Here is a 115,343-nt window from a genome sequence, read left to right as displayed (position 1 = left end):
TTATTGTCCTTTGTGTAATCGTCCTGCACGCAGCCCTCGCGTACAGCAAGCTCACCCCCTGGTGGCCTGTGCTGGAAGGCGATCCCGGCAAGACGGGTATATTTGACGTTATCGTGTTGATTACAGACGTTTTTATCATGCCCATCATGTTTTTCATCGCAGGATTCTTTGCCTTAAAATCTATCCGGAAAAAGGGAGGCTGGCTATTTGTCAGAAGCAAGCTAACGAGAATCGGAATCCCTCTGCTGGCAGGCGCCACTGTCATTGTGCCTGTGATCGGCTACATATACGAATATTTCAGATCCACAGACGCCGTATCCTCCGGATATGCAGCCTACTGGAGCACGTATCTTAAAGGCTTTGGCGACTTTTACGTAGGTTATATCACCTCTTACGCACAGCCTTCGCACAATTATTTCTGGTTCCTTTCTCTTCTTTTCTGGTTCTTTGTCGTTTTTGCCTGTCTTTATGCGATTAAAGCCAAATGGTTCGGCCACAAGTCCGTTATTCCCGAACCGAAGGATTCCTCTGCCTTGCCCGTGCTGCTGGGCCTGGGTGTGGCAACCGGCATGAGTCTTGTCATCATGGTACCCTTATTTACCGTGAATGGGCACGAACCCTGGGTCATCATCGCCAACCTGGTGCAATTCCAGCCAACCCGATTGTTTTTGTATGTTTTCTATTTCCCCGCGGGAATTTATGCCGCATGGAAAGGCTGGTTCTCAAACGGAAAAGCTGTTGGCCGCTTGAGAATATGGCTGCCTGTCTGCCTGGCCATGATGGTTTTTTTTCTGGGCTCCGTACAGAAAATGGGCGGAGGAACGACGCCATCGTTGCCTGTCCTGCTGGTTTATTGTTTTTCGAGGGCCTTTCTCTGCCTCTCCATTTTCATGGTATTGATATCCTTCGCCTATCGCTACTGGAACCGCGATTCAAAAATCAACCGGAGCTTGGCGGCCAACTCCTACGGTATCTATATCCTCCATATGCCGATTGTTCTGGGCTTGGGCCTGGTCCTGTTGTCCTGGGCCGGCGTTCCCGTCATCATTAAATTCTGCATCGTCACGGCGGCTTCGACTTTACTGAGCTGGGGAATCAGTCGGGTTGCCCTCAAACCGGCCGGCCTGTAAGCCCGTATCCCTCAGCAGGATGTTGAAGAAGCCCCCGTCAATGATCGACGGGGGCTTCTTTTATGGTCCGGATTTTACAGTTTGAAACGGATGCTCCCGCCCTCCTGACATGCCGCCCCTCTCCCCCGCGATGCTGCGCATCTGGCCTTGGCAAGATCCAATACCTCCTGAAATTGATTTAAATCAAGTTGTCCCGATCCTGCATTCGATATCCTTGACACATCGCTTCCCTTACACATTCGGGGGAGGGTGTTTCGTTCTAAAATCCCTGTCTTTCGGATTTCCGCAGTCGGAGGCTTTATGGAATCATCGGTAACCGTCAAACCATCGTTGGCTATTGCGATACTCAAGAGCGGGCTTGATGTCAACGTGCCCATGTTCCTCTGGGGTCCCCCCGGCATCGGCAAGTCGCAAATCGTGGCCCAGGTAGCCACAGAGCTGCACCTGCCGCTGATCGATGTCCGCGCAGTGCTGCTGGATCCTGTCGATCTGCGTGGCGTGCCGTCGGTGGAAAACGGCACCACCCGCTGGAATCCGCCCACCTTCCTCCCCTCGGAAGGGGAAGGCGTGTTGTTCCTCGACGAACTCTCCCAGGCGCCGGATTCGGTGCAGAGTTCGCTGCTGCAACTGGTACTGGACCGCAAGCTCGGTGAATACAGTCTGCCGGACGGGTGGCGAATTCTGGCGGCGGGCAACCGGGTGACCGACGGCACCTTCAGTCGTAAGATCAGCAAGGCGCTGGGCTCCCGTTTCGCCACGCACCTGGAACTGGCCGTCGATCTGGACGAGTGGTGCGCCTGGGCGGTCGCCAACAACGTACCGTCGGAAATCATCGGCTTCTTGCGGCTGCGGCCCGAACTCTTGCACCACTTCGATGCCAAGGCCCAGGGACACTCCTTTCCCTGCCCGCGGGTCTGGGCCAATGTCGGGCGGTTCCTGGGCAAGCTGCCGGTCGAGGCGGAATTACCGTTTTTCGCCGGGGCGCTGGGGTTCGGCGCGGCCGCCGAATTCACCTCCTTTCTGGAGGTCTATCGCGACCTGCCGGATGTAGAATCGATCATGCGCGATCCGGACAAATCGGAGGTTCCCCAGGAACCGTCAGTACTCTATGCGCTTTGCGGTGCCATGAGCCGCAAAATCACCGCAGATACGGCAGCCCCCGCCTTCCGCTACATGAGACGGCTGCCGGCCGAATTTCAGGTCGTCTGGCTGCGCGATGCCCTGCAGGCCGAACCCAAACTGGCGACCTCCAAGGAATTCAGCAGCTGGGCCAAAGCCAACGGCGACCTGCTGTTATGATGCAGAACCTTCTTCAGCAGGGGCCGAAGCATTATACATTGCGATAAACGGCCGCCGGGCAACGGATGGCCCGCTGCAGTTCAGCGTCCGACCGGGAAGGAACAACGATGAAAAAGTCCACGAAGCTCGACAAGGCGATCGCAAGGATGGTGCTCGATCACCCGTTTTTCGCCACCCTGCTGCTGCGCATGCGGTTGCGTGAAGACCGGGACATCAAGACCGCCTGCACCGACGGCCGACAGATCCGCTACAACCCGGAGTTTATCGATTCGCTGAGCATCGACCATATCGTGTTCGTCCTCGCTCATCTGGTCATGCATGTGGCCCACTTTCATCCGCTGCGACGCAGTGCCCGCACTGCCGGCCGATTTAACAAGGCCGGGGATTACGCCATAAACGGCATCCTCAAAGATGCCGGTCTCAAATTGCTGCCCCACGCCCTGCACCATGAATCCTTCGACAACCTTGCCGCGGAACAGATCTACGATCGGCTGCCGGGCGGGGCCGGCGATGGGGAGGGGGATGGCGGCGAAAACGACATCCAGCAGAGCGATGACCCGGGCGGCTGCGGCGGTTTCGAGGATGCCAGGGACGAATACGACAAGCCGTTGTCCAAGGCGGAAAGGCAGCGGCAGGAAGCGGAAATGACCGTAGCCATACAGCAGGCCGCCCAGGCGGCCAAGGCCCAGGGAAAACTGCCCAGTGCGCTGGCGCGTCTGGTGAACGAGCAGGTCCACCCCGTGCTGGACTGGCGTGAAATGCTGAGAACTTTTGTCGACCACACCTCCGGCAATGACTATGCGTGGAACCAGCCCAACCGGCGCCATATCGCCGACGGAATCTACCTGCCCAGTTTTCGCTCCAACGGACTCAAACCATTGGTCCTGGCGATCGACACCTCCGGCTCGATCACACAACGGGAGCTGAACCAGTTCCAGGCCGAGTTGAACGACATCCTGCTAAGCTACCCTGCCACGGTGCATGTCGTTTATTGCGACAGCGCGATATCCGCTGTCCACACTATCACTCCCGACGAATACCCGGTACAATTGCAAGCTTCGGGCTTCGGCGGCACCGATCTGTGCCCGCCCTTTGAATGGGCCGTACAGAATGCACCGGATGCCGGCTGTGTCATCTATCTGACCGATCTGCAGGGCAAAAGCCCCGAAACCGATCCGGGCATCCCTACATTGTGGATCAGTACCACCCGCAACCGGAACCTGGCGGCATGCTATCAACCGACATTCGGGGAAATAGCCACGCTGGAATAACCAGCCATCCGTAGTGGATGGAACAAGAAGGATTTAACCAAGGGCGAGCAGGAAAGGACGCTGTGGAGACGATGGCGAAAAAAATAATATCTCTTACATTTATCCAGAGAGACACCGTCAGAGCCAAGCACCCTGAGCTCTGGCACCAATGCATATACCTGGACACCGGCAAGTTAAGCCAGACGCACTATTCATGGCGTTACACCACCTCGGTAGAGACCGCCCTGGCCTTGCGCCTGATGGGCTTGTGCACCATTGAGGACCAGGGCGAATCGTAACAATCCGAGTAGGCTTTGTATCCGGGAAGTATGAATCCGGTCTGTTCCTTGCGTAACAGTTCAGGAATTACTCGGGTATTTCATCAAGGCAACCACCAGCATAAAAAACAAAAAAAGGGCAAGTTTCAATCTCTGATATTTCAGGAGTTGAGATTTGCCCTTTTGTTTTCTCTGAACCCATCCATGTATGCGATAATTTTTTAATGTTTCATTATGTTACATTACAAATTATTGACATCCAATATAAATTTTTTGTATACAGACTAAATTACTTTAACTTTGACAGGAGGGAATCACATGCGGAAAATTATCGTAGCCGTGCTCGCGATGGCCATTCTGCCAGGAATTGCCTGGGCACAGGAGCCAAGTAACCAAGAACTCTACCAGATGATCCAACAGATGGAACGCAAATACGACGCGGCCATCAAAGAGACAGATCGGGCTTTGGCAGAGGCCAGAGCGGAAGCAGCCAAAGCTAAAGAAGAAGCGGCCAAAGCCAAAGCGGAACTGGCGCGGCTCAAAGCGGAGCCCCGCCCCGCCGCAGCTGCCTTGCAAGCAGAGGCAACGCCCCTGATCAAAGCTCCGGAAACCACCCCTGGATTCAAGGCTTCCGCCGAGGTTCTCTACATGCGTCCATCCCGGGCTAATCTCGATTTTGCTATCAAAGATCCCGATAATGATTCCTACCCCGAAGGTACCGTCAGCGAAATCGAGCCCGACTATCAGCTTGGCGGGCGTTTCGGTCTGGGATACGATTTGGGATCAGGTACTGAAATCGGCGTGCAGTTCACCGGCCTCAAATCCCATGACAGCGAATCCGCCACGGCATCATCGAGCGGCTCTTTATGGGGTCTCTGGCTACATGCGGACGCCTCTATCGACGACCAAAATGTCGACACAGCCAAGGCTCGCTATGATTTCGAACACTACGCCATCGATCTGAACGCCCGACAGAACCTGGATATCGGCCGACACCTCGGCCTGAGCCTGGAAGGCGGTTTGCGCTACGCCAGCATGAACCAGGATTTCGACATAGTATATCGCCAGAACACTACCGAAGTTGCAATCAACTCCGAAAACCACTTCTCGGGATGGGGACCCCGCCTTGGGCTCGGTCTCGACTGGCGCGTAGGATACGGCTTTAACGTCTTCAGTTCGGTCGCCGGCTCTGTGCTGATGGGCGATTTCGACCTGTCTTACCACGATCAGGACGGCACCACAACCAGGGTGAATATGAAACAGGGCATCCACAACCGCATCATCCCCGTAGTCGAGATGAAACTCGGGGTCGGCTATGCCCAGCGACTCAAAAACGGATGGACCATTGGCGCCAATGCCGGTTACGAATGGCAAAACTGGTTCAACATGGTGACGACGCATCATTTTTCAGACGATGTCGACCCTCAAATTATGGATAGCGACACCACAGATGTCAGCCTTGACGGGTTCTTTTTCGAGGGTTTCATCCACTTTTAGGCACCAAAAGGGAATTGACGCATAATTTCAGCTACGAAATAAAACCAACTCGGGCTCAATGGAGAAAGCATTCACCATTGAGCCCGAATTATTTCCGCGACGCACCGTCGATCTCGAGGTACACGATGCCACCCTGAAACGACCTCACTATGCGATCGTCACCTTTTGGCTTTTTGCTGTCCCTAAGCCTGCTCGTTTTCGAATAGAAAAATTTTGTAAGTCCGGGCAGTATACCGCCGGCTCCGGGCAGCGATCAAAAAAAGTCTATCGGGAAATATCCGCGAACATTTCAGTCATTACATCTGACAGAAATCAGTGGAACTCGATGGTCACCGTCTTACCCGCATCTCTCAAGCGTTCGGCGATTTTTTCCAACAGGTTCTTGCGAATCGAGACATTGCAGGGAAGATCGGGATTCTGGTAGGCAGGATTAATTTTCAAACCGACCAGCAGGAAAATTTCATCGGCATTGAGCAGGGCATCGGCCACCCGTACGGCACCGCTGTTGTCTTTGGTGGGCAACAGATCGGGATTGCCTTTGGTGGCTTCGATCCATTCCAATACGGATGACAGGGTCAGGATCCCCTCCGTCAGGATATCGACCCCCGGCAGGGAAGCCATGGGAGGTATTTCCAAACGAGCCGTATCCGGTTCAAGAGAATACTTCTTCCCACTTTGGGTAGCCACAATATGCCCGGTTGTCCCCCCGCAGACGATACGCGTACCTTCAAAGGTTAACACGCGCTGGGCCATGGCCCGGTCTTCATTCGGATCGACCGGCGGGCCGGTAAAGAGCATGACCGCTTGTCGTGCCCGAACAAGCAAACCGACCATGGAAGCATCATCTGCCGGCCTCCTGTTATAGAGCTGATTGGTATGGGCCACGGTCTTGTCGATGATAAGTTGGAGATTGGAAGGAAGGTACTGAAACAACTCCTCGATGTAAGCGGACAGGTGATCAATATTCCAATTGTAGTTGAGCACGCCGTTGAGACCGGCATGGAGCAGACCGTCGCTCATGCCTATCAAAAGATCCCCTCGCTGTAGTTTCCCCTCGGAAAACTGGATAGGCCTATCCATAATCGTTATTTTCTCAAAGGGCAACGGCTCTATTTTCTGTTTACGAAAAAACAGAAGGGGCGGATTATCAAAATTGTATATTTTGTAGGCTAAATCGGAATGATCGACCTCAATCATTGTGCTGGTGGTATAAGCCAGGTTCAGCTTTTTATCTACCGGCAATGTGGCGATCACCGTTTCGATCACCTCCGGCAAGGAGATGTCTTCACGCAACATATTAATCATGATTTCCGAGGACAACGACGCCAGAATATTGGCTTTGACGCCGTGGCCGAGGCCATCGCATAAGACAACCCGGGTCTTTTTGCCGGAGTTAAGCACACGAACCTGGTCGCCGCATAACTCTTCACCCACCATGTTTATACTCTTATGATAGACATCCAATAGGCACTTCACTTACTTGATCTCCTCGTTAAGCGCATTACGGATTTTAATCAAACTGACCTTCGCTTCGGCGGTGGTCTCCCCGAGCAGGCCGGCGATCTGCTGGGCGATGTGCATTTGCTTATCGATAACTTTGTTCACATTCAGGAGAAGCTCCTCCTTCATGCGACGCATTTCTTCCCGCTGATGGTGTTCACTGGTCAGATCCACAAGGATACAGGCAACCACACCTTCGTCCCTCATGGGGAAAATGACCAGCCGCATGTAGGTTCCGTACCGTTGAAATTTCTTCTCCTTACGGATGACGGTATTTTTTTCCCAGGCTTCCTGAAAGTCAGTCAGGTCATCGAAAAAAGACGAAGCATGTATCCCGAGCACCTCCGACTCGTCGGCCTTGACAATCTCGCAAAAGGACGGGTTTACAATCTGAATGATCATGGATGAATGATCCATGACAACCAGGCTGTTTGGGTCGTACTCCCACAATTTTTTCCAAAGGGTTTTATTTATCATTGCGCACCTTTGTCATCTGTTCCATTTGGAGTTGAGGAAAACACTGCATACGAATCAATAGGCCAAAACACTGCGAAGGCGTAACGAAAAACGGGTGAAACACCGAAGCGTCAGGTTTATTGAGCTTCGGAAAAGACCTTCGGACATGGGGCTGCCAAGGCCTTTTGCCTGGGGAGAGTTCGATGCTTGCAACATGAAAACAAACCAACGTTATGCACCGTCCGAAGATAAAGACGATAGCCCTTCCCGGTGCTGTGCTGTTGACTTACCGAGTCCTCCCGGTCCAGTGTTGGAAGAGGTGTCAATGTATCATAAAAAAACACGATTTGGGAAATTTTACCGTAAACATTACTCTGGATTCATTAGGGATTTAACGGAAACCTTGGCAGCGCCCCGCCAACCTCCTCAAAGTGAATTTTAGGGTGACAAGGGCCTGCTTTGTCCCTATATTTAAAAGTTCAGTTTTTGAAGACAGGAATCGAAAAGCCGGAAAATAGCGGTTCCGGATCTAAAAAGCGTGGTCGCATCAACCGCACAAGCTAACAAGTGCGTCCATCTACATAAATCTAAGGGACAGCGGCCCTTTGGAACAGAGGAGAGTGAAAATTGAGTGACTTCCCGAACTGTGTAAAATGTGGCTCCGAATATACCTATGAAGACCGGGGCATGTATGTTTGCCCGGAATGCGGACATGAATGGTCGAAGGATGCGCCTGTTGAAAATGCCGATACGGCCAAAGTTGTTCGTGACGCACATGGCAATGAGCTTCATGACGGCGACAGCATCACCGTCATCAAAGATCTTAAGATAAAAGGTTCTTCCCTGGTTGTTAAAGTGGGCACCAAGGTCAAAAACATCCGCCTGGTTGAAGGCGACCACGATATCGACTGCAAAATCGATGGAATCGGTGCCATGAAGTTGAAATCCGAATTCGTGAAAAAAATATAGCGAATCCACTCCCACCCTTCGTTTTGCCCGGCCCAAAACGTTCCGGGAGTGGCCGTTAGAGTTTCGCTCCGCAATATTTGCAGTGACAGGCATCGTCATCGTGCCCTTCGGCGCTGCACTCGGGGCAGGCCTGGGTCGACACCTTGCGCCTGAAGGTCTGCGACATCTCCACGGTGACGATGCCGGTCGGCACGGCAATGATGCCGTAGCCGAGGATCATCACCATCGACGCCAACGCTTGCCCAAGGCCGGTTTGTGGGGAGATGTCACCGTATCCGACGGTGGTCAGGGTAACGATGGTCCAGTAAATGCTGCGCGGGATGCTGGTAAAACCGTGCGTCTCGCTCTCAATGACGTACATAAGCGAGCCGAACAGAACCACAAGGGTGAGCACCGTGTAGAGGAATACGGCAATCTTGCGACCGCTGGCCCGCAGTGCCTGCATGAGCAGATGCGCCTCGCCAAGATAGGGCACCAGCTTCAGAATACGGAAAATACGTAAAATGCGCAGAATCCGAATAACCACAAGATACTGGGTCCCGGGCAGGACCAGACTCAAATAGGTCGGAATGATGGCCAGCAAATCGACCAGTCCGTAAAAACTCACCGCGTATTTCCAGGGCCGGCCGACACACAACAGGCGCAGGCCATACTCCACCGTGAAAAGCAGGGTAAAGAACCACTCCACCACGTAGAGCAACCGGCCATACTGCAACCGCACCGCCCCCATGCTGTCCAGCATCACCGCCGCAACGCTGGCCAGGATACTGACGATAAGCAGAACATCGAAACCTTTGCCCGCCGGGGTATCCGCTTCGAATATGACCTCATGCAAAACGGAGCGCCATGGCGCCAGTGACCGCGGGGCCTCTTGGCCATCATCCTCCTGCAAGCTCATAATCTGCCTCCTGTCGGAATCCGTGATCGCGGTTTATGCACTCAGCCAGCACAAATCCAGCGATCTCTTCGCTAGTTTTCATCCGGAAAAGGACCGTTTCCCTTATGAAATCTACGCTGTGTGCATCCTGAGTTTCCGGATGCACACTCGCTAGTGTTTTTGCAGTAATATCACATCATCTGCCGCAAAAGTATGTTGGGCGTTAAATCGCCGTGCGAGATATGCAAAAGTCTCCCGACTGTAAAAACAGATATGGGTAAGATCCCGGATATAATGCCATCGGCTGAAAGCCTGCCGATCTATCACCAGCTTGGTCATAATGGCCAGCCATCCGCCCCTTTTCAACATCTCGAACAAAGAGGTGAATTCCCGATCGGGATCGTGCAGATGCTCCACGACTTCCGTGGCACAGATAAAATCGTATTTTTTATCGAACACCGAGGGATCGTTGAAATAAAAAGGATCGTACAGATCGATACGGTGACCGTGCTCCTCCAGCATGGAAGACAAGGTCGGACCGGGACCGCAACCGAAATCCAGACCCCGCTGTTGCGGAGGAAGTTGTGCAAGCAAGGGATTACTCAGGCGAGACAGAAAATGCCGGTAACCTTCATCATGCGGCTCGTTTTGATGAAGATCGTACGTTGCTTTTTCTTCTGACCGGCTGAGCCAGAAACAACGAGGCACAAAAACCAGCAGGCAATCCAGGCATTGCCGATAACGCCGATTCCTGTCCTCGAAATATAAAATCGTATGCCGACTGCGACAAAGAGGGCAATGGTCCTGTTCGGCATGAATCGGCATGTGCTCCGATCGTTCATCCCCCATCAGTCGACCCATTTCCCCGAAAAATCCGGATCGGACGGCAGTTCTGCGGCCAGGGATGCGCAATTTTTACCGCTATTTTTTGCCACATACAAACCCTGATCAGCGTCGTGAAGCATGGCATCCACACTGCCGCCATGGGCTCGCATCGTTGCCATGCCCACACTGATGGACCCGGAAATCCGATAGTTTTCGGGGTCAAAGGGCGTCCCGCAGACAGCCTGGCATAAGCGTTCGGCAATTTCGCGGCAGGCGGAGACCCCGACCCCGGGCAGAACGACCAGAAACTCTTCGCCCCCCATACGCCCCAGGATGTCCTTCGGTTCGAGACATGACTGAATGCGCGCAGCCAATTCCTGCAACACCCTGTCCCCGACCGGGTGACCGTACGTATCATTGATGATCTTGAAATTATCGAAATCGACCATCAACACACTGACAAAAGATGCGTTCCGATCCCCCCCGGCCCTCCATTGTGATAATAGTTCTTCGGTTCTGGCCAGAACTTCCCGGCGGTTATACACCCCGGTCAAGGGGTCTGTCGTAGCGAGCCAGCGCAAATCTTCCTGGGCTTTGGCCAGACGTACAGCGCCTTTTCTGACCAACAGATAAATACAGGAAAACAGGGCAGACAATAGGGCGGCCAGCACTATGCCGGAAAAGGTCACGGCGCGAAGAAGTTGCGCACTGATCTCTTCCATATTCCGCCGGATTTCAATCGCCCCCAAAACCGTTTTGTGGCGCCCCCAGATCGGCAAATAACTGACCATTTGCCCATGCGCACCTTCAGGCTTCGATTCCGCGGCATAAACGGAACCATTCTTTTCCAACCGGGAAAAACTCTGCCCGGCAAGGGCTTTGGCAAGGAGCGGGGATTTTGCCTGGCCATGATCGCTTTGTTCTTTACCGCTGCTGTTGACGAGACGAAGCTGCCTGTCCCAGATCCGCACCGCATCGACAGCATAGGGTTTGAGGTATTGCCGCATACGCCGGTTAAAATCCGCCCGATGATCCTCTGCCACAACCAACCGAACGTTTCCGTCATTGTCTATGTCGAGAAGTTGTCTTTTTTCCTTCACCAAAACCACCTGGCAGATAGCTTGCGCCTCGGCATGGGCGCTTTCCACCAACCGCCAGCTATAAACCCGGTAGACACCGTAGGTTGCCAGCGCCAACAGTAGCGCAACACAAAGCAGCCCAAGCCATAAAAACCTGCGCAATAATTGTCTGGGATCTTCGCTGGGTTCCGTTGCAATGGGAAAACAATCGGCTTCTATAGCCATGGAAAACCTTCCTGCCAAGAAAAAATTCCTTGTATTTGTTCCGGGCATGGCCCCGATGCTCAAAAATATCCTCAGGCATCCAATATCATTCGGAAAATCAGTTCATGTCCCTTCAAATAAAGGGGCTCACCAAAGTCAACCGTATTTATATAAAAAAAGTAAACAAACACTAAACAACTAAACTATTATTTAGTCATAATATTTAAAAACTAATACTTTTGCACACAAAATCAACTCAAAACCTCCTTAATCGTCGGCTCGGGAACACATGTACCCTTCAGCCGTGATTATACACTGCAGCCTCACGCCAAGAACCGGGAAGTGCCGTCAGGAAGCGGAAAAGATAAGTCGATTTTTCCATCGCAACGATTTGATAAACTTGCGAGTAAACGAACAACCCAACGAAAAAACATTGAAAGGCTTGCAGATGTCTTCCCTGTCACAAAAAATCGCCGCCGCCTTCAGCATCCTGTTGCTGTCTGTCTGCCTGCCGGGCTGCGGAAACTCGGAACGCACCACCAACACCGATACCGCCGAATCCACCGTTACTGCGGAAACACCCACACGGACAAAAAATATTATCGTCATGATCGGCGACGGCATGGGCTTCAACCACTATCGGGCCGCCAGCCTGTTCCTGTACGGTGAGCCTGAGGGGCAACCCTACACCGCTTTTCCCTTGCGGATTGCCATGAGCACCTACCCGGCGACCGGGCAGTACGATCCGGACACCTTCTGGGCGACCTTCGATGCGGCTCGTCAGGGAGCCACCGACTCGGCCGCAGCAGCGACCGCCATGGCCACCGGCAGCAAGACTTACCGATACGCTGTGGGGGTGGATGCGGAACGTCGGAAACTGCCCAACATCGTCGAAACAGCCGAGGCCAGCGGACGCGCAACCGGCATTGTCACCAGTGTACAGTTCAGTCACGCCACCCCCGCGGGCTTTGGGGCGCATAATCCGACCCGTAAAAATTACGAAGAGATTGCCCGGGACCTGCTTACCAAAAGCGGACTGGAGGTGCTGATGGGCAGCGGCCACCCTTGGTATGACGACAGTGGCCAGCTCCGTGAAACGCCGAATTCGTACAGCTTTATCGGTGGAGAATCGACTTGGGATGCGCTGTTACAGGGAGATATGGGTAACGATTGCGACAAGGACGGTATCATCGACCCCTGGACTCTGATCGAAGAACGGGAAGCTTTCCGCAAGCTGGCTGACGGCGCCACGCCCAAACGGGTTCTCGGTATCGCGCGAGTCGCCCGCACTCTGCAGCAGAAGCGAGGCGAAGCCGGCGAGGTCTCCGACAAAGCCTTTGCGCAACCGTTTATTACGTCGGTACCGACACTGGCGGAGATGAGCCGTGGTGCATTAAATGTTCTGGACAACGACCCGGATGGATTTTTTCTGATGATCGAAGGCGGCGCCATCGATTGGGCCAGTCACGCCAACCAGACCGACAGGATGATCGAGGAACAGGTCGATTTCGACCGTGCCGTTGCCAGTGTCATCAAGTGGGTAGAGACGCACAGCTCATGGCAGGACACACTGCTGATCGTCACCGCCGACCACGAATGCGGTTTTCTCAACGGCGCAGGCCCCTCAACACAATGGAACCCCCTGGTAAGCAAAGGCATTCTGCACCAACCGTCCGTTCAATGGCATTCCACCGGTCATACCAACGCGCTTGTGCCGCTGTTTGCCAAAGGGGCAGGCACGCAACTTTTGCGGGAAGAAGTACGGCCGCGCCCTGATCCGGTACGCGGCCCTTATCTGGACAACACATCGGTGGGAAATGTTGTCATGACCTTGCTGGCGCCAAAACGGCATTAAAAGATGGCGAACTCAGGGCGGCATTTGCGACGCCTACCCTTCACTGTTGACGCAGGGGCAGTTTTGCGGATCGGGCGCGCTGATCGTTTCGGATTTCAGACCGATCCAGTTTTGCACCGCTTCGACATTGAAACCCGCCATCCGCTGCTCACCGACCTGCATCAACGGCCGAACGATAAGCAGGGGTTCCGCCACCATCATGGCCAAGGCGTCTTCCCTCGACACCTTTGCGGGTACGATTTCACCGGCTTTGACCTGCGGATTGGTCATATTGAACCATTCCGCCACCGGCCGGTCCCCGAAGAATTGCGCCAGTTCCACTTTTGTCCAGGGTTCGGTGAGCAGGTTGCGCACCTCCAGTTCATGGCCGGAAGCCAACAATATTTCCTTTTGATGCGCGTTGCCTTTGCATCCCGGTTTTTCCCAAAAAATCACCTTGGCCACAGGCCCTCCTTCGTTTGTACAACAGGCTGAGAAGTTCATTCTGAAAAGAAAAAGCCCGCGGGACGGATCTCCATCCCTGCGGGCTTCGTTGCCGATGCTATGGCTGCCACACCTTTGTGACCGCCCTGAAACTATGGCATGGGCGTGTTGTCCCTGTCAATAAAAGGCCGGACACAATGCACGTGTTCCGTGTTATCATCCAAGCAGATCAACCACTGCGGATGGGGCCTTTCCGACAGCCGCATGCGCCCATAAAATAGGCCACGGAGATTGAACGCCATGACATACGAGGAGTTGCAACATGCGTTGAGAGTCTTTGATCTCGGGGATCAGGCTTCCCTGAAGGAGATCAAGAACAGGCATCGCGAACTGGCCAAACGTTACCACCCGGATGCAGGTAATCAGAGCGACGAACAAGCTATCCGGCAACTGAACGAAAGTTACAAGTTGCTGCTGGAATACGTTCGCCATTACCGTTTCAGCTTTGATGAGGACACCTTTTACGAACAGTGCCCGGAGGAGCGGATCCGACGTCAATATGAGGAAGATCCGGTCTGGGGCAGCCGTTCATAACCTCCGACGGCACTGTCCCCAGGAAGGATACCATGGACTTTTCACAGCTTCTCCATACCCGTCAGAGCGTTCGCAAATACAGTAGCAGACCTGTCGAAACCGAAAAACTCCGGCAACTTATCGAGGCTGTACGGCTGGCGCCGTCCGCCTGCAACGCCCAGCCCTGGACCCTGATCCTGGTCGATGATCCGGCGCTTAAAGACAAAGTGGCCCGTGCCGCCTGCAGCAAAGCCCTGGGCCTGAACAATTTCGCCACGCAAGCTCCGGTCATCGCCGTGCTGGTCCTGGAAAAACCGAAATGGACCGTGCGCATGGGAGCCCTGATCCAGCGGCGGGAATTCCCCCTTATCGACATCGGCATCGCTGCCGCCCATTTCTGCCTGCAGGCCACCGACCTTGGCCTGAGTACCTGCATGATGGGCTGGTTCGACGAAAGCACCATCAAAAAGCTGCTTCACATCCCCCGCCGACGCCGCATCGGCCTGGTTATAAGCCTCGGCTACGCCCCGCAGGACTATCCCCAACGCCCTAAATCCCGCAAAGATGCGCACGCCATGAGTCGGAGCAACCGGTACTGATTATCACCCTGTTAAAAAATTACCTGAATAATTAATTTTATAATTGCCCTTCTCCGGTTGAACCGCTAAGGTAATCCTTACCGTTTTAGTCTAATTTTAAATGCGTTTTGCCCGAGGTTTCATGCCAATTCAATTCATATCTGCAGGAGAAGTACATGGCCCTGATTCAATGGAACACCAGCTTATCTGTCAATATTGCGGAAATCGACACCCAGCACCAACGCCTGATCAGTATGATCAACGAACTTAACGACGCCATGCTGCAGGGACGCGGCAAAGATGTTCTCGGCAAGATCATCGCCGGTCTGGTATCCTATACCGCTACCCATTTCGCCACCGAAGAAAAATATTTCGATCGTCACGGCTACCCGGCCAGCAACGCCCACAAACAAGAGCACCGCGACTTTACCGCCAAAGTCAGCGAGTTCAAGCAAGGGTTTGACGAAGGGCGGCTCGGCCTCTCCGTCTCGGTAATGAACTTCCTCGGCGATTGGCTGCGTAACCATATCAAGGGCAGCGACATGGACTACAGCCCGTTTCTGACCGGCAAGGGCGTCAGGTAAACTTCTAGCACTACGCCTCCCAGCCCGCAGACTGGGAGGCGTAGTGCCGTGATTAGTAATTCGTGATTGGTGATTAGTGAAAGGCTGAAATAGACCGCACCCTTCACCCTTCACTAGTCACTAGTCACTAGTCACTAGTCACCAGTCACCAGTCACCAGTCACTGCCTTTCACAAATAGGGGGAAAACAGCTTTGCCGTAGCATCGCGCATCTTTACCGGCAGGGGGCGACCATCGACCTCCTCCAAGGTGACGCGGCGGGCGGCGTTGCGGCAGGCCGCAAAATGCCCGGCAAGCCGGGCGTTGACTGCGGCATCGAAGATTTCCAGATTAAATTCGAAATTAAGACGCAGGCTGCGCGGATCGAGATTAGCGGAACCGACCTGGCTGTACTGATGATCGACCAACAGCAATTTGGTGTGATCGAAAGGGGGCGGCTGCCAGTATATACGCACCCCATACTGCAGCAACTCCCAGAGGTAACTACGACTCGCCCAATGCACCAGCGGCAGATTACTTCGCTCCGGCAGCAGAAGCTCGACCTCGACCCCGCGCAAAGCGGCACTGTTCAAAGCCGTCATCAGTCCGCGATCGGGAATGAAGTAGGGCGTCATGATACAGACCCTCTGACGGGCAACCGCCAGAACACCGGTCAACAACCAGTGCAGCTTTTCGAAATCTTCGTTGGGGCCGGCACTGATCCCGCGACATATGGCCTGCCCCGCGGTGTCGTCGGACACGGCACTCGGCGACAGTCTTTCACCCGTTGCAAAGGCCCAGTCCTCGCAAAAAGCATCCCGCATCTGCCCGGCCACCGGCCCGGCAATGCGAAAATGCAGATCTTTCACACCGCCAACCGATGCCCCTGCAACCAGATGCCGGTCGCCGATATTCATGCCGCCGGTAAAACCGAGGCGGCCATCCACCACCAGCAATTTACGATGATTGCGCAAATTGAAATGCATACCGCGACCACCGAGAGAAAAAGGCAGAAACCGGGCGACGGGTACGTTGTGACGATGCAGCAGGCTGCTGATACGGGGCCAGGAATAGCATTCGCCAAGCGCATCGACCAACACCCGCACCTCGACCCCTCGTTTTACAGCTCGGGCCAGAGCTTCGACAAATCGCCGACCGGTGGCGTTGCTCTCAAAGATATAACTCGACAGATAAATGTGCCGGTGGGCATCCTCAACGGCCTGCAGCATGGCCGGATACGCCCCGTCGCCGTTGAACAGAATTTCGATGTCATTACCGCAAAGCAGCGGCCGCCGGGTTACCGCCTCGGCCAGGTCCAGGTAGGGAGCGTAGCATTCTCTATAGGATGCCAAGGCGGTTGGTACCATTGCCCCTGCCCCGTCGACCTGCTGCGCCACACGCATGGGCAGTCCCTGTCCGCCCTCCTGCCAACCGCGGCCCCGGGTACGGATACGGTTCACTCCCAGCAGCCAGTAAAGCACAGGACCGATGCCGGGTATCGCCAGGGCGGTGACGATCCAACCGAGTGCCGCACGCGGATCGCGTTTGTACAACAAGGCATGCCATGCCGTCAGCACGCCGTACCCCACCAACAACAGCCAGAAAAGATCTTCAAGCCAGGCGTAGGCCATTTGAACTCCTTAGCGAAAAACCACAAAAATCCTTCTTACTTTAACAAAACGCTGCTCAGGCACCAAAATCTACCGCGCTTCCGGTTCTGTTTTTTTACAAACAAGATTGTCGCTTCGGATGGTTACGAAGCTGTTAGGAGCCAGGAAAGGTTTCTCCGTCCCCGCCCCGCTGCCCCGAAGGCGCGCATGCCACAATAAAAACATTAAAGGTTAAGATCATTCCGGATCCGCGTTATTATATTTATTCGCCAACATGCCATAGTCGGGGCAGATGCTTCGAGCTTGGGAAACAAATCATCGTAGCCGAAAACACGTACATTGCGTATACTGCATCCAGAATTTTCACCCAGGCCCACAACGGGCAGCAAAGGAGTCTTAAAGATGAAATATCAAATGATTCATACCTGTATCCGGGTCATGGACCTGAAAAAATCCGAACTTTTCTATCAGCAGGCTTTCGGCTTCGAGGTCGTACGGCGGCTTGAGTTGCCCGAGCATAAATGCACCCTGGCATGGCTGCGCAGTCCGGGCGGCACTTTCGAACTGGAATTGACATGGAACCACGACCAGGAAGAACCCTACGCGTTGGGCAATGGCTACTCCCACCTGGCGGTAGGGGTCGCAGATCTGATCGCATCCCACAAGCAACATGAAGCCATGGGACTTCATCCCAAACCACTCAAAAGCCTGACGGGTGGTGATCCGAGATTTTACTTTCTGGCGGATCCCGACGGATATTTGATCGAGGTCCTTAAGGCCTAAAACACCAAAGCTCGTCAACCTGTTGTTTATACATGGTTTTTTATGCTTAAAAACGAGAAACTGTTCAAATGCACAGTTGCCAAGGGAAGACATGCCCGCCTTTTTTACGCAATGCCACGTGGCGGATCTTTTGGCAGGGGGGTATAGTTCAGCCATAAAACACAGCGCTCGACAGAGCGATAAACAACACGGTTCAAACCTCCATCTTTTGGCGCGTTGCCTCCACCTCCAGGACAACGCGCCTTTTTTTATGCACGCCACACCCCAATCCTGTGACAGTGCCCCAATCCATCGCCTGAATATCCATAAGCTGTTGACAGCGACATGTGAAATACCCTAATTTCCCACCGTATTTTCTCCGAGAGTGAAAGGCATATAATCTGCAATTGCAGACTGGCAGGCTTCATCGCTACCATCGGTTTCCGGGCGGATTTGCTGACACCCCGGTAAAAACAACGTCTGCCTGTGCCTTTACCTAAAACGAGCAAGGATCACTTCATGGCAAAAATTGATGCGCTGTTCAAAATATTGAAAGAAAAAGGCGGATCGGACCTGCACCTTTCAGCAGGCAATCCGCCGCTTATACGCCGATCGGGGCAACTGGAACCCATTTTGACTCAAGTTCTGACCCACGAACAAAATAAGGCGTTGCTCTACGAAATTATGGGCGAAGCCCAGCGCAAAACCTATGAAACGACCCGCGATCTCGATTTTGCCTATGAGGTAACGGAGCTTAAATCGCGTTTTCGTGCCAACATCTTTATGGGCCGGCTCGGTATGGGCGCTGTGTTTCGCCTGATTCCCGCTGAGATCCTCAGCGCCGACCAGCTTGGCCTTCCCCCTGCGGTACTCGATTTCACCCAGTTCAAAAAAGGTCTGGTACTGGTCACCGGACCGACCGGAAGCGGCAAATCGACCACCCTGGCGGCCATGATCGATCATGTCAACCGGACCCGCAAAGAACACATCCTTACCGTCGAAGATCCCATTGAATTCGTGCATGTCAGCCAGCAGAGCCTCATCAATCAGCGAGAAGTCGGGCGCCACACCCGCTCCTTTGCCGCCGCCCTCAAAGCGGCTCTACGCGAAGATCCGGATCTGATCCTGGTCGGCGAGATGCGCGATCTGGAAACCATCGAACTGGCCATCACGGCGGCAGAAACCGGGCATCTGGTATTTGGCACCCTGCATACCAGCAGCGCCGCCAAAACGGTGGATCGCATCATCAATGTCTTTCCCACCAACCAGCAGGAGCAGGTCCGCACCATGCTCGGCGAATCCCTCAAGGGAGTCATCGCCCAACAACTGCTAAGGACGGTGGACGGCAAGCGTTGCGCCGCCCTTGAGATCCTGTCTGTAAATTCGGCCGTCTCCAACCTGATCCGGGAAGGTAAAACCTTCCAGATTCCGTCGGTTATTCAAACCGGTAAAACGCAGGGCATGCAGCTCATGGACCAGGCCATTCAGGATCTTCTGACCGCGGGAAAAATCACCCGCGAGGAAGCTCACAAATTCGCCTCCAACAAGGCCCTGTTCCAATAAGACAAAGGAGAGCTTATGGATGATCGGAAAATAGCCAAAAACCTGCGCCGGGTAATTTTCACCCTTGCCGATGGCAAACAGGTCGAAGGAGATGTTTTTCTCAGCCCTTACGAAGCTCACCGGCACAGCCCCCAACGCGTCGGCGAACTGCTGAACAGCGAAGAGGCTTTTTTACCCGTCAAGACAGCGAACGGTACACTTCAACTGAACGTCGCCAACATCATCCAGGCGATAACCCCGGCAGACGAAGAGCTGGACGACCTGATGATGCTGGGCAAAAAATATACCGTGGGAATCACTACCCTGTGCGGCAAGGAAATTACCGGCGAAGTTTTCGTCGACCTGCCCCAGGACAGCAATCGGGTAAGCGATTACCTTAACCAGCCGCAGCGCTTCTTCCCGATCATCATCCCCGAAAGTGTCGTATATATCGCCCGGCGGTTTATCCTGTCCGTGCGGGATTAACCAGGCGCAATCACCATCCTTGCTTGGCTTTATTGCTGCCGAGGACGAGCCCATTGTCCTTTTTGGATTGACGGATAAATCCCGGATAATCTGCTCATCCATTCGGGGATATCTTAGGGCATACGATTCACCACTTGGCAATCTGGCACTCTGAACCTGTCGCCCGGGGCGTCATAAAACCCCATTATCAAATTTTGGAAGGCCCCCGTGTTTGTCCACCGAATACCGTTATTCGCCCTTTTTTCGGACGAATCCAACCTCCAATCCAAAAGGGGCGCCGATGATCTTAAGTGTTTTCAGGGTCGGGTTTCCCTTCCCTGTCTCTACGGCTTGCAGGGTTTCAAAACCAATTTTCAAGACCTTTTCTGCGTATTCCCTTCTGTTCATGCCCAAAATCTTACGCATCCTTCTTGTTGCTTCCGCCAGGGTAATACGACCCTCCTCTATGTCATTGAAGAACTCCTGGCGCAGCCTTTTCATCTCTTTTGCATCGGGTCTTTTCATTGACACTTCCCTTCTCTTACTGTGCCGGACGCGCCTCTTTCAGTTTTTGAGCGACCTGTTGAATTCTTCTGGAGAGGTCATCGACAAGACTTTCCTCAACGCCGCAACGGACCATCGTATCTGGCAGATCCTCAACCTCGGATGCACAATCGGCCAACCAACTACGAAGCTGTTTGCTGTCGATGTCTACTTCCTTTTCGAGCGCCTCGGCTACATAACCCCAGTCAGGCAATCCGATCTCCATTTCGCCCTCAGCGTCCCATCTGTAAGCCCTGGCGATTCCTTCAGGGTCTTTAAACATAGGGGCAAAGTCGAACAGTGGAGACAGGGTGACAACCCCCAAGGGCGATTTTAGAAAGGCTGTGTTTCTTCCGTGGTTGTCGGTATTCCTCAGGGCAACATTGAGAATATCCCTTTTGATGTATTCCGGGATTTCTTTGCGCGGCTCAGTTGCATAGCGATGGATCATTTTACATGCCTCATTGTGGGAACCTCTAAGTCCAAATTCGCTGATACCGCAAACCGAGGTCATGCTTTCCAATCCGAATCTTTCCACACCGCCTTGTGTTACCCTTCGATCGAAGCGACGAACAAACAGGGCGCCATCCTCATATTTCAAAGGTGCTGCGGTACGAAGACCAAAGGCTCTGGCCACTTCGTAATATGGTGCCTCATTACGAAGCACCAGTCTGTCGGCAGCAGTTTTTCCTCTTGGGAATTTGACAAGCCAATAACATTTGACCCGGTCCTCGGGGATAGCCCCCTCTGCATGCCAACGTTCGTTGCGATCCTCCACCAGTAAAAATTTTGGAGCCTGGCCTTGCACGTCGCTGGCTCCCGCAACCAGAGCGCCATTGGCTTCGGCGTACTCAATAAAGTCGACATTTTTCTCTATGACCATTTTCTTTTCAAAACCGGGATGCGCTTTTGCCTTGACGGCGGCGCCGGCAATGCGAAGATTCCCAGGCGGATTCCCAGTCGCAAATCTCAAAAGCTGCCACCAGGACGAAGTGTCGTCTCTAATCCCAAGCATTTTGAGCCAGGCTTCTCGTGCTGCACCGGTCGGCAACAGATCGAGCAAAAAGGCCGGCCAGCTATCAGCTTCGTAGAGGTCAAAGTTAATGGGGTAGCGGCAGCCTACCCGATCAACGATTCGGTCTTCTTCCATTCGTGAGAGGACATAGTCAATGTCATATGAGAGATGGCATTTAGAATGATACCCCGCCCCATAATTTTTCCCGTAAACACCGAAGTCGGCTACCTTGCGCCATTCCCCTTTGACATACATTTCGACACTGACTTCATCCATTCATTAGCTCCAAGAGTTTTATTTAGGTATATAGTACCATAAAAATAGTGATTCTATAGGAAAAATTAGGGTTATAATCCCACAAGCTATATATTTCAACTCATTAGATTTTCATATCCGTATAGCAACAGCGCGCAGTCCAGAAACGGGGAGCAATCGCAGAGTGCGAAGCGCAAGGAAAAAACTTTTCACTTAAATCGACTTTATCGGCGAGACGGCGTTTTTGTTGAGTTTTACCTTCGCCATGGTACAGAGGAAGGGTGGCAGATACTTTGTCGGGCGATTTCGAAACATCAGAGTTTCAAGAGGCTGTCACCTCAATGAGCATCACACGTGCATTCAATGAGATACCTCTTGCATAACATTGGCATAAAAACCTGTGTTTTGGAGATAATTTGCCATTTTCATGGGGTTACAGACCCGCTTTTAAACATGGTGTCTAATGGAGTTGCAAATCGACAACCTGTGCGCCTATCGGATGCCGTCGTTCCTGAGCCCCATTCGAGAATCCCATCTTCACTACAACGCATGTTGCGTATTTTACAACAACTTCCGGACCTGATCTCTGCAATGTACCGATCGGGCCGTCCTGGATTTTGCCGTGACGATTCGCGTCCACGGGAATTGGTCTCCATCAAGTCGCTTGGCGGTATTTCGAAAAATGTGATTCACTGCTGAATCTGCGGCCTCTTATCGAACCACGGCTGTGCTTTTTCCAACTGGCCGGCGAGTCGCAGTAATTTCGCTTCATCGCCATAGCGACCGATAAACTGTACTCCGCAAGGCAATCCGTCTTTTGACCAATGCAACGGTACAGACATTGCCGGCTGTCCGGTAATGTTGGCAATGAATGTGACCGGCATCTGCCCCCTCATTATCGTATCAACGGTTTTATCAAGTATCGCGTCGGTCAGTTTCCGGCTGGTTAACATCATGCTGCCGATAAACGAAGCGATCAGCTTCATCGAAAACCGATCTGCCCTGCCGAGCTGCTGCGAACCAACAGGCACGGGCGGCTGACCCAGGGTCGGGGTGAGTACCACGTCATATTTATTCAGCATCTGATCCATCGTTACCCCGAACTGCGTCCACCTGCGTTTAGCCTTCACAAAGTCGAGCGCCTTCAGGGCCCGCCCCAGGCCGTAAAAGGTGTAGTTTGACAATTCCAATTCCCGTCTCACTTTGGATCGTCCGTGAATCCGAACCAGTTTATCGACAAGCGCGGCGGCATTCCCGATCACCACGATGACGTAGTTCAGGGCAGCATCTTCCTCCCGAAAATCAGGCTCTTCTTCTACGACTTCATGCCCCAAATCAGTGAGCAGCGTACATGCCTGCTCTACCGCCTTCACGCATTCCGGATGTATGTTTTTTCCGTATGCCGCTCGCAAGTAAAAAGCGATTCGCAACTTGCCCGGTGCAATATCCACTTCTTCGATAAAAGGTCTTTCCTTGTTGAAAATGCCGTATGGGGCTCCGTTTTCAAAGCCGCAGACAGCATCGAGCATGACAGCAGAGTCTCGAACAGATCGTGTAACAACATGGCTATGGGACATGCCCGACCATTCTTCATCGAAGTCGGGTCCCACCGGGTTGCGTCCCCTGCTCGGCTTGAGGCCGAACAGGCCACAATAAGATGCGGGGACGCGAATGGATCCTCCCTCATCCGTGGCTGATGCGAAGGGAACAATGCCGGCAGCCACCGCCGCGGCTGACCCGCCGCTGGAGCCGCCGCACGAGTACTCAGGATTCCAGGGATTCCGTGTCGGGCCAAAGGCCTTAGGCTCGGTAACATAAGCAAGCTTGAACTCAGGCGTGTTCGTCTTGCCGAGTATGATCAAACCGGCCTTTTTGAAGCGACGCACAATTTCGGCATCATACTGCGGGATGTACGTTTTGAGTAACGCGCTGCCGCAACTCATGGGAACCCCCTTCAAGGCATGGTGCGCATCTTTCAGCAGAAAGGGAACACCGCAGAAGGGAGCGTCGCCGCACGAGCTTTTAGCCGTTTCTCTTGCCAGAGCGTAGGTTTTTGTGATGATCGCATTTAATTGAGGGTTGAGGTTTTCAGCACGGCGAATCGCCTCTTCGCATACTTCCAGGCTGCTGATTTCCCCCTTTTTGATCAGCTCCGCTAAACCAGTACCATCAAATTGATCATATTCAGGGAATGAAGCCATATTGCTTCTCCTTTCAGCATGCTCCGAATATCCATTCCTCCCGCCGCGAACTCTGTCAAGAGTTGCCCTCCGGCAGCTTTATATCTCTGACAGGAACATTGGCCCTTACGGTTAAGCTAGAACGTGTTTAACAGTTATCACCGCCCCCCTTCCTGTCAACGAGGGCATGGAAAATATTTGCCAATCAATGAAACGGGGAGGCGGATAGGGCAGCAGGCCAGACAAACATGGGAAAATTATAGTGCTTCACATTTCCTTCGAAAGGTCAGGGGCTGAACCTGTTCCGAACCAAAAAATCCCTCCGACACTGTCCCCTTTTTACCCCCGGGGAAAAGAAAAGCCCCGTCATTCGACGGGGCTTTTCTTCAAACAAATATGCTTTCGACAACCTAATCATCCCACACCACCCGATTGACCTTGAGGTCCGCGTCGCGCTGCACGGTGCGGTGGTAGGTCACCGCCGGTTTGCCGAACAGCATCACGTAAACAATCTCGTGGGATTCGGGAATGCCGAGTTTGGTGCCGAGTTCCGGGTTCATGTCGACCATGGCCCATTTGGCCAGGCCGTCCCACAGGGTCCCCAATCCCATGGTCGCAGCCATCATCTCGAAAGTGGTCATGGCGATAAAACCATCGGCCGTGGGGGTCGGCGCCTTGGCATCGACGGACACCATCAGCAGATGAGGTGCCTTGCGAAACAGGATGTCCGCACCTTTATCCCACGCCCGCAGGATACCGCCGTAAAACTCTTTGCCTTTGGGCAGGCTTTCCTCTTCAACTCTTTTACGGATGCCGTCCATGGTCGCCAGCTTGACCTGCTCCATGGCCTGCTGATCCTCAACCACGGTAAACAGCACCTTGCGGGAATTGACGCCGGTCGGCGCATGAGCGGATATTTTGAGCAGCTTTTCGATAACCGCCGGATCGACGGGTTCCTGCCGGAAACGCCGGATGGAGCGACGCCCCTTGATGAGAGTCTCCATCCGAACTTCGTCGGGTAAATATCCTTCGAGGGGCAGGCTGTCTTCCGGTTTCAGACCGAAAATACTGAGGGCCGAGGTGGGACAAACCGCCAGACAGTGCTGGCACTCGATACATTTCTCCGCCTTATCTTCACCAACGTATGGCACACCCTGGTCCATAACCAGAACGCTCAACGGGCAGTCCCGGACGCACTGTTCACAGCGCGTACACTTGTCGCTGTCTATTTTCAGATCGAGCATACCGTCCTCCATGCTGGGGTTGAGCCGCCTTGCGGCGATGATATCTGCGGCATTATTAGCATGGCAGAGGTTTGGGAACAAGGCCTTATGCGCGGCCGAATCCCCCGCCCCGACCTATCAAACGTTTATCCACAATTCCTTATGGCCTGGTACTCAAAATGAACGGGTCCGCCGCGGCGGCCGGCGGCCGAGCAACCAACCGAGACACAGCACACCTACGCCGGCAAAAAACCAGCGCAGGATATTATTGCGCCACAGGTACCGGTTTTCCTTCTCCAGTGCTGCGATCTTCTGCAACTGCTCCTCGTTTTCCTGCTGCAACCGATCGCGTTCGGCCATAGTCTCGGTAATATTCTGTGCACCTTTGCGCAACTTGTCATAGTCACCCTGAACCTTGCGCAATTCGGTCTCGGTCTGTTGAAGCAGAGTGCGATTCTCCGCCTGCAGGGCTTGAAAATCTTGATTCTGCTGTCTTAGTTCATCGACCTTTTTGCGCAAAACGGTTTGTTCTCGTTGCAGGCGCGCTGCGATCACGGCGGAAGGTTCCTGACGAATCACGTATTGCTTGAGGATATATCCTTCGGTGCCGTCTGCCGTGCGCACCTTGAAGTAGTTATCGTTGTCTTCAAGGATTTCGATGCTGGCAGGACTGGTCAGGGATTTTAAAATGCGGTACTCGTTGCCCGGACCGCGTCTGAGGGTCACCGGAATCTGATCCGTGATGTAAGCCGCCCAGGCGGAGGAAAAACCTCCCCCAAGCAACAACAAAACGGCCATCACCTGTACCAGCGCCTTGCAACCTTGCCCTTTCCCCGTCATCCCGGCCCGTTCCACCCGAAACTCACGTCGCAATATCCCCTCCCCGGTTTTCGACCTGTTCATAAGCTCTCCGTTGTGGATGACGACATGCCGGCCGTTGTCACGGTATGCCCCTGTATAGAATGGATCGTCGCATCGCCGCCGCTTTTGTTGTTCAATCCCGGTCGGCCGAAATCGTCACCATAGCCGACCTGGCCCGCCAATGCCGCCAATGCCATAAGGCCTCCGCAAGCACTCACCAGCAGTACACGCCACAATCCCCTCATCGTATATATTTCCCCTCTGGGTTTGGGATCAACGCGATACGGTCAGCCACCCGTCGCCGGGTAACCTGAACGGTAAATCGCGCCACCTCGTTCTGCGCCATTTCCGGTAGGCCTGAAATATTCCTCCGCAAGCCACCGGGTACATTGTTACAAATCGGACTATGCATCAGCAAAGGCCGCACCAATATTCACAGCCTTGCAACATTCCATGGTTCGCAAAAAACGCGCCCCCGCCTGAGCGAGACGCGTTCCAACGGCTCAAGTGGTACAACTCGGTAACCACAGGAGCTTTAACCGGATCATCTGGCGTCGATACGCCCGGCCAGGCCGATACAAATTTTGTTCATGACCAGACCGGATTGTTTTTTTGGAAGATCGAAAAAGAGTGGGAAAAAACGCAAAGAGGTTAAAACGGTGGGAAAATCGACACTTTTGTCGCCATATGGCGACAACTGGGACAAAGAAATCATCTAATCTTTAGCGACAATGCTAACAAACCCAGCGATTTTGAAGCAGAAACGCGGGCCCGCCATCGTCGCCTTTTGACGACGATGGCGCTTAGACATTTTTAAACAGACTCGGCACGATGTGGTGGCGACCGAGCAATTTATAGAATTCCGTACGGTTGCGGCCGGCCAGCCGCGCGGCATGGGCGACATTGCCACGGGTAAGCTGCATCAGGCGCACCAGGTAGTCCTGCTCGAACTGGCGTCGCGCCTCGCTGAAGGGGGGAATGCTTTCGATATTTTCGTGAATGGCATCCGCAACCAGCGAAGCCGAAATCAGGGAGGTCGTGGTCAGGGCCAATCCCTGCTCGACCACGTTGATCAGCTGGCGCACATTGCCCGGCCAGGACGCCGACAACAGGGCTTCCATGGCCTCGGGTGCAAACCCGGTAACTTTTTTACCGCTCCGCGCGGCGAATTTCTGCAAAAAATGGTTGGCCAGCAAGGGGATATCTTCACGTCGCTCGGCCAGGCTCGGCAAGTCGAGGGAGACGACATTGAGGCGATAATAAAGATCCTCGCGAAACCGGTCGGCACTGATCTCCTCTTCGAGATGGCGATGCGTGGCGGAAATGATCCGCACATCGACGGCACAGGTAGCGACCGAGCCGACCGGCCGCATCTGCTTCTCCTGCAGGACGCGCAACAACTTGACCTGCAACGGCAGAGGCATATCCCCGATTTCGTCGAGAAACAGGGTGCCCCCTTCGGCGGAACGGAACAGACCGGGGTAATCCTTCATGGCACCGGTAAAAGCCCCTTTGGTATGGCCGAACAGTTCCGATTCGAGCAGCGTATCGGGTATGGCGCCGCAGTTGACGGCGACAAAGGGTTTGTCGGCGCGGGCGCTGGCCCGATGAATGGCACGCGCAATCAATTCCTTGCCGGTGCCGCTCTCTCCGCGGATCAAAACCGCGGCATCACTCTCGGCAGCCAGCCGCGCCTTGGCCAGCAGATCTTCCATCGTCGGGCTTTTGGTAATGATTTCGCTGCGCCAGGACATCCCCTCCGAAGATTCCTGTTCGGCGGAACCGCCGGCTATGCGCAACGCACGCTGAATCTCCTCCAGCAGGGCCTTACTGTCCAAAGGCTTGGTGAGAAAGCTGAACACCCCCCGACGGGTCGCTTCGACGGCATCGGGGATGGAGCCATGGGCCGTCAGAATGATAACCGGCAAGGAACCCTGGCGGGTGCGAATGGCGTCGAACAACGCCATGCCATCCATGCCCGCCATGCGTAGATCGGTAATCACCAGATGGGGGCGCACGGCCGGAATCTTGGCCAGGGCTTCCTCGCCGCTTTCCGCGATGTTGACCTCGTATCCGGCACCGCGCAGGCGAATGGACAATAGCCGCAACAGATCGGTGTCGTCATCTACCAACAACAGGCGCTGTTTTTTCTCTTCCATCAATGTCCTCAGGTTAGCGCCACGGGGAAATCACATTTCCCGCTGGCGCAGAATCTTTTCGATGTTTTCCAGGGCCCGCAACTTGTCCTGCAATTCCCGGGAGGTCGCTTCCAGCTCCTGGGCCTGCTGGCGCAGCCGGTCCCGCTCCCCGGCCAATTGCAACTGTTCTTCCAATTGATCGTCCAATATCGACACCAGAACCATCAACGAATGGCCGCCCTTCTTACGCTGGCGGAAATCATTCAGCAATTGCAGTGCCAGTTGACGATCACTAACGGGTCGACCGGGCTGCATAGCCAGCGCCACCAGCTGAAAAAGGGTCTCATCATCGGGCTGTCTGCGATAAACCTGGCGCAGACGCAGGATCTCCTTGGAAACCGTTGCGCTCCTTAAAGAATCGGCTTTATGGAAATAATCAAGAACCGCCTCGACGGAAAGTCCCTCGTTCGGCAGCCGTGGCCACCACACCCGGGGAAAGCTGCTGCAACCGGCAAGCAACGCCCCCAGCAGCAGGGATCCCGCAACCACTCGCGTAAAGCCTGCAAAGCGTTTTGGCATCATGCCTTTTCCTCCTGATTCGAAAGCGGCAATGTTACCCGAAAACACGCCCCCCCCAAGGAGCTTTCCAACACCTCGATGCCGGCGCCATGATCGCGCACATATTCCTGGACAATGGACAGACCGATGCCGGTCCCCTGCACAGGCCCCACCATCGGCGCCGAGCCCTGATAAAAAGGTTTAAAAATATTCTGCCGTTCGCTTTCCGGAATCCCCGGCCCCGAATCGGCCACTTCAAATAACGCCTGATTGTCCACCCGTCGAAGAACAACCTGAATGGTCCCCCCGACAGGCGTGTACTTGACGGCATTGGACAGCAAATTGTCCACCACGTTGCGCAGTCGTTCACGGTCTCCGTGCAGTTGCAATTCTACAACATCAAGTTTGAGATCAAGGTTTTTTTTAAGTATGGCAGGCCGCTGGGCAGCGACAATCCCCTTGATCAGGCGCGAAAAATCGACATCGATACCGTGAAAAGAGGATATTTTGGCCTGCATGCGGCTGAAACCGAGGAGGTTGTCGATGAGCTTATGCAGATGCACACCGTTTTTGCGCAGGATCCAGGCGATTTCCCTTTGCTGATCGTTGAGCGGCCCCACCTCTTCCTCGACCAGCAATTCCGTGCCTTCGCGTATAGAGGCCAGGGGCGTTTTCAACTCATGGGACACATGGGATATAAATTTACTTTTATCCTTCTCCGCCGCATCGAGCCGCTGTCTCAACCAGTCCAGACGTGTACCGAGAAAACGCAGATCGTCCGGCCCCCCGACCTCGATGGAGGAAACAAAATCCCCCTCGCCGAGACGGGAAATGCCGCGGTTTATCTGGCGAATCGGCTTGGTAATCCGCTGCGTGAAAAAAGTGGCGAACAAACCGGTTACCGGAACCAGCAGCACTGCCAACCAGAGCAGTATACGACGGGCACGGGTCGTTGAAGCGCGCAAAGCGTCGACCTCATGGACAATAAGCTCCTGACTTTCATCATAAAGCCCGCGAGCCAAGCGGTTCAGTTCGTCAAACCCCTCAAGAAAAGCCTTGTCTTTGTTTTCGGATTGTCCGTTACTGCGCAGCTTGGCATAGAGAAGCTGCTCCCCTTCACCGAGCTGCTGCAAACGTTGAAATTGGTCCGGTTTCAGCGGCAGGGAACCCAAATGCTCGATGGAAACCACGAATTCCTTGTGCTTTTCCTCGATACCGGCAAGCAGTTCGCCTGCCTGCAGAACCTGGTACTGGCGTACCCGACGTTCCAGAACCAGCAACTGTTCGACCAGGTTGCGGCTTTCCTGAATCACCGACACCGAGCGATACACCGCCTGGGAACCGCGCTGCGCAAGGCGATCAAGGAAAAACTCGGCGTTGATCATGGCCAGGTTAAAAGGTAGAGCCACCATGGCAAAACCGATCAAAACCAAAGAAAGAAACGATTTGGGACGCAGAAAATGCATGATTCGTTGTTCGCCAACCTCCCGTCGAAGGGATCAGACCGGCAGAGGCCAGTCCGTCTCGTATCCCTCGGGATAAAAATTCTCCCGGGTGCGATTAAAATAACCATACTGCAAACGCGGAATGCGTTGTTTCAGCCGGGTGAGCATCTCGACCATGCCAAGACCTTCTCCCTCCAGCTTCATGGCCCGGCAGTACAAGGCCGGATCAATACTTAAATTACGCATCTGAATCAGATCGACACCGGCGGCTTCCACCAGGTCGCCCAGGGCCTGAACTTCCTCGGCGCGATCGTTGAGACCCGGGAAAACCAGGTAATTGATCATGGTAAACAGACCATGGTTTTTGGCCCGCCGCACCGACTCGTAAACTTGCTCCAATCCGTATCCACAGGGTCGATGGTATGCCTGGTAAAAGCCTTCCTGCACCGAATTCATCGATACCCGGATGGAATCGATGCCGGCCTGGGCCAGCCGATCGACGGCATCGGGGTCGGAAGCGTTGGAATTAAAATGGATGGTACCGCAATCGGTGCGACGACGCATTTCGCGCACCGCCTGACAGATGGTATCCGCCTGCAGGATCGGGTCGCCCTCGCAGCCTTGTCCAAAGGAGACAATGGCATTTTCCGCCTGTTCCAGATGCGGCACGGCGATCTGACAAAGCTCCTCGACCGTCGGCACAAAAGTGATTCGCTCCTGGCTGGAAGGACAACACTCGGGCGCTTCCTGCAAGGAGATGCACCCCAGACATCGGGCGTTACAAACCGGCGAGGTCGGCAGCGGAGCCTCCCAGCGTCGGAAAAACAGGTTTTTGGCAGCAAAGCAGTGATAGTCCAGAGCGCAGCGGGCCAACTGCTCAACCAACCGGTTATCGGGATAGGCACGCACCAGTTTCTTGACCAGAGGATCGAGCTTGCGATCATCAAAATGATCCGGTTCCCACTGGGTATTGCGATCGACGCGCACTGCGGCGGCATAAAAACGCTCTTCCTCAACACACCAACCGACCGCCGTATAAGACCACAGGGGCAACTGCACCTGTTTGTCGCCATAGGCGGCTGCCGGCACCAAAGTCCGGGTATACCCCGGCGTCAAAAACGCAGATACCGCTTGCGCCCTGCCGCCGCCGTAATGACGCGGCAACTTGCGCAGGGTGACCATGCGGTTGTTGTTTCCGTCCATCCCGACCGGCGGAGTATCAGGGATGGTGAAAAGGCGGCTCCCTTCCGGCAGAGGAATGAGTTCCTCGGCACGGGGTAGCCTGGTATGGCCGCCGTTCATGCCGACCATAAGCAGTTCGGGATGTTCAAAAACTTCGCCGGAGGCATCCGCTACCACAGCCAGGATGGTCTTGTTGCGTTTCATGTGCTAAAAATCCTTTTTTATCGATGCAATAACCACTTAGATCGCCAAGCATAACACAGGCAGCCCGCGGGAGGGAATAGCCTCGCCGCATACAGATATTCCCGCAAAATCGATTTTGCGCTTTTCTCCGCGAGCATCCTTGGTTATGCTGACGGCCATGCGCATTATACTGACCACTCTTCATAGCAAATTCGTTCACACCAGTCTGGCTCTGCCACTGCTGGCGGCTTACTGCCGCCATCCGCAGCGCACCCTGCTGATCCGCGAATATACCCTGCATGAACCGAAAGAAACGGTGCTTGCCGCACTGCTGGCCGAACAGCCCGATGTGATCGCGTTTTCCGTCTACATCTGGAACCGTACCGCGACCCTGGAACTGGCCGATGCGCTGGCGGTAGCGCGTCCCGGACTGCGGATTATTCTCGGCGGGCCGGAGGTTTCCTTCGATGGTCCGGAACTGTTTGCGCGCCACCCCGGAATCGCTGCCGTGGTGCGTGGCGAAGGGGAAACACCGCTGCGGGCACTGCTCGATGCCTGGCTGCATGAAAAAAGCCCCGAAAACATCGCGCGACTCAGTTGGCGCGACGGCGAGCGCGTGCATTCAGGCCCGGATGGTCCGCTGCTGGCCGAACTGGATGACATCCCTTCGCCTTTCAATCTGGACCTGGTCGATCTGTCGCGCGGACTGGTCTACCTCGAAACCAGCCGCGGTTGCCCCTACCGCTGTGCCTTCTGCATGAGCGCCCTGGATACCCGGGTACGATCCTATTCGATGCCACGCATTCAGACGGATCTGCTCTACCTGATAACACGCGAGGTGCCTTGTATCAAACTGGTGGACCGTACTTTTAATTACGACGCCGAACGGGCCCGGGATATTTTCCAATTTATCCTGGAGAACAACCGCACCAGCCGGTTTCACTTTGAAATCGGTGCTCATCTGCTGGACGATGCCACCCTGTCGCTGCTGGAGCAGGCGCCGCCAGATACCTTTCAGTTCGAGATCGGGGTGCAATCAACCTTGCCGAAAACCCTGGAAGCCATCAGCCGCGAGACCTCCCTGGAAAAACTTGAGGCCAATGTCCTGCGTCTGCGGCGTGCAGACAATATCCATCTGCATCTCGACCTCATCGCCGGCCTGCCGGGCCAAGGCAGTGCATCGTTCCTGGAATCGGTCGACCGGGTCATGGAGCTACGCCCCCATCACCTGCAATTGGAACCGGTTAAACTGCTACCAGGTGCCCCGCTGCGCCGTAATGCCGCATCTCTTGGTCTGCGTTTTGATCCCCACCCGCCTTACGGCGTTCTGAAAACTCCCGATCTGACCTTCGAAGAGCTTGAGCGTTTACGCGGTATCGGCCGGCTCCTCGATCTGACCTGGAACGCCGAACGGCTGCAGGAGTTTCTGGAGCTGCTCTCCGCGCTCTACGGCAGTCTTTCAAAGGCCTTGAAAGCTTTGGAAAGCTTCTGGCGCAAGCAGGGATTGTTCCGCCGCTTGCTGTCTCAGCGAGCCTTGTTTGAAGAATTCTGGCATTTCCTTCGCACCTATCATTCCGATCCTGAACACAAGCCGTTGCAAGAGGCCCTGGCACGCGATTTTGCCCGCGTCGAACGCATCGCACCTGCCCAGGCTCCCGAGTTTCTGGATCTCGACCTGCATCCCGAAGAACAACAACGCGTGCGTGAACGGGTACGGCTCGAGACCGATCGCATCAAAGGCCAGGGTATCAAGCTTCAACATCTTGCCTGTGTATTTTCCCAGCTACCCCATCGGCAAAATCAGCGCACGATATTGCTATTTGTCTACCTGACCCGTCCGGGTGCAGCCATGCAGGTACATCAGATCGAACTGTGACCAGCGTATACCTGGTTTTCTCAAAAGACCTTACAGTTCATATTTTCTGCTTTTTCTCCGCTTTTCAATACCTATCCGATCTTGCAACCCGCCAACTCTGTGTTACTTTTTCATTGTAGCCACAATGCTGAGCCCGATGGATGAAGGGCTTCCGGCATTGTAATTTCCACACACCGGCATGCGGATTACTCCCATGCACTGTTTAAGGTTTCTGTTTCACGCATAACATTGTCGTTGTTTTATGTCCCACCTGTTCGTATCGCATGTACGTTGACCTCAGCCAATTTATCTTGGCGTCCCACGGAGGGTAGAGACGTTCTTCACGCGGTTGCGCAGCACCGGGAAGGTTCCCGGCAGTCTGGGCAACCTTTTATGCTGAACATGGAGGTAAAAACAATGAAAAAGTGGAGCGTGTTGTTTCTCGCGATGTTCGTATTATGTGCAGGTCTGGCATCAACAGCCCAAGCCAAGATCGAGGTCGAGGGCGATGCCTATGTCGGATTGTGGGATAAGTACATGTGGCGTGGTTTCAACCTCAGTGATTCCCGCCCGACGATTCAGGGCGGCATCGACCTGAGCCTCGCCAGCGGCTGGACGCTCAGCACCTGGCACAACTGGCAGTTGACAGGCGGTCCCAATTGGGACTCGGGAGAGCTCAACGAAACCGATGTCATTCTTACCTACGCCTTTGATCTGGGCGACATGGTTTCGATGTCGGTTGGGGATATCTGGTACATGATCGAGGGTGAAGATACCAACGAGTTATTCATTCATGCCACCCTCAATACTCTTCTCTCTCCAACCTTCACAATCTGGTGGGACTGGGACGCAGCTGAAGAAGATGGCCTCTACTACACCTTGGACATCAGCCACAGTTTCGATCTCGGCCAATGGGTACCCAATACCGCTCTGAATCTTGGCGCCCTCGTAGCTTACAATCAGCATACCGATTACGCAGTTGGTGATTTCGGCGGGTTCCACAACTACGAACTCAGTGCCAGCCTCGATTACGCCCTGACCGACCAGCTGACCATCAGTCCGACCATCATTTTTTCTTCGGGCATCAGCAGCGCCGCCAAGGCTAGTATCGACACTGAAACAGCCGGAGCCATTAACCTGACTTTCGTTTTCTAAGGCACCTTATAAAACAAACCCAATGAATCTGGCGGGGAGAAAAATCTCCCCGCCAGCAAAGTTTGACTGGCCCGTTTCCAGTGCCGGCCAGGCAACAGGCAAGCAGCCAAGATAACCGACGAACCCCGCACACCGAAACGGCAGGAGGATTACTTATGAGAAGAGCATTCTGGGGAGTATCGCTTTTCGGCATCCTGGGCCTGGTCGCCATAGGCCTGGCATTGGCTCCGGGCTGCAGCAAAGCCAAGAAAGAAACCTTGCGCATCACATGCTGGGGCGGCTATGCCAAACCCTATGTGGCCGATTTCCAGAAACTGGTCAAGGAAAAGTACAAGGTCGACGTTGAGGTCCAGATCACCAATCCCACCGACCAGGACGAGTTTTTCATGGCGGTGAAAAACAATACGGCGGATCTGATCTCACCACCCATCGAACTGCCAAAAATCCCGCGTTTTTATGCCTATGACGAGCAGACCCCTTATCTTCAGCCGGTGGATATCAACAACATTCCCAATCTCAAGAACATGATGCCGGTATTCCGTGACGATACCACGCCCATATTCGCTGGTAAGCGTTACGGCGTACCGTACAATTGCGGTCCTTACGGCCTGGCCTACAACACGGATGTGATCGGCACTACTCCAGCTACCTGGAATATCCTATGGGAGCCCCGTTACGCCGGCAAGTACACCATCAACAACAACTTCCCCAAGGTCAACGTCTGGATCACTGCACTGGCCCTCGGCTACGACTATGCGGATATCTTCGATATCGGGAACCTCGACCGGGATAAAGTTCAGCAGCAACTCAACGTTCTGGCCAAAAACGCCAAGAGCCTCTGGGATGGTGCCGCCAATCCGGATGAGTTCCCCGAATTATCGCTAGCCACCACCTGGGGATTTGCCGCCCAGCAAGCCAATCTTAAAGGCGGCAACTGGCTGTTGGCCAGTCCCAAGGAAGGCGGGACGGCCTGGATCGACTGCTGGTACGTCGGTGCTGGAGCCGAGGATATGACCAAGACTTTAGCCGAGGAGTGGATCAACTTCATGTTGGACCCGGCCCGACAGGCTGACGTGGTCAAATCCCAGGGAGTGTCCCCGGTCATTGCCGATGTCGGCGAACTGCTCGACGCCAAGGAACAAGCCATGTTCCATGTCGGGGATGAAAATTACTTCAAAAGTGTTGCCTTGTGGAGGGTCATGACCGAGGAAACGGAAAAAGCATTCAACGACATGTGGGAGGAGGCGAAAAAACACAGGGAATAGAAATCTGCATCATCTCCAACAGACAATCCGTGTACAAAAACTTGACACACAGGGCTCCCCGAAAAAAACGGGCCCGGGCCCTGTGGTTCACCCGAAAAGTGGAGGTGTCACATGCGACTCAGATCCAAATTTTTGTACGGCATCACGTTTGGCCTGGCTTTGACCTTTGTAGCAAGCCTGGCCGGGGCTGTCGCCATCCGCGACGTCAAGCCGGGCGAGGATGTGTTCGCCTACGTAACACGGGTCAAAGGACAATTTGATCAGCCCCTCTACCAACAAGTGCTCGGCGCGGCCAACTCCTTCAAAGAAGGGGATGAGGCCATCGGCGTGGCAGCGGATGACGACGCCAGCCGCGAGAACGCCCGCAAACTTCTGGCCAACACCAAAATCAAGGATTTGATGGCCAAGCCACTGTTTGTGGATGCCCAGTACGACCTCATCACGAACACCACCGATATGGCCCAGTACAACAAAGTCAAAGACTGGACCTTGGGCGAACTGAAAGATTTTCTCCTGACCAAATCTGAATCCCAGATCAAGGGGATCATGTACGGCCTGCACAGCGACATCATCGGCAACGTCGTAAAGATGATGTCTAACGATGAACTGACGCGCATCGGCCAGACCGTCTTCAACCCCCTACCTGGCTCCAATATCGGTGCCAAAGGCTATCTGAGCGCGCGCATCCAACCCAACTCACCGACCGACAATGCCGACGATATCGTCTGGCAGGTCTTCGACGCCTATGCTTATGCCGTCGGTGATCTGGTCGTCGGAACCAACCCCGTCGACAGCGAAGCGGCCAACATCGAAAACATCGAACTGGCCCTGCGTGACGTCATGCAGACCTTCGATGTCGATAAATACAACCCCTGGTGCGTGCTTTCGCATATCGACGTCCAGGCCGAAGTCGAAAAAAACAACCCCGGTTCCACCGCCATCTGGTTCCAGAGTCTTGCCGGCGTAGTCGATGCTAACAAGACCTTCGACCTGACTTTGCAGAAAATGATGGACTATGCCAGGATGCGTACCGGCAAGTACGGCCTCTATCATGAAACCGGCCAGGGCGCCGACTTCACCAACGGTCACGGCAAGGGCTTCGACATGGTCGTACATGAATCGCGCAAGTACGGCTTCGCCCGCGCTCTCAAACAGCAGGTAGCCGCCGCCCAGACCGATGGTCAGGGCGCCTGGTGCCATGTCAATGACGTGGCCGGTTTTATCGGCCCCGAAATTTTTAAAACCCGTGAGCAGCTGGTGCGTTGCTGCCTCGAAGACATTGCCATGGGCAAGCTGCACGGCCTGATCATCGGTCTCGACATCTGCTCGACCCTGCACATGCCCGTCACCCTCGATGATCTCGACTGGTGCCAGGACCAGATCGCTCCGGCCAACCCCGGTTATCTGATGGCCCTGCCGACCAAAAACGATCCCATGCTCAGCTACCTGACCACCGCCTATCAGGACCATGTCCGCATGCGCGAGAAATTCGGATACAAGATCAATGACGACATGTGGAATTTCTTTAAGAAGATCGAGATCATCGACGCCAATGGCAAACCGACCGAGCATTTCGGCGACCCGATCTGGGTCTACTACAAATACCAGCTGGCCAAAGGCGACACCCGCAGCATGAAGGAAATCTACGCCGAAGGTCAGAAAAAGGTGGATGAAATTCAGGCTCGCGGAGTACCTTTGGCCATCGGCTATGGCGAAAACATCTGGGATCTGGAACCGAAAACCAACAAGGCGATCCACGACCTTTATGATGACGCCAAGATCAGCCTGTGGGCCGAATTCACCCCCGAGTTCATCGCCTCCATCCCCAACGCCGTGACGGTCCAGACCAAATCAGCCGACCGGGAAGACTATGTTGCTCACCCGAGCACCGGCGAAGAATTCAGTGACGCCGCCGTCGCCACTCTCGAAAAACTGCGGGCCGCCTGGGGTGGCAAGGCTCCGGACGTACAGATCGTCCTTTCCGACGGCTTGAACGCCAAGGCTCTCATGGACGAAGATCACCTCATGCCTTTCATGGACGAGCTAAAGTCTGAAATGGCCAAAGCCGGCTGGACCGTGGCCAAGGAAAATATCGTGGTTACCAGCGGCCGCGTGCGCGCCGGTTACCAGGCCGGCGACATCCTGTTCAAAGATCCGGCCAGTACACCCAAAGCCATTATCCACATCATCGGCGAACGCCCGGGTAGCGGTCACCATGCCTACTCGGTCTACATGACTCGCGTTGCTCCGGCCACCTGGGCCGCCGGCACCGTCGACCATGATGTGACCAAGGTTATCTCCGGTATTTCCAATACCGGTCTTGACCCCCGCAAAGCGGCCCGCCAAACCGTAAGGCTGCTGCAATCCATGTAACCTTTTCGGTACGCCGGTATCTTTCCGGCGTACCGAACCCGTATCAACCCTGATCAGAAAGGCGTAACGGACAGCTTATCGCCGTTACGCCTTTTTGGCACCAACCGATAGCCCGAACAGTATGTCACCCTACCGGATAAACGTAGACTCCGGGCAAAGAAAGAAACGGTCTCATGAACCTTATTCTTCCTCCCGTACCCCCATCGGAGACCGGACCACCTCCCGAGGACAAACGCCCCGGCCTGATTCACGATGTCATCCACAAAACCCATTTATGGGCCCATGCACTGGTCATCAGCCGCTTCTACCGTTTCGGTGAAACCGGTAATCTCATGTACACTGTCGGCAAAAGCATTCTTGAGGGGGCTGTCTTATACACCATGTTCAGTATGGCCCAGACCGAGTATAAAGTTGCCGCCGTACTGGGAGTCATGACCAAATACATCTACCCCGGTATCACCTTTGTCAGCAGCGTAAAAGTCTCCTCATTTGTCGACCATCTGGAACGATTTACGGATAAGAACCGGCAACTTCAAAAACTCATCGGCGGCGTAACCCTGGTTGGCATCGGCCAAGCGTTGGGCGCGCTGATGCTGGTATTATGTTATCCACCGTTTTTTACGACCTGCTTCGATAGCGGAGGATTCAGCAGATATCTGCTCATTGTGCTTTATCTGCTGCATCATATTTTCGACGGTTCAGCCCAGGTCGCAGAAGGACGCATCTGGTTTAAACTCATTGAAATCAAACTACGCCATGGCAACCTGAGCCGCATTTCCGAAAACTTCTGGGGTATCCACGCCATGAGCCAAAACATTCAGCTTATGCTCGGCTTAATCCTGCTATGGGGCACAACCCTGATCACCGGCCTGTTCCGGGACCGTCTCGATGCCGGGGTCATGTGGACCATCGTGCTGAGCGGAACCTTGCTGACCGCTTTTTCCAAATTCACTCTGCCGCTGGCCTGGCACTTACGCCTGCGACATGCCCCGCAGGCAACTCCCCCCTCTGAGCCATCATGAAATCCCCCCATTTGGGGGATGGCATTAGGTTCGGATATCTGTTAAAACTCAATTCAGATATCGGGACACACAGTATGGCTTGCTCGGCGATATGCGCACGCCCTTCCGAAACCCCGATCTCGCACCACACAATTTGCTCAAGGACAGGTGCTCCAAAAGCCTAACAGGGAAGACGGTGTAAATCCGTCGCGGTCCCGCCGCTGTAACCGGTGACAATGGCCACACGATGCCACTTTTCGTAAACACGGAAGGGAAGGCGTGGCCGGAGATATGACCCGGAAGCCAGAAGACCTGCCTGTCCTGCCCACGTGCTGTTTATGACCTTCGAGGATTGAGGTCTGGCAATTCTGCTCGTGCGCAAACCGTACCAGGCGGATAAAAAACGATATCCCCGAAGCTTAAAGCTTCGGGGATTTTTTTTTGCGGAGAGGTTACCCATGCACCTGCCGATTCAACTAGCCATTGAAGGAAGGCTTTGCCTGCTGGTCGGCAACGGCCCCCTGGTTCACGCCCTCATCCCCAAGCTTGCCGAACACAATGCCCACCTGCGCCATGTCGACCCACAGGTCACCTTATCGCAAGTCGGGCCCTTGCCGGATACTATTGAAATGCGACAACGCCTCTACCGGCGTGAGGATCTCGACGGCGTCTTCCTGGTTATAACCGATGCCGACAATCCTGCCGTCAACGGGCAGGTCGCCGATGATGCTCGCGCCGCCGGGGTACTGATCATGCGTGGCGATCTGCCCGCATCGGGAGACATCATTCTTCCGGGATTGAAAACTTCACTACCCGCTTGTTCTGCAAACGACACACTCCCGGTGGCAAACGTTGCCAACCGGGGCCTGCATGTCTCACCCGGAAAGGTTTCCCTGATCGGGGCCGGCCCTGGAGATCCCGGTTTGCTCACCGTCAAAGGGGCTGCCTGCCTGCAAGATGCCGACGTGGTGCTGTTCGATGCTATCGCCAACCCGTTGCTGGTATCACGGTACGCACCGCAGGCCGAAAAAATCGACGTCGGCAAACGCAAGGGCAACTGCAAATCCACTCAGGAAAACACTATCCGCCTGATGCTCGAACTGGCCCACCAAGGTCGCAACGTAGCCCGACTTAAAGGCGGCGACCCAACCATTTTCGGGCGTGGCGGCGAGGAAGCACGGGCTTTATTTGAGGCCGGCATCCCTTTCCAAATAGTCCCTGGAGTCAGTTGCGTGGCCTCCGTACCAGCTTATGCCGGCATCCCCATCACCGACCGCGAATACGGCTCGTCCTTCGGAGTCTACACCATCCACAAAAAAGGCGGTGCCGATCTGAGCGAAGAACAATGGCGCCGCATGGCCCAGGGCCCTGACACCCTGATCCTTCTAATGGGTAAAACCATGCTTGCCACCATAGCCGACCAGTTGGTGCGTCAGGGGCGGCCGGCCGCCACCCCCGTAGCCCTGATTACCGACGGTACCACCTGTCGCCAAAAGCGTTTTATCGGCACCTTGGCCACCATTGTCGAAGATGTTGAACGAGCAGCCGACGGCAACGAGGGTCCCGGACTGATCGTGGTCGGGGAGGTCGTCTCGGCATTTTCCAGCATGCAGTGGTTCGAGCCTCGTCCGGGTGGCAAGTATATCGACGCGACAGACCAGGAAACCACCTTTACCTTACTGAGCAGACTCATGGAAGGGATTGCAGCATGAACGGCGCCCAGGTTTATCTCATCCGCCACGGCGATACGGGCGAGGCCCTCAAAGGTCGTTTTGTCGGTCGTCAGGATGTACCTCTCAGTTCCCTTGGTCAGCGGCAGTCCGCGGCACTGGGCCAGTGTAGTGAATTAAAATCCTGCAAGGAAGCCTTCTGCAGCCCCATGCTGCGGGTGCGGGAAACCGTCGGACATTCCAAACTCGATTTACTCTGTCGCCAGGACGAGGATCTGCGTGAGATCGATTTCGGCCGATGGGAAGGTCTTTCCTTTAGTGAAATATCTCGTGATTTTCCTGCCGAGGTCGATTGCTGGGCACGTCTGAAGCCTGACTTCCGGTTCCCGGAAGGCGAAACTTACGCCGACTTCTTACAACGCATCCAACAGGCGGCGGAGCGTATCGCTCGCACCGCCGCATCGCAGTCCGCACCGCTTGCGATCTTTGCCCACGGTGGCGTCATACGGGCCTTGATCTGCCAATGGCTGGGTCTGCCGGCCAAACATTACCTGTTATTCGAGGTCGAGCCCGCATCCGTTTCCGCAGTGCGTCTGTTCGGCGACCAGGGAGTACTGGTGCGCCTCAACGACCTCGGTCACCTCGGAGAGTTGCCGTCATGAGCCGCATGATCCTGATCACCGGAGGCGCCCGCAGTGGTAAAAGCGCCTTCGCCCAAAACCTGGCCGAAGCCCTGCCCGGTCCGCACGCCTATGTGGCGACCTGTCCCGTCACCGACCCGGAGATGGCCGAACGCATCGCCAAACACCAGAAAGCACGTGCCCGGCATGCCTGGCAGACCATAGAAGAGCCGCTGGATCTGCCCGCCGCCCTGGCGCAGGCGCAAAACTTCCCCACGGTACTGGTCGACTGCCTGACCTTGTGGATCAACAACCTCATGTACCAGGCCGCCGGCAAAAATCAATCGCTGTCGGAAGACGATGTGCAGTTGCGCTGTCAGGCTCTGACCGAGGCGGTACAGCGACATCCCGGCACCGTCATTTTCGTCAGCGGCGAAGTCGGCCTGGGCATCGTCCCGGAGAATCGCGAAACCCGTTTGTTCCGGGATCTTCTCGGGCGCTGCAACCAGCTGCTGGCCGCCAGCGCCCAACAAGTAACGCTGGTGGCCTGCGGCCTGCCATTGCATCTGAAACAGGAGAACATGTCATGAATCTGCTCCATACCACCGTCGCCCGGATCAAGCCTCAAGATGAAAATATTCGCCGCCAGGCCAAAGACCGCCTCGACCGCCTGACCATGCCGCACTGGGCTCTGGGCCGGCTGCTCGATTTGGCCCTCGACCTGGCGGGCATGACCGGCTCCCTGCAGCCGCCGGTGGATCGGCGCCTGATCGTGACCATGGCGGGCGATCATGGGGTGGCGGCCGAAGGCGTCAGCGCTTTTCCCCAGGAAGTCACCGGCCAGATGGTCGCCAACATCGCCAATGGCGGCGCGGGTATCAGCACACTGGCACGGGTCGCCAATGCACGGGTGCAGGTGGTGGATATGGGGGCGGCCTGCGACCTTTCGGACCTCGTCGACAGCGGCCAGATCCTCTCCAGGCGCATCGCCCCCGGCACAGCGAATATGGCGCTGGGAGCTGCCATGACCCGAGAGCAGGCAGTACGCAGCCTGGAGGCCGGTATCGAAATCGCGAACACCTTTGCCGGCGAAGCCGATCTGTTCGGCACCGGCGAAATGGGCATCGCCAACACCACTCCGAGCAGTGCCATCGTGGCGCTGCTGGCCGATGCCACAGCGGACCAGGCGACCGGTTGCGGCACCGGTATCGACGATAACCGGCGCAAACACAAGGTGAGCGTCATCGAACGCGCACTACAAACCAACCTGCCCGACCCCCATGACGGTCTTGACGTGCTGGCCAAAGTCGGCGGTTTCGAAATCGGCGGACTGGCCGGGTTGATCCTGGGGGCCGCGGCCCTGCGAAAACCGATCATCATCGATGGATTCATCAGCACTGCCGCCGCCCTGCTGGCGCAGTCCCTGGCGCCGGCATCGGTGGACTACATGATCGCCGCACACCATAGCATCGAACAGGGGCACCAACTGGCGCTGGCCCGGCTGGGTAAAAAACCGCTGCTGGACCTTGATTTCCGCCTCGGTGAGGGAACCGGCGCAGCCCTGGCCATGAACCTGGTGGAAGGTGCCAAGCGCCTTCTTACCGAAATGGCAACCTTTGATGAAGCCGCCGTCAGCCAGGGGAAATAACAACCCATGAAAAGCCTGTTCGCCGCCCTCGGCTTTCTCACCATTCTGCCGCTACCGGCCCGCTGTCACGGAAACGAATGCGACCTGGGCCGCAGTCCGATCTGGTTCCCCCTGGTCGGAGCCATGATCGGCGGAGTCGTCGCCCTGTTCGATTTCGGTCTGGGACTTTTTCTGCCGCCGACGGTGGTCAGCGCCTTCAGTGTCCTGATGATGCTGGCGGCATCCGGAGGATTGCACATGGACGGCCTGGCCGACACAGCCGACGGTTTTTTCAGTAGTCGCGGCCGCGAACGCATGCTTGAAATCATGCGCGACAGCCGCAGCGGCCCCATGGGCATTATGGCCATCTGCGGCCTGCTGCTGCTGAAAACCGTAACCCTGGCCGCGGTTCCTGAGCCACTGCGCACCTCCACTCTGGTCCTCATGCCTCTGGCGGGACGCGCATCCCTGACGGTAAGCCTTACGGCCCTCCCCTATGCACGCACCACCGGTGGTCTGGCCGGGGTCTTCAGCACCGACGGGATACAGGCCCTGCTGGCCGCAACAGCTCTGATGGCCGGCGGCTGGCTTCTGCAAAGCTATACGGGTCTGATAGCGGCCATGGCAGCCCTGGCGGGCACCCTGCTGCTGGCGGCTTACAGCAAAAAAAAGATAGGCGGCTTTACCGGCGACACCCTCGGTGCAACCTGCGAACTGGTGGAGTTCATTCCCGCCCTGGTAGCGGCAGCGCTTGGCACGGTCGGCGGTACTTGAGAAACCATAAAGGATATGAAACCATGACGGAATCCGGCAACTGGCGCCACGGTGGCCACCTGCGACAACTGGCCATGGCAGCTGGGGTGAATCCCGAATCGCTGCTCGACTTTTCAGCCAATATCAATCCGCTCGGTCCACCCGAATGGCTGCGTTCCCGTATCAGCGGAAGCATCAGTTCGCTGGTGCACTACCCCGACCCCGAAGGACTGGCCCTGGTCGACGCCGCTTGCCGGCGCTATGGTGTCGACGCAGATGAAATTCTCATAGGCAACGGTTCCACGGAGCTGTTCTACCTGTTGCCCCATGCCCTCGGGGTCCGTCATGCCCTGATTCCCGTGCCCAGCTACGTCGATTACGCGACCGCCGCGGACATCGCCGGTCTGACGGTTCATACCCTGCCGCTTACCGCCGACAACGGCTTCGCGTTCGATTTCGAGATACTCGAAACCGCCCTTGAAGAACTGAAGGGCAGCCCTGTCATCGTGCCCATCGGACACCCCAACAACCCCACCGGCCGCAGCCTTGATGCGCAACGCCTGCGGGCGCTTGCCCGTCGCTTTCCCACCACGACTTTTGTGGTCGACGAGGCCTTCGCGGATTTTGTGGAAGATTTCGACAGCCTCACAATCAACCGTCCCGCCAATGTCGTGGTCATGCTGTCCCTGACCAAAATTTTCGCTATCCCTGGGTTACGCCTCGGATTGGCTGTTGCGTCACCAGCCCTGGTGCGGAAAGTCAAATCTCTGCAACCCCCCTGGTCCGTCAACACCATTGCCCAACAGGTCGGTGAAGCCGCCCTGCGCGATGCCGAGTACATCCACGCATCGCGTACCGCTGTCACGGCTCTGCGTGACACATTACGCCATGAACTCGAAAAAATTCCGTACCTGACGGTGTATCCGGGCCAGGCGAATTTCCTGCTGCTCCGTTGCGACCGCAAATCGATGGACGCCCGCACCCTGGCCAACCGCCTGATCAAGCGCGGGCTGGCGATCCGGATTTGCGAAAATTTCGAGGGACTCGACAGGCGCTTCTTCCGGGTCGCGGTACGTACCGAACCGGAAAACCGGCAACTGGTGGCAGCCCTGCGCCAGGAACTGTTCCTGGCCCCCCTGGTCACCACGCGACGCCATACCCCGGCGATCATGTTCCAGGGCACCAGTTCCAACGCCGGCAAAAGCGTACTGGCCGCGGCCCTGTGCCGCATCATGCTGCAGGACGGCTACCGGGTGGCCCCTTTCAAATCCCAGAACATGTCCCTCAATTCCTTCGTCACCCGCGACGGCGGCGAAATGGGTCGCGCCCAGGTTGTGCAAGCCCAGGCTGCCCGCCTCGATCCGGACGTACGCATGAATCCCATCCTGCTCAAACCGAGCAGCGAAACGGGCAGCCAGGTAGTGTTGTGCGGCAAGCCGGTGGGGAACATGAAAGTCATGGACTATTTCCGCTACAAGGCCGAAGCCTTCGAGCGAGTCAAGGAGTGCTACGACTCCCTGGCCTCCGAGCACGATGCCATGGTGCTTGAAGGCGCCGGCAGCCCCGCCGAGGTCAATCTCAAAGCCCACGACATCGTCAACATGAAAATGGCCCTGTTCGCCCAGGCCCCGGTGCTGATGGTCGGCGACATCGACTGCGGCGGCGTGTTCGCCTCCTTCGTCGGCTCCATGGAGGTTCTGTCGGAACGCGAACGTGCTCAGGTCGCGGGATTTATCGTCAATCGCTTCCGCGGCCAGGCCGACCTGCTCAAGGATGCGCTCGATTACACCCTGCAGCACACCGGTCGTCCGATCCTCGGTGTGGTCCCCTACGTGAAGGACCTGGGCCTTCCCGAAGAGGATTCCGTGGGATTCAAGGAGGGCATGTTCAACGATACACGCTCTAGCGAGGATGCCGTGGATATCGCGGTCCTTGACCTGCCGCACATCTCCAATTTCACCGATATCGAACCGTTGCATATCGAGCCGGATGTCCGCATACGCACGGTACGCCGCATCCAGGATCTGGGGCAACCGGATGCCGTTATCGTTCCAGGCAGCAAGAATGTCATCGGTGACCTCACCTTTTTACGCGCCGTCGGTCTTGACCGCAGCCTGGAACAACTGGCTGCCGAAGGTCGCTGTGAAATCATCGGCATTTGCGGAGGCTATCAGATCCTCGGACGCTCCATCGACGATCCCCACGGCATCGAGTCCCCGGGAACCGAGTTGACAGGCCTCGGTCTGCTCCCCATCGACACCGTCCTCGAGCAGGACAAAACCCTTACCCGCAGCGAAGCACGGCATCGCATTTCGGGACTGAAAGTCCATGGCTACGAAATTCATCACGGCCAGAGCCACAGCGACCCGATCCCGCCGGCGCTGATCGGTTCCGACGGCGAGGCTATGGGTGCCTGCCGCGACGACGGCCTGGTATGGGGCAGCTATCTGCATGGCCTGTTCGATGCGGATGGTTTCCGCCGCTGGTTCATCGACCGCTTGCGGCAGCGCAAGGGTCTCAAACCCTACGGCACGGTGCAGGTCTGCTACGACCTGGAACCGGCCTTCGAACGACTGGCCGACATCGTGCGCCAGAGCATCGACATCCCGGCCCTCTACCGTCTCATGGGGCTGCGATGACACTCGAGATGCAGATACTGGCCGCCATCGGCCTCGATCTGCTGTGGGGCGACCCTCGCCGCCTGCCGCATCCGGTGAAAGGCATGGGGCAATTGGCCATGGCCCTGGAAGCCCCGCTGCGCCGTCGCATCGCCAACCCGCGACTGGCCGGTATCGTCACGGCCATGATCGTCGTAACCGCCACGGCAGCAATCTCCGCCTTGCTGCTTAGTGCAGCATACCGCCTGCACCCCTGGGCGGGTGACGCCCTGAGCATCCTGCTGCTCTCAACCTGCATTGCTGCCCGCGACCTGGCCGCGCATGCCTGGCAGGTGCTCAAGGCCCTGCGCCTCGGCAATCTTGAGCTGGCCCGGCAGCGGGTCGGCTGGCTGGTCGGCCGCGACACCGCGCCCCTCGACCGGTCCGGGGTGGTACGCGCGGCGGTGGAAAGCGTGGCGGAAAACACCGTGGACGGCGTCACCGCGCCGCTATTCTGGGCGGTGCTGCTCGGTCCGATCGGCGCCATGGCGTACAAGGCCGCAAGCACCCTCGACTCGACCTTCGGCTACAAAAACGAGCGGTACCTGCAGTACGGCTGGGCCTCGGCCCGCCTCGACGACGTGCTCAACTACCTGCCGGCGCGCCTGACCCTGCCGCTCACGGTAGCCGCATCCGCCCTGCTCGGCCTGCGCCCCCAACACACCTGGCGCATCGCCCTACGCGACTGGCGCAACCACCCCAGCCCCAACTCCGGCTGGAGCGAAGCCGCCACCGCCGGCGCCCTGGGGATTCAGCTGGGCGGCCCGGTCTACCGCCAGGGCAAGCTGACCGACATGCCGTACTTCGGCGATATCGGTCAGCCATTGGTAACCAGGCACATCGCAGCGGCGGTGCAGCTGATGCTGCTGACCTCGCTGCTGGCGGCGGTGGCATTCATCGGGGTGCGGTGGATGGTGTTTTAGGTTCGAGGTAAAAAACAGTGATTAGTGATTGGTGATTAGTTGCGGGACGCGAAAACCTATCGGATGCAACCGGAGAAATAAAGGGGTTGCCTTTAAGGGTTTACCCAACAACACAAGCTTAGCCCGTTCCGCAAAAGGAGAAATCGAGCGGGCCTGCGGCCAACGCTCGAAAGGAAGGGAACCCCGGTGAAACAGCTGACAGCCTCGCAATCGATGCGCTTCGTACCTCAGCACATCCTACAAGTTCCAGTTTTGACTGAGGCTTAGTTTTAGTTTTTCACCCAACGGCCTTTTGACGCCCGCCTCGCAAAAGGAATAGGTCTCGTAACGACCACTCACCTTCCGGCCGAGGGGGAGCTCGAAGAAACCATAGACGGTGTTGAATGGTTCAACTGTTCAAATTATCTCTGCCCTTCGCGACCTGCCCCCCCCGCAGGGGAAGCCCTTTTTTGCTTACTTTTTGTGGGCTTGGACAAAAAGTAAGGCGCCTGGCGGGGCGCGTCCCGCCGATGTTTGATTTTAAGGCTAAGCACTGAGCACCAGAACTCAGGGAGTTTCTAAAACCGAAAGGGTATCCCTAATGAACGATAAACCACGCATCCTCATCTTCACCGGCGACGGCAAAGGCAAAACCACTGCCGCCATGGGCATGGTGTTGCGAGCCAGCAGTCACGGCATGCGCACCAAGGTCGTGCAATTCCTCAAATCGGACACCGGCAGTGGCGAGATCGCCGCTTTAGAGAAACTCCCGGGGGTAGAATTCGTACGCCGCGGGTTGGGTTTCGTACCGAAACGCCGCGACGACCCGCGTTTTAATGAGCATCAACGAGTTGCCTTAGAAGGATGGGCATTGGCCCGTGATGCCGTCCTGTCCGACAACTACGATCTGGTGGTTCTGGACGAGATCTGCGGCGCCATCGCCGCCGGACTGCTGGAGGAGACATCCGTGACCGAACTGCTGCAACAGGCACCGGCACGGCTACGCCTGGCCCTGACCGGCCGCCATGCAACGGAAGCACTTATCGCGCTGGCCGATACCGTGACCGAAATGCGCTGCGTCAAGCACGGCCTGCAACAGGGCCGACCGGCGCAATCCGGCGTGGAGTTCTGACTATGAGTTGTCCGAGACTGGTCATCGCCGGCACCTCCAGCGGCGCCGGTAAAACATCCCTGACCCTGGGGCTGACAGCTGCTCTGCGTCGGCGAGGCTTGAAAGTCCAGACCTTCAAGGTCGGACCCGACTTCCTCGACCCGACCTGGCTGTCCCTGGCCAGCGAACGGCCCTGTATCAACCTCGACGGCTGGATGTGCGGCGAGCGCTATGTGCGAGACCGTTTTGCAACAGCCACCGCCGATGCGGATATCGCCATCGTCGAAGGGGTCATGGGGCTGTTCGACGGCGCCGACCCCGCCGCTGCGGCAGGCAGCACCGCCGAAATCGCACGCTGGCTCGATGCGCCGGTGCTGCTGGTGGTCAACGCTCACGGCATGGCCCGCAGCCTCGCAGCACTTGTGAAAGGTTATGCGGAATTCGATCCCGACCTGCATCTGGCCGGGGTCATTGCCAACCGCTGCGGCTCAACGCGTCATGGCGACTGGCTCTCGGAAGCCCTTTGCGCGGCCGGGATGCCACCCCTGACCGGCACGGTAATACGGGATTCCCTGCCGCCTTTACCAAGTCGCCACCTGGGTCTGGTCACCGCCGACCGCCAGCATCTTACCTCAGAAGCCCTGAACACTCTGGCCGATGCCGTGGAGCGACAACTGGATATGCCCCGCATCCTCGACCTGGCTGAAAAGGTGCCGGCAACTCCTGGTGTCGCCGCAACGGCCTCCAGCACCGAGGGGCGCCCGGTCCGCATCGGTATGGCGTTCGACGAAGCGTTTCACTTCTACTATCCGGACAATCTCCAGGCTCTGGAAGATGCCGGTGCGACTTTGGTGCGCTTTTCGCCGATGCATGACGATACCTTGCCTGCCGATCTGGATGCCCTGTTGCTGGGCGGCGGCTACCCCGAAGAATATGCCGACACCCTGGAAACCAATCAGACCATGCGTCAGGCTGTAGCCGACTTCGCCGCTGCCGACCGCCCGATCTACGCCGAATGTGGCGGACTTATGTACCTGTCCGAAGGGATCGAACTGCGTGACGGCAGTCGACATGCCATGACCGGCGCCCTGCCCTTTGCCACCCGCATGCTCGCCACCCGCAAGCGCCTTGGTTATGCGGAAGTCCGGCATCTTGCCCATGGACCTTTCGGTCCAGCCGGGACGTGTCTGCGCGGTCATGAATTCCACTATTCCGAGGCCATCGCCGAACCGGCCGCTCCGGGCTGGCAGAGCGCCTGGCAGGTCAGCTATCGCCGTTCCAATAAACCGGTAGCGGAGGGCTATCAACGCGGCCGCCTGTTCGCCAGCTACGTCCACACCCATTTTGCCAGCCGCCCCGGCGCGGCCCGGGCCTTTGTCGATTTTTGCCGAGGAGAATCATGAAACCGTTGATCCACGATTTACTGAACAACCCCTTGAGCGGGCAACAGATCGAAGATCGTTCCTTCGCCATCATCGATCAGGAAACTCCGGCTCATGCATTCACACCGGAACAATGGCCGGTGGTACGACGCATGGTACATACCACCGCCGACTTTTCCCTGCTCGACATGGTGCGCTTTTCGTCCGACGCCATTGAGGCGGCCTGCCGGGCACTGCGCAGCGGCGCCCCCATCTACGCCGATTCCAACATGATCCGCTCGGGGCTGTCGCAGGCGCGCCTGAAAAAGGTGTGTCCCACTTACCAGCCGGAGTCGATCCTGTGCCACGTGGCCGACTCCGACATTGCCGCCATAGCCCGCCAGAAAGCCCTGCCGCGCTCCCTGTTCGCCGTGCGCAAAGCTGCGAATAAATTGCACGGCGGCATCGCAGTATTCGGCAACGCACCGGTCGCACTGCTGGAACTCAATCGAATGATCCAGGAAACCGGTCTGCGGCCGGCACTGGTCATCGGCATGCCGGTCGGTTTTGTCCACGTGGTGGAGAGTAAGCAGGAATTGATGGAAATGGGTGTGCCCTATATCACCATCGAAGGGCGACGCGGCGGTTCGCCGCTGGCGGTCAGCGTGATTCACGCGCTGTGTGAGTTGGCGTTAGCAGACAGTGACAAAGATTGAGGTTTTGAATGTCTTCCCCCTGTGACGCCGCCGGAGCGAAGCAAACGACGGGCGAACCAGACGGAGGACTGAGCGCAGCGAATCTTCTCCGCCCGCCCGACGGTCGCGTAGTGGAGGGAACCCGCCGCAGGCGGGCAAGGAATCGGGGCGCACTTTTCTGCTTACTCTTTTGAGGCGCATTAAAAGAGTAAGGCGCCGGGCGGGGGCGCAACCCCGCGGTCTTGAAGTTGATTGATTGAAAACCAAATATAACAACATCCGTCGTAACAAGATGGGATGAGATTTGTTCCACCCATCCAAAACGAAAGGAGGTGATTGCATGAAGCAAAAGCGTAAAGAAGTCATTGCCTACCGCAAATCCTGCGCGGCAAACGGTACCGGTCTTTCCCATTACATCTTGATGGACAAGAAGACCAACTAAGTTTTCATCGAGAAACGGCCCTTTTCCCCAATCTCGGCGTCAATCTTCACGCTTACTTGTTGCGGCGTAAAAACTACGCCTCCGCGCAAGCGTTTGATTTCCTTGACCTTGGGAAAAATCGCTCGTTTTTCAAGTGGAGACAAAACCCGCGGAGCGTCCCCGGACGCTCCGCACCCTAGACAATTTACCCAGTTATATACCGCCAGTTGAGTGCGGAACTGATCACCATATCGACCATTGGGAGAAACTCCATGAACGAAACGAAAACCTTCGACAACAAAGCCTCCTCGCGTGGCATCCACTTCAACACCGGCAACGGCCCGAGCCTGCTGCCCGTCAGCATCGATCATCCCGAGTACGTTGCACTGCTCGATCCCGATGCGGCTTTCTGGTCCCTGATCCAGAAGGACAAACTGGGCGAGGCATTGTGCAACGAAAGCACGTTCATGCAGCAGTTTCTCAGCCGCCGCGATGAATTCCTCGAAGAGATCGACGCACTGCGCTTCGGCCTGAAGCCGTCGGCGGTCTATTTCAATCCCACCGACCGCTGTAATCTCAACTGTTCCTACTGTTATATCCCGGAAGACATGCGCAGCGACGGCAAAACCATGACCCCGGACGAATTGATCAAAGCCCTGGGTATCCTCAAGGAATACTTCAAAACCACCGTTCCCGAAGGCCTCAAGCCGCAGATCATCTTCCACGGCGCGGAACCGATGATGGCCCGCGAGGCCGTCTTTGCCGGTATCGACGCTTATCTGGATGATTTCCGTTTCGGCGTGCAAACCAACGGCACCCTGCTGGATGACGAAGCCATCGAATTTCTTACCTCACGCAACATCGGCATCGGCCTGTCCCTCGACAGCCACCTGGAAGAGATCTGCACCCGCACCCGTAAAACCTGGGAAGGCGACAGCGTCTACGCCCATGTGGTTCGCGCCATGAACAAACTCAAGGGATACGCCAATTTCAACGTCATCTGCACCGTAACCCAGGAGAATATGGACAAACTGGTGGAGATGGTGGACTTCTTCCACGAACACGAGGTGCCGATCTGCATGCTCAACCAGGTGCGCTGCACCCGCCAGGGCGCGCGCGACATCAAGCCCCTCGATCATGAAATGGCCAAATACTACCTCAAGGCCCTCGATCGCACCTACGAACTGTACCAGAAGACCGGCCGCAAACTGGTGGTGGCCAACTTCGCCAATGTGCTGGTCAGCGTCGTTGCACCGGCGGCCCGCCGCCTGATGTGCGACATCTCGCCCTGCGGCGGCGGTCGCTGTTTCTTCGCCCTGTCCGCTTCCGGCGACATGTTCCCCTGCAGCGAATTCGTCGGCGTCGAGCGCTTCAAGGGCGGCAATCTGTATACCGACAATATCGATGAAGTGTTGCAAACCGAAGCTTTCCGCGCTGTCACCGAACGCGTGGTGGAAAACATCGATCCTTGTAAAACCTGTGCGATCCGCCACTTTTGCGGCTCCCCCTGCCCTGCCGAAGCGCATGAAATGAACGGCGGCCAGAACGTCCCCGGCGCTTTCTGCGAACTCTATGAAGAGCAGGTACGCTATGCCCTGCGCCTGATCGCCGAAGGCAAGGAAGATATCTACCTGTGGGAAGATTGGGATGCGGATACGACGACCAGCATCGATTTGACGTCTTTGTAAGAAGCCGGTCACGGAGGGCTGATAATTCAGCCCTCCGTGACAAAAATCATGTCAAACCTGCCCTCCCTCTCGGATGAACTGAACTTGTAGGATGCGCTGAGGTACGAAGCGCATCGGTTGCGATACTTTTGATTTACCCCAAAACCGGTGGGACGCGCCCCGCCAGGCGCCTTGCTTTTTGTCCAAGCCCACAAAAAGTAAGCAAAAAAGGGCTCCCCTGCGGGGGGCAAGTCGCGAAGGGCAGAGATAACTTGAACAGTTGAGCCATTCAACACCGTCTATGGTTTCTTCGAGCTCTCCCTCTGTCGGAAGATGGGTAGTAATTACGAAGAACTACTCCTTTTGCGAGGCGGGCGTCAAAAGGCAGTTGGGTGAAAAGCTAAAGCAAAGCTTCAGGCAAAACCGTCCTTCATCCGTTGATGTTTGAATATCAGGTCAAAAACGAAAACCACTCAGGAGAGAGCCCCATGTCCCATCTATCCAGAATCATCGTCTGCCTGCTGCTGTTTGCTCTGTGCGGCTGCGCGATGAAAGAGTCCGGCACCACCGTAGAGAAGGACACTACCATGAATCAAAAATCGCCGGCTATCGTGCTGGTCGCCTTCGGTACCACCTCGGACAAAGGCCGGCAAGTGTTCGACGTTATCGAGCAGGCGGCCCGCCGACGCTATCCGGACCATGACATCTTTCTGGCCTTCACCTCCCAGACGGTGGTCGACCGCCTGCACAAGCGCGGGATACAGGTACGCAATCTTGAAGAAACCCTCGCGGTATTGCAGGCACAGGGCTATCGCCAGGCGGTGCTGCAATCGCTGATGATCGTACCGGGCCAAAAGGATGCGGAAATCTCCCAGGTACCGACCGGAACCTTGCAGGCAACTTACGGACAAGCACTGATGGCCACCCCGGAGGATATTCGTGCCGTGGCCGCCGCGGTTAACGAAGACATCGCAGCGGATCGGCCAACCGTGTTCGTCACCCACGGCAACAGTAAACACCCCCGTTACAACCAGGCTTTGCTTGCATTTGCCGCAACCATCGAAGCGCAAAGCGACAGTACCTTCACCTGCAGTGTCGAAGGCCAACCCGGACTGGCCAAACTCCCCAAAGCACGCATGCAGGCAGAAAAAGCCGGCGCTGTCCATTTCGTGCCGCTGATGCTGGTCGCCGGCGATCATATCGAAAACGATGTCCTGGGCGACGAACCCGATTCGTGGAAAAGCCTCATAGGTGTCCCCGAGGCGAGCTGTTCGCAGCCGTTGGGCTACAACGCCGGTATCCGCGATATCTTTTTCCGGCACCTCGATACCGCCATGACCGCTTTGCAGGCAGTGGAAGGATAACCTCATGCAACGCGCTATGTTACTGCTGCTGGTCGTGTTGACGCTGAACTTAGGATCAGTCGGCTTCGCCTTACCTGTTGCCGCCGCGGAACAATCGACAACAACCGAAGTCGGTGTTTCAAAACCTGACAGAATACAAGCCGAGGGGGAGCGCGGCCGCGCCCTGGAGCAAGCCCGCAGCCAGGCCAGAAAAAAACCTTCGGCCTACAGCAGCTGGAAACGAAAGCTCCCCTTCTGGCCGCGCAAGGGCGTGTTGCTTATTGAGCTGGCCCTGATCATTGCCGCCGGCATCCTCCTTGGCCAGGTCCTTGAAGTCGCCGGGTGGATCGGCACCCTGTCGGTGCTGGCCTGGCCGTTGATCCGTCTGGGACGTCTGCCCCGTGCGACGGCGCCGGCCTTCATCATGGCCTTCCAGTCGGGCGCGGTGGCCAACAGCATGCTGGTCTCGTATCGGGATCAAGGCGTCATCAACAACCGCCACCTTTACACCTCGGTATTGGTGGTGTCCTGCATCTCGCTGTTTGCTCACCTGCCGACCTTTATCGTGCCTCTCGGTTTCGCTTTCGGTTGGATGGCCACCGGTGCCCTGTTCGGAGTCAGGATGGCCGCCATCGGCCTGGAAATCGTGCTGGTGCTGATGGTTTCGAGCTGGCTCAGCCAACGCTGGAACGAGGATCGAGACGGTTTCAACATCGCGAGTTCGGCCAATGTCGATGGCAGGCGACTGGAACGACCGGTTTTCGCCAGTACCGATTTCTGGAGAAAAGTCTGGAAACGGTCGCGACGCACCATCCGCCGCCTGCTGCTGTACGTGGTCCCGACCTTCGCAGCCATGGCTCTGCTGGAACAATACAGGGTTTTCGACTACCTGGCCGCGTGGCTGCCGAGTGTGTTCAAACCCGCCTTTTTACCCCCACAGGCCGTGGCCATCATCCCGGCGCAAGCGGTCAATATGTATAACGGCGCCATCGCAGCAGCCAATTTCATCGATGCCGGCAGCCTGTCCATCAAGCAGGCCGTCACCGTTATCCTGCTCGGTTCGGTGATCACCGCGCCCATACGAACCCTGCGCCACGCCTTGCCCACCTACCTGGCCACCCTCGGCGCCCGGCCCGGCCTGGTGATGGCGGTCAGTGCGCAGGTGTTAAGGGTTTGTTTCGTGCTTCTTTGTACCTGGGTGATGATCGTTGTTTGGTAGCAGCAGGGACGAGGTTCAAGGTTCGGGGTAAAAACCAGTGATTAGTAATTAGTGATTAGTTACGTGACGCGAAAACCTGTGGAATACAAACGGGGAAGTCAAAAGTAGCCTTTAGGGTTTTACCCAACAACACCGGCCTGGCCCGTTTCGCAAAAAGGATGAATCGACCGAGCTTGCGGCCAACGCTCGAAAGGAAGGAACCCCGGTGAAACAGCTGACAGTCTCGCAATCGATGCGCTTCGTACCTCAGCACATCCTACAAGTTCCGGTTATGACTGAGGCTTAGCTTTAGCTTTTCACCCAACTGCCTTTTGACGCTCGCCTCGCAAAAGGAATAGTTCTTCGTAACTACCACCCATCTTCCGACCGAGGGGGAACTCGAAGAAACCATAGACGGTATTGAATGGTTCAACTGTTCAAATTATCTCTGTCCTTCGCGAGCTGCCCCCCGCAGGGGAGCCCTTTTTTGCTTACTTTTTTGTGGGCTTGGACAAAAAGTAAGGCGCCTGGCGGGGCGCGTCCCGCCGGTTTTAGGGTCCCAAAAAACGATACTTCAATCGATGCACTTTATGCCTCAGCACATCCTGTCGATTGATTGATCAGTACATTAACCGGGAACGAATACAAGATTCGCCCCAACAAGGAATGATGCCCATGTCCATCAAAACCAAAGAGTGTCAACCCGGCCACTTCTACGCCGTAGGTGTCGGCCCCGGCTCTCCCGATCTGATCACCCTGCGGGCTGCCCGCCTTATCCAGTCCGCCGATACGGTGATCGTGCCCCGCTCGGAGCTGGCAAAAGAGAGCCTCGCCCTGATCACCATCCGCGACCTGATCGACCAACAGGAGGTCATCGAGCACGTTTACCCCATGAAACGCGACTCAGCCCGGACGCGGACCTGCTGGGCCGAAGTAGCCGCGGAAATCGCGACGCGCATCGATGCCGGAAAATCGGTGGTACAGGTCACCATTGGCGATCCGATGATCTACAGCACCAGTTCCTATCTGATCGAAAGTCTTGTTGAAATGTTGCCCCCGGAGCACATTCACGTGGTCCCCGGCATCAGCGCCTTCCAGGCGACCGCCGCCTTGCTGGTGGAACCGCTGACCCTGCAGGAAGATCGTCTGACCATGATGCCCGCCACCGACATGCCCGCCATCGGACGCGCACTCGATACCTGTGAAACCCTGGTGCTCTACAAAGTCGGACCGCGTCTGCAACAACTGGGCGCCCTGCTCCAGGAACGTAACCTGATCCATCAGGCCCGTCTGGCCTGCTATGTGGAGCAAAACGGTCGCGAGGTCATTTTCCGTGATTTCCGCGAAGCGCTTAGCGACGAAAGCCACGGTTACATGTCGACGGTCATCGTCCGCGTAGGCCGCCGGTCCTGGGAGCAAAACACGGCGGCCCAGGAGGTGGCCTGAACATGGCCGGCCTGCAGGGTGGATTCACCACCGGCGCCTGTGCTGCAGCAGCGGCCAAAATGGCCGCCGCCCTGTTATGCGGCGAGGCGATTTCCGAAAGGATAAGCATCCCGCTGCTGGACGGCACTCGCGAATCGCTGCCCCTGGCTTATGCGCACAGGCTGCCGGATGGAGCGGAGGCCGCGGTGTACAAAAATGCCGGTGACGATCCCGATGTCACCAATGGCGCGTTGATCATCGCCCGGGTTGTCGCAAGCGATAAACCTCTGGAATTTCGTGCCGGCGAAGGCGTCGGCATCATCACCAAACCCGGACTGGCATTGCCCCCCGGCGAACCGGCCATCAACCCCGGCCCCCGGCTCATGATCGAATCGGCAGTCCGTGAAGTGACAGATCGTGGACTGCGCGTCACCATTGCCATTCCGGACGGCAAACAGCTCGCCGAGCGCACCTTCAATCCCCGACTCGGGATTAAAGGCGGCATCTCGGTCCTCGGCACCACCGGCCGGGTGCGTCCTTTCAGCCTCGAGGCAGTCCGCAAAACCATGGAATGCTCCTACAATGTGGCCTGCGCTTCCGGCGTTCGCCATCCGGTGCTGGTGCCGGGGCACATCGGCGAGCGCGCAGCGCACCGGCATTTTCAGGTAACACAGGAGCAGGTGGTGGAAGCCGGCAACGAATGGGGCTTCATGATCGACCTTGTGGCACAAACGCCCCCCTCGGCTTTGCTGGTTCTGGGGCATCCCGGCAAACTGGCGAAGCTTCCCCTCGGGCATTGGGATACCCATTCGAGCCGTTCGGCCAGTCCGGTGCCCTCCGTCCGTGAGCTTGCGACCAGAATCCTTGAATGTCCGGTGGCCGAATCGACGACCGTGGAAGGGGTATTCGCCGACCTGACCGCCGAGCAGCGACAATGCCTCGGCGACACCTTGGCGCGAGCCCTGCAAATCGCCGTCAGCCATCGCCTTGACCATCGCGCACCGGTTGCCACGGCTCTCATCAATCTGGCCGGCGACATGCTTGGCTCCTGCGGAGATCTGACACCATGGCAATAACAGACCAACCCATTACCATCGTCGGCTGCGGCCCGGGCGGATCCGCATATCTGACCGATGCCGCCCGACAGGCCGTAAACAGGGCGGATATTTTGATCGGCGCGAACCGCCTGCTGGCGCTTTTCCCGGAAGCTAAGGGCAAACGGGTTGTGGTGGGAGCCGACATCGCTGCCGCCCTCGAATTCATGGATACCCACATCGGGCACACACCGATGGTGGTGCTGGTGACCGGCGACCCCGGCATGCACAGTCTGGCCCGGCCCGTAGTGCGCCACTTCGGACGGAAGCTTTGTCGCATTATCCCCGGCATCAGCTCCGTACAGGCCGCTTTCGCCGCCGCCGGCCTCGACTGGATGGATGCCCGCATCCTCAGCGCCCACGGAGCGCTACCGGACATCGATCACTCCGAACTCGACACAGTGGACAAAATCGCCGTGCTGGCCGGATCACCCGCCGCCCTGCGCTGGATCGCCGCATTGGCGGAACATCTTGCCCCGCGTTGGGTTCTGGTCTGCGAGGAACTCACCCTGCCCGGCGAAACCGTTACCCAGGTTACGGCCAGCGACCTGGTAACAATGCAAGCCAGCTCCAGAACGGTGGTGCTGTTGGTGCGACCGGATGTGTGGGATGTTTGAGGCCAAAGGCCAAAGGTCCGAGGTAAAAACCGGTGATTAGTGATTAGTGATTAGTGATTAGTGATTAGTGATTAGTGGTTGGTGGTTGGTGATTAGTGATTAGTGATTAGTTACGTGAGGCGAAAGCTTTATAGATGAGACCGGAAAAGTAAAGGGGTTGCCTTTAAGGTTTTACTCAACAACACAGGCTTAGCCCGTTCCGCAAAAGGATGAACCGAACGAGCCTGCAACCAACTCCCGAAAGGGAGAGAGTCCCCGAGAAACCACCGGAGGTACTCATCGGCACGGCGGCATTTACTTCAAGCTCAACACGCGACCAAGTCGCCTGGCGGGGCGCGTCCCGCCGGTTTCAGGATTTAAAGTGCTGAGTGCTGAGGTACAGATCAAAAACAATCCGGCACGACTTATGGAATACAGACAGATTGCAAAACTGAAATAAGGCCATTTCCCGCAAGGAGATAAATACATGAAAGTCTACTTCATCGGCGCCGGCCCCGGCGATCCCGAACTCGTCACCCTCAAGGCCAAACGCCTGCTGAGTTCCTGCCCGATCTGCATCTATGCCGGCTCGCTGGTCAACCCGGCGGTGCTTGAGCACCTCCCGGCAAGTGCTGAACGGCACGATTCCGCCGTTATGAGTTTGGATGAAATGGCGGTGCTGTTCGAAAACGCCCGGCAGCGCGACCTCGACGTGATCCGTCTCCACTCCGGCGACCCGTCGATCTACGGTGCCATCCGCGAGCAGATGAATGAACTCGACCGGCTCGGTATCGGGTACGAAGTTATCCCGGGGGTCAGTTCGTTCCAGGCGGCGGCCGCGGCCCTGTGCACGGAACTGACGGCGCCGGAAATCTCCCAGACCATCATTCTCACCCGTACGGCGGGACGCACGCCGATGCCGGAAGACCAGGATCTGCTGAAACTGGCCAAGAGCAACGCCACCCTGTGCATTTTCCTGTCGGCGCATAAAATCGGCGAGGTCGCCGACACCCTGTCCGAACCTTACGGAAGTCAATGCCCCGTCGCCGTGGTCTATCACGCTTCCTGGCCCGACCAGCTGGTGCTGCGCGGCACTCTTGCGGATATCGGCTCACAGGCGGATGCCGCCGGCATCACCAAAACCGCCATGATCGTGGTGGGTTGGGCCCTGTCGCGGGACATCCCGGTGTCCAAGCTCTACGACGCCGGTTTTTCTCATGAATACCGTCAGGCCAAATCGTCATGAGTATCGCCCTGGTTTCACTATCTGCCGAAGGGTTGAACGTTGCCCGCAGGCTGGCTCCGTATTTTTGTGACGTCGAAATCCATGTGCATGATTCCGTCGAAGGGGCAACGGAGTCTCACAGGTTTAGCAAGGTGGCCGATCTCACCCGCGGCCTGTTCGGCCGCTGCAAGGGCATCGTCTACATCATGCCCAGCGGCGTGGCGGTGCGGGCTATCGTCCCCCTGGTCGAACACAAGCTGCGCGACCCTGCGGTAGTGGTGGTCGATGTGTTGGGTCGCTGGGCAGTGAGCCTGCTGTGCGGACATGAAGGGGGTGCCAATGCCCTGACCCTGCAGATTGCCAACCTGCTGGAGGCCGAACCGGTCATCACCACCACTTCGGAGGCCGCCAAAAACCTGATCGTCGGCATCGGCTGCCGTCGCGGCACCCCGGCCGACACCATCGTGGCCGCCATTACGGAGGGCCTGGTACTGCGCGGACACCGTCCGGACGAGGTGCGCTATCTCGCTTCGGCGGATCTCAAAGCCGACGAAGCGGGGCTTCTGGAAGCCGCCGAACGCCTCGACATCCCCTTGCGGCTGATTTCGGGAGCCGAAATCCGCGCCAGCGGCCGCATGTTCCATTCATCCGCGTTTGTACAGGACAAGGTCGCTTTGCCGGCCGTAGCCGAGCCTGCCGCCCTGCTGGCGGGAAGGAGGACCCAATTAATACTACCGAAAACCATCATCAAGAATGTCACCGTGGCCATCGCCCGGGAAAACTGTTCGTGGTCGGCATCGGACCCGGCAACCGACTCGACCGGACCCGCCGTGCCGAGCAAGCCATAGCGGACAGTCAGGTCGTCGCCGGGTACCACCTCTACCTGGAACACATCGCCGACCTGACCGGGGGCAAGGAACGCATTGCCTCGGGCATGATGCAGGAGACCGAGCGCTGTCGCGCAGCGTTGCAACGAGCCTCCGAAGGAGCTGTTGTGGCCCTGGTGTCGTCCGGCGACCCCGGCGTGTACGGCATGGCCGGGCTGGCTTTGGAGATGGCCGCCGCCGAAGGCTTCGGGGTACCCATCGAGATCGTACCGGGCATCTCGGCGGCCAACTCCGCGGCGGCACGCCTCGGGGCGCCGCTGATGCTGGACTACGCCTGCGTCAGCCTCAGCGACCTGCTGGTGCCCTGGGAAACCATCTGCGACCGGCTTTCGGCACTGGCCGCCGCCGATCTGGTCGTGGCCCTGTACAATCCGCGCAGCAAAAAACGCATCCGGCACCTCGACGAAGCCGTGGCCATCATGCGGCGCCACCGCAGCGACAGCACCCCGGTAGGTATCGTCACCGCTATTGGCGAAACGGACGAACAGATTGCATTGACCACCCTTGGCCAAGTGCTTCAGGCCGATGTCGGCATGCGCAGCACGGTCATCATCGGCAACAGTACCTCCCTGTGCCTGAACGGTCGCATGATCACGCCACGGGGTTACCGGCTATGATCATGCTGCTCGGAGGTACCAGTGAAACGGCACCGCTGGCCACAGCGCTGCTGGAAACCGGTTATCGCGTATTGGTGTCAACAGCGACGGATGCCCCTTTGCCCCTTCCCGGGCATCCGTCGCTGGAACGACGGCATGGCCGTCTCGATGCAGCGGCCATGGCAAATCTGATGCGTCAGCGCGGCGTACGGGTGTTGATCGATGCCGCTCACCCGTATGCCGCCCAGGCACGTACTCAGGCGCAACAGGCTACGGCCGCGCTGGACCTGCCGTATTTACGCTGGGAGCGTCCCGCTACCGATTTCGATGGTTTTGCCGTTACCTGGGCCGACGATCACACCCAGGCCGCCAGGTTGGCCTGCGCCGACGGCCGCCCCGTATTACTGACCACCGGCTCGCGGCATCTGGCGCCTTATGTCGCCCAGGCACGCCTGACCGGTGTCCGCTTAAGGGCCAGGGTTCTGCCCCATGCGGAATCCCGCAACGCTGTGCAGCAAGCCGGACTGGCCCCCGAAGAAACGATCTGGGGGCAGGGGCCTTTTTCTGTCGAAAGCAACCGCAGCCATATTCAACAACACGGTATCGGTGTGCTGGTTACCAAGGACAGCGGTCAGGCTGGTGGCGTGCCGGCCAAACTGCAGGCGGCCCATCTCGAACGATGTATCGTTATCGTGGTTCGACGCCCCGTCAGCCATGATCCGATCGCCACTTTTCAGCATCTACCGGAACTGCTCAAAGCCGTTACCGCCATCCTTCCACTCTCCGGGCAACCTTTCTGAACTAACCATACTCATTTCGGCCATTTACCCCTTCACCCCCTCTCTATCCCCCCAATTGGTGAGTCAAATTCCCCTCCGTTGGGGGATACTCCCGTGATCCCCTCCTGGGGTATTTTAACTCATGAATGGTAGCTGGAGCATGGTTTGACGCTCCGTAAAAATCCGTTCTAACCCAGGAGCCCCGGAGTCCGGAAACACCACGTCTTCCATGGCCGATATCGGCTCCTCCTATGTCGTTTGGACAGGGTAATCAATGAACCGGTTGATGACGATCATGGCACACAAGTTCATATTGAAGACCGCTCGCCCGGTCGCACATTCTGTTTCTGCAGAATCGTCTTGCCCTTTTCAGCCTGTATGTTCCACCCCACTGCCCCCCTTTGCCAATCATGCCTTTCATCCTCGGCGGGTCGCCATTAGCCGGGGTTTCACATGCCTTTTCCCGGATCGGTGGATCTCCGGATGGCCCGGAGGAACGCCTGTCCTTATTTCATTCCTTTATGGAGGTACATCGTTATGAAAAAGTGGAGTGTGTTGTTGGTCTCTGTCTTTATGCTGATTGCCGGTTTCGCCAGCTCGGCCACGGCGGCAATCGAAGTGGAGGGCGATGCCTACGCGGGCATCTGGGACAAGTACATGTGGCGTGGATTTAACTTGAGTGACTCCCGCCCGACCATTCAGGCAGGCGTGGATTTGACCCTCGGCGGCGGTTTCACCCTCAGCACCTGGCATAACTGGCAGCTGACCGGTGGCGACAACTGGCCTGCCGGCGAGCTCAACGAAACCGATGTTATCCTGACCTACGCTTACGATGTGAACGATTTGATCTCCGTTTCGATCGGGGATATCTGGTACATGATCGAAGGCGAAGACACCAACGAACTGTTCGCTACCATCACCCTCAACACCCTGCTGTCTCCGAACCTGAAAATCTCCTACGACTGGGACCGCGCCGAAGAAGACGGCCTGTTCTTCAGCTTTGACATCAGCCACAGCTTCGACCTTACCCAGTGGGTACCCGACACCACCCTGAACCTGGGCGCCCTGGTTTCTTACAACCAGCACGCCGATGGCACCGTGGCCGACTACTCCGGATGGCATAACTATGAGCTGAGCGCCAGCCTTGATTACGCCCTGACCGACCAGCTGACCCTCAGCCCGATCGTGATCTTCTCGTCGCCGATCAGCAGCGCCGCCAAGGAACTCATCGATACCGAATCGGCCGCGGCCCTTAACCTGACCTTTACCTTCTAAAGGTCTAAAAAAGCGGGTCTGAATATCCGGTAAATCCGACGGGCGAGAGGTTGAATATCAGCCCCTCGCCCGCCTTTCCGCGATATGTCCGGCACCGCGCGGAATTATTGGCAAAGACAATCTATCAACGCTTTCCTGAAACCAACGCATGTCTGGAGGAACGTCATGAAAAAAACCTTGTGGGGAGTCGTTTCCACAACTGCGGCCGTTGTAGCCGCAAGCGCTCTGTTGCTGACCCCCGCCTGCACCAAAAAGGCAGAGACCCAAAAAGAAACCTTGCGCATCACCTGTTGGGGCGGCTACGCCAAGCCCTATGTCGAGGACTTCCAGAAACTGGTCAAGGACAAATACAGCGTCGATGTCGATGTCGAAATTTTCAACCCTACCGATCAGGACGAATTCTTCCAGGCCGTTAAAGACGATAAGGCGGATCTGATCTCCCCGCCCATCGAACTGCCCAAAATACCGCGTTTCTTCTCCTTTCAGGAAGGCAAGCAGTATCTGCAGCCCGTGGATGTGAACAACATCCCCAACCTGGCAAAAATGATGGAAGTTTTCCGTAACGACCAGACGCCGTTTTACAACGGCGTACGCTACGGTGTTCCCTACAATTGCGGTCCCTACGGTCTGGCATTCAATCGCGACAAGGTTGCTGCCGCTCCAACCAGCTGGAACGTGCTGTGGGATCCCCAGTATGCCGGTCAGTACACCATCAACAACAACTTTCCCAAGGTGAATGTCTGGATCTCGGCCCTGGCTCTCGGTTACGGCTATGAAGACATCTTCGACATCAACAATCTGGACCGCGCCAAGGTTCAGGAAAAACTCAACGCGCTGGCCAAAAACGCCAAGAGCCTGTGGGACGGCGCCGCCAATCCGGAGGAATTCCCCGAACTGGCACTGGCCACCACCTGGGGCTTCGCGGCTCAGGCCGCCAACCTCAAAGGCGGCAACTGGCGCCTGGCCACGCCCGCCGAAGGCGGCACCGCCTGGATCGACTGCTGGTACATCGGTTCCGGCGCCAAAGGCATGACAAAAACCCTGGCCGAAGAGTGGATCAACTTCATGCTTGAGCCCGCACGTCAGGCCGACGTGGTCAAATCTCAAGGTGTCTCACCTGTCATGGCCGACACCGGCAACACCCTCAACGCAGAGGAAAAAGCCATGTTCCACGTGGGCGATGACGCCTACTTCAAAACCGTAGCCCTGTGGCGGGTTCTCAGCGACGAGACCGAGCAGGCTTTCAACGCCATGTGGGAAGCAGCAAAGGAGCTGCGTCAGTAACTGGCACGGGGGACGTCATGGTTGCCCCTTGACGCCCCCCCAACTTTAACAACCCCATATCCGGACTACGGCACCTGCCGCAGGCCGGACAGCCCCCCATCAAAACAAGACGGAGGTAAACACATGTTACAAAAGGGGAAATTCGTAGCAGGCATTACCGGCGCGCTGGTAATGACCTTTCTGGCCAGCATGGCCGGAGCCGTCACCATCGGCGGCGTAAAGCCCGGTGAAGACGTCATGCAGTACGTCAACCGCACCAAAGGGAAGTTCGATCAAACCACCTATCAACAAGTCATCGGCGCCGCCAATGCGTTCAAAGAAGGTGACGAAGGCCTCGGTGTTGCAGCTGACACCGAAGCGGACCGCGTAAACGCCCGCAAATTGCTGGCCAACACCAAGATCAAAGACATTTTTGAAAATCCCCTGTTCGTGGATGGCCAGGAAGAACTGATCCGCAAGACCACGGACAAAGCGAAGTACAACAAAATCAAGAACATGACCATGGGCGAGCTGAAGAACTTCCTGCTCACCAAATCCGAAGCCGATATCAAAGCCATCATGGGCGGCCTGCACAGCGACGTCATCGGTTCCGTGGTCAAACTGATGTCCAACGATGAACTGATCCGCGTCGGCAGCAAAATATTCAACCCTCTGCCCGGCTCCAAAATCGGCGCAAAAGGTTACATCGGGGCGCGCATTCAGCCTAACTCGCCGACCGACAACAAAGAAGACATCCAGATGCAGGTATTCGACGGCTTCTCCTACGGCGTCGGCGACATCATCATCGGTACCAACCCCGTCGACAGCCAGCTGGAAGCGACCCTTCGCGTCGAAAACGCTCTGAAGGAAATCGTCACCGCTTTCGGCCTGGAAAAAACCATTCCCTGGTGTGTTCTGTCCCATATCGACGGGCAGGCCGCTGCCGAAAAAGAGGAGCCCGGTTCCACCGCGATCTGGTTCCAGAGTCTCGCCGGCACCGAGAGCGCCAACAAGACCTTCGACCTGACCATCCAGAAAATGATCGACTACGCCAAAATGCGTACCGGTCCTTACAGCCTCTACTTCGAAACCGGCCAGGGCGCCGACTACACCAACGGCCACGGTCACGGCTTCGACATGGTCGTGCATGAATCCCGCAAATACGGTTTCTCCCGCGCGCTCAAACAGGTGACCGCCAAAGCCAAGGGTGTGACCGAAGACCAGGTCTGGCTGCACGTCAACGACGTGGCCGGATTCATCGGTCCCGAGGTTTTCAAAACCCGCGAGCAGCTGGTGCGCTGCTGCCTGGAAGACATCGTTATGGGTAAACTGCACGGCCTGGTACTGGGTCTCGATATCTGCTCGACCCTGCACATGCCCGTTACCCTCGATGACCTGGCCTGGTGCCAGGACCAGATCGCTCCTGCCAACCCGGCCTACCTGATGGCTCTGCCTACCCGTAACGACCCGATGCTCAGCTACCTGACCACCGGTTTCCAGGACCACGTGCGTATTCGTGAAAAATTCGGCTTCAAAGTCAACGACGCCATGTGGGACTTTTACAAAAAAATCGAAGTCATCGACGCCAACGGCAAACCGACCAAGCACTTTGGCGACCCTGCCTGGGTTTACTACAAATTCCGTCAGGCCAAAGGCGACAAGCGCTCCTTCAAGGAAATCTATGCCGAAGGTCAGAAGAAGATTGCCAACGTTCGCGGCCGCGGTGTCGACCTTGCCGTGGGCTACGGCGAAAACATCTGGGATCTGGAACCTGTAACCAACAAACGTATCCACGACCTGTATGACGATGCCAAAATCAGCCTGTGGGCCGAATTCACTCCTGAATTCATCGATTCCATCCCCAACGCCGTGAGCATCAAATCCAAGGCTCACGACCGCGAGAACTACATCTCCGCACCGGGTACCGGTGAAGAACTGTCGGCGTCGGCCGTTGCCACCCTCGACAAACTGGCTGCGTCCTGGGGCAACAAAGCTCCTGACGTGCAGGTTGTTATTTCCGACGGCCTGAACGCCAAGGCCATCATGGATGATGGACACCTGATGCCTTACCTGAAGGAACTGAAAAAACAGTGCAAAAAAGCTGGCTTGACCCTGTCCGACAAGAACATCGTCGTGACCGGCGGTCGTGTCCGCGCCGGCTACAAAGCTGGTGAAACGCTGTTCAGCAAGGTCGGCAGCAAAGCCAAAGCCGTTGTTCACATCATCGGCGAACGCCCGGGTAGCGGCCATCATGCTTTCTCCGCTTACCTGGTCAAAGTCAAGCCGAGCACCTGGGCCAAAACCGGCTCGGTCGACCATGACTCGTCCAAAGTTCTGTCCGGCATTTCCGACACCGGCCTGGTTCCCGCCGAAGCGGCCCGCCAGACGGTCAAACTGCTGATGGAAATGTAAGCAAGCCTCCTTCCTTGAAATCGGCCCGGGGTCCCTTGCCCCGGGCCACCTTTTACACCCTGCCTTACCGACGCTCCGGCCCCCTGCCTGCGGTCGGAATGCCGGATTTGACAACATAAACCACCGGACCGCCTACGGGCGGTCCGGCTTTCCGGTGGGAACACCAGGATATGCCCATGTCCGAAACAGCCCTGAAAGCCGTAGCGCCCGATCCGCAATCCGCACCCCAACCTTTGTGGCGGGACGTCCTGCATAAAACCGCCCTCTGGTTTCATGCTATGGGACTAAGTCCCTATTATCGCTATGGCGAGATCGGCAACCTGTTGTACACTCTCGGTAAGAGCATTCTGGAAGGTGCGGTACTCTATACCATGTTTTCCATGGCTCAGACCGAATTCAAGGTCGCGGCTGTGCTCGGCGTTCTGACCAAGTACTTTTACCCGGGCATCACCTTTATCAGCAACGTCAAGATTTCGTCCTTTGTCGATTATCTGGAACGCTTTGCGGATACCAACAGTCAGGTGCGACACCTGATACGGGCCATGGCCCTGGTAGGCGGAGGCCAGGCGCTGGGGGCGGTGTTGCTGCTGCTGTGCTACCCGCCTTTGTTCAACGAACTGTTCGGTACCATGGCGGCAGGACGATACGTCCTTATCGTACTGTATCTGATGCATCACATCTGTGATGGTTCGGCGCAGGTCGCGGAAGGTCGCATCTGGTTCAAACTCATCGAGATCAAGCTGCGCAACGGCCAACTAAGCCATATCTCGGATAATTTTTGGGGTATTCACGCCATGAGTCAGAATATCCAGATGATTCTCGGCCTGGTCCTGCTGTGGGCAACAACCTTGACCACCGGTCTGTTTCAGGACCAGTTGGGTCATGGCGTCATGTGGGGCATCGTGCTGTGCGGAACGCTGATGACCGGCATCGCCAAGTTCAGCCTGCCGCTGGCCTGGAAACTGGTTCTGCGCCATAAGGATTATGAGGAATAATGACGGAACAACCGATCCTGCAGATTGAAAAGCTCGACTTTGCCATCGGCGGCCATGCGATTCTCAAAGACATCAATTGCCGTTTTGCCGCCGGAGGCATCCATGGGCTTATCGGACCCAACGGTTCCGGCAAGAGTACCTTGCTGCGCAATATCTGCCGTATCTGGGAACCGCAAAACGGCCGGGTGCTCATTGAAGGGCGGGATTATCGCCGGATTCCACGCAAATCCCTGAGCCAGTTGGTGACCCTGGTGCAGCAGGATACGCGTCTCGATTTTTCCATCCTGGTTTCCGATTTCGTCGCCATGGGACGCCATCCGCATCTGAAACGACTGCAATGGCTACGCCAGCGAGACCAGGACATCATCGATCAGGCTCTCGAGGTCACCGGCACCGAGGTCTTCCGCCATCGTCTCATTAACGAGCTGTCGGGCGGCGAGGCGCAACTGGTGAGTCTGGCGCGAGCGCTGGCCACCGAGGCGCCGATCATCCTCCTCGATGAGCCGACCAGCGCCCTCGACATACGGCACAAGCTCGAGATTATGGAATTGCTGACCAGCCTGCGCGCCGCAGGTAAAACCATCGTCATCAGCATCCACGATCTGGATCTTGCGCGACGTTACTGCGACACCGTAACCCTGCTGCAGCAGGGCCGTGTCCATTATCACGGCATGGCCGAGCAGGGCTTTGCCGAACAACGCATCAAGGAGGTATTCCATGTCGGCGTGGAGGAAATCGCAACCGAACATGGCGTTTCGCTGCTGTTTTACCGGTAAGCCCCTGCTTGCCGGAATCCTCGGGCTTGCTCTGCTTGTAACGCTGCTAGGCGGCGTGTGCTCAGCGGCGGGAAACGCCCGCGGAGCGCGCAGGTTTCCCCTGGAGATGGATGCGTTGATGGGCGCCTTAAGCGACACGCGCCGACCGACGCCGGTAACGACGGATAGTTACCCCCGTACCGTCCCCTATCGTTTTATGCACTATGATTTTGCCACCGACCAGCAGCACCAGGAACAGCGCTCGGTCACCCTTGAGCATCAGCCCTTGCGCATTATCCCCCACTCCACCGGTCTCACGGAGATCCTCTGGGCGATCGTGCCCCATGAACGCCTGGTGGCTGTCCACAAGAGCTGCAAGGATCGGCAATACTCATTCCTTGCGCCGCTACTGCCCGACGACCTGCCCGTGTACGGTACCGATGACGCGGAAATCGTCATCGGCTACCGGCCCGACCTGGTCATGACCTCGTTCTTTTCCAACGCGAATTTTCTGCACCAGTTGCGCACCGCCCACATCCCCATGGCGCAATTCGGATTCTTTGACGACCTGGACTCCATCAAGGAGCAGATCCTGCTGGCCGGCCGTCTCACCGGCGAGGAGAACTCGGCCCGGCGCCTGGTGGCCGTCATGGATGAAAAGCTGCGCGATATCCAGACTGCGGTACGCAAGCGGCGCACTCCTGCGGCCAAACCGCCGACGGTGTTATATTACGACAATATGGCTTATGTGGCCGGCGCCGGCACCACCTTCGACAGCATGTGCAAAGCCCTGGGCGTGACCAATATCGCCGCGGTCAAGGGGATTCGTAATTTCAAGCAGATCGACTATGAAACCCTGCTGCAATGGGATCCGGAAGTGATCATCGTACCGGAGGAAAGCACCTACGACCGGCAACTTTACAGCCAGCCGATGCTGGCCACGGCGCGCGCCGTACGCCGGAAAAATATCCGCAAGATGCCGACCGTTTACCTGCTGAGTTCCTCGCAGTACCTGGTCGCCAGCATCAACTACCTGGCGGGATTGATCTATGAATCGTCGTTCTGATCGCCGACATTTTTTTATTACCAGCGTCGTAGCCATCTCGGCAGCCACGCTCCTGCTGCTGATCGGCATGTTTCTGTCGATCCGCATCGGGCCGTGGGAAATCGGGCTGCAGGACATCGGCCGCATCCTGGCGGCCAAGGTTCTGCACATGGACATGCCGAGCGATCCGGCCCTTGAGGCCATCGTCTGGCTGGGACGGGTGCCGCGCACCCTGACAGGGGTACTGGTGGGATTTGCACTGGGCGCCGCCGGCACCATCATGCAGGGTATATTCAAGAACCCCATGGCCAGCCCGGGGGTGATCGGCACCAGTTCCGGGGCGGCGCTGGGTGCGGTAAGTGCCATTTATATCGGCTGGGCGGCCACCAGCATCTACGCGGTACCCTCGTTTGCCATACTGTTCGCGTTTTTGTCCATGCTGATCGTGCTGGGCATCGCCACCAGCGGCGGGCTGACTTCGCGCTATACCCTGCTGCTGGCCGGCATCGCCTTCAACGCCATTTTCGGTGCCCTGACATCGCTGGTCATCGTGCTTTCGACGGATCAGTTCGAAATGGCCCGGCAGATCGTCGGCTGGTTGATGGGCGACCTGACCAACCGTAGCTGGCAACATGTGCATATCGTGCTGCTCGTCACCCTGATCGGCACCTTGTGGTCGATGCTGTATGCCCGCGACCTCAACATCATCATGCTCAGCGAAGAGATCGCCGCCAACCTCGGCGTCAACGTCACCCGCTCCCGCAACATGTTGCTGTTTTTCGCCGCACTGTTGACCGGCGGCGCCATCGCCGTCTCCGGTGCCATCGGATTCGTCGGCCTCATCGCGCCGCACATCATGCGCAGCTTCGTCGGTTCGGATAACCGCGCGCTCATTCCTTCCGCCGGCGTGCTGGGGGGAGCCCTGGTCGTCTTTTCGGACTGCGTGGTGCGCGTCTGGGGCGGCGGCGGCCTGCGCATCGGTGTACTGACCGCGTTGCTGGGCGGGCCTTTTTTTCTTTATCTGATTATCCGGGATCGCCGTAAATTCGTGTTTTTCTGAAACGGGTTCGCCAGATTGTATCTGAACGGCCCTTGTCTTCCGTGGAGTTCGTACCGCCATGAGCCATCGTAGCCAAGACCCTTCGCCCACCGCCAGCCGCTGTGCTGCGGAAAGCTTCCGCACCAGAATCCAGCAGGTCGAGGCCGAAATCGCCAAGGTCATCATCGGTCAGGATCGCATGATCGAGGCCATCATCTGCACCCTGTTGGCCCAGGGGCATATTCTACTCGAAGGCGTACCGGGGCTGGCCAAAAGTCTTACCGTGGCGACCTTTGCCCGAACCATCGGGGGGGATTTCAAACGCATTCAATTCACCCCCGACAAGCTGCCCAGCGACATTACCGGCACCACCGTATTCGACCAGGCCAGCGGCACGTTCACTTTCCATCAGGGGCCGGTTTTCTGCAACATTCTACTGGCGGATGAAATCAACCGGGCCGCACCGAAAGTCCAGTCGGCGTTACTCGAGGCCATGCAGGAAAAACGCGTCAGCATCGACCGCGACCAGTACCAGCTGCCGGAATTATTCATGGTTCTGGCGACCATGAACCCGGTGGAACAGCTCGGCACCTATCCCCTGTCGGAAGCCCAGCTCGACCGGTTTATCGCCAAAATCAATCTGACCTATCCCCCCAGGGCTTTCGAAGAACAGCTGCTCAGAAAAAAAAGTACCGACTTCGAAGCCATTCAGAAGGCTGTCCCCTGTCTGCTGCAACCGGACGAAATCATCGCCATGCAGCACCATGTAGCGCAACATGTGACCGTTTCGCCAACGGTGGTTGCCTACATCCTCGATATCTGCCTGCGCACCCGCCCCGAGTCCGCAGAGGCACCCGCCGCCGTCCGCAATTACGTTTCGGTGGGGGTTTCGCCGCGGGCCGGCGAACACCTTATTGCCTATTGCAAGGGCTATGCGTTTCTGCGCGGCCGCGACTATGTGACCTTTGAGGACGTTGATGTCTGCGCCTCGCAGGTACTGGGTCACCGCCTGATTCTCAGCGATGCCGCCATCCTGGAAGGACTGCACGCCGACATGTTGCTGCAGGACATCGTGAGTTCCGTTGTCCCCCGCACTGTAAACCCGGACTGACGCAATCAGGTGATTTATGAAACCGCCGTATCGCTTCAATATTCAGCTCAAACATCCGCCGCGCAACGACATGGCCGGCGACTGGGCAGGGCACGACAAGGGCACCGGTTACGAGTTCTGGGGGCTGCGTAAATTCCTGCCGGGCGACAGCTGGAGCCGTATCGACTGGAAAGCCCGCGCCCGCAGCGGCGAGTTGTATGTGCGGGAATTTCTCAAGGACAGCGCCTACAATCTGCTGCTTATCTGCGATGTCAGCTCATCCATGCATTTCGGCGACAAGTTCGCCGTGGCCCGCGACCTGGCGGTTTCCCTGGCCCATGCGGCACTGCGGTCCAACAACCCCTGCGGCCTGTTGCTGTTTGCGGACAAGGTATTGGTTTGGATTCCTCCAAGTGCCGCGCCGCGACAGTTCCACCGCATCGTTACGGCACTGGAACAGGCACCCGTTGCCCGAAGCCGGCAGACCCGCCTGGCGCCGGCGCTGGAATTCATCATGAAACGGCTATCCTCGTGCCTGGGGGTCATCATTTCCGATTTTCACACGGACCTTGCCGACTTGAGGGGGCTGATGGACGCCGCGGACAGCCGCCTGCCCGCCCATGAGCTGGTCGCCCTGCATGTACTGGAGGAATCCGAGTACTGCCTGACCGATATCGAAAACGGTCTGTTGACCCTCAGGGATATGGAATCGGGCCGCCAGATAGCCCTGGATCTGTCCCGTCAACAGGAGTTCAACACCCTGCTCAAAAGGGCTCGGGAACGCACCGTACGCAGTCTGGCCGGAGCCGGTATCGATTCAGCAGTATTACCCGTCGGCGCCAAAGACATTCAAACCCGCGTCAACACCCTGTTCGCACGAAGGCTGGCGGCTAGAGTCTGATCTGATCATGTTCACACCAAGGGAAAAACGATGAAAAACCATCTTCGCAATGCGCCTCCATCATTTATCGGACCGACGGCCTGCCGGGCACTTGCTGTTGCCCTGAGTTGTTTGATGCTGTTGATATGCCAACCGCTTGCGGCTCAGCCACTGCCCGAACAACAGGTTTTGCCGGCTGAGACCGCGGGGCAAGTGGAAAGACCGGGAGCAGACTCGCCGCAGACCATCGCGGACCGTATGGAGACCCAACGCACCGCGTGTTTTGACCGCATCTGGTCGAACTATCAGGAAGATGTCTGGTTTTACGGCGACAACGGCAAACGCATCTTGCCCACGATGGACCTTACCTGGCTGGTGGTGCGCCTGAACGACAGGAACACATCCGAAGCTGGCATGGCCGTGGCCGCCCCCCCGTCATTCGAGGCGTTTAACGCCCGATACGGCGCTTACTTCAGTCATTTTCTTCATGACCCGGCCTTGGCTCCAGCCATGGCTGCCTACAAACTGCGCCGGGACATGCCGAAGGACGTGTTTAAGACACTGATGACACGTTTACACCAGGATCCGCAAGTCCTCTACGCCCATCCGGCCTGGAATATCGAGGATCAACTCCATGCCCCCCTCGAACGCATCGATATCACCTGGAAAACCGCAACCGACCTGGGGCAACGCCATGCCCTGCTGCAGGCTTTGGGGGCCGTACCGACCGATGAAGCCGTCACCGCCAACCGGCAGCAGATCTCCATCGACCCTTGCCGCCGGAGTGTCTGGCAGGCAGCCAATCTGCTGGCGGACGATATCCGCGTAGCGCAGGCCAGGCCGCTGCTGATGCCCCTGGTCCCCCCGATCGGGGTGCGTTTTGATCTCGGACTGAACGGTGCCACGCCCGGCTCGGCCATTCCTTTTACCTTTGAGATCCGTTTCACCGACCGGATCAAGATCGAATCGAGCACCATTGCCAACCTCAATCTCAAACCGGCAGGTATTTTCCACAATCTGTACGACATTCACTACGATGTGCCCTTAAGCTCTATCGATCTGAACCGCAGCCCCATTCGCATCACCGGCCAACTCAAAATTTACGCCACGGGTGAATTCAGCATTCCCGGCATTCCGGTCTACTACACCGACAGTGGCGCGCCCGGCAGCAAAGTACAACGCACAAAAACCGACGAAATGCCGGTGCGCATCGCTGCCATGATCCCCGAGCGGCACAGCGGTTTCGAACTGCAGGTCGTCCCCCCGGAGCCCCTGCCCGGCATCGATCCTGCCGAAGCGTCGAAAGCCAAACGCCACGCCGTACTCCTTCTTCTGGCGGGATTACTCCTTATCGGACTGGTCGCCACTGTTGCCGCCCTGCTGCGACGCAACCGTCGCCTGGCCGCGCAAAAACCGGAAAACCATGCCCTGGCGCGCTGTCACGCTGCCGTACAATCAGCGGTTATAGCCGCGCAGCAGCATCCGGGCTTGTCGGAATATGTCGCTTTGGGCACCGTATGGAAGCACTACCTGGCCGAATTCGCCGATCTGGATCCGGACAAGCGCGGCGGCAGCCATGCTTCGTTCTACCGCCGCATCGAAGCCGAACTGCCCATGGAATGCCGCCAGTCGATCGCCGAACTGCTCGCCGGGTTCGATCAGATTCTTGCACGCGGTGCAGACGCGCCCCTGCCGAAGGATCTGCCGGACCGTACCGCCCTGCTGCTTGGTGCGTTGCAGGCCTTCGCACAACCGCAACCGGAATATGCCCAAAAAGACTGATTACCCCCCCGCACAGGGACATGCTGATGCCTGATTTCGAACTGCAATATCCCCTGGCCCTGCTGTTGCTGCTTTTGGCGCCGCTGTTTCTGCTGCTGCGACGACGCACCCGACGCAAGCTGCCATTTCCGGCCATCCTTCCGGAAATGGCGCAACTGCGGCCCGGATTCTGGAAACGCAACTATAACGGGATTCTTTTCGGCCTCGTCTACCTGTGCCTGGTTATGAGTCTGGTCAACCCCGGCTACTCGAAAGAAACGGTGGAAGAATTCATTGAATCGAAATGGCTGTTTCTGGCCCTCGACCTGTCCGGATCCATGAAACGACCGGTCAGCCGGTTTTCCAGTCAAACCCTTGGCGACCTGGCTCTGGACGGCATTGAATCCTTTATCGACATGCGCCGCCATGAAGACTACATCGGCCTGGTGGCTTTTTCCAGCTATGCAAAACTGCTGGCGCCGCTGACGTTTGACAAGGATTTGCTCAAAGCCAAGCTTGCGTTGGTCCGAAGCAAAAACCACTCACGCATCTATCGGGAACTGGGAGCCGGCGGCGGCACCAATGCCTCCGAAGCGGTTTGGCTTTCCCTGTCCGCTTTTTTTTCCATGCTGCCGGAGGACAACCGACTGAGCGTCGAGCAGATTGCCGGCATGCGCGAATTTCTTCTCGGCGAACCGGGTGCGTTGCTCGACATTCCCCAGAAAATCCGCAACGCCGGGCTGGGTACGGGGATGGCCGTCATCCTGTTCACCGACGGCCGTATCGAGCCGACCCTGCGCGCCCATGTACGGCGCGGCGGTTTGCCTAACCTGGTCAACATCATCACCCTGATGAAAGCTGTGGGGGTCCGGTTTTATATTATTTCGGTCGGCGGCGAGGTCGACGCAGCGGTGCAAAAAGCCATGGAACCAACAGCCGGCGAACCGTCGGTGGGGCGTATCTTTGTTACGTCCCGGGGTTTGGATCGCCAGCAGATCGAAGCGGTCTACCGGGAAATCGACATCCTGGAAAGCAACCGGAACCTGACCCGTGTCACCCTTCAACCCCGCTGGATGCGCCCATCGCTGGCGCTGCTGGGGTTCGGCCTCATGGTTTTGCATCTGCTGTTGCGCAGCCTGCCAGCGCTGCGAAAGCTGTAATGCAACCGTTGTTGCAGAATTCTGCCCGGTACCCCGTGGCCCGCCGCAGATGGCTATCATGATTTAACGATTCAAGACAATTGCGAGGAATAAACCATGTCCAACATCAACGATATCCTTCGACATCATAAGCGCGCCACCCTTGCCGGCCTGCTACTCGTGCTGGTCGCAGGGGTTGCGCTGCTGATGGCCGGCATTGTCGGCTTCCGGGAAAAAACCGCCCACCTTGAGGCGCTGCAGCAACTCAACGCGCATCTGGCGAGCATGCCCCCGGATGAAGACCACCAAGCCAGCCTGGACGAACTCAAGCAAGTCATCCTCCAGGGTAAAACCCTCGGGGTGGCCATGCCGGAAGCCGAATACGCTCGTCTATGGCAGCAATGGCAACTGGCCGTCCGGCACTTCAAACAGATCAATGCCATGCTCGGCAATCGATATCTGGCAGCGGAACAACGGCAACAACTGCAAACCTTCCACTCGCAGCTGCTCTCCCTGCGCGACCGATGCGCGGCAAATCTCGATAGCATGGGCATGCAACCTGGCCCGCAGGACTGGAAACTACTCAACCTCAAAGGCAATGTATCGGTCATGCTGGCATACAGTGTACTTAATTTCGAACAGGACGGCCGCAAAGCCGCCAAATTCCTATCCGACGCCATTGATGATTATAAAAGCTCCATCGACCTCGTCGACCGGACCAGCAGCTCAACACTGGATCGCTCACTACCGCGCTGGAATATGGAACTCATCGTAGGTCTCGGCGAATACCGGAAAATAGGCCTGAGCGAAATCCGCCAGGAAAACATGTCCGAGGTCCAGGAACAACTGGAAGCGTTCATTCCCGATGTCGCTGGTTTCGCGCCAGGCGTGCCCCTGGAAACCCGCGTCGAGAAATAGGCGGTAGGTCATGCGATTCACGTCTCCCGAGTTATTCTGGCTGATTTTCTTACTCATTCCCATGGCCTGGCGGATTCTGTCCACAGAACACTATCTCAACCGCCTGCGTCATCGGTTCAGAGCCACCGTCAACGGCAACCCCCGCTGGCGTCGCGCGGCTCGTTGCCTGCTGCCGCTGCTCGGCCTGGCCAGCCTGATTACCGCGCTGGCCGGCCCGGAGATCACCGTCATGCGCGCCGGTTCCATCAGTGAAAATCTGGTCCTGGCCGTCGGTATCGACGTCAGTAAATCGATGCTGGCCGAAGACGTGGTTCTGAAACAACCATCGGTGAATACGACCAGCCCGCTTTCCAACCGGCTGAACGCCGCTCGGCAATGCGTACTGGCTCTTTTGAAACGACTGGATGGAGAAAAAGTCGGGCTGTTCTTTTTCGCCCGCAACGGCATTGAAGTCGTATCGCCGACCCGCGACCTCGGTTTCGTGCGCTACATGGCGACCCATACCGCGCTTGGAGACCTGACGGAGTCCGGTAGCAATCTGCTGGCTGCGATCGACAGCGGCTTGATGATGGTCGACAGCCAGCCGGGCTTACCGGCAAAGGCGGTCATCCTCATCACCGATGGCGAGGACACCGAAAATACCCGTTCGGAAATCATGCAGGGCCTCTCGCAAGGTTCCGGGCACCAAACACCTGTTTATACTGTCGGGGTGGGAAGCCCCCGTGAGGTTTTCATCCCCATCCGGCGAAAAGGCTCCACCGAAATAGACGGTTTTTACCTGGATGCTCACGATATCCCCTTAAAGACCCGTCACGACCCGCAAACCCTTCAGGAAATCGCCGTAGCGACCGGAGGCAGCTATCTGAATCTGGGCGACCGGCAGCCGGAGCACATCGCAACAAGACTCCTGAAAAACATCACCTCCACAACAGCCTCCCCCGTCGATCTCCCCGCGCGCCCGACCTCCCTGGATCTCGCTCCGATATTTCTTCTGCTTAGCCTGATTTTTTATATCCCTTTTTTACTTTTATAAAATTTCCCAACAAAAAAAATCGAAAAAAAACTCTTCAAAGGAATATAAAACCCCGTTGTTTACTCATTTGAGAAATGGATTTTCCGAACCATTTCAGTATATTACGCCTACCCTGAAAGCCGAAACCCAAACTGAAAAGGTATACGCCATACCATATTGAACTTTCGTTCTATTTTGTGTTATAAATCAAGAAGCTGAAGATGATCTTTGAAATATCGCATCGAGAATTGACGCAATACTACCAATCTCCGAGCCTCGCTGCCTACTGGGAAGGTCCTTATGGCGACAGGCCGACGGGTTCCGCTGGAAACAGTGGCGCCTCCCTTTTTGGAAAGGAGATTTTACCCGGAACCATTCCAGATAGTAAAAGATTGGGAGGAAGCAAGAGAATGGATAAAATCTTTCGCGTTAACATGACGGACCTCACCTGCAAAGTTGAGGAAGTCCCCGCCGAATTCGCAACCTTGGGTGGTCGCGCCCTGACCTCTACCATCGTTGCGGCGGAAGTACCCCCCAGCTGTCATGCCCTCGGCCCCAACAACAAGCTGGTTTTCGCCCCCGGCCAGCTGTCCGGCACCCCGGCCGCTAACTCCGGCCGTATGTCCGCCGGCGCCAAGAGCCCCCTGACCGGTACCATCAAGGAGTCCAACTCCGGTGGCACCACCGCTCAGCAATTCGCCAAAATGGGCATCAAGGCCATGATCATCGAAGGCCTGCCCAAAGAAGACAAATGGTACCGCCTGCATGTCACCATGGACGGCGTAACCTTCGAGGACGCGTCCGAACTGGTTGGCAAGCAGAACTTCGACGTCATCGAAGCCATGAACGAGAAGTTCGACAAGAAGATCGGCGTCATGACCATCGGCATCCCCGGCGAAAACCGCCTGGCTTCCGCCAACATCTCGGTTAAAGACCCCGACCAGAAGATCCGTTCCCATGGTCGTGGCGGCCTCGGCGCCGTAATGGGCTCCAAAAAGATCAAGGCCATCACCGTTGATGCTACCGGGGCCGGCAAAGTAGCCATCGCCGATCCCGAGAAATTCCGTGCCGCTGCCAAAGTTTTCGCCAAGGGCATGCTCGACCACCCCGTTACCGGCGAAGGTCTGCCGACCTACGGCACCAACGTTCTGATCAACATCCTGAACGAAGCCGGCGGCCTGCCGACCAAAAACTTCAAGTACGGCACCTGCGAGCACCACGACAAAGTGTCCGGCGAAACCATGCACGACACCATCGCCGGCCGTCCCAACGGTCACACCAAGCATGGCTGCCATGCCGGTTGTATCATCCAGTGTTCCCAGGTTTATACCGATGACAAAGGTGAGTACATCACCTCCGGCTTCGAATACGAGACCGTATGGGGCCTCGGCATCAACTGCCTGATTGAAGACCTGGACGATTGCGCCCGCATTGACAACGCCATGGACAACATCGGCATCGACTCCATCGAAGGCGCCGTACTGCTCGCCGTTGCCATGGAAGCCGGCGTTCTGCCCTGGGGTGACGGTAAAGAAGCCCTGCGCATCATGAACGAGGAAATCGGCAAGTGTACCCCTCTCGGCCGCATCCTCGGCAACGGCACCGGCTCCGTCGGCAAGGCTTTCGGCCTGACCCGCGTACCGGTTGTCAAGAACCAGGGTATCCCGGCTTACGACCCCCGTTCGGTTAAGGGTATCGGTATCACCTACGCTACCACGACCCAGGGTGCCGACCACACTGCCGGTTACACCATCGCCACCAACATCCTCAAGGTCGGCGGCTTCGTCGATCCTCTGAGCAAGGAAGGCCAGGTTGAGCTTTCCCGCAACCTGCAGATCGCTACCACCGCTGTCGACAGCACCGGTATGTGTATCTTCGTAGCCTTCCCGGCCCTGGATATCCCTGAAGTACTGCCCGCCCTGGTGGACATGCTCGCCGCCCGCTTCGGTGTGGAAATGAGCGTTGACGACTTCGTCGCTCTGGGTACCAGGATTCTGAAAATGGAAAAAGAGTGGAACACCAAGGCCGGCTTCACCAACGAAGACGACCGTCTGCCCGAGTTCTTCGAGCTTGAGCCGATTCCGCCTCACAATGCGGTTTGGGACTTCACTCCCGAAGAAATCGACGAACTCTGGAACTTCTAAGAGTCGCGCTGATATGCAATACCAGTGGGCACCCCAATGGGGTGCCCATTCTTTTTTCGACCGCAATAAACTAAAACCGCATTTTCTTTACCGACAAACAGGTACCCCATGAAAATTACTGTTAAACTCTTTGCAGGTTTTCGCGACAACCGTTTCAAAGTGGCCGAACAGGACGTTCCCGAAGCCGCCACTGTAAGCGACATTCTTACTGCGCTCGACATCAGTGGACCGGAGCTCGGCGTCGCCCTGATCAACGGTCGCCACGTACCTCCCGAGCATGTACTGGTCGATGGCGAAACGCTGTCCCTGTTCCCCAAGGTCGGGGGAGGTTAATTTTTTCCACAATACTTTGAAACGTCTTTACAAGCAGACGCAAAACGGTTACGTTTTAATGAACTGTCCGACGGTGCCTACGAGCCTAAGAGGGAAGAGGGGTGTACAATCCCCCGCGGACCCGCCACTGTAAGCGAGGACGAGAGACCAGGAAGCCACTGGCACTAACGCTGGGAAGGCGGTCTCAAGGTCGATTCGCAAGCCAGTATACCTGCCGTTTCGGATATCCCACATCATCTTCCCCGGGCCATGGGAAGGTGGGCTGAAGCGGTTACCAAGGTTATAGGCGCACCGATGCTTTGCTGTGACGGTGAATATAACCATGCTCCTCTTCGTGCTCCCTCCAGCCTGGGCACAAAGAGGAGTTTTTGTTTATGGTTAAAATCCCGTCTTTGGCCCTGGTCGGTTTGCTGATGCTTTCTGCCACCGCATCTGCATCCGACGTAACCACCCTCGAACCGGTTGTTGTAACCGCCACCAAAATCGAAACACCCACCCGCGAAGTAGCAAGTTCTATTACCGTTGTCACGGCCGAAGAGATTGAAGAGAAGCAGCAGCGCACGGTGCTTGAAGCTCTGCGTGACGTCCCCGCTGTAGATGTAGTACAATCGGGCGGCGACGGTCAGCAGACCTCCGTCTTTATGCGTGGTGCGAACTCCGAACACACACTGGTCCTTATTGACGGCATTGAAGTCAATGATCCCATCTCCCCAAGCAAAGCATTCAACTTCGCAAATTTAACGACAGATAATGTTGAACGTATCGAAATCCTTCGAGGACCGGCAAGCGCCCTCTACGGTTCGGATGCCATCGGTGGCGTCATCAACATCATCACCAAAAAAGGCCAGGGCAAACCGAGCATAACCCTCTCCGCCGAGGGCGGATCCTTTGAAACACACCATGAAACGGTGTCCTTAAGCGGCGGCACGCAACTTGTCAATTATGCTCTGTCTGCTTCCTATCTGGACTCCAACGGCATAACTGCCGCGCGCTGGTCCGACGGCAATCATGAACGGGACGGCTACGAGAACCTGACCACTTCCCTCCGACTGGGTCTTACGCCGACCAAGAACTTCGATCTCGACTTTATCCTGCGGTACATGGAGACGGATACGGATATCGACAATTCCGCCGGCCCCCTGGGCGACGATCCGAACTACACGACCGAAGAGGAAAAGCTGTTTTTCCGTACCCAGGCAGGCCTGTACCTTTTCGATGACCTATGGGAACAAAAACTCGGCTTCTCCATTACGGATTACGACCGGTCCACCCGCGATGATACCGACGCCGCGCACCCCTTGGACTGGGTGCGGAGCAGCTACCAAAGCACGTTGTACAAAGTCGACTGGCAACACAATCTTTACCTCCACAAAACCAATACTCTTACTCTGGGCATTGAACACGAGGAAGAGGAAGGTAAAAACAAGTTTCTGTCTGAATCGGCGTATGGCCCTTGGAACACCTATTATCCAAGACAGAAAACCCGCACCACCGGCTATTACGTGCAGGATCAGTTCAAACTGTGGAATCGCTTTTTCACTACCCTTGGCTTGCGCCTCGACGACCACGAGGAATTTGGTCGACGTGTCACCTACCATGTCGCTTCGAGCTACATATTTGATTCCACAGGAACAAAAATTCGCGCCACCTGGGGCACCGGCTTCAAGGCCCCCTCTCTGGTCCAGCTCTACGACACCAATTTCGGTGGCAACCCTGACCTGAATCCTGAAAAAAGCGAAGGCTGGGATGTTGGCATCGACCAGAACCTGTGGCAGGATCGCTTGACCATCAGTCTGACCTATTTCGAGAATTCTTTTGAAGACCTCATCGTAAATGAATACCTTGGATGGGGACCAACAGGGGCGATTTATCTTTATAAAAACGTCGACTCGGCAAACAGCAAAGGCATTGAACTGCTTCTTACCTGCCGCCCCCTGGAGACCTTGACCATCACTGCAGGCTACACCTATACCGACACGGAGAATGAAGACAGCCACGACCAACTGCTTCGCCGTCCCCGCAACAAGTTTACAGCAGATATCAACTACCGGTTCCTGGAAAAAGGCAACGTGAATCTCAGCATGATCTACGTTGGCAAACGGGAGGACAGCTTCTACAACAATGCAACGTGGGCAAGCGGGCGCGTTGAACTGGCCAGCTATACATTATTCAACCTGGGTGCGTCCTACGAAGTTACCAAATGGCTCACCCTTTCGGGTCGCATTGAAAATCTGTTGAATGAACATTACGAAGAAACATGGGGCTATGACACCGCAGGCATCGCGGGCTACATGGGCGCCAAATTGACCTTCTGATTGATGCTGCCTTCAAGGCGAACGGCATCAAACAAGTAAACAGTCGATCCTTCTATGTGGCCAGCTTCCGGCCAAACCATAACCGGAAGCTGGCCGCACTCAGGCGACATTAGCCTGGAAAGAGCTTCACCCTTATGTTGTCGCAGGAAACGTTTCTCCCATGGATTATCCTGTCCCTGGGCATCCATATCACGGCGTTGACCTTATGGCCGCTGCCACCGTCATGGGAAGCCACCAGACCAGGCCCCATTGCCGTGGATCTGCGTTACAGCACGCAACCTGGAGGCAACAACCAACCGAACAAAACACCAGGGCCCGGCACGCATGGCCCAAAGGCCATAATGCCGCCGAAGGTCTTGCATCCTCATCCGAAACCGGCGCCTCCACACAAATCAAGTCGGCCTATAACTCCTCCTGCACCGATAAAAAAAGCTGCACCACACAGAACTCCCCGAAAGAGCCAATCTCAAAAATCGGCGCCGGCAGCGATCTCGGCCCCTGAACAACAGCCTGAAAAGTCATTGGAGCCACCTTCCGACCAACCCGAATCGGACCTCGCCGACACCTCGATGGAAAACCTGAATGGCGCAGCATCTGCAACAGACGATACCAACGCCAGCCATGCTTCCTTGTCGCCAGCAAGCGGAACAGGCACGGACAACACGGGATACGGTAGCGGGGAGAACAGCGGGACTAACGGTGGCGGCGGAGGCGACGGCATCATACGCGCAACCCCATTAGGCTACGGCGAGAACCCACCCATGCCTTATCCGCGCAGCGCCCGACGCAGAGGATGGGAGGGAGAGGTGCTGCTGAAGGTCGATGTGTCCGCGCACGGCCGGGTCCTTGCCGTGCATATCGAACAATCGTCAGGCTATGGCATCCTCGACGATACCGCCCTTGGGGCAGTTTCCGAATGGCGCTTCCGCCCTGCCAGGGTTAACGGCTCAACTCGCCCCGATACGGTGATCGTCCCGATCCACTTCAGACTCGATGCTCCCTGAGCAACATGCGCCAAAACAGCTCGCGCAAAGCCCTCGGATAAGCCGACCGGGAAGAGTCATCCCGTACAGGAATACCACAGGATTCAACGGCGCAGGTTGTACGTTAAGCAGAGTTCTAAACACAAGGGGCCGGTTTCCATGGAAACCGGCCCCTTGAATAGATATGCGCAAGCCATGCAACCGTTAAAAAATAGCCGCCAGACGCTCGTAGGATTTTTTGAGGCGACTGGCAAGCGCCAGCAGAATCGCCCTGTAGAGCTTCATCCCAACCTCGGGAAAATCGGCAAGCAGCTTTCCGAACTCATCGCGTCCGATCACCGCCAGTCGGGCATCTTCCATAGCCACAACGCTCACAGCCCGCGGACTTTGATCCAGAAAAGACAGTTCCCCAACTACCGCGCCAGGGCCGAATACGGCCACAACCACCTGCTTACCGGGAAATTCCGTATCTTTTTTCGCCTCCAGATGCCCCGACAGAATAAGAGACAGATAACTCCCTGCCTGACCTTCATGCCAAAGAGTCTCCCCTGCTGCAATTTTGCGTTCCCCCAGATAGGGCAACAGGGCGGCAAGCTCTTCGGCGTTGAATATATGTAAATCTTCAAGGCATTTTTGGGCATCGGAAGGCAGGCCTTCGGCCGCTCCGGATAATCGTCCAGTACTCACTGTGCTCACGCTCCAGCCTTGCCACCTGGCTCTGAATCGGCACTTTGGGCGGCTTCCAATTCGCGGATCTTGTCTTCCAGGCGCACGAGCAATCCGTCAAAACCTTCCTGACGAATAATTTCGTTGTAACTGCTGCGGTAATTGCTCACCAGACTGACTTCTTCCACAATCACATCGTACACCAGCCACTGGTCCCCTTTAAGTCGCACCCGATAACTTACCGGGATCTCCTTGTTGGCAACCACCAGGGTATCGACCTGACCACGGGTTCCCCGAACCTCTTCGCCGACATATTCCACGTGCTCGTCCTGATAGGTGTAGTTACGAATCCGGCTACGATACGTATCCTCCAACAGCTGGGAGAACAGGTCAACGAAACGCCGTCTTTGCTCCGGAGTGGCGTTTCTCCAGTTGACGCCCAGGGTTCGCTGAGACATGGCATTGAAATCGAACTTGGAGCGCACCAGAGTTTCAACCTGATCCAGAATGGCGTCCTGGGGCAGTTCTTTATTGCGTAACACTTCAATGATCTTATCCAGGGTGACCCGGAGCTGTTCCGTAGGACCGGGCACGGCCATCGCCGGGGTCATCCAGCCGAATACTGCAAGCATCAGAATACAGAGCAGAAAATACCTGATTTTCATTGCCGCACTCCTTTATTTATCGATTTTGCCGTCCCGATATTGCTCATAGGCATTCCGGACGTACAGATAGGGATCAAGGGCTTCCTGTTTTACACTTTCGTAGGTGTCCTTATCCAGCGAAAGGGCGGTTTCCTTATCCACGGCGGTCAACCCGACGCGCTCAAGGGGTTTCATTTCGACATAGTGCAGAGGATCCATGAAAAAATCGCCGACCATACCTACCGTATCCCGAGCGTTCGAGGGCCCGAGAATCGGCCATACGATATAAAACCCCGAACCGACGCCGTAACTACCAAGGGTCTGACCGAAATCTTCTTCCTTCTTATCGAGATCGAACCAGGACTTGGCCGGATCGAAAAGCCCGGCGAGCCCCAAAGTCGAATTGATAATCAGACGCCCCAATTCTGTGCCGGCATCCTCGAATTTGAGTTGCAACAGCGAATTGGCGAAGCGCACCGGGGTTCCGAGATTGGAGAAGAAATTGGACACCGATTCGCGAGCCGGTTCGGGAACCACCCGATAGCCCCGAGCTATAGGCTTAAACAGATAGAAATAGAGTTTGTCATTAACCCAGAACATACCACGGTTAAGTGGCTCGATAGGATCACTGATATGGATGGTTTCGACATCACCGTTGGTAAAATCCTCGTCGTCGGTAAAATCGTCATCGCCATTGAAGTCTTCCGCCGAAGCATCAACCTGAGGTTCCCGGACAGCGTCCTCCGTTGCAACTACCGAAGCCGTCTCTTCCGCAGACGGAACAGTGGAAGGTTCTTCAACGATGGCAGGGGAAGCAGCGGAGGTCTGGTTGACTGCCGAAACACAACCGGATGAAAATAGCCCCGCAATTGCAGCCAATAGCAAAAACATCATTACATGTCGCATTGAATAACCCTCCCCGTTTTATTTTTTCTCGAAAATATACTTACTTACCAGTTTTTCGATATTGACCGCAGACTCGGTCTCATAGATTTCACCGCCGGGCTGGATATAATCCTCCATACCGCCGGGTGACACCTCGACATACTTATCGCCGATAATACCGGAGGTGCGGATGGAAGCGATACTGTCCTCCTGCAACTGCACCTTGGCATCGATATCCATACCCAACACCGCCTCGTATTTTTCGGGATCGAGGGTGATCCGCGAGACGGTCCCGATCTTGACACCGGCCAACTCGACCACGGCCCCTTCCTTGAGGCCGGAAACCGAGCCGAACCGGGCACTTATGGCATAGGTCTTATCACCGAACCAATCGACATCGCCAAGCTTTACGGAAAGATAGGCGAAACAGATGAAGCCGGCTACCAGAAAGATTCCGACAGCCATCTCAACGTTAAACCTTTTCATAGAAAAACCGTTCCTCCCTCTCGCTGGAATAAATCGGCCCCATGGTCTCCTCGACAAAATCCCGAATTATCGGATTATCCGAGAGCTGAAACTGCTCGGGGGACATGTTGCCGAGAATCCGTCCATCGTGGATGAGAGCCACGTAGTCGGCCAATTTGAATATTTTAGGCACATCATGACTGACAATAACAGCCGAATATTTGAGTTTTTCCTGTGTTTTGTGAAACAGTCTGTAGATTTCGTTACTCTTGCTGACATCCAGACCGGTGGTCGGTTCATCGAAAAAGACGATCCGCGGCTTCATAACCAGCGCCCTCGCCAGTCCGACACGCTTCTTCATACCGCCGCTGAGTTGAGCCGGAAACTTGCCGCCCATATCCGCAAGATCCATAAGCCGTAGTTTTTCTTCGACATTATCGCGAATTTCCGCTTCACTGGCGTCGGTCCGTTCGCGTAGCGGCAAAGCCACATTGTCGAACACGGTCATGGAATCGAACAGCGCAACATTCTGAAATAATACGCCGAAGTCTTTGCGCACTTCTTTCATTTGCCGTTTGTTCATTCGCGACAGGTCCTGCCCATACACCATAACCTGCCCGCTATCGGGTTTCATAAGCCCCAGCATATGCTTGAGAATGACGCTCTTGCCCTGCCCGCTGGGTCCCACGATGACCGTCGTTGTTCCTTCCCGCACCACCAGGTTGACTTTTTTGAGAACCTGCTGTCGACCGAAGGAACGCTCGACATCGATCATTTCTATGGCGATTTTTGTATTTTCCTGACTCATGGAGTGTCTCTGCTATCCAGCGTTTTAACAGCCCGTTGGAACCTCTGTCGATTTTAGACGAATAACCTTGCCCGAAGGATTACAACATGATGGCGCTGAGTAAGTAATCCCATACCAGAATGGCCACGGACGAAAGTACAACCGCATCGGTGGTGACGCGGCTCACCCCTTCGGCCCCGAAACCGCCGGAACGCTCAAGGTGCAGATAGTACCCTTTGGCTGCGCCGATCCAGATAATCAGCAATCCGAATATCAGGGATTTGACCAACCCCATCTCGACATCATTCCAAACGACACTGGAATACATCTGCTGAAAATAGGCGCCTTTGTTGACCCCCAGCATGGCAACGCCGACGAGGTACCCACCGACAATACCCGCCATATCGAAAATAGCCGTAAGTAACGGCATGGAAAGGATACCGGCAACGAATTTGGGAGCCATCAGGTATTTATAGGGATCGATGGCCATGCACTCCAGAGCATCAATCTGCTCCGAGTTGCGCATGATCCCGACCTCGGCGCATATAGCCGAGCCGGCCCTGCCGACCACCATAAGGGCGGCGATCACGGGACCGAGTTCGCGAATCAGACTCAACGCCACAGCCGCCCCCAGCAGCCCCTCCGAACCGAACTTGCGCAGGGTGTAATAACCCTGCAAAGCCAGCACCATGCCTGTAAAAGAACCTGTAAAAAGAATGACGAAGCTGGATCGGGAACCGATGAAATGAATCTGGCGAAGGATAGGCCCAAACTTATACGGCGGTCTCACAACACTGAACAAACAAGCCGCCAGAAAAATCCCCATGCGTCCGGCCTGCTCAAGGTAAAAGATAAATTCTGCGCCCAGCTTTTGAAAAAATCGCCCTACAGCTTGGACTAACCACATCATACCGGCACTTTCCCCTCTGAAAACAACGACCCGGTTGCCGTAGCTGCGGATTGCTCTATGCACCTAAGCAACGACTCAGCCATCGCCGGACACAATAGAATTCACTCATTATGTACGACTATTCTTAGCTCAAGCTGCACATGCTAGCATATGTTTTTGAAAAAATACACATTCTTTACAGCCCGAATTCACTGCTATTTTTTGACACAAAGGAAAATGACATGCCACATCCAAACTTATACGAACCCTGGCGTGAAAATATTTTTTTTGCATTTTAACCGCAAGCCGACTAGTATACCCTTTTGCCTCGTCGGCTCGAAAGTTCGATTTCTTTGCTTACGGCCAAGGCCGGAACGCCCTCGGACGGCAGCTGATGTCCCCCGTGTCGGACTCCCTTTTAGTTACGAAGCTTATCGATCCGCCCGGTTGCCCCGGAGTCCGCCCTTTAGTTGGACGGCGGGCAACCGCACGAAACCAGGCCCGCATCACGGCCTTTCGCACCAGCAACGCCGACCTTGAACCAGGCATAACCCGACCACGACAAACAGCGTGTCGACACTTCGGGTTTATGGGCAAGGACTTATATACCGCTGCACAGATCAGCTCAACCCACAATCAGAGGATATTCTGTATCATGCCTTTGAAAAACCTGATTCGTAGCGCCGTAGGGCGCAAACTCTTTATGGCTGTCACGGGCTTTGTCCTGTTCGGCTTCGTTGTCGCGCACCTGCTCGGCAACCTTTCCATCTATTTTGGCGCCGACGGCATCAATGCGTATGCCAAACATCTGCACCAACTCGAACCGCTGCTATGGATCTTCCGTCTGGGCCTGGCCGGAGCCTTTATTCTGCATGTTCTGTTCGGCATTACCCTGACCCTGGAAAACCGCCGCGCACGCCCGGTGGCCTATAAACGCAAAAAGCACCCCCGCAGCAGCCTTGCCGGGCGAACCATGATTTACAGCGGACTGCTGCTGGCCGCTTTTATCGGCTTCCATCTTGCGCACTTCACCTTTCGCAGCATAGGGCCTCCGGTGCAGTTCCTCGACGGCGAGCTGCTGAACGTTTTCCAGATGATTGTAGACAGCTTCCAACAGGTGGGCTTCGCCCTGGCTTACATCGTTGCCATGACGGTGTTGTTTTTTCATCTCAGCCATGGTTTTGCCAGCCTGTTTCAAAGCGCGGGGATGAACAACGATGTTGCTATCCCCTGGCTGGATCGTCTGAGCCGCGCCGCGGCGATCGTGCTGGCAGCCGGATTCGTTTCCATACCGGTTCTGATTTTTTTCGACCTTGTAATAAAGTAGGGAGTTTACTGTGATACTCGACGGCAAATGCCCAACCGGATCGCTGGCGGACAAGTGGGACAAACATCGCCAGGACCTCAAACTGGTCAATCCGGCCAATAAAAGAAAATTCAAGATCATCGTCGTCGGCACCGGCCTGGCCGGTGCCTCCGCCGCAGCAACCCTTGGCGAACTCGGATATAAGGTAGAAGCGTTCTGCTATCAGGACAGTCCGCGCCGAGCCCACTCCATTGCAGCTCAGGGCGGGATCAACGCTGCCAAAAATTATCCGAATGACGGCGACAGTATCTATCGCCTCTTCTTCGACACCATCAAGGGTGGCGATTTCCGGGCCCGCGAAGCCAATGTCTACCGGCTGGCACAGATCAGCAACGCCATCATCGACCAGTGCGTTGCCCAGGGGGTACCTTTTGCCCGCGACTACGCCGGTTACCTGGAAAACCGCTCATTTGGCGGCGCGCAGGTTTCCCGTACCTTCTTCGCGCGCGGCCAGACCGGACAACAGCTCCTGCTGGGAGCCTATCAAGCCCTGTCCCGCCAGATAGCGGCAGGCACGGTAACGCCGTTCCCCCGCACCGAAATGCTCGATCTGGTACTGGTGGACGGCCATGCCAAGGGCATCACGGTACGCGACCTCACCACCGGCGAGATCCGCTGCCATGCAGCCGATGCCGTTATCCTGGCAACCGGCGGCTACGTCAACGTCTTCAACCTGTCGACCAACGCCATGGGCAGCAGCGTCACCGCAGCCTGGCGCGCCCACAGAAAAGGCGCATTCTTTGCCAATCCCTGCTTCACCCAGATCCATCCGACCTGCATTCCGGTCACCGGGGATCACCAATCCAAATTGACCCTGATGTCCGAATCGCTGCGTAACGACGGCCGCATCTGGGTCCCGAAAAAGGCTGGGGACAAGCGGCGTCCGCAGGACATCCCCGAGAATGAGCGCGACTACTATCTGGAACGCAAGTACCCCAGTTTCGGCAACCTGGCGCCGCGCGACATCGCTTCCCGCGCTGCCAAGGAAGTCTGCGATGCCGGCTTTGGCGTCGGGGCCGGCGGCCGGGGCGTGTATCTCGACTTCGGCGATTCCATCGTGCGCCTCGGCGAGGATGCCATTCGCACCCGCTACGGCAACCTGTTCGAAATGTATCAGCGCATCACCGATGAAAACGCCTACAAGCAACCGATGCGGATCTACCCGGCGCCTCATTACAGTATGGGCGGCCTGTGGGTCGACTACAATCTGCAGAGCAACATCGATGGATTGTTCGTCCTCGGCGAAGCCAACTTCTCCGATCACGGCGCCAACCGCCTGGGTGCCAGCGCCCTGATGCAGGGTCTGGCCGACGGTTACTTCATTATCCCCTACACCATCGCCGACTACCTGGCCCGCACCTCGCCGGGACAGGTCGACAACACCCATGAGGCGTTTCGCCAGTCCCGCGAGCAGGTGGATGAGCAGGCCGGACGCCTGCTGGCCATCAACGGCCGCAAAACCGTCAGCGAATTCCACCGCGAACTCGGTCACATCATGTGGGAAAATGTCGGCATGGCACGTAGCGCCTCCAGCCTCACCGAAGCGCTCGACCGCATTCCCGCGCTGCGCAACGAGTTCTGGGAAAACGTCAAGATCCCCGGCACCGGTCAGCAGTTCAATCAGGAACTCGAAAAGGCCGGCCGCGTCGCTGATTTCCTTGAATTCGGCGAATTGCTGGCCCGTGATGCGTTGCAGCGCGAGGAGTCTTGCGGCGGACATTTCCGCACAGAACATCAGACCGCGGACGGCGAGGCACTGCGTAACGATGCCGACTATGCCCACGTGGCTGCCTGGCAGCACAAAGGTGCCGACCAGACTCCCGAACTGCACAAGGAACCGCTGACTTTCGAAAATGTTGAACTGGCTGTAAGGAGCTACAAATAATGGACCTGACACTGCACGTCTGGCGGCAGAAAGGCCCCAACGACAAAGGTAAACTCAACACCTACAAGGCCACTGACATCAGCCCCGACATGTCTTTTCTGGAGATGCTGGATGTCGTCAACGAGGGCCTGATCCACCAGGGCATCGAACCTATTGCCTTCGACCACGATTGCCGCGAGGGCATCTGCGGCACCTGTTCGCAGGTCATCAACGGCGATCCCCATGGTCCTCAGGCAAAAACCACCGTGTGCCAATTGCACATGCGCCAGTTCAAAGATGGCGACGAAATCTATATAGAACCCTGGCGCTCCCGCGCATTTCCGGTGATCCGCGACCTCGTCGTTGACCGGGGCGCCATGGATCGCCTGGTTCAGGCCGGCGGCTATGTGTCGGTAAGTACCGGTGGTGTTCCCGACGCCAACGCCATCCTGATCCCCAAGGACGACGCCGAAACCGCCATGGATGCGGCCGAATGCATCGGCTGCGGTGCCTGCGTTGCCGCGTGCCCCAACGGTTCCGCCATGCTGTTCGTGGCCGCCAAGGTCGGACAACTGGCCAAGCTTCCCCAAGGTCGCACCGAAGCAGCCAGCCGGGTCTGCACCATGACCGACGCCATGCTCAAAGAAGGCTTCGGCAACTGCAGCAACCACTACGACTGCGAAGCCGCCTGTCCCAAAGGTATCAGCGTCAAATTTATCGCCCAACTCAACCGCGAATACCTCATGGCACTGCCCAAGGCCGGCAAAACAAAAGCCTGAGTCAAGTTTGTGGCCGGTCGCCATTCAGCGAATATCAGGTCAGCTACATGCCATGCGCTTAAAGCCGCTTCCCCGGAAGCGGCTTTTTTATGTTGCCGTTTTTTTAATCACCAAAACGCGTCAAAAACCCAGATTCTGGATAAAATCCCCGCCATTTAAGACCAACGCCACCGACTTCCCCCTTAAATTCCCTTCAAGAACCTTTTTGCTTCGTGTTTTTCTCTCTATCTGCCTATTACTCGCACAGCGACGCCTTTTTTTTAAGCATATATTTCGACTTTTTTTTGGGGCAAATCCCTAAGCCACTGATTTTATATGATTTTTGTTTTTGGCATATCTGTTGCCAGATAAAGGAGTTCTGCATTTGTGGCAAGGGCGCCACACATATATTAAATCAAGGGAGATTTAGACCATGGAAGCAACAGTCAACGGGCTGCTGAACGGCAGCAATGTACTTTTTCTTATGCTCGGGGCAGTCATGGTGTTTGCCATGCATGCCGGCTTTGCCTTTCTGGAAGTCGGAACCGTCACCACCAAAAGCCAGGTTAACGCTTTTTCCAAAATCCTCACCGACTGGGCCGTCTCTACGGTCATCTACTTCCTGATCGGCTACCCCCTTGCCTACGGCACCCATTTCCTGCACCCGGCCGGAGCCCTGCTCGGCAATTCCCAGGGATTCGAGCTGGTTCGGTTTTTCTTCCTGCTTTGTTTCGCCGCCTGCATTCCCGCTATCATTTCCGGAGGCATCGCCGAACGCGCGCGCTTCTATCCCCAGGTACTGGCCGGAGCACTCTTTGTCGGCCTCACCTACCCGCTGTTCGAGTCTCTGATCTGGGGCCAACACAGCCAATGGCTGCAATCCATGTTCGAGCGCCTGGGCGGAGCCCAGTTTCACGATTTTGCCGGCAGCGTGGTGGTGCATTCCATGGGCGGCTGGCTGGCCTTGCCGGCGGTATTGTTTCTCGGTGCCCGTCAGGGACGCTACGTGCATGGCCGCAGCCAGGCGATTCCCGTCAGCAACATTCCGTTTCTGGCCCTGGGCAGCTGGATTCTTGCTGTCGGCTGGTTCGGCTTCAACGTTATGAGCGCCCAGCAGGTTACTGGTATATCCGGCCTGGTGGCGGTTAACTCCCTCATGGCGCTGGTCGGCGGCGTGCTGTTTGCCCTGGTAGCCGGACGCAACGACCCCGGCTTTTTGCACAACGGTGCACTGGCCGGCCTCATCGCCATTTGTGCCGGCTCCGACATCGTGCATCCGCTGGCCGCGTTTTTCATGGGCGGCTTCGGTTCCTTGATCTTCGTTTACGGGTTCAAGTGGGAACAGGAAAAACTCAAGATCGACGACGTGCTCGGCGTATGGCCCTTGCACGGCGTCATCGGCACCTGGGGCGGTATCGCCGCCGGTATTTTCGGCCAGCCCCTGTTTGGCGGCATGGGCGGCGTCACCTTCATCTCCCAGCTTGGCGGCAGCCTGCTGGCGGTAGCCTACGCCCTGCTTAACGGCTTTGTCATCTATGGCATTATCCGCAAAGTTTTCGGTATGCGCCTCACGGCGGAACAGGAATTTTCCGGACCTGACCTTGCTATCCATAGCATCAACGCCTACCCCGAGGAACGCGTCAAATAACCCTGGTACGCCGCCTAAGTGCAAACACAAGCACAGGCCGTCGCCGATATTTTTGTCGGCAGCCAGGCCATAGGTTGGGGCTTTTCCTGCCTTACCAGTGCGAAATGATAAAAAAATAGCGGCGGCCTCAGATACATGGCCGCCGCAACACCAACCGCAAAATGACCTCTCTGCTTATCCCCGGGCAAAAAACCGCAACTTTTGCGCAGCCGCCACCATGTTTCGCAACGACGCCAGGGTTTCCGGCCAGGCCCGGGTTTTCAGGCCGCAATCGGGGTTTACCCACAGACGCTCAAGGGGGATGACCTCCGACGCCTTGCGCAGCAACTCAACCATTTCCGCAACCGAAGGCACCCTGGGACTATGAATATCATAGACTCCGGGACCGATATCGTTCGGATAGGTGAACGACTCTAAAACCCCCAGAAGCTCCATGTTACTGCGGCTTGCCTCGATACTGATCACATCGGCATCCATCTTGGCGATCCATTCCGCAATGTGGTTGAATTCGCTATAGCACATATGCGTATGAATCTGCGTGGAATCGGCCACCCCTGAAGCCGTCAGACGGAAGGCATCCACTGCCCAGCCCAGATATTCCCGCCAGGCGCTTTTACGCAGGGGCAGCCCTTCACGCAGGGCCGCCTCATCGACCTGGATAATCTTTATACCCGCCTGCTCCAGATCCTGAACCTCGTCCCGTATCGCCAAAGCGATCTGCTTACAGGTCGCGCTGCGGGGTTGATCGTCTCGGACGAAGCTCCAGCAAAGCATGGTCACCGGACCGGTAAGCATGCCTTTTAAAGGTCGGTTGGTCTGCTGCTGGGCATAGGTTGTCCACTCCATGGTCATAGGCTTCAAACGTTCTACATCGCCATAGATAATCGGTGGTTTAACGCAACGGCTGCCATAGCCCTGCACCCATCCGTTTTCGGTGAAGCAGAACCCCGCAAGCTGCTCGCCGAAATACTCCACCATATCGTTGCGCTCGGGCTCTCCGTGTACCAGCACATCCAGCCCCAACGCCTCCTGCTGGGCAATCGCTTCCCGAATGTAACGTTGCATTTCAGCGCGGTATTGCTCTTCGCTAATACGACCTTGTTTAAAGCTTCGGCGCGCAGAACGAACGCCAGCGACCTGCGGAAAAGACCCGATGGTGGTGGTCGGAAGCGTCGGCAACCGCAGCCAGGCCTGTTGCTTTTTGCGTTCTTCAAAAGATGAACGTCGACAATACATATCTGGAGAGATATCCGCCATCCGCCGCCGGACCGCATCACGATGCACCAGGGCACTCTTCCGACGATTTTCCATGGCGGTGTCATTCGCCTGCAAAACCTCTGTCACATCCTCTCCGTCCAGGGCCAGCCGAACAACATTCACTTCCTGGCACTTTTGTCTGGCAAATGCCAGCCATGATCGGATACGGGGATCCAGGACGGCCTCCCCCGCCAGATCAACGGGTACATGAAGTAAAGAGCAGGAGGGCGCAATCATTACGCGGTCAGAGCCGCGAGCCACCACCGCATCCTGCGCTGTACTTATGGCCTGTCTGAGATTCGATCTCCAAACGTTGCGGCCGTCAATCAGCCCCAAAGAAAGAACCATGTTTTCAGGAAGGCATGGCAACACCTTCTCGAGTTGTCCGGGGGCGCGCACAAGATCGACATGCAGCCCATCCACCGGGAGGGAAAGTGCCAGATCCAGATTTTCCTGCAGGGCGCCAAAGTACGTGGCCACCATCAAACGGCAGGGACCGGCAACGGCCGCCAACCTCCGATAAACGTCTCGCACGCGCAAGCGAATGGGTCCCGGCACATCGGTCGCCAGAATGGGTTCGTCCAATTGGATCCAGGAGCATTTGGCGGCAACCCGGCTTACGATCTCCTCGTAGACTTCAACCACCGCATCAAGGTGACTCCAACGATCGAAACCGGCCACCATTTCCTTGCCCAGTGCAATAAATGTCATTGGACCGGGCAAAACCGGTTTTGCCTGAATACCTTCAATGCAGGCCTCGGCAAGCTCCTCAAACAAACGATTCCTGGCTAACCGGAAGCGTTGTCCAGGGTAAAACTCCGGAACAATATAGTGATAATTGGTATCAAACCATTTGGTCATCTCCATAGCGGTCGTTGTACGATGCCCCGAAGACCCGCGTGCCATATAAAAATACGTATCCAGATCTACCGATTCGCCTTGCCATCCGAAACGCGGCGGCACCGCACCGAGCATAGCGACCATATCGAGCATATGGTCGTAATAAGAGAAATCTCCGACCGGCACAAGATCGATTCCCGCCTGCTGTTGCAAACGCCAATGCCGTAAGCGAAGCTCCCGCCCGGAAGCCATGAGTTTTTCCTGCCCGATGGCTCCCTTCCAGTAAGATTCCAGATTTTTTTTCAGTTCACGATGCGCTCCCATACGGGGAAAACCGAGCGTGTGTGTCAGCATGCATGTCTCCTTTTGTCCTGTTGAGGGTGTCCGTTGACAAATGACAGCCCCAAAAACAGGAAACCCATTCTCCGAAGAAGAATGGGCTCACAAGAAGAGACCTCATGCATTGATAAACGACCGGGGCACTGCCCGGTCCGTCTTCATGCGCTGACGCCGCCATCCTGTTCGACACCCATGTCGCGAGGTGCTGTCAGGTATGAGACAGGGCGTCTTCTGGCTTCCGGGCTCTTAAAACTGCATGACCTTCCCAACCCCTGTCAGGGCCAGTGATCATGCAAAACGTAAACAATACCGGTTACAGCGGCGCGTCCGCGACGGATTCTCACCGTCTTCCGTTTCCTGCACTCACATACGATTAGTTTTAGATCATTGAAAAATACATCGACAACTATGAGAGGTCAACCCTTTTGCAACGTTCCCGTATGAATCCCTGCACACAACTACCGGCCAGACTCCTAATTTGATCCATCAAAAGATTGAGACCCGACAAAACAAAAGGGGAGCCGATGGCTCCCCCTGATTACGCTTTGCGCTTGCGACGTAGTTTTTTGCGCCGGTCGAGAACCGGCAGATGCAAACCGGCAGGCCCCGCCCGCCGTACCATCTGCTGCCTGCTCGGGTTCCCGGAGCTGAGCCGTTCGTACAGACCGAGGGCCCAGAGGGGAAAGTACTGACTGTACCCGTGGTAACGCAAATAAAAGACCCGAGGGAAACCGGTTCCGGTGAAATGGCGTTCATCCCAGCCCCCGGCTCGGTTTTGTTCCTCCACCAAATACTGAATCCCGCGCCGCACTGCCAGGTTGTCCACCTCGCCGGCGGCCATCAACCCCAGGAGCGCCCAGGCTGTCTGCGAGGCGGTGCTGACGCCACGTCCGGCCAGGGCGGGATCGTCATAGGAATAACAGGTTTCGCCCCATCCACCATCCGGGTTCTGTACCGATTCAAGCCAGCCCACCGCCTGCCGGATATAAGGAGCCTGCAAATCCTCGCCGGCGTGGATCAACCCGGACAGGGCCGACCAGGTCCCATAAATATAGTTCACGCCCCAGCGACCATACCAACCGCCGAAGTCCTCCTGCTCACGACGCAGGAAATCCACCCCCCTGGCAATGGGCAAAAAATCCCGGCCGAAACCTGCCATAGCGAGCATTTCGATGCACCGCCCCGTCACATCCGCAGTACTGGGATCGAGCAACGCCCCATGATCGGCGAAAGGGATATCATTTAAATAAAGGTAATTATTGTCAACGTCGAAGGCACCCCATCCTCCATCGCTGTTCTGCATGCCGATAACCCAATTGATAGCCCGCGACAGCTCCTGTCGATAGCCCGGGTTATCCATCGCACCGGCGCGTATCAGGGACATCAGCACCTTGCTGGTATCGTCCAGATCGGGATACAGAGCGTTTTCGAACTGAAATGCCCAACCGCCCGCTTCGAGGTTCGGCACCCGCTGCGCCCAGTCGCCCTTGACATCGACCTGCTGATCCAGCAGCCAGCGAACCGCACGATCGACCGCCGGATGCCTGGCATCAAGCCCCCCTTCAAGCAGCGCCGTAAGGGCAAGTCCCGTATCCCAGATCGGCGACGCACAAGGTTGACAGATACCCTGATCGCCACCCTGCGCATGGCTGCCGGCAGGGCTGGGATCGAGCATCGGAGCGGCTGAGGTGCCTGTGCACCAGCACGGCGAAACCGGCGTATCCTCCCGGGGAGGAACGTCACAACGGTCAATCAGCAGATCGTCGAGAGCCTTGAGGCCGCGCTGATAATCGGCATCATCCGGCGAGCAGCCCAGAGTCCGCAGCGCCATGACGGCATTGGCCATGGCCGGGAAAATAGCCCCGATACCTCCGGCGCCCTGCATATGCTCCCGTGTCCATGTCTCTGCAGCCCTCAGCGCCAGGTTGTGCAGACGCCGGGGGACACAGCGCACCATTTTGCGGGTCAGGCGATCCACCCAGATAAAGACATTTTTACGCCACTGACCGGGTTTACAGACATCGAGGTAACCGAGTTTATCCGGCGGCGTGACAAACAGCTCAGGGATCCCTTCCCAGGGCTCCAGACGGCAGACCGGGCGTTTGGCGTACAGAATCAGCAACGGCACCACCACGGTACGAGCCCAATAGGAAATCTTACTTAAATGAAAATAGAACCAGCGCGGCAAAAGCATGATTTCAACCGGCATGGCCGGAGTCGTGCGCCAGGGAATCTGCCCGAACAGCGCCAGCGCGATGCGCGTGAACACATTGCATTTTTCGGCACCGCCGAGGGCCAAAACGATTTGCCGCGCCCGCACCAGGGGGTCGCAGTGGGTCGGGTAACCCAACAGCTTAAGCGCCAGGTAAGCCTTGACGGTGGTGCTGATATTGGCAAACCCGTCTTCCGCATATAACGGCCAGCCACCGTCGGGCAATTGACGACTGAGTAAATAATTGGCCAGACGTTGTTGCAATTCAGGCGCAAGAGGGCGACCGAGAAAACGTTGCAGCATCACATATTCGGAAGCGATGGTGGTATCCGCTTCCAACGCAAAAACCCAATTACCGGCGTCGGCCTGCAGCGAAAGCAGCCATTCGCGAGAATGCTTGAGGGAAGCCGACAGACGACCGCGATCCAGGGCACCGCGTCTCTCGTTAGTCGTCCCCGGACAAGGCGTAGCGGCTTTTTGTCCACCACGAAAAACTCTAAATTTGGGCTGGTTTATGTTTTTCATTTTGATTTTATCCATCACGAAAGGTCAGGCCAGAAATTCCTTAACCAAACCGCGCAACAAGGTCTCCCCCAAAGCCTCTGAAGGCAACAAGGGAAAATCCTTCCAGAAAATTTTTGCCGTAATAACGCCATGGGAAGCTGTCAGAAAGGCCTGTGTTACCAATTCTGGATCGACGGGGCGAAACACGCCGCAGGTTATACAATCGATCACCACCTGCCGCACAAACAGATAGGATCTCCGCGCCAGAGAATCCCTGGTCATAAACTCGTCGGGAGAGCCGTATACCGGAGCATCCGAAAAAAAAGCCACGCGATAATGGTCTTGATGACTGCAGCCGAAGTCGATACTCAATAAAAACGATTTCTTGAGACGTTCAAGCGGAGCGACTTCGGTTTCGGCAACCCGCTGCAATTCGGTCAGGTAGTGATCAAACAACTCTTCGCAGAGGGAAAAAATGATATCCTGCTTGTCCCGAAAATAGATATACAAGGTCGTTGGTGAATAACCGACCTTGCGGGCCAGACGTCGCATGGAAAATTGTTCGAACCCCTCCTCCAGGAAGAGACCCTGGGCCGCCTGCAAAATGGTTTCGCGCAACGCCTGTTTATCGTCTACCTTTAACGCAGCAGTCTGCATTTAATATTTGTCCCATGAAAGTTAACACCGTTAAGTGAGGTTGAAACTATCCCCAAACACCTCGACTGTCAAGGGGATTCTCTTTGCGCCGACCCATCTTTGAATAACAAGATGGCCCGCACGAGGCATAAAAAAAGGCCCGCCCTCAGATGCAACCTACGTTACATCTGACAGGACGGGCCCTATCGGTACATTTCATTGTCTACCGGATCATACGACCCGTGTGCGGAACATCTCAGGCTTCAGGCAGCGCCAACTGGGAACGACTGGCCATCTGCACCCTTCCGCCTGAGGAAGAGCGGCCCTGAAGTTTGAAGCGGCCGAGCAATTCCTGCAACTGCATGGCCTGGCCGGAAAGTTCTTCGGCAGCCGCGGCACTTTCTTCGGCATTGGCGGTGTTCTGCTGCGTAACGCCGTCGATCTGATTGAGCCCCTGGTTGACCTGGGAGAAACCTTGCGCCTGCTCGTTGGAAGCCATGGCGATTTCGCCGACCAGATCCGACACCTTGGTCGCCCCGTCAACGATTTCCTTGAGCGCGCCGGCGGTTTTGTCGGCGATATCGGTACCGTTGCGGGTCTTGCCGACCGAGTTCTCGATAAGCTCGGCCGTCTCTTTGGCGGCGGTGGCACTACGGGCCGCCAGGGTACGGACCTCTTCGGCAACCACGGCAAAGCCTTTACCGTGCTGGCCGGCCCGGGCCGCCTCAACAGCAGCGTTGAGAGCCAGCAGATTGGTCTGGAACGCGATTTCGTCGATGACCTTGATGATCTTGGAAATATCTTCGCTGGAAGCGTTGATTTCGCGCATCGCGGAAAGCATCTCTTCCATCAGGCCGGCACCATCGGCCGCGCCCTGACGGGCGTTGTTGGCCAGGCTGTTGGCCTGCTCGGCATTGTCGGCATTGAGCTTGGTCTGGGATGCCATCTGGGTCATGGAAGCGTTGATCTCTTCCATGGAGGCAGCGGCTTCCGTAGCACTTTGGGACAGGGACTGGCTGGCATCGGCAACCTGGCCGGAGCCGGAAGCAATCTGCTCGCCCGCCGCCTGCACCTGGTTCAACACATCGTTGAGGTTTTCGGTCATGTTGCGCAGCGCAGTGCCCAACTGGTCCTTGTCCGAGGCCAGTTTGACCTCGACGTCGAGATTACCGGCGGCGATCTCTTCGGCAATCTTGGCGGCGCCTTCAAGGCTGTCCGCCATTCCATTCAGGGAAACCGCCAACTGACCGACCTCATCCTGCTGGTTGAGGGTCAGGCGCTGGGAGAAATCACCGGCACGAATCGTATCCGCAAGCTCCGCGGCCCGACGAATGGGGCGGGCAATACCGCCGGCAGCCAACCACAGCAGGAACACGGCCAGACCGACAACCGCTACCCCGGCCACAATCTGCCAGAAGGCGCTGCTGTCACCGCGCTCGGTCATCTGCTCGTCGAGAGCCATGGCCTCGGCCAGCACAACCTTTTTCGGCACCTGGATCATCACCGACCAGGGCTTGCCGGTATTCCCCAGAGGAATCGGTGCGATGGTTTCGATCATGCCGTTTGCTTCGTTGTCGCGGACCATAGCTTCGCCGCTCTGAATCGCCTTGAAGATATTTTCCCAGCCGTCGGCCATGACCTGATTGAAGTGGCCGCCGATCATATTGGCGTTTTCACTCTGGGCCACCAACAAGCCGTTGTCGGCAATAATGGAAACTTGGCCCTCGCCGCCGAACAACGCTTTATCGACATCGACAGCGATGTCCTGAACAAAATCGAGATTGTAATCGGCGCCGGCGATCCCGTAAAACCTGCCGTTGACCATAACGGGGACTGACATGGTAGCCAGCCACACCTGCTTACCCTGGACGATGTAAGGCAATGGGCCGAGAACGCTTTCGATGTTCTTCTCGCGCGGGGTGATGTACCAGCCGCCCTTGAGCACGCCGTTGGGATGCTTGTCGTAGGTATCGTACTCGACAAGAGGCTGCACGGCGATGTTACCTTTGTCATCGCGGGTCCAGTATGGGGTGAAGCGACCCGTCACGGCGTTATTGCCGTCTTTATCGACACGGAAGTCGGCGTCCCGACCGTCGATGGCATTCGGCTCCCAACAGGAGTAGGTGCCGTTAAAGCCCTTATTGCGCTTGAGCACGTTAAGCAGAATCGCATTGAGCTGATCGCGACCGATATGCAGACTGCTGCCCTGTTCCTTGGCAACCTCAAAGGTATTGGCCATGGTGCGTGCGGCGTCCAGAGCCAGTTCGAGCTGTGCCTGGATCTCACCGGCATTCTTGCCGGCAAGGCTCTGCAGCCCCTGCATGTTGGTTTCCTTCAACAGCGAGTCTACCTGCGTCGAAACCATCTCCTGCGTGTTCTTGGCGGAGAACAAACCGTAAACCACCAGTACGGCAACTGCCGAAAGCAGGCAAAGCCCTGCAATCATGGCAATCTTCATTTGCACCGACTTGAATTGCATAGATTCCTGTCCTTTCTTGACTCCCACACGGAACTTATTTGAGACCTGCAACGAAATTGGGGCAAATCGCCCTCAGTAAAAAAACATGGACGTCATATACGCAAAGGCGATGCCAGATAGCCGAAAATCGCCATTATTTGTTGCCCGCAAACCGGAACTATATGGAATCATTTGTTTAATTGTGGAACACATGTCCCGCCAGGTGCCCGACACCAACCGTACAACGGTTGACGGCACCGGTCAGGACTGTGACACCGGGCATTTTGGGCACCACACACCTGTGGCATGCCACGTGCGCAACACCCTGCAAAGTAAACCGTGGATAGGTAGATCAGGAATGCATCAGATGGTGAACGGCCTGCTCGAGACCGTCGAGACTCAGACTGAACATGGGGAAAATCTTGTTGATCATATTGATGGTTTGCCCATAGGGCCACAAGGAAGGGCTGAGAGGGTTAAGCCAGACGGTGTGGCGGTAGGCCCTGGCCAGGGCCTGAAGCCGCTCAATGCCAGCCTGGCTGCTGACTCGACGCAAGGTGAAGGAGGGACCGGCATGCAAGAGTTCCTCGGGCGCCATACTGGCGTCGCCGACAATAATCAAGCGGCTTTGGGGATCGCGCGCCAGCAACTGGGTAAAGGGTATGGGATGATGAACCCGCTCCGGGTCGTTCCAGACCCGTTCGTGGATGGTGTTGTGAAAATAATGGATATCGAGATTCTGGAACTGATCGCGCGCATGGTTGAAAAGCGCCTGGACCGTCGGCACGTGAGCTTCCATGGACCACCCGCCGTTATCGATCAGCAGGATAACCTTCAGCCGATCGGCAAGACGCCGGTCGAAAACCAGTTCGATTTCGCCGCCGTTACGCATGGTCTGATAGATGGTGCTATCGATATTCAGGTCGTCGCGGGGCCCGGACGGCATCAGATGACGCAGACGTTTCAGGGCTTCGCCAACCTGTCCCCGGGTCAGGGTCGCACCTCGCGAATAATCGCGGTAACGCCTCTCCAGCGCAACCTGCATGGCGGAACGGTTACGGGAAATACCGCCGATGCGCATGCCACCGGGACGCTGGCCCGAGTGACCGACGGGTGAAACACCGCCGGTACCGATCCATTTGCGACCGCCGTGATGTTCCTCTTTTTGATCGTTCAGGCGATCGGAGAAATACTGCTCCAGTTCCTCGGGGCTGAGGCGTTCCGATTGCTCCGCTCCCGGCTCCACCGAGGCATCCGGCTTTTTCGGTTTCTTGAGCCACTTTTCTATCTGATCGCGCAACTCTTGATCGAGATCGACGCTATCCTCAGCGGAATGAACCGCTTCGGCAAAATGCTCCGCAAACAGCTGATCGTAAGCATCGAAATCACGCTCGCTTTTCACCAACACGGTACGCGCCACGGTATAGAGGTCATCCAGCGATTGAACCAACCCCATGGCCAGAGCACGCTGCAAACGCAGAAAAGCGGTGGGCGAAACCATGATCCCCCGATCGCGCAGGGCATAAAAAAACGGCCGAAACACTATTGCCCCCTTTTCAGGCCGGAGCCTGGGCCTGCGCCATCTCGAGATCGGCGCTCTTTTTAAACAGAATGCCCAGGTACGGCAGTTGCCCGGTGGTCAGATTGGCCGCTTCGACATCCGGATCGACAACCAGAGCACGCAACCAGTTGAGCAATTCACGGGTTGCCGGCTTTTTCTCCACACCCTCGAGCTCCCGCAACCGATAGAAAGCACTCAGGCACGCCTCGATCAATTGTTGGTCGAGATCGGGGAAATGCACAGCCACGATGCGCGTCATCATGTCCGCTTCCGGAAAAGCGATATGATGGAAATTGCACCGTCCCAGGAAAGGATCGGACAAGTCTTTTTTGGCATTGGAAGTGATAATGACCACCGGGCGGTGACGCGCGGTCACCGTTTTGTCGATCTCCATGATGTCGAATTGCATCTGGTCAAGCACATCGAGCATGTCGTCCTGAAAATCCGTATCGGCCTTGTCGATTTCATCGATGAGCAGCACGACCCGTTGATCGGCGGTAAACGCCTGGCCGATTTTGCCCATGCGGATATAATCCTCGATGCAACTGACATCGCGACTGGAATCGGCGAACCGGCTGTCGTTGAGACGGGTCAGAGTATCGTACTGGTACAGCGCTTCGACCAGCTTCATGCTCGATTTGACGTTGAGGATGATCAACGGCATGCCCAGGCTCTCGGCTATGGCATGGGCCAGCCGGGTTTTGCCGGTGCCGGGCTCGCCCTTAAGAAGCAGGGGAAGCTCCAGGGCCATGGATACATTGACGATTTTGGCCAGTTCCTCGTCGAGGATGTAGCGTGAAGCGCTGGTAAAACGATGTAAAGGCTGTGACTCAGTCATGGGTCTAGCTCCTTGAGACAATCCCGCGAAGCCGATCGGAACAGCTAAGGGGAATGGAACGGATTAATCGAAACATAAATCGGGCGCGCCATCGAAGTGGAAAAGCCATCCCGTCAAACCTGAACGATCCGTAAGTACAAACGGCATGACACAGGGACCCGAATCCCTATAAAACCACATCGGCACTACCGCAACAGCCGCGAAAAGAGCACGTCTATAAATTCTCGCACCGGCTCGGCTGAACACTGCACCTTGGCCCGCAGGATGGCACCCTCAAGGCCGTTGAGGACCACCCCGGCCAATTGACTGCTGCTGATATCCGCGGACATATGGCCATGCGCCTGAGCGGCGGCAAGGCAGTTGGCGAGATGCTCCTGCCAGCTGTCGAAAAGATGTTGCAGACGGCGACGAAAGGTTTGATTGCAGGCGGCGAGTTCCTGCCCCAGATTTCCCGCCAGACACCCCCGATCGCACCCCCCGTTATCGAGCCGCTGGGCAATGGCATCGAGATAGGCGCGAATGCGCTCGAGTGGCGCAAGTTTGTCATCGCGCAAAAAAGCCAGGAGTTTTTCTTCGTAACGATGGGCAAAGCGGTCGATGATCGCCAGGCCAAAAGCCTCCTTGCTGGGGAAATAGTGATAAAATGACCCCTTGGGCACTTCCGCCCGGCTCAGTATGGCGCCGATACCGGTGGCGCCATAACCCTGTCGGGCCATAAGGTCCATACCGATCCGGAGAATATGTTCACGGGTGTCACGTTTTTCCATAGGGAGGATATTAGACCGGTCGTCTAGCTTGCGTCAAGAACCCTGCAAATTAAAATTACGCAAAGGAAAGACCGAACGAATCGGGCTTAGAGGTGAGTGACGTCCAGCCATATCAAGCTGGCACAGACTCAGAACCTTGTGCTTTTTCCCGGGCAGCGAACAAACGGCAATATTCCGCCAGACGGGCGACATGCTCCCGATCGGCCCGGCCGAGGCGTTCGAATATTTTTTGAACGGCGCTATCCGCAAAGCGCACGGCACAGAGCACATGCACCTGGCGAAACTCATCTTCCAGGTGCAACGACAGCCGCAGGGCCTCCTTTACGGGAAGAACCGAGCGCCGCACCTTGGCCAAAATTTTATGCGCCCGAAACAAAAGTTTTCGGATCTGAGCGTCGGGTACCTGCTCGCGAACGATAAGGTCATCCCTGAGCAGACGTTTGGCCAGATGAATTTCCCGGGCGTGCTCGCTTTCGTCATCGGCCATGTTCAGCCAGATCGCCTCCAGAGCGTGGTCCGCCGCATAAACCGCCGCCAATTCCCGATATACCTGTGCGAGGACCTCCTCGATTTCGGCACACCGATTCAGAAACGCCTGCATAGTTAGGCTCCTTTCCGAGTTACCGACCTCCGTCAAGCATCGGGTTTCTCAAAGAGACTGTTTTGGATCGGTTCCGGCACGCTTTGCCGCCAACATCTCGCAGCGTTGCAATTCGTGCTTGAGAGCTTCGCCCGACAACAACGTCTCCCATATACTGATCCCCAGGGAAACAACCATCAGCACCATACTGACACCGAAACTCAGGCGGGCCCAGGGTTCCCGGCCGACAAACAGGCACAGCATGGAAATCATGCAAAGCAATATGCTGACAATACCAAAACCCTGCATCCATTTAATAAGACTGATGCGCACCCGCAAATTGTGGATCTGTCGACGAACCTGCACATCGTCGCTCTCGGCCAGACGACCGGCCAAGGCCCGAATGACGCCAGCCAAGGCGAGAAAACGGTTGGTATAGGCCAGCAGCAACAGCGAGATGGCCGGAAACAAAAGAGCCGGTGTTGTGATATCCATGGACATGAGAGCTCCATCGTCATATGAACGGAAGACCCCGGCGCACGCCGACGGGTGGCTTGCCCGGTGCGGAAAAATCAATTATGCTGGTTCCAAATTGCCTATGGCAAGCGGCAACTCCCTACTTCAAAGAGGCTATGACATGCGGAATCATTTTATATTGTGCCTGCGTAAACTGTTGTGCATCTTCCTGCTGGCAACAGTCGTCGCATGCCATTCGCCGATCAACCAGAAAAATTTTGCCGGCATCGAAACCGGCATGGCCGAAGCAGAGGTCATCGCCCTGCTTGGCGAACCCACGGAAACGACCAGCATCGATCTGGGCCTGTTCTCCGGTACGGCTGCCACCTGGCGACACAAGGACACGGTCATTTCCGTGCAATTTCTCAACGGCAAAGTGCAAAGCAAGCAACTCTACCGCTCCGGACAACCGACGCCCGAGACTCGATGAATGCAAAACCCGGCGCCACGACAGCACCAACCAGGCAAAACAATTTCAGCGGGGAGGTTGCTCTTGCCCGGCTGACGGCAGGGCCGCCAACGGCCGGCGGCACACTATTGCGAACAACGCCGTAGCGACGAGGGCTCCGAGGGTATCGGCCAGCATATCCTTCTGCGCATCCCAGATATCGCCCTGGGAACCGAGTACGGCAATCCCGGCGCCGGGATCGGCATGCACGGCATACTGCCATTCGAACAGCTCATAACCGGCCGCCACGGTCACGATAAAAAAGATCGGGAACAGCAGCAACACCACGCGAGAGGACACCAGACGTCGTCGCAGCAGCAACTCGGCGCAGGGAAAGGCATAAAAACCGACCGTGAAATGGGCCATGCGATCATAGTGGTTGCGCTGAAAACCGAATAGATCCGTGACCCAGTCGAAGGGTACCCGTTCAAAAGTAAAATGCCCGCCGATGGTATGCAGAAAGATCAGGCAGGCCATCATCAGGTAAGCTCCATCGGAGAAACGGAATTTCCGGTAGGTCGCCACCAACAAAACCACGATAGCCACGATCGGCAGGTTCTCCGCAACCCATACGCCCCGATCGTAAGGAGCAATGCCAAGCAGGGCAAAGACCACCAGGTAGAGCGCCAGCAATACGGCAGGTATCATCCTATCCTCCTGATTCCAGTAACCAATAGCGAGAGTCGAAACCGGAGCGAACCAACAATATCCGGCGCTGCTCGTTTTTCACAACAAAAGCCAGATCAACAACGGAGTCGCCTCAGGTTCAGGTTTTGAAGTGACCAACAACACCGAAGACGCCCCTAACGCCAAACAACGCTCAAAAGCGGTTTTGACGCCGAACCATCGCAAGAGGGAAAGCCGCCGGAAAACCGCCGCCGGATTCACTCGTTAAAAAGCGAACGACTTGCGCTACCCCTCGCAACCAAGTCGCCCCACGCCAGTGGCAGGCCTTTTTGCTTATTTTTTTGGCCTTGGAAAAAAGTAAGGCGCCGTGCGGGGGCGCGACCCCGCGGTATTGGGGTGCGGGGTGAGATCCCGCGGTGTTGGTCTTAAAGTATCGAGTACCGGCTGCTGAGCAGCGAGTCTTCACGATAAAAACCTTACTCCGCCAACGCCTCCAATTCCTCCCAACGCACAAAACACTCCGCCAACTCCTCCTCAAGACACGTCATACGATCGCGCACCGCGGACACAGCATCGCCCTGCTCCTTGTAAAAAGCAGGATCCGCCAGCTTCTCGTGCAGATCGGCCTGCTCGGTCTCCAACGCCTCGATGCGCAACGGCAATCCCTCAAGCTCGCGTCGCTCCTTGAAACTCAATTTGCGCGGCCGTGAACGCTCCGGCTTACTTTTGGCCGGCTTGGCCGGCTTGGCCGCCACCGGTTCCGGTTCCGGTTCCGGCACAGGCCGCTGCCGCAGCCAGTCCTGGTAGCCGCCGACATAGTCGACAAAACGGCCCTCGCCCTCGTACACCAGGGTACCCGTCACCACCCGGTCGAGAAACGCCCGGTCATGGCTGACCAGCAACACCGTGCCGGAGAATTCGGCCAGCAACTCTTCCAGCAGCTCCAGGGTCTCCAGATCCAGATCGTTGGTCGGTTCATCCAACACCAGAACATTGGCTTCCCGGGTGAATAACTTGGCCAGCAGCAGGCGATGACGCTCTCCGCCGGACAGAATGCGCACCGGCGTACGGGCCCGATCCGGGGTGAACAGAAAATCCTGCAGATACCCGTAAACATGCCGCGGGGTGCCACCCACCAGCACCGTGTCCTGGTCGCCGGACAAGTTCTGCTGCACGGTGGCATCCGGATCGAGTTGCTCGCGCAACTGATCGAAGTAGAGCACTTCGAGATTGGTGCCGAGACGCAGTTGCCCCTGCTGCGGCGCCAGCTGACCGAGAATCAGCTTGAGCAGAGTCGATTTGCCGACCCCGTTCGGCCCGATAATACCGACCCGGTCGCCGCGCATGATGGTGGTGGTCAGATCCTTGACCACCGGTTTGTCGCCATAGCCGAAACAGACTCCCTCCAGTTCCGCCACCAGTTTACCGCTACGGCTGGCCTCCTGCAGTTGCAGGCGGGACTTGCCGGTCCGGTTGCGGCGTTGCAGACGTTCTTCACGCATGCGCTGCAACTCGCGCACACGCCCCATATTGCGGGTGCGGCGCGCCTTGATGCCCTGGCGTATCCAGACTTCCTCCTGGGCCAGTTTGCGGTCGAAGCGCTGCCACTGCTGCTCCTCGGCATGCAGCGTCTCCTCCCGCCGGCGCAAAAAGGTAGGATAATCGCAGGCAAAATCGAACAGATGACCACGATCGAGTTCAACCGTGCGGGTCGCCAGAGCTTTGAGAAACTCGCGGTCATGGGTAACGAACAGCAAGGTCAGCGACGAACGCAACAAGAAACTTTCCAGCCAATCGATGGTATCGATATCGAGATGGTTGGTCGGCTCGTCCAGCAACAGCACATCAGGCTCGCCGACCAGGGCGCGGGCCAGCAGCACCCGGCGCTTGACGCCGCCGGAAAGATCGCACACCGGCACATCGCCATCCAGATGCAGGTGAGACAGAACCTGCCCCACCAACTGCTCCAGCGGCCATCCCCCGGACGCCTCCAGAGACTGCTGACTCTCGAGCAATGCCTGCAACCGACTTTCGTCGCCGTCCCGAACCAGCCGGGCAAGGCGATGGTAGCGCAGAAGGTCCTGCCCAACCGGCCCGAGCCCACATAGAACTTCCTCGTAAACGGTGCCGGTCAGATCCGCGGGCACATCCTGCGGCAGGCTGGCGATCCGTACCCCCTGGCGGCACACCACGGCACCGCTATCCGGTTTCAATTCACCCGCAATGAGGCGCAACAAGGTCGATTTGCCGCATCCGTTACGCCCCAGCAATCCGACGCGATCGCCGCGCTCTACATGCAGGCTGACATCTTCGAACAACGCCGGGCCGCCAAAAGCCAGGCTGACATTCTGTAAACTCAACAAAGCCATTTTGGTAATGATCTCTCTTCCTGATTGCTTCATCTTGCCGAAACAGGATTATGGCAGATATGCCACTTTTAGGAAAGCCCCGGGGCGCGGTTGCTCCTTGACAAGACATGGCCGCGCGTCGATAAATGGAAAGAGAGATTTCCGATGAATGATGCCGCGCCGGCGGCAGAAAGGTTTGCCATGCCTACCGTTCGAAGAATCGCCCCATGGTCTGTTGCCCTGATCGGAGTGGCCCTGGCGATGCTGGCAGCAGGATGTCGCGACCGGACACCACGCCTACAGCCGCTGCCGGCCCAAGCCGTCATCCTGGCCTTTGGCGACAGTATCACCGCCGGCAACGGCGCACCGGGGGATGCCAGTTACCCTGCAAAATTACAAGAGCTTACGGGGTGGCAAACCATCAATGCCGGCGTCCCCGGTGAAATCAGCGCCGAAGGAGCCAGGCGGCTACCCGGAGTGCTGCGACGTTACCACCCCGACCTGGTGGTGTTGTGCCACGGCGGCAACGACCTGCTGCGCCGCATGGCCAGCCAGACCACCGTCACCCACCTGGCTACCATGATCGAAACCATCCGGCATAGCGGCGCTCAGGTGGTATTGCTCAGCGTGCCAAGGCCGGGCATCCTGCCCCGGCCGGCCGATTTTTATCAACAGGTCGCCGAGCAGTACCGGGTGCCCCTGGAAAACGAGGCCCTGACCGAAATCCTGCGCGACAACGCGCTCAAGAGCGACCTTATTCATCCCAATGCCGACGGCTACCGAAAATTGGCCGAAGCCGTTGCCGCCATGTTGAAACGCAGCGGCGCCTGATCAGCCCCCGAATGACAAAACGACCTTTTTCAGACAGATGCGTACGCATTCACCACAACCTATGCCGGCACCCGGATTCATGCACCACACCATGTCATCGATCATGACCATCCATTAAAGCAACAATTCCCGGGTGCCCCTTTATCTACCTCCCCCCTTCAGCGCAAACCCCACCCTGCAAAATAAGTTACTTTTAACAAAAATAGGGGTTGCACTATATATGCTTTTCCATATATTGTAATTCTTGAATCCTAAAGACAGACTTCCATCTGATGAATACACGACCCATTTAACACCCTTATCTGGAGGCAGTAATGGCAAAATATCTGATAGTGGGTGGCGTTGCCGCAGGCATGTCCGCGGCGGCCCGCCTCAGACGTCTGGACGAAACGGCCCAAATCACCGTATTTGAAAGAGGGGAGTATGTTTCTTACGCGAACTGCGGCCTGCCCTATTACATCGGCGATGAGATAAAGGAACGGGAACGGCTCGTTGTCCAAACCCCTGAAGCGCTCAGGGAGCTGATGGACATCGAAGTACGCACCAGCAACGAGGTGCTGGCCATTGACCCCGCGGCCCAAAGCCTCAAGGCCAAGGATCTCAAGACCGGCCGTGAATACGAGGAGACCTACGACAAGCTGCTGCTCGCACCCGGCGGCTCGCCGGTGAAACCGCCCATTCCCGGCAGCGACCATCCGGCCATTCATACCCTCTGGACCATCCCCGATACCGACACCATCCGCGCCATGGTCGACGGGGGCAAGGTCAAAAAAGCCCTGGTCGTGGGTGCCGGCTTCATCGGCCTGGAGATGGCGGAAAACCTCAAGTACCGCGATATCGACGTGACGGTTGTGGAAATGGCCAAACAGGCCATGAACGTCGTCGATTTCGAGATGGCCTCCATGGTGCACCGCGAAGTGGCCATGCACGGCGTCGACCTGCAACTGGAGGATGGCGTCAGCGAATTCACCCCCGGAGCCAACGGCGGCGTGGTGGCCAAGCTTTCCAGCGGCAAAACCATCGAAGCGGATCTCGTTCTGCTTTCCATCGGGGTCAAACCGAACACCGCGTTTTTGGCGGATTCCGGCATTGAGCTGGGCAAGCGCGGCCACATTCTGGTGGATGACAGCCTCAAAACCAACCAGAAAGATATTTTCGCCGCGGGCGACGTCATCGAAGTGCTGCACCCCTTAACCCGGAAGCAGACGGCCATCCCGCTGGCCGGTCCGGCCAACAAGCAGGGCCGCATTGCCGCCGACAACATGCACGGCGCAAAGCCCCGCACCTATAACGGCACCATGGGGACCGCCATCGCCAAGATTTTCGATCTCACCATCGGCATGACCGGCGCCTCGGAAAAGCTCTGCCTGTCCCACGACATTCCCTTCGATTCGGTGATCATCCATCCCAACGACTACGCCGGTTACTATCCCGGCGCCATGAAGATGTGCCTCAAGCTTCTCTACTCGCCTGAAACCCGCAAGGTGCTCGGCGCCCAGGGCACCGGCTACAGCGGCGTCGACAAACGTATCGACGTCATCGCCACCGCCATCAAGGCAGACATGACCGTGGACGACCTGACCGAGATCGAACACGCCTACGCGCCGCCCTACTCGTCGGCCAAAGACCCGGTCAACATGGCCGGCTTCGTCGCTCAGAACGTCCTTGAGGGCTTGATCAAAACCGTCAAATGGACCGACATCGAGACCAATCCCGCAGAGTACTTCCTGCTCGACGTGCGGACTCCGGCGGAATGCGCCAGCGGCGTCATGCCCGGCTCGGTCAACATCCCGCAGGCCGAACTGCGCAACCGGCTCGACGAAGTCCCCCGCGATAAAAAAGTCGTCCTTTACTGCCGCGTCGGGCTTATCGCCTACCAGGCAGCGCGGGTACTGGCCGGCAAAGGCTTTGACAATGTCTACAACCTGTCCGGCGGCTACGAAACCTGGAATGTATCGGTAACCAGACACAAGGCGGTAAAGACCACGCCCACACAACAGACAGAACACAAGGTTATTCCCATGACGCAACCGAGCAATGCGACCCCCTCCAAAATCGTCGAAGTCAACGCCTGCGGGCTGCAGTGCCCCGGACCGGTCATGCGGTTGAAGAAGGAAATGGATGTCCTGCAGCCGGGCGAGGCGCTGTCGATTACCGCCAGCGATCCCGGTTTTATGAACGATGCCCCGGCCTGGGCACGCAGTACCGGCAACGTGGTACGCGACATTTCGGTGCAAAAAGGCATCGTCAAAGCGGTGATCGAAAAAGCGGGCCAGGCACCCGAAGCGGTCCCTGTAGCCGCCGGCAACGACAAAACCATCATCGTCTTTTCGGGCAACCTGGACAAGGTCATTGCCAGCTTCATCATCGCCAACGGCGCCCTGGCCATGGGCCGCAAGGTAACCCTGTTCTTCACCTTCTGGGGACTTAACGCCCTGCGCAAGCCGAGCAAGGTGAAGGGCCTGCGCAAAAACATCATCGAAAAGGCCTTCGGCTGGATGATGCCTCGCGGCTCCGTCAAACTGCCCCTGTCCAACATGAACATGGGCGGCATGGGCAGCAAGATGATCCGCGGCATCATGAAACACCACAATGTCCCGGCCCTCGAGGAAATGATCGAAATGGCCATCCAGGGCGGCGTCAACATCGTAGCCTGCCAGATGTCCATGGATCTGATGGGCATCCGCAAGGAAGAGCTCATCGACGGCGTTCAAAGCGGCGGGGTTGCCGCCTATCTCGAAGCTTCGGAAAGCTCGGACAACAACTTGTTTATTTAACATCATGCCGGGTGAACCCTTTGAGTTCACCCGGCTATTTATAACGAATGGTAACCCAACCAGCAGAGAGAAGACCGCCGCTTGTGCACATCGAAAGATGTTCTACAACCAGCTCAGAGATAACAACTGGAGAACAACAGGCTACGTATTTCAGGTCGAACAAGCTCGTTCGGGGATAGAAGCGAGAGGTCCACAAGCTCTGGACTAGCAGAATGCCTCTGTTAGGCTGGAGTTATCCATATCTAAAAGTGATGGGGGAGGGTATGAAAAAGAGGGTTCTTCCGGGTTTGATCGCCGTGACGTTGATGCTCTTTACGCCGCTGACCGGCTGGGCAACCAACGGCATGAACATGATCGGAACGGGCGCGGTTTCCGCCGGCATGGGCGGGGCGGATGTGGCGGTTCCTGCGGGTTGCACAGCCATAGCGGGTAATCCGGCACAGCTGGCGACAACATGTAATCGCGTCATTTCCGTAGGCGGCGCGTTGATGTTTCCCGACATGGAAGACGCACCTGCCGGCGGAAGCAACGTAGACAACGAATTTCAGGTCTTTCCGGTGCCATTCATCGGTTACGCCCAACGCCTCGGGACCAGCCGCTGGTCCGCAGGGGTCGGCATCTTCGCGCAGGGCGGCATGGGTGTCGATTTCAAAGACGTTGAAGTCAATACGGCCTACTACCCGGGCATGAAGGACGATCTCATGTCCGAGGTCGGATTCGTCAGATTTTCACCCACCGTGGCGTATAACGTCAGCGACAGATTGACCATGGGGGCAAGCTTGTTTGCAGGCTATGCCACCATCAAATACGACTTTTTTCCCAACACCATCGGGCACAAGGTGAAAGACCTGAGCAGCTTCACCTTCTCCGGTCGCTTCGGCCTCAGCTACCAGATCAACGACCAATGGTCGGTGGGCGCTACGTACACATCCGAAAGCTCCATCGATTTTGACGACGGCGAACTCACACAGAATTTCGGCCCCATGGGCAAGGTAAAATACGATGACGTCAAAATGGACGGTTTCACCTGGCCGCGACAGGTCGAAATCGGCGCAGCCTACCGGGCCACTCCCAAACTGCTGCTGGCTCTGGATCTGAGCTGGATCAACTGGAGCTCCGCCATCAAAACCGTTACGGTTACGGCCAGCGACCCAAACGGCCCCGTGCCGCCGGGCTATGAAAAGTTAAAGGTTCCCTTTGAGATGGACTGGGACGACCAATTCGTGGTGGCCATCGGAGCGGAGTACGAATTGACCGAATCCTTCACCGTCCGCGCCGGTTACAACTACGGCAACACTCCGGTCACCAATGTCAATCTGAGCCCGATCTTCCCGGCCCTTGTCGAACACCACGCCACTGTGGGATGTACCTACACCTGGAAGCAGTGGGACTTCGATTTCGCTTATGAGCACGCCTTTACCAACACCGAAACCAACGACGGGGACGCCAACCCGATGACGAATCCGTTCTACGGTTCCGAAGTGTCCCATACCATGGATACCTTCAGTTTTATGGTAAGCTACCGTTTCTAAGAGATCTGGAGCGTGTCGGTCCCGGGGCTTTTGACGGGGCCGACACGGCCCGGATTATTCATGGAGTGATCCGGTTCAACCATCAATTGCGCGCCACCTCAAACCGTGCATAAAGTGAGGAGACCATGAAAGGTATCAAGCTCATACTTGTCGCCCTGACAGCTTTTGTTACGCTGGCAACCTTTACGGCTCCGGTCACGGCCGCCGAACATGGCGTGCATTGGCTGACCTATGAACAGGGGTTGAAAAAACAGAAGGAGCTTCAAAAGCCCATGCTGCTGCTTTTCCATCTGCCGTATTGCTACCGGTGCAAGGAAATGGAGCGCAAGGTTTACCAGGACCCAGAAGTCATAAGTTTCGTCAATCAACATTTTATTCCCGTCGAAGTCGATTTGGACAAAGAGAAGCCAACAGCCAAGCTGTTCGAGGTCGATTACACGCCCACCCATATCTTTATCGCTCCCGACGGATCTGCGGTGTTGCGGGAAAAAGATGTGATAGCGAAATCACAATTTGAACGCATGCTGGAATTTGTGGCGGAGCAAAAATATAAGACCATGAATTTCGATGCTTACGAAAAGTGTCGGCCCTGATCCCATGAACACCATCTATTCCGAAAAAAGCGCGACTTTTTTGGAGAGAGGCCTGATAATGCCGACTCGGTCGGGGTGCCTCCTTAAAAACCTTCTTCTTCGTTTACGCACCGACCGGACGGGAAGATGGCTTTGTTTACTCCCGGTCTGCATCGCTTTAGCGGTCTATTTGGCGCTGGTATGTCCGTCATGTCTATACGCTTCCGGCCAATTGAATGGTCTGGATTATGAAACCGCGCTACAAAAAGGCAAAGATGCCCAACGGCCCCTGCTCGTCTTTTTTACCACCCCCTGGTGCTACCAATGCACAGAGATGAAACGCAAGGTTTTTCAGAACAAGGATATTATCTCTATCCTGAACGAGCGGTTTTTCCTGGTGGAAGTCGATATCAGTAAAAATACAAAGCTAAAAGAAGACTTTCGGATCTACTACACGCCCACCACCGTGTTTCTGGATATTCACGGCAAACCGATAATGGAGGAAAAAGGATATATACCCACGAAACGATTTCGGAAACTTTTACGGTATGTAAGCAACGGGTATTACAAAACGATCGCTTTTTCCGATTTTGAAAAAAAATAGATCTCTAAAAGCGCTCTCTTTTCATTCACAAGACTCAAAAACCCGGAAGAGACAACACCGACACGCAAAAAAGGCAGGCCACTTGAATGAAGTGGCCTGCCTTTTCTCCCAACCTGCAGGCGCCTATGACCTCGGCAATATGGTTACCGGTTCGGTATAAAATCCTTGCGCA

General features: G+C 56.5%; 100 protein-coding genes and 4 riboswitches (1 of these 104 only partly in view). Of the genes, 66 read left to right on the top strand and 34 right to left on the bottom strand.

Annotated features, from left to right (window positions below; genetic code table 11):
- The 5 genes from PCAR_RS03305 to PCAR_RS03285 form a co-directional block, all read left to right on the top strand.
- Positions 1–1,130, top strand: the 3' portion of a protein-coding gene (locus PCAR_RS03305; protein WP_011340213.1) for an acyltransferase family protein. The gene continues 64 nt to the left of window position 1, outside the view; the window shows 1,130 of its 1,194 coding nt (coding positions 65–1,194); the start codon falls outside the window, past its left edge; the stop codon is at positions 1,128–1,130.
- 300 nt (positions 1,131–1,430) lie between these two features.
- Entirely contained in the window at positions 1,431–2,429 is a 999-nt protein-coding gene (locus PCAR_RS03300; RefSeq protein WP_011340212.1) for an AAA family ATPase, read from the top strand.
- Between the two features lie 107 nt (positions 2,430–2,536).
- Positions 2,537–3,700: a DUF2201 family putative metallopeptidase gene (locus tag PCAR_RS03295; RefSeq protein ID WP_011340211.1), complete on the top strand. Its 1,164-nt coding sequence runs from the start codon at positions 2,537–2,539 to the stop codon at positions 3,698–3,700.
- Positions 3,701–3,771: 71 nt separating this feature from the next.
- Positions 3,772–3,978: a hypothetical protein gene (locus PCAR_RS03290; protein ID WP_011340210.1), complete on the top strand. Its 207-nt coding sequence runs from the start codon at positions 3,772–3,774 to the stop codon at positions 3,976–3,978.
- Between the two features lie 297 nt (positions 3,979–4,275).
- A complete protein-coding gene (locus tag PCAR_RS03285) occupies positions 4,276–5,454 on the top strand; it encodes an Lpg1974 family pore-forming outer membrane protein (RefSeq protein WP_011340209.1) in 1,179 nt (392 codons plus the stop codon).
- Positions 5,455–5,766: 312 nt separating this feature from the next.
- On the opposite strand, the gene PCAR_RS03280 is transcribed toward PCAR_RS03285, so the two are convergent.
- Together PCAR_RS03280 and PCAR_RS03275 are read right to left on the bottom strand one after the other, a co-directional pair.
- A complete protein-coding gene (locus tag PCAR_RS03280; RefSeq protein ID WP_011340208.1) occupies positions 5,767–6,930 on the bottom strand; it encodes a SpoIIE family protein phosphatase in 1,164 nt (387 codons plus the stop codon).
- Positions 6,931–7,431, bottom strand: coding sequence for a PAS domain-containing protein (locus tag PCAR_RS03275; protein ID WP_011340207.1), 501 nt, complete (start codon positions 7,429–7,431; stop codon positions 6,931–6,933).
- Between the two features lie 606 nt (positions 7,432–8,037).
- Here PCAR_RS03275 and PCAR_RS03270 point away from each other — a divergent pair.
- A complete protein-coding gene (locus PCAR_RS03270) occupies positions 8,038–8,379 on the top strand; it encodes a zinc ribbon domain-containing protein YjdM (protein ID WP_011340205.1) in 342 nt (113 codons plus the stop codon).
- Positions 8,380–8,434: 55 nt separating this feature from the next.
- Here the strand turns inward: PCAR_RS03270 and PCAR_RS03265 are convergent, their stop codons facing one another.
- From PCAR_RS03265 to PCAR_RS17635, 3 genes are all read right to left on the bottom strand, one after another.
- On the bottom strand, positions 8,435–9,277 hold the full coding sequence (locus tag PCAR_RS03265; RefSeq protein WP_011340204.1) for an ion transporter: 843 nt from the start codon (positions 9,275–9,277) through the stop codon (positions 8,435–8,437).
- 150 nt (positions 9,278–9,427) lie between these two features.
- Positions 9,428–10,105: a class I SAM-dependent methyltransferase gene (locus tag PCAR_RS03260; protein ID WP_011340203.1), complete on the bottom strand. Its 678-nt coding sequence runs from the start codon at positions 10,103–10,105 to the stop codon at positions 9,428–9,430.
- Positions 10,105–11,385 carry a GGDEF domain-containing protein gene (locus tag PCAR_RS17635; protein WP_011340202.1) on the bottom strand — a complete coding sequence of 427 codons (1,281 nt, stop codon included), beginning with the start codon at positions 11,383–11,385 and terminating at the stop codon, positions 10,105–10,107. The genes PCAR_RS03260 and PCAR_RS17635 overlap by 1 nt, the downstream gene beginning before the upstream one ends.
- A 427-nt stretch (positions 11,386–11,812) precedes the next feature.
- Here PCAR_RS17635 and PCAR_RS03250 point away from each other — a divergent pair, with 427 nt between their 5' ends.
- Entirely contained in the window at positions 11,813–13,219 is a 1,407-nt protein-coding gene (locus PCAR_RS03250) for an alkaline phosphatase (RefSeq protein ID WP_158447396.1), read from the top strand.
- 33 nt (positions 13,220–13,252) lie between these two features.
- Here PCAR_RS03250 and PCAR_RS03245 read toward each other — a convergent pair whose 3' ends face one another.
- Positions 13,253–13,663 (bottom strand): hypothetical protein, encoded by a 411-nt coding sequence (locus PCAR_RS03245; protein ID WP_011340200.1) that lies wholly within the window; start codon positions 13,661–13,663, stop codon positions 13,253–13,255.
- A gap of 279 nt (positions 13,664–13,942) precedes the next feature.
- Here PCAR_RS03245 and PCAR_RS03240 point away from each other — a divergent pair, with 279 nt between their 5' ends.
- The 3 genes from PCAR_RS03240 (at position 13,943) to PCAR_RS03230 (ending at position 15,377) form a co-directional block, all read left to right on the top strand.
- Positions 13,943–14,236, top strand: coding sequence for a DnaJ domain-containing protein (locus PCAR_RS03240; RefSeq protein ID WP_011340199.1), 294 nt, complete (start codon positions 13,943–13,945; stop codon positions 14,234–14,236).
- A 32-nt stretch (positions 14,237–14,268) separates the two neighbouring features.
- Positions 14,269–14,814 carry a nitroreductase family protein gene (locus PCAR_RS03235; protein WP_011340198.1) on the top strand — a complete coding sequence of 182 codons (546 nt, stop codon included), beginning with the start codon at positions 14,269–14,271 and terminating at the stop codon, positions 14,812–14,814.
- A gap of 155 nt (positions 14,815–14,969) precedes the next feature.
- Positions 14,970–15,377 carry a bacteriohemerythrin gene (locus tag PCAR_RS03230; RefSeq protein ID WP_011340197.1) on the top strand — a complete coding sequence of 136 codons (408 nt, stop codon included), beginning with the start codon at positions 14,970–14,972 and terminating at the stop codon, positions 15,375–15,377.
- 169 nt (positions 15,378–15,546) lie between these two features.
- On the opposite strand, the gene cls is transcribed toward PCAR_RS03230, so the two are convergent.
- Positions 15,547–16,986: a cardiolipin synthase gene (gene cls, locus PCAR_RS03225; protein ID WP_011340196.1), complete on the bottom strand. Its 1,440-nt coding sequence runs from the start codon at positions 16,984–16,986 to the stop codon at positions 15,547–15,549.
- A gap of 381 nt (positions 16,987–17,367) precedes the next feature.
- On the opposite strand from cls, the gene gloA reads away from it, so the two are divergent.
- The 3 genes from gloA (at position 17,368) to PCAR_RS03210 (ending at position 19,755) form a co-directional block, all read left to right on the top strand.
- On the top strand, positions 17,368–17,748 hold the full coding sequence (gene gloA, locus PCAR_RS03220; RefSeq protein WP_011340195.1) for a lactoylglutathione lyase: 381 nt from the start codon (positions 17,368–17,370) through the stop codon (positions 17,746–17,748).
- Positions 17,749–18,246: 498 nt separating this feature from the next.
- Entirely contained in the window at positions 18,247–19,290 is a 1,044-nt protein-coding gene (locus tag PCAR_RS03215; protein ID WP_011340194.1) for a type IV pilus twitching motility protein PilT, read from the top strand.
- Between the two features lie 15 nt (positions 19,291–19,305).
- Positions 19,306–19,755 (top strand): hypothetical protein, encoded by a 450-nt coding sequence (locus PCAR_RS03210; RefSeq protein ID WP_011340193.1) that lies wholly within the window; start codon positions 19,306–19,308, stop codon positions 19,753–19,755.
- A gap of 228 nt (positions 19,756–19,983) precedes the next feature.
- Here PCAR_RS03210 and PCAR_RS03205 read toward each other — a convergent pair whose 3' ends face one another.
- The 10 genes from PCAR_RS03205 to PCAR_RS03165 all read right to left on the bottom strand — a co-directional run bounded on the left by PCAR_RS03205 (position 19,984) and on the right by PCAR_RS03165 (position 31,338).
- Positions 19,984–20,259 carry a helix-turn-helix domain-containing protein gene (locus PCAR_RS03205; RefSeq protein WP_011340192.1) on the bottom strand — a complete coding sequence of 92 codons (276 nt, stop codon included), beginning with the start codon at positions 20,257–20,259 and terminating at the stop codon, positions 19,984–19,986.
- A 16-nt stretch (positions 20,260–20,275) separates the two neighbouring features.
- Positions 20,276–21,568, bottom strand: coding sequence for a type II toxin-antitoxin system HipA family toxin (locus PCAR_RS03200; RefSeq protein WP_011340191.1), 1,293 nt, complete (start codon positions 21,566–21,568; stop codon positions 20,276–20,278).
- A 668-nt stretch (positions 21,569–22,236) separates the two neighbouring features.
- Positions 22,237–23,748 (bottom strand): amidase, encoded by a 1,512-nt coding sequence (locus PCAR_RS03195; RefSeq protein ID WP_011340189.1) that lies wholly within the window; start codon positions 23,746–23,748, stop codon positions 22,237–22,239.
- Between the two features lie 389 nt (positions 23,749–24,137).
- Positions 24,138–24,971 carry a nitroreductase family protein gene (locus tag PCAR_RS03190; protein WP_011340188.1) on the bottom strand — a complete coding sequence of 278 codons (834 nt, stop codon included), beginning with the start codon at positions 24,969–24,971 and terminating at the stop codon, positions 24,138–24,140.
- Positions 24,972–25,124: 153 nt separating this feature from the next.
- Positions 25,125–25,853, bottom strand: coding sequence for a TIGR04211 family SH3 domain-containing protein (locus tag PCAR_RS03185; RefSeq protein ID WP_011340187.1), 729 nt, complete (start codon positions 25,851–25,853; stop codon positions 25,125–25,127).
- Positions 25,850–26,056: a hypothetical protein gene (locus tag PCAR_RS18555; RefSeq protein WP_011340186.1), complete on the bottom strand. Its 207-nt coding sequence runs from the start codon at positions 26,054–26,056 to the stop codon at positions 25,850–25,852. Before PCAR_RS18555 ends, PCAR_RS03185 begins: the two co-directional genes overlap by 4 nt.
- 558 nt (positions 26,057–26,614) lie before the next feature.
- Positions 26,615–27,970, bottom strand: coding sequence for a sigma 54-interacting transcriptional regulator (locus tag PCAR_RS03180; RefSeq protein WP_011340183.1), 1,356 nt, complete (start codon positions 27,968–27,970; stop codon positions 26,615–26,617).
- Positions 27,971–28,000: 30 nt separating this feature from the next.
- Entirely contained in the window at positions 28,001–28,531 is a 531-nt protein-coding gene (locus PCAR_RS03175; RefSeq protein ID WP_011340182.1) for a hypothetical protein, read from the bottom strand.
- A complete protein-coding gene (locus tag PCAR_RS03170) occupies positions 28,528–29,973 on the bottom strand; it encodes a HAMP domain-containing sensor histidine kinase (RefSeq protein ID WP_011340181.1) in 1,446 nt (481 codons plus the stop codon). Before PCAR_RS03170 ends, PCAR_RS03175 begins: the two co-directional genes overlap by 4 nt.
- Before the next feature lie 33 nt (positions 29,974–30,006).
- Complete coding sequence (locus tag PCAR_RS03165) at positions 30,007–31,338, bottom strand: radical SAM protein (RefSeq protein WP_011340180.1); 1,332 nt, start codon at positions 31,336–31,338, stop codon at positions 30,007–30,009.
- Positions 31,339–31,483: 145 nt separating this feature from the next.
- On the opposite strand from PCAR_RS03165, the gene PCAR_RS03160 reads away from it, so the two are divergent.
- From PCAR_RS03160 to PCAR_RS18735, 43 genes are all read left to right on the top strand, one after another.
- A complete protein-coding gene (locus tag PCAR_RS03160) occupies positions 31,484–33,193 on the top strand; it encodes a B12-binding domain-containing radical SAM protein (protein WP_245523309.1) in 1,710 nt (569 codons plus the stop codon).
- Between the two features lie 396 nt (positions 33,194–33,589).
- On the top strand, positions 33,590–34,327 hold the full coding sequence (locus PCAR_RS03155; RefSeq protein ID WP_011340178.1) for a TorF family putative porin: 738 nt from the start codon (positions 33,590–33,592) through the stop codon (positions 34,325–34,327).
- A gap of 155 nt (positions 34,328–34,482) precedes the next feature.
- Entirely contained in the window at positions 34,483–35,592 is a 1,110-nt protein-coding gene (locus PCAR_RS03150) for an ABC transporter substrate-binding protein (protein WP_011340177.1), read from the top strand.
- A 111-nt stretch (positions 35,593–35,703) separates the two neighbouring features.
- Positions 35,704–37,965, top strand: coding sequence for an ethanolamine ammonia-lyase (locus PCAR_RS03145; RefSeq protein WP_011340176.1), 2,262 nt, complete (start codon positions 35,704–35,706; stop codon positions 37,963–37,965).
- Between the two features lie 173 nt (positions 37,966–38,138).
- A complete protein-coding gene (locus tag PCAR_RS03140) occupies positions 38,139–38,987 on the top strand; it encodes a hypothetical protein (protein WP_011340175.1) in 849 nt (282 codons plus the stop codon).
- 128 nt (positions 38,988–39,115) lie between these two features.
- Positions 39,116–39,300, top strand: a riboswitch (cobalamin riboswitch).
- 124 nt (positions 39,301–39,424) lie between these two features.
- On the top strand, positions 39,425–40,678 hold the full coding sequence (gene cobA / locus PCAR_RS17630; RefSeq protein ID WP_011340174.1) for a uroporphyrinogen-III C-methyltransferase: 1,254 nt from the start codon (positions 39,425–39,427) through the stop codon (positions 40,676–40,678).
- On the top strand, positions 40,675–41,298 hold the full coding sequence (gene cobC / locus PCAR_RS03130; protein ID WP_011340173.1) for an alpha-ribazole phosphatase: 624 nt from the start codon (positions 40,675–40,677) through the stop codon (positions 41,296–41,298). Before cobA ends, cobC begins: the two co-directional genes overlap by 4 nt.
- Positions 41,295–41,846, top strand: a complete 552-nt coding sequence (gene cobU / locus PCAR_RS03125) for a bifunctional adenosylcobinamide kinase/adenosylcobinamide-phosphate guanylyltransferase (protein WP_011340172.1) — start codon at positions 41,295–41,297, stop codon at positions 41,844–41,846. Before cobC ends, cobU begins: the two co-directional genes overlap by 4 nt.
- Positions 41,843–42,904, top strand: coding sequence for a nicotinate-nucleotide--dimethylbenzimidazole phosphoribosyltransferase (gene cobT / locus PCAR_RS03120; RefSeq protein WP_011340171.1), 1,062 nt, complete (start codon positions 41,843–41,845; stop codon positions 42,902–42,904). Before cobU ends, cobT begins: the two co-directional genes overlap by 4 nt.
- A 6-nt stretch (positions 42,905–42,910) precedes the next feature.
- Positions 42,911–43,657, top strand: a complete 747-nt coding sequence (cobS, locus tag PCAR_RS03115; protein WP_011340170.1) for an adenosylcobinamide-GDP ribazoletransferase — start codon at positions 42,911–42,913, stop codon at positions 43,655–43,657.
- 23 nt (positions 43,658–43,680) lie between these two features.
- Positions 43,681–46,275, top strand: a complete 2,595-nt coding sequence (locus tag PCAR_RS03110; protein ID WP_011340169.1) for a cobyric acid synthase — start codon at positions 43,681–43,683, stop codon at positions 46,273–46,275.
- Positions 46,272–47,216, top strand: coding sequence for an adenosylcobinamide-phosphate synthase CbiB (gene cbiB / locus PCAR_RS03105; protein WP_011340168.1), 945 nt, complete (start codon positions 46,272–46,274; stop codon positions 47,214–47,216). The genes PCAR_RS03110 and cbiB overlap by 4 nt, the downstream gene beginning before the upstream one ends.
- 580 nt (positions 47,217–47,796) lie before the next feature.
- Positions 47,797–48,327 carry a cob(I)yrinic acid a,c-diamide adenosyltransferase gene (locus PCAR_RS03100; protein ID WP_011340167.1) on the top strand — a complete coding sequence of 177 codons (531 nt, stop codon included), beginning with the start codon at positions 47,797–47,799 and terminating at the stop codon, positions 48,325–48,327.
- Between the two features lie 2 nt (positions 48,328–48,329).
- Positions 48,330–49,709, top strand: a complete 1,380-nt coding sequence (locus PCAR_RS03095; protein WP_011340166.1) for a cobyrinate a,c-diamide synthase — start codon at positions 48,330–48,332, stop codon at positions 49,707–49,709.
- On the top strand, positions 49,706–50,383 hold the full coding sequence (locus PCAR_RS03090) for a precorrin-8X methylmutase (protein ID WP_011340165.1): 678 nt from the start codon (positions 49,706–49,708) through the stop codon (positions 50,381–50,383). The genes PCAR_RS03095 and PCAR_RS03090 overlap by 4 nt, the downstream gene beginning before the upstream one ends.
- Before the next feature lie 319 nt (positions 50,384–50,702).
- Positions 50,703–50,804, top strand: coding sequence for a modified peptide precursor CbpA (gene cbpA, locus PCAR_RS18255; protein ID WP_081424992.1), 102 nt, complete (start codon positions 50,703–50,705; stop codon positions 50,802–50,804).
- Positions 50,805–51,055: 251 nt separating this feature from the next.
- Entirely contained in the window at positions 51,056–52,471 is a 1,416-nt protein-coding gene (cbpB, locus tag PCAR_RS03085; protein ID WP_011340163.1) for a peptide-modifying radical SAM enzyme CbpB, read from the top strand.
- Between the two features lie 467 nt (positions 52,472–52,938).
- On the top strand, positions 52,939–53,814 hold the full coding sequence (locus PCAR_RS03080; RefSeq protein WP_011340162.1) for a sirohydrochlorin cobaltochelatase: 876 nt from the start codon (positions 52,939–52,941) through the stop codon (positions 53,812–53,814).
- A gap of 4 nt (positions 53,815–53,818) precedes the next feature.
- Positions 53,819–55,012 (top strand): nucleoside recognition protein, encoded by a 1,194-nt coding sequence (locus PCAR_RS03075; protein WP_011340161.1) that lies wholly within the window; start codon positions 53,819–53,821, stop codon positions 55,010–55,012.
- 654 nt (positions 55,013–55,666) lie between these two features.
- Positions 55,667–56,437 (top strand): precorrin-2 C(20)-methyltransferase, encoded by a 771-nt coding sequence (gene cobI, locus PCAR_RS03070; protein ID WP_011340160.1) that lies wholly within the window; start codon positions 55,667–55,669, stop codon positions 56,435–56,437.
- A gap of 2 nt (positions 56,438–56,439) precedes the next feature.
- The gene (gene cbiD / locus PCAR_RS03065) at positions 56,440–57,492 is read left to right on the top strand and encodes a cobalt-precorrin-5B (C(1))-methyltransferase CbiD (RefSeq protein ID WP_011340159.1); all 1,053 of its coding nucleotides are present in this window, start codon (positions 56,440–56,442) and stop codon (positions 57,490–57,492) included.
- The gene (cbiE, locus tag PCAR_RS03060; protein WP_011340158.1) at positions 57,483–58,127 is read left to right on the top strand and encodes a precorrin-6y C5,15-methyltransferase (decarboxylating) subunit CbiE; all 645 of its coding nucleotides are present in this window, start codon (positions 57,483–57,485) and stop codon (positions 58,125–58,127) included. The genes cbiD and cbiE overlap by 10 nt, the downstream gene beginning before the upstream one ends.
- A 466-nt stretch (positions 58,128–58,593) precedes the next feature.
- Positions 58,594–59,352 (top strand): precorrin-4 C(11)-methyltransferase, encoded by a 759-nt coding sequence (gene cobM, locus PCAR_RS03055; protein ID WP_011340157.1) that lies wholly within the window; start codon positions 58,594–58,596, stop codon positions 59,350–59,352.
- On the top strand, positions 59,349–60,179 hold the full coding sequence (locus PCAR_RS03050) for a cobalt-precorrin 5A hydrolase (protein WP_011340156.1): 831 nt from the start codon (positions 59,349–59,351) through the stop codon (positions 60,177–60,179). Before cobM ends, PCAR_RS03050 begins: the two co-directional genes overlap by 4 nt.
- On the top strand, positions 60,119–60,835 hold the full coding sequence (gene cobJ / locus PCAR_RS03045) for a precorrin-3B C(17)-methyltransferase (RefSeq protein WP_011340155.1): 717 nt from the start codon (positions 60,119–60,121) through the stop codon (positions 60,833–60,835). Before PCAR_RS03050 ends, cobJ begins: the two co-directional genes overlap by 61 nt.
- Complete coding sequence (cobK, locus tag PCAR_RS03040; RefSeq protein WP_011340154.1) at positions 60,832–61,614, top strand: precorrin-6A reductase; 783 nt, start codon at positions 60,832–60,834, stop codon at positions 61,612–61,614. The genes cobJ and cobK overlap by 4 nt, the downstream gene beginning before the upstream one ends.
- Before the next feature lie 516 nt (positions 61,615–62,130).
- Complete coding sequence (locus PCAR_RS03035; protein ID WP_011340152.1) at positions 62,131–62,868, top strand: TorF family putative porin; 738 nt, start codon at positions 62,131–62,133, stop codon at positions 62,866–62,868.
- A 165-nt stretch (positions 62,869–63,033) separates the two neighbouring features.
- Positions 63,034–64,152, top strand: coding sequence for an ABC transporter substrate-binding protein (locus PCAR_RS03030; protein WP_011340151.1), 1,119 nt, complete (start codon positions 63,034–63,036; stop codon positions 64,150–64,152).
- A gap of 123 nt (positions 64,153–64,275) precedes the next feature.
- Positions 64,276–66,543, top strand: coding sequence for an ethanolamine ammonia-lyase (locus PCAR_RS03025; RefSeq protein WP_011340150.1), 2,268 nt, complete (start codon positions 64,276–64,278; stop codon positions 66,541–66,543).
- Between the two features lie 176 nt (positions 66,544–66,719).
- On the top strand, positions 66,720–67,538 hold the full coding sequence (locus tag PCAR_RS03020) for a hypothetical protein (protein WP_200858983.1): 819 nt from the start codon (positions 66,720–66,722) through the stop codon (positions 67,536–67,538).
- Positions 67,538–68,314, top strand: a complete 777-nt coding sequence (locus PCAR_RS03015) for an ABC transporter ATP-binding protein (RefSeq protein ID WP_011340148.1) — start codon at positions 67,538–67,540, stop codon at positions 68,312–68,314. Before PCAR_RS03020 ends, PCAR_RS03015 begins: the two co-directional genes overlap by 1 nt.
- Complete coding sequence (locus PCAR_RS03010) at positions 68,256–69,359, top strand: ABC transporter substrate-binding protein (RefSeq protein WP_011340147.1); 1,104 nt, start codon at positions 68,256–68,258, stop codon at positions 69,357–69,359. The genes PCAR_RS03015 and PCAR_RS03010 overlap by 59 nt, the downstream gene beginning before the upstream one ends.
- Positions 69,343–70,398: a FecCD family ABC transporter permease gene (locus PCAR_RS03005; RefSeq protein ID WP_011340146.1), complete on the top strand. Its 1,056-nt coding sequence runs from the start codon at positions 69,343–69,345 to the stop codon at positions 70,396–70,398. The genes PCAR_RS03010 and PCAR_RS03005 overlap by 17 nt, the downstream gene beginning before the upstream one ends.
- Positions 70,399–70,456: 58 nt before the next feature.
- Complete coding sequence (locus tag PCAR_RS03000; protein WP_011340145.1) at positions 70,457–71,488, top strand: AAA family ATPase; 1,032 nt, start codon at positions 70,457–70,459, stop codon at positions 71,486–71,488.
- Between the two features lie 16 nt (positions 71,489–71,504).
- Complete coding sequence (locus tag PCAR_RS02995) at positions 71,505–72,368, top strand: DUF58 domain-containing protein (RefSeq protein WP_011340144.1); 864 nt, start codon at positions 71,505–71,507, stop codon at positions 72,366–72,368.
- A gap of 30 nt (positions 72,369–72,398) precedes the next feature.
- Positions 72,399–74,129: a hypothetical protein gene (locus tag PCAR_RS18740; RefSeq protein WP_011340143.1), complete on the top strand. Its 1,731-nt coding sequence runs from the start codon at positions 72,399–72,401 to the stop codon at positions 74,127–74,129.
- Positions 74,130–74,155: 26 nt separating this feature from the next.
- The gene (locus PCAR_RS02985) at positions 74,156–75,268 is read left to right on the top strand and encodes a vWA domain-containing protein (protein WP_011340142.1); all 1,113 of its coding nucleotides are present in this window, start codon (positions 74,156–74,158) and stop codon (positions 75,266–75,268) included.
- A 96-nt stretch (positions 75,269–75,364) separates the two neighbouring features.
- On the top strand, positions 75,365–76,165 hold the full coding sequence (locus PCAR_RS02980; RefSeq protein ID WP_011340141.1) for a hypothetical protein: 801 nt from the start codon (positions 75,365–75,367) through the stop codon (positions 76,163–76,165).
- A 10-nt stretch (positions 76,166–76,175) separates the two neighbouring features.
- Complete coding sequence (locus tag PCAR_RS02975; RefSeq protein WP_011340140.1) at positions 76,176–77,198, top strand: VWA domain-containing protein; 1,023 nt, start codon at positions 76,176–76,178, stop codon at positions 77,196–77,198.
- 234 nt (positions 77,199–77,432) lie between these two features.
- Positions 77,433–77,552, top strand: a riboswitch (molybdenum cofactor riboswitch).
- Between the two features lie 35 nt (positions 77,553–77,587).
- Positions 77,588–79,321, top strand: coding sequence for an aldehyde ferredoxin oxidoreductase family protein (locus PCAR_RS02970; RefSeq protein WP_011340139.1), 1,734 nt, complete (start codon positions 77,588–77,590; stop codon positions 79,319–79,321).
- Positions 79,322–79,429: 108 nt separating this feature from the next.
- A complete protein-coding gene (locus PCAR_RS02965; protein ID WP_011340138.1) occupies positions 79,430–79,654 on the top strand; it encodes a MoaD/ThiS family protein in 225 nt (74 codons plus the stop codon).
- 56 nt (positions 79,655–79,710) lie between these two features.
- Positions 79,711–79,887: riboswitch (cobalamin riboswitch) on the top strand.
- Between the two features lie 141 nt (positions 79,888–80,028).
- Positions 80,029–81,969, top strand: a complete 1,941-nt coding sequence (locus PCAR_RS02955; protein ID WP_011340137.1) for a TonB-dependent receptor plug domain-containing protein — start codon at positions 80,029–80,031, stop codon at positions 81,967–81,969.
- 629 nt (positions 81,970–82,598) lie between these two features.
- Entirely contained in the window at positions 82,599–82,973 is a 375-nt protein-coding gene (locus tag PCAR_RS18735) for an energy transducer TonB (protein ID WP_158447395.1), read from the top strand.
- 183 nt (positions 82,974–83,156) lie between these two features.
- Here PCAR_RS18735 and PCAR_RS02945 read toward each other — a convergent pair whose 3' ends face one another.
- The 6 genes from PCAR_RS02945 to PCAR_RS02920 all read right to left on the bottom strand — a co-directional run bounded on the left by PCAR_RS02945 (position 83,157) and on the right by PCAR_RS02920 (position 87,309).
- Positions 83,157–83,639 (bottom strand): Crp/Fnr family transcriptional regulator, encoded by a 483-nt coding sequence (locus PCAR_RS02945; protein ID WP_011340135.1) that lies wholly within the window; start codon positions 83,637–83,639, stop codon positions 83,157–83,159.
- Positions 83,640–83,644: 5 nt separating this feature from the next.
- Positions 83,645–84,283 carry an MlaC/ttg2D family ABC transporter substrate-binding protein gene (locus PCAR_RS02940; RefSeq protein WP_011340134.1) on the bottom strand — a complete coding sequence of 213 codons (639 nt, stop codon included), beginning with the start codon at positions 84,281–84,283 and terminating at the stop codon, positions 83,645–83,647.
- Positions 84,284–84,295: 12 nt separating this feature from the next.
- Positions 84,296–85,168 carry an MlaA family lipoprotein gene (locus PCAR_RS02935; protein WP_011340133.1) on the bottom strand — a complete coding sequence of 291 codons (873 nt, stop codon included), beginning with the start codon at positions 85,166–85,168 and terminating at the stop codon, positions 84,296–84,298.
- A gap of 18 nt (positions 85,169–85,186) precedes the next feature.
- Positions 85,187–85,633, bottom strand: coding sequence for an outer membrane lipid asymmetry maintenance protein MlaD (gene mlaD, locus PCAR_RS02930; RefSeq protein WP_011340132.1), 447 nt, complete (start codon positions 85,631–85,633; stop codon positions 85,187–85,189).
- Positions 85,620–86,420: an ABC transporter ATP-binding protein gene (locus PCAR_RS02925; RefSeq protein ID WP_011340131.1), complete on the bottom strand. Its 801-nt coding sequence runs from the start codon at positions 86,418–86,420 to the stop codon at positions 85,620–85,622. The genes mlaD and PCAR_RS02925 overlap by 14 nt, the downstream gene beginning before the upstream one ends.
- Positions 86,421–86,499: 79 nt before the next feature.
- Positions 86,500–87,309 carry an MlaE family ABC transporter permease gene (locus PCAR_RS02920; protein WP_011340130.1) on the bottom strand — a complete coding sequence of 270 codons (810 nt, stop codon included), beginning with the start codon at positions 87,307–87,309 and terminating at the stop codon, positions 86,500–86,502.
- 634 nt (positions 87,310–87,943) lie between these two features.
- Here PCAR_RS02920 and PCAR_RS02915 point away from each other — a divergent pair.
- From PCAR_RS02915 to PCAR_RS02900, 4 genes are all read left to right on the top strand, one after another.
- The gene (locus PCAR_RS02915; RefSeq protein WP_011340128.1) at positions 87,944–88,615 is read left to right on the top strand and encodes a succinate dehydrogenase cytochrome b subunit; all 672 of its coding nucleotides are present in this window, start codon (positions 87,944–87,946) and stop codon (positions 88,613–88,615) included.
- A gap of 10 nt (positions 88,616–88,625) precedes the next feature.
- Positions 88,626–90,539, top strand: coding sequence for a fumarate reductase/succinate dehydrogenase flavoprotein subunit (locus tag PCAR_RS02910; RefSeq protein ID WP_011340127.1), 1,914 nt, complete (start codon positions 88,626–88,628; stop codon positions 90,537–90,539).
- Positions 90,539–91,297 carry a succinate dehydrogenase/fumarate reductase iron-sulfur subunit gene (locus PCAR_RS02905; protein WP_011340126.1) on the top strand — a complete coding sequence of 253 codons (759 nt, stop codon included), beginning with the start codon at positions 90,539–90,541 and terminating at the stop codon, positions 91,295–91,297. The genes PCAR_RS02910 and PCAR_RS02905 overlap by 1 nt, the downstream gene beginning before the upstream one ends.
- Positions 91,298–91,709: 412 nt before the next feature.
- A complete protein-coding gene (locus PCAR_RS02900; protein ID WP_011340125.1) occupies positions 91,710–92,924 on the top strand; it encodes an ammonium transporter in 1,215 nt (404 codons plus the stop codon).
- A 174-nt stretch (positions 92,925–93,098) separates the two neighbouring features.
- Here the strand turns inward: PCAR_RS02900 and metE are convergent, their stop codons facing one another.
- The 9 genes from metE to PCAR_RS02855 all read right to left on the bottom strand — a co-directional run bounded on the left by metE (position 93,099) and on the right by PCAR_RS02855 (position 105,417).
- Complete coding sequence (metE, locus tag PCAR_RS02895) at positions 93,099–95,375, bottom strand: 5-methyltetrahydropteroyltriglutamate--homocysteine S-methyltransferase (protein ID WP_011340124.1); 2,277 nt, start codon at positions 95,373–95,375, stop codon at positions 93,099–93,101.
- Positions 95,376–95,586: 211 nt separating this feature from the next.
- Positions 95,587–95,712, bottom strand: a riboswitch (cobalamin riboswitch).
- A gap of 186 nt (positions 95,713–95,898) precedes the next feature.
- Positions 95,899–98,097, bottom strand: a complete 2,199-nt coding sequence (shc, locus tag PCAR_RS02890) for a squalene--hopene cyclase (RefSeq protein ID WP_148204286.1) — start codon at positions 98,095–98,097, stop codon at positions 95,899–95,901.
- A gap of 24 nt (positions 98,098–98,121) precedes the next feature.
- Positions 98,122–98,733 carry a TetR/AcrR family transcriptional regulator gene (locus PCAR_RS02885; RefSeq protein ID WP_011340122.1) on the bottom strand — a complete coding sequence of 204 codons (612 nt, stop codon included), beginning with the start codon at positions 98,731–98,733 and terminating at the stop codon, positions 98,122–98,124.
- A 235-nt stretch (positions 98,734–98,968) separates the two neighbouring features.
- Complete coding sequence (locus PCAR_RS02880) at positions 98,969–101,191, bottom strand: methyl-accepting chemotaxis protein (RefSeq protein WP_011340121.1); 2,223 nt, start codon at positions 101,189–101,191, stop codon at positions 98,969–98,971.
- A gap of 331 nt (positions 101,192–101,522) precedes the next feature.
- Positions 101,523–102,713, bottom strand: a complete 1,191-nt coding sequence (locus tag PCAR_RS02875) for a hypothetical protein (RefSeq protein ID WP_011340120.1) — start codon at positions 102,711–102,713, stop codon at positions 101,523–101,525.
- Between the two features lie 13 nt (positions 102,714–102,726).
- The gene (locus PCAR_RS02870) at positions 102,727–103,569 is read right to left on the bottom strand and encodes an AAA family ATPase (protein ID WP_011340119.1); all 843 of its coding nucleotides are present in this window, start codon (positions 103,567–103,569) and stop codon (positions 102,727–102,729) included.
- 185 nt (positions 103,570–103,754) lie between these two features.
- On the bottom strand, positions 103,755–104,336 hold the full coding sequence (locus tag PCAR_RS02865; RefSeq protein WP_011340118.1) for a TetR/AcrR family transcriptional regulator: 582 nt from the start codon (positions 104,334–104,336) through the stop codon (positions 103,755–103,757).
- A gap of 112 nt (positions 104,337–104,448) precedes the next feature.
- Positions 104,449–104,937, bottom strand: coding sequence for a ferritin family protein (locus PCAR_RS02860; RefSeq protein ID WP_011340117.1), 489 nt, complete (start codon positions 104,935–104,937; stop codon positions 104,449–104,451).
- Positions 104,938–104,985: 48 nt separating this feature from the next.
- Complete coding sequence (locus PCAR_RS02855; protein ID WP_011340116.1) at positions 104,986–105,417, bottom strand: DUF2721 domain-containing protein; 432 nt, start codon at positions 105,415–105,417, stop codon at positions 104,986–104,988.
- A gap of 136 nt (positions 105,418–105,553) precedes the next feature.
- Here PCAR_RS02855 and PCAR_RS02850 point away from each other — a divergent pair, with 136 nt between their 5' ends.
- Positions 105,554–105,862 carry a hypothetical protein gene (locus PCAR_RS02850; RefSeq protein ID WP_011340115.1) on the top strand — a complete coding sequence of 103 codons (309 nt, stop codon included), beginning with the start codon at positions 105,554–105,556 and terminating at the stop codon, positions 105,860–105,862.
- Between the two features lie 45 nt (positions 105,863–105,907).
- Here the strand turns inward: PCAR_RS02850 and PCAR_RS02845 are convergent, their stop codons facing one another.
- Positions 105,908–106,528, bottom strand: a complete 621-nt coding sequence (locus tag PCAR_RS02845) for a DUF2238 domain-containing protein (RefSeq protein ID WP_011340114.1) — start codon at positions 106,526–106,528, stop codon at positions 105,908–105,910.
- 455 nt (positions 106,529–106,983) lie between these two features.
- Complete coding sequence (locus tag PCAR_RS02840) at positions 106,984–108,876, bottom strand: ATP-binding cassette domain-containing protein (RefSeq protein WP_011340113.1); 1,893 nt, start codon at positions 108,874–108,876, stop codon at positions 106,984–106,986.
- Between the two features lie 144 nt (positions 108,877–109,020).
- On the opposite strand from PCAR_RS02840, the gene PCAR_RS02835 reads away from it, so the two are divergent.
- The 5 genes from PCAR_RS02835 to PCAR_RS19190 all read left to right on the top strand — a co-directional run bounded on the left by PCAR_RS02835 (position 109,021) and on the right by PCAR_RS19190 (position 115,171).
- On the top strand, positions 109,021–109,686 hold the full coding sequence (locus tag PCAR_RS02835; RefSeq protein WP_245523308.1) for an arylesterase: 666 nt from the start codon (positions 109,021–109,023) through the stop codon (positions 109,684–109,686).
- A gap of 314 nt (positions 109,687–110,000) precedes the next feature.
- A complete protein-coding gene (locus tag PCAR_RS02830; protein ID WP_011340111.1) occupies positions 110,001–112,463 on the top strand; it encodes an FAD-dependent oxidoreductase in 2,463 nt (820 codons plus the stop codon).
- 263 nt (positions 112,464–112,726) lie between these two features.
- Positions 112,727–113,995: an OmpP1/FadL family transporter gene (locus PCAR_RS02825; RefSeq protein ID WP_011340110.1), complete on the top strand. Its 1,269-nt coding sequence runs from the start codon at positions 112,727–112,729 to the stop codon at positions 113,993–113,995.
- Positions 113,996–114,120: 125 nt separating this feature from the next.
- Positions 114,121–114,588 carry a thioredoxin family protein gene (locus tag PCAR_RS02820; RefSeq protein ID WP_011340109.1) on the top strand — a complete coding sequence of 156 codons (468 nt, stop codon included), beginning with the start codon at positions 114,121–114,123 and terminating at the stop codon, positions 114,586–114,588.
- Complete coding sequence (locus tag PCAR_RS19190) at positions 114,563–115,171, top strand: thioredoxin fold domain-containing protein (protein WP_041531226.1); 609 nt, start codon at positions 114,563–114,565, stop codon at positions 115,169–115,171. The genes PCAR_RS02820 and PCAR_RS19190 overlap by 26 nt, the downstream gene beginning before the upstream one ends.
- Positions 115,172–115,343: the final 172 nt, after the last annotated feature.

Source organism: Syntrophotalea carbinolica DSM 2380 (genome assembly GCF_000012885.1).
Classification (GTDB): domain Bacteria; phylum Desulfobacterota; class Desulfuromonadia; order Desulfuromonadales; family Syntrophotaleaceae; genus Syntrophotalea; species Syntrophotalea carbinolica.
This window is presented reverse-complemented; position numbering and strand designations above follow the sequence as displayed.

Coding starts and splice junctions, on each gene's coding strand:
- PCAR_RS03075 (WP_011340161.1), top strand. CDS start 53,819: ATGCAACGCGCTATGTTACTGCTGCTGGTCGTGTTGACGCTGAACTTA.
- PCAR_RS03090 (WP_011340165.1), top strand. CDS start 49,706: ATGAAACCGTTGATCCACGATTTACTGAACAACCCCTTGAGCGGGCAA.
- cobI (WP_011340160.1), top strand. CDS start 55,667: ATGTCCATCAAAACCAAAGAGTGTCAACCCGGCCACTTCTACGCCGTA.
- PCAR_RS02940 (WP_011340134.1), bottom strand. CDS start 84,283: ATGAAAATCAGGTATTTTCTGCTCTGTATTCTGATGCTTGCAGTATTC.
- cobK (WP_011340154.1), top strand. CDS start 60,832: ATGATCATGCTGCTCGGAGGTACCAGTGAAACGGCACCGCTGGCCACA.
- PCAR_RS02835 (WP_245523308.1), top strand. CDS start 109,021: ATGAATGATGCCGCGCCGGCGGCAGAAAGGTTTGCCATGCCTACCGTT.
- PCAR_RS03250 (WP_158447396.1), top strand. CDS start 11,813: ATGTCTTCCCTGTCACAAAAAATCGCCGCCGCCTTCAGCATCCTGTTG.
- PCAR_RS19190 (WP_041531226.1), top strand. CDS start 114,563: ATGCTTACGAAAAGTGTCGGCCCTGATCCCATGAACACCATCTATTCC.
- PCAR_RS03285 (WP_011340209.1), top strand. CDS start 4,276: ATGCGGAAAATTATCGTAGCCGTGCTCGCGATGGCCATTCTGCCAGGA.
- PCAR_RS03020 (WP_200858983.1), top strand. CDS start 66,720: ATGTCCGAAACAGCCCTGAAAGCCGTAGCGCCCGATCCGCAATCCGCA.
- PCAR_RS03010 (WP_011340147.1), top strand. CDS start 68,256: ATGTCGGCGTGGAGGAAATCGCAACCGAACATGGCGTTTCGCTGCTGT.
- PCAR_RS02985 (WP_011340142.1), top strand. CDS start 74,156: ATGCCTGATTTCGAACTGCAATATCCCCTGGCCCTGCTGTTGCTGCTT.
- PCAR_RS03235 (WP_011340198.1), top strand. CDS start 14,269: ATGGACTTTTCACAGCTTCTCCATACCCGTCAGAGCGTTCGCAAATAC.
- PCAR_RS02925 (WP_011340131.1), bottom strand. CDS start 86,420: ATGAGTCAGGAAAATACAAAAATCGCCATAGAAATGATCGATGTCGAG.
- PCAR_RS03190 (WP_011340188.1), bottom strand. CDS start 24,971: ATGCTCGATCTGAAAATAGACAGCGACAAGTGTACGCGCTGTGAACAG.
- cobU (WP_011340172.1), top strand. CDS start 41,295: ATGAGCCGCATGATCCTGATCACCGGAGGCGCCCGCAGTGGTAAAAGC.
- PCAR_RS02840 (WP_011340113.1), bottom strand. CDS start 108,876: ATGGCTTTGTTGAGTTTACAGAATGTCAGCCTGGCTTTTGGCGGCCCG.
- PCAR_RS03205 (WP_011340192.1), bottom strand. CDS start 20,259: ATGAAAAGACCCGATGCAAAAGAGATGAAAAGGCTGCGCCAGGAGTTC.
- PCAR_RS02885 (WP_011340122.1), bottom strand. CDS start 98,733: ATGCAGACTGCTGCGTTAAAGGTAGACGATAAACAGGCGTTGCGCGAA.
- PCAR_RS02965 (WP_011340138.1), top strand. CDS start 79,430: ATGAAAATTACTGTTAAACTCTTTGCAGGTTTTCGCGACAACCGTTTC.
- PCAR_RS03180 (WP_011340183.1), bottom strand. CDS start 27,970: ATGGAAGAGAAAAAACAGCGCCTGTTGTTGGTAGATGACGACACCGAT.
- PCAR_RS03025 (WP_011340150.1), top strand. CDS start 64,276: ATGTTACAAAAGGGGAAATTCGTAGCAGGCATTACCGGCGCGCTGGTA.
- PCAR_RS02905 (WP_011340126.1), top strand. CDS start 90,539: ATGGACCTGACACTGCACGTCTGGCGGCAGAAAGGCCCCAACGACAAA.
- PCAR_RS03165 (WP_011340180.1), bottom strand. CDS start 31,338: ATGAAACGCAACAAGACCATCCTGGCTGTGGTAGCGGATGCCTCCGGC.
- PCAR_RS02920 (WP_011340130.1), bottom strand. CDS start 87,309: ATGATGTGGTTAGTCCAAGCTGTAGGGCGATTTTTTCAAAAGCTGGGC.
- PCAR_RS02845 (WP_011340114.1), bottom strand. CDS start 106,528: ATGATACCTGCCGTATTGCTGGCGCTCTACCTGGTGGTCTTTGCCCTG.
- PCAR_RS03215 (WP_011340194.1), top strand. CDS start 18,247: ATGGCAAAAATTGATGCGCTGTTCAAAATATTGAAAGAAAAAGGCGGA.
- PCAR_RS03150 (WP_011340177.1), top strand. CDS start 34,483: ATGAGAAGAGCATTCTGGGGAGTATCGCTTTTCGGCATCCTGGGCCTG.
- PCAR_RS03275 (WP_011340207.1), bottom strand. CDS start 7,431: ATGATAAATAAAACCCTTTGGAAAAAATTGTGGGAGTACGACCCAAAC.
- PCAR_RS02935 (WP_011340133.1), bottom strand. CDS start 85,168: ATGCGACATGTAATGATGTTTTTGCTATTGGCTGCAATTGCGGGGCTA.
- PCAR_RS03000 (WP_011340145.1), top strand. CDS start 70,457: ATGAGCCATCGTAGCCAAGACCCTTCGCCCACCGCCAGCCGCTGTGCT.
- cbpA (WP_081424992.1), top strand. CDS start 50,703: ATGAAGCAAAAGCGTAAAGAAGTCATTGCCTACCGCAAATCCTGCGCG.
- PCAR_RS02850 (WP_011340115.1), top strand. CDS start 105,554: ATGCGGAATCATTTTATATTGTGCCTGCGTAAACTGTTGTGCATCTTC.
- PCAR_RS02820 (WP_011340109.1), top strand. CDS start 114,121: ATGAAAGGTATCAAGCTCATACTTGTCGCCCTGACAGCTTTTGTTACG.
- cbiE (WP_011340158.1), top strand. CDS start 57,483: ATGGCAATAACAGACCAACCCATTACCATCGTCGGCTGCGGCCCGGGC.
- cobT (WP_011340171.1), top strand. CDS start 41,843: ATGAATCTGCTCCATACCACCGTCGCCCGGATCAAGCCTCAAGATGAA.
- PCAR_RS02860 (WP_011340117.1), bottom strand. CDS start 104,937: ATGCAGGCGTTTCTGAATCGGTGTGCCGAAATCGAGGAGGTCCTCGCA.
- PCAR_RS03185 (WP_011340187.1), bottom strand. CDS start 25,853: ATGAACAGGTCGAAAACCGGGGAGGGGATATTGCGACGTGAGTTTCGG.
- PCAR_RS02980 (WP_011340141.1), top strand. CDS start 75,365: ATGTCCAACATCAACGATATCCTTCGACATCATAAGCGCGCCACCCTT.
- PCAR_RS02915 (WP_011340128.1), top strand. CDS start 87,944: ATGCCTTTGAAAAACCTGATTCGTAGCGCCGTAGGGCGCAAACTCTTT.
- PCAR_RS03210 (WP_011340193.1), top strand. CDS start 19,306: ATGGATGATCGGAAAATAGCCAAAAACCTGCGCCGGGTAATTTTCACC.
- PCAR_RS03240 (WP_011340199.1), top strand. CDS start 13,943: ATGACATACGAGGAGTTGCAACATGCGTTGAGAGTCTTTGATCTCGGG.
- PCAR_RS03160 (WP_245523309.1), top strand. CDS start 31,484: ATGCTGACGGCCATGCGCATTATACTGACCACTCTTCATAGCAAATTC.
- PCAR_RS03095 (WP_011340166.1), top strand. CDS start 48,330: ATGAGTTGTCCGAGACTGGTCATCGCCGGCACCTCCAGCGGCGCCGGT.
- PCAR_RS03200 (WP_011340191.1), bottom strand. CDS start 21,568: ATGGATGAAGTCAGTGTCGAAATGTATGTCAAAGGGGAATGGCGCAAG.
- cobA (WP_011340174.1), top strand. CDS start 39,425: ATGCACCTGCCGATTCAACTAGCCATTGAAGGAAGGCTTTGCCTGCTG.
- cobM (WP_011340157.1), top strand. CDS start 58,594: ATGAAAGTCTACTTCATCGGCGCCGGCCCCGGCGATCCCGAACTCGTC.
- cobC (WP_011340173.1), top strand. CDS start 40,675: ATGAACGGCGCCCAGGTTTATCTCATCCGCCACGGCGATACGGGCGAG.
- metE (WP_011340124.1), bottom strand. CDS start 95,375: ATGCTGACACACACGCTCGGTTTTCCCCGTATGGGAGCGCATCGTGAA.
- PCAR_RS18555 (WP_011340186.1), bottom strand. CDS start 26,056: ATGAGGGGATTGTGGCGTGTACTGCTGGTGAGTGCTTGCGGAGGCCTT.
- PCAR_RS03050 (WP_011340156.1), top strand. CDS start 59,349: ATGAGTATCGCCCTGGTTTCACTATCTGCCGAAGGGTTGAACGTTGCC.
- cobS (WP_011340170.1), top strand. CDS start 42,911: ATGAAAAGCCTGTTCGCCGCCCTCGGCTTTCTCACCATTCTGCCGCTA.
- PCAR_RS03265 (WP_011340204.1), bottom strand. CDS start 9,277: ATGAGCTTGCAGGAGGATGATGGCCAAGAGGCCCCGCGGTCACTGGCG.
- PCAR_RS03295 (WP_011340211.1), top strand. CDS start 2,537: ATGAAAAAGTCCACGAAGCTCGACAAGGCGATCGCAAGGATGGTGCTC.
- PCAR_RS02865 (WP_011340118.1), bottom strand. CDS start 104,336: ATGGAAAAACGTGACACCCGTGAACATATTCTCCGGATCGGTATGGAC.
- PCAR_RS03005 (WP_011340146.1), top strand. CDS start 69,343: ATGAATCGTCGTTCTGATCGCCGACATTTTTTTATTACCAGCGTCGTA.
- PCAR_RS03080 (WP_011340162.1), top strand. CDS start 52,939: ATGTCCCATCTATCCAGAATCATCGTCTGCCTGCTGCTGTTTGCTCTG.
- PCAR_RS03260 (WP_011340203.1), bottom strand. CDS start 10,105: ATGGGGGATGAACGATCGGAGCACATGCCGATTCATGCCGAACAGGAC.
- PCAR_RS02900 (WP_011340125.1), top strand. CDS start 91,710: ATGGAAGCAACAGTCAACGGGCTGCTGAACGGCAGCAATGTACTTTTT.
- PCAR_RS02830 (WP_011340111.1), top strand. CDS start 110,001: ATGGCAAAATATCTGATAGTGGGTGGCGTTGCCGCAGGCATGTCCGCG.
- PCAR_RS03110 (WP_011340169.1), top strand. CDS start 43,681: ATGACGGAATCCGGCAACTGGCGCCACGGTGGCCACCTGCGACAACTG.
- shc (WP_148204286.1), bottom strand. CDS start 98,097: ATGAAAAACATAAACCAGCCCAAATTTAGAGTTTTTCGTGGTGGACAA.
- PCAR_RS02825 (WP_011340110.1), top strand. CDS start 112,727: ATGAAAAAGAGGGTTCTTCCGGGTTTGATCGCCGTGACGTTGATGCTC.
- PCAR_RS02995 (WP_011340144.1), top strand. CDS start 71,505: ATGAAACCGCCGTATCGCTTCAATATTCAGCTCAAACATCCGCCGCGC.
- mlaD (WP_011340132.1), bottom strand. CDS start 85,633: ATGAAAAGGTTTAACGTTGAGATGGCTGTCGGAATCTTTCTGGTAGCC.
- PCAR_RS03035 (WP_011340152.1), top strand. CDS start 62,131: ATGAAAAAGTGGAGTGTGTTGTTGGTCTCTGTCTTTATGCTGATTGCC.
- PCAR_RS03145 (WP_011340176.1), top strand. CDS start 35,704: ATGCGACTCAGATCCAAATTTTTGTACGGCATCACGTTTGGCCTGGCT.
- PCAR_RS03170 (WP_011340181.1), bottom strand. CDS start 29,973: ATGCATTTTCTGCGTCCCAAATCGTTTCTTTCTTTGGTTTTGATCGGT.
- cbiB (WP_011340168.1), top strand. CDS start 46,272: ATGACACTCGAGATGCAGATACTGGCCGCCATCGGCCTCGATCTGCTG.
- gloA (WP_011340195.1), top strand. CDS start 17,368: ATGAAATATCAAATGATTCATACCTGTATCCGGGTCATGGACCTGAAA.
- cbpB (WP_011340163.1), top strand. CDS start 51,056: ATGAACGAAACGAAAACCTTCGACAACAAAGCCTCCTCGCGTGGCATC.
- PCAR_RS02880 (WP_011340121.1), bottom strand. CDS start 101,191: ATGCAATTCAAGTCGGTGCAAATGAAGATTGCCATGATTGCAGGGCTT.
- cbiD (WP_011340159.1), top strand. CDS start 56,440: ATGGCCGGCCTGCAGGGTGGATTCACCACCGGCGCCTGTGCTGCAGCA.
- PCAR_RS02975 (WP_011340140.1), top strand. CDS start 76,176: ATGCGATTCACGTCTCCCGAGTTATTCTGGCTGATTTTCTTACTCATT.
- PCAR_RS03030 (WP_011340151.1), top strand. CDS start 63,034: ATGAAAAAAACCTTGTGGGGAGTCGTTTCCACAACTGCGGCCGTTGTA.
- PCAR_RS03015 (WP_011340148.1), top strand. CDS start 67,538: ATGACGGAACAACCGATCCTGCAGATTGAAAAGCTCGACTTTGCCATC.
- PCAR_RS03100 (WP_011340167.1), top strand. CDS start 47,797: ATGAACGATAAACCACGCATCCTCATCTTCACCGGCGACGGCAAAGGC.
- cls (WP_011340196.1), bottom strand. CDS start 16,986: ATGGCCTACGCCTGGCTTGAAGATCTTTTCTGGCTGTTGTTGGTGGGG.
- PCAR_RS03140 (WP_011340175.1), top strand. CDS start 38,139: ATGAACCTTATTCTTCCTCCCGTACCCCCATCGGAGACCGGACCACCT.
- PCAR_RS17635 (WP_011340202.1), bottom strand. CDS start 11,385: ATGGCTATAGAAGCCGATTGTTTTCCCATTGCAACGGAACCCAGCGAA.
- PCAR_RS02855 (WP_011340116.1), bottom strand. CDS start 105,417: ATGTCCATGGATATCACAACACCGGCTCTTTTGTTTCCGGCCATCTCG.
- PCAR_RS02955 (WP_011340137.1), top strand. CDS start 80,029: ATGGTTAAAATCCCGTCTTTGGCCCTGGTCGGTTTGCTGATGCTTTCT.
- PCAR_RS18740 (WP_011340143.1), top strand. CDS start 72,399: ATGAAAAACCATCTTCGCAATGCGCCTCCATCATTTATCGGACCGACG.
- PCAR_RS03290 (WP_011340210.1), top strand. CDS start 3,772: ATGGCGAAAAAAATAATATCTCTTACATTTATCCAGAGAGACACCGTC.
- PCAR_RS03300 (WP_011340212.1), top strand. CDS start 1,431: ATGGAATCATCGGTAACCGTCAAACCATCGTTGGCTATTGCGATACTC.
- PCAR_RS02870 (WP_011340119.1), bottom strand. CDS start 103,569: ATGACTGAGTCACAGCCTTTACATCGTTTTACCAGCGCTTCACGCTAC.
- PCAR_RS03175 (WP_011340182.1), bottom strand. CDS start 28,531: ATGATGCCAAAACGCTTTGCAGGCTTTACGCGAGTGGTTGCGGGATCC.
- PCAR_RS03230 (WP_011340197.1), top strand. CDS start 14,970: ATGGCCCTGATTCAATGGAACACCAGCTTATCTGTCAATATTGCGGAA.
- PCAR_RS03155 (WP_011340178.1), top strand. CDS start 33,590: ATGAAAAAGTGGAGCGTGTTGTTTCTCGCGATGTTCGTATTATGTGCA.
- PCAR_RS03195 (WP_011340189.1), bottom strand. CDS start 23,748: ATGGCTTCATTCCCTGAATATGATCAATTTGATGGTACTGGTTTAGCG.
- PCAR_RS02970 (WP_011340139.1), top strand. CDS start 77,588: ATGGATAAAATCTTTCGCGTTAACATGACGGACCTCACCTGCAAAGTT.